Origin of the sequence: Pseudomonas sp. GD03862 (assembly GCF_029840855.1) — a bacterium.
Classification (GTDB): domain Bacteria; phylum Pseudomonadota; class Gammaproteobacteria; order Pseudomonadales; family Pseudomonadaceae; genus Aquipseudomonas; species Aquipseudomonas alloputida.
In genome coordinates, this window is the sequence record NZ_JAOCDI010000010.1 from 1 (window position 1) to 115,343 (window position 115,343).

Consider the following 115,343-nt stretch of genomic DNA (forward strand, 5'->3'; position numbering starts at 1 on the left):
ACCAGCCTCGACGGCGAACAGCGCCAAGCCCTGGAGCAATGGCTGCGGGAAATCCCCGACAACCCGGCAGAGCTGCTGCGACGCAAATTCTGGTATGAACAGCAATTGCATCAGGAAAAATCACAATGAGTCGCTTCGGCGTCTTTCTCCTCACCCTGCTGTGGGCCCTGCTGGCCCAGGCCGAACCGCTGCTGCAGGCCAGCGTCGACCGCACCCGCCTGGAAGCTGGCGAAAGCCTGGAACTGACCCTGGAAAGCCAGGACGTCACCCAGTTCGGCAAGCCCGACCTGCGCGCCCTGGAAGATGACTTCGAAGTGCGCGGCACGCGACAGCTGAACAGCCTGCACACCCTGGACGGCGAAACCCGCGCCAGCACCCGCTGGATCATTACCCTACTGCCACGGCGCAGCGGTACCCTGCGCATCCCCGAGCTGCGGCTAGGCCAGTCGCACAGCCAGGCCATCGAACTGCAAGTGCTGCAGGCCGATGCCAACCGCCAGGACAACGCTCAGGTATTCATCGAAGCCACCCTCGACAGCCACGACGTCTATGTCCAGGCCCAAGCCGTGCTGACCCTGCGCATCTACCACTCGGTAGCGCTGTACGACGACAGCAGCCTCAGCCCCCTGCAACTGGAGAACGCCAAGGTCGAGCCGTTGGGCGAGTCGCGCACGTATGAAAAGGAAATCAACGGCGTGCGTCATGGCGTGATCGAAACCCGCTATGCGGTGTATGCCCAGCAAAGTGGCACCCTCGACATCCCGTCGCTGACGTTCACCGCCACGGCAGCTGCCAGCAGCGACGAAGCAGCGCAGGCCAATGGCACGGCCCGCGCCGGCCACCAGGTGCAGGTCAGCTCGCTGCCCTTGCGCATCACGGTACGGCCGATTCCGGCAGCCTGGCCGGCTGGCTTGCCGTGGTTGCCAGCCAGCAGCCTGACCCTGGAAGAGCACTGGAGCCCGGACCCCGGCAGCCAGCAGGTACAGATTGGCGACTCGCTGACGCGCAACATCACCTTGCGTGCCGAAGGATTGTCCAGCACCCAACTGCCGCCGCTGCCGGCTACGGAGATCATCGGCCTGCGCCGCTACCCTGACCAGCCGCTGCTGCGCAACGAAATCAGCGAACGGGGCATGACCGCCAACCGCGAAGAGCGCGAGGCCCTGGTGCCGACCCACAGCGGCACGCTGGCCTTGCCGACGCTGGAAGTGGCCTGGTGGAACACCCGCGAAGACCACCTGGAACACAGCAGCCTGCCGGCGCGCACGCTGAACGTGCTGGACAACCCGGCACTGAGCGCCGACACCCCGGTGGGCGACAACAGCAGCGCCAGCACCCTGCTGTGGCCCTGGCAGCTGTCCACACTGGTGTTTGCCCTGACCACCGTGCTGGGCTTTGCCCTGTGGTGGCGCGCCCGTTCGCGGCCAGCGGTGCTGCGCACGGCGCAGAACGGGCCAAGCCCACGCACCTTGCTGGACGACCTCAAGCGCGCATGCCAGGCCAACGACCCCCAGGCTACGCGCCAGGCACTGGATGCCTGGGCCCGGCAGCAACCGGAAACCCTGGCCGAGATGGCGGCGCGCTTCGTGCCGTTGTCGGATGCGCTGGATGGGTTGAACGGGGCGCTGTATAGCGAGAGCGGGCAGTATTGGCAGGGGGAGGATTTGTGGCGGGCGATTGGTACCATTCCGCCAGCTGAGCAGGTGTTGCTGCCGACGGGCGAGAGCGGCAGCTTGCCGCCGCTCTATCCCAAGTAGGCCAGCAGGTGTTCGCCATAAGGTTTTCAGCGCCTGTCCCAGGCGCTGAAATTCTTGTGACGAACACCTGCCCCCCAATCCCTCGCCCTGCACCCCGAATCCCGCTTGGGTTACCATACCGCCCTTTCCCCGCTTGCCCGACTCGACACCAACAGGTCATCCATGCGTCTGTTTCATACCTCCGACTGGCACCTGGGCCAAAGCCTGCACGGCCAGGAACGCGACTTCGAACACGCCTGCTTCCTCGACTGGCTGCTCGGCCAGCTGCGCCTGCGCCAGCCGGATGCGCTGCTGATTGCGGGCGACATCTTCGACACCGTCAACCCGCCCGTCAAAGCCCAGGAACGCCTCTACGACTTCATCGTCCAGGCCCACGAGCAACAACCCAAGCTGGACATCGTGATGATCGCCGGCAACCACGACTCCGGTTCGCGCATCGAGCTGCCGGCCGCACTCATGCGCCGCCTGCGCACCCATGCGTTGGGCCGTGTGCACTGGCTGGACGAGGGCCAGCTGGATGCCGAACGCCTGTTGATTCCGCTGACCAACGGCCGTGGCAAGGTGGCCGCCTGGTGCCTGGCCCTGCCGTTCCTGCGCCCGGCCGAAGTGACCGGCCCGCAGCTGGGTGACGACTACCTGCAAGGCATCACCCAGGTGCACCAGCAACTGATCGCCGCCGCACTGAAGAAACGCAAGAAAGACCAGGCGCTGATCGCCATCAGCCACGCGCACATGGCCGGTGGCGCGGTGTCGGAAGACTCCGAACGCAGCCTGATCATCGGCAACGCCGAGGCGCTGCCGGCCAAGCTGTTCGACAAGGCTATCAGCTACGTCGCCCTGGGCCATCTGCACAAGCCGCAGAAGGTCAACCGCGAAGAGCGCATCCGCTACAGCGGCTCGCCAATCCCGCTGTCGTTCGCCGAAATCAACTACCCGCACCAGGTCCTGGAAGTGGAGTTGGACGGCAACGGCCTGGTCAGCGTCGAGCCACGCCCCGTACCACGCGCCGTGGCCCTGCAACGGGTGGGCCCGGCACCGCTGGGTGAGCTGTTGCAGCAACTGGCCGACCTGCCAGTGATCGACCTGCTTGAAGACCCCAACCGCCAGCCCTGGCTGGAGGTGCGGGTGATGCTCGACGAGCCGCAACCCGACCTGCGCCAGCAGATTGAAACCGCGCTTGAAGGCAAGGCGGTACGGCTGATCCGCATCAGCGCCGAGTACGCCGGTCGCAACAACGCCGAAGACGACGACCTGGCCTTTGTCGAACTGGCCCAGATGACCCCGCAAGACCTGTTCAGCCGCGCCTGGGAGCAAGCCTACGGCAACCCCGCCGACGAGCAGGCGCTGGCCGACTTCGCCCTGCTGTTGCAGGACGTGCAGCAGGAAGAGGAACAGCCATGAAGATTCTCGCCATCCGCCTGAAGAACCTGGCATCGCTGGCCGGCCCGATCGACATCGATTTCACTGCAGAACCCTTGGCCAGCGCTGGCCTGTTCGCCATCACCGGGCCTACCGGTGCCGGCAAGAGCACCCTGCTTGACGCCCTGTGCCTGGCGCTGTTCGGCACCGTGCCACGCCTCAATGCCATTGGCCGTGAGGCCAAGGTGCCGGATGCCGACGGCGACATCCCCACCTCCGACCCGCGCAACCTGCTGCGCCGTGGCACCGGCAGCGGTTTTGCCGAGGTCGATTTCGTCGGCATCGATGGCCGCCGCTACCGCGCCCGCTGGGAAGCCAACCGCGCCCGCGACAAGGCCAACGGCAAACTGCAACACAGCCGTCAAAGCTTCTACGACCTCGACAGCGAGCAAGTGCTCGGCAGTGGCAAGAACGAATACAAGCAACTGGTCGAAGCCCGCCTGGGCCTGAACTTCGAGCAGTTCACCCGTGCGGTGATGCTGGCCCAGAGCGAGTTCGGCGCGTTTCTCAAGGCCGACGACAAAGACCGCAGCGAGTTGCTGGAAAAGCTCACCAACACCGCGATCTACACCCGTCTGGGCCAGCGTGCCTTCAGCAAGGCGCGCGAAGCCGGCGAGGCACACAACGCCCTGAAAGAACGCGCCAGCCATCTGCTGCCGATGGCTGCCGAGGCACGTGCCGAGCTCGACCAGCGCCTGGAGCAGGCGCAACAGCACTTCAAGGCCGACCAGGCCGGCGAGCGCCAGCTGGAGCAGCAACGCAACTGGCTGAATGAACAACACCAGCTACAGGCCCAACACACCGAAGCCAGCACCGCGCTGCAGGCCGCCGAACTGGAATGGCAACAGCTGGCCGAACCACGCCTGGACCTGGCACGCCTGGAGCGCCTGGCCCCACAGCGTCACCAGTTCCACCGCCGACAGGCCCTGAGCGCACAGCTGGCACCAATGGCCGCGAAAATGGCCGAACAACAACAGCAGCAAGCCGAACTGCAGGTGCGCACCCGCGAACTCGAACAGGCGCTGGACACTGCGCGCCAAGCGCTTGCCGACCGCCAGGCCGAGCACGGCGAGAACGCGCCGCGCCTGCGCCAGGCCTTTGCCGCTCAGGATACGCTGGCACGCCTGGACCAGGAGCTGGCCGCCCAGCGCAGCATCAACCAGCAGGCGCAACAGCAGGTCGCTGACGGCCAGCAGCAACTGCAGCAGCTGGAAGACAACCAGCAGCGCAGCGTGCAACAACTGGCGCTGATCGACACCGCGCTTGCCGACAGCCAGCACCTGGCGGGCCTGGCCAATGCCTGGCACGCCTACCTGCCGCAACTGAAGCAGGTGATGCTGATCGGTGGCCGGCTGACCAAGGGCCGAGAAGAGCTACCCGGCCTGCAGGCCCAGGCCAGCCAGGCCAATGCGCGCTTGCAGGCCGAGCGCGACGCCTACGATCTGTTGTTCCGTGAAGCCAAGGCCGAACCCCAGGCCCTGGCCGAGCAGATCGACCTGCTCGGCGGCATGTTGCAGGACAACCGCAAACAGCAGCGCGCCGTAGAGGAAATGTCACGCCTGCACGGCCGTGAACAGGAGCTGCGCCAGCAGCTGGATGCCCTGCGCGAACGGCAGCAGCAGGCCATGCTGCAACGCCAGCAACTGATTACCGAAGGCACCGCCGCCAAGGCCGAGCTGGAGGCCGCCGAACAGGCGTTGACGCTCACCCGTCAACTGCTGGAACGCCAACGCCTGGCACGCAACACCAGCGTCGAAGAACTGCGTAACCAACTGCGTGACGGCGAACCCTGCCCGGTCTGTGGCAGCGCCGAACACCCGTTCCATCAGCCAGAAGCGTTGCTGCAGAGCCTTGGCCGCCATGACCAGGCCGAAGAGCACGCCGCGCAGAAGCAGGTCGAAACGCTCAACAGCAAGCTGGTGGAGCTGCGTACCCAGCTGGGTGTGGTCAATGCCCAGCTCAAGGACTTCCAGCAACAGCAGCAGCAACTGGGCGAACAGTTGCAACCGCTGGTGGCTCAGGTACAGGCACACAGCCTGTGGCCAGCCCTCGCCCCGCAGGACGACAAGGCCCGTAGCGCCTGGCTCGACAGCCAACTGCGTCGCCTGGATGAAGAAATCAGCCAGGACGAGAAACGCCAGAGCGCCCTGCTCGCCCTGCAACGGGACGCGGCCCGCCTCAACCAGCAATTGCAGGCTGCCCACGACGCCCAACAACAGGCCCAGCGCCACCTGGAGCAACAGCACCAGGCCCTGGCCAACGACGAGCAGCTGTTGCAGCAAGGCCTGAACGACCTGGCCGGCGTACTACCAGAGGAAGCGCTCAAGGCCCTCAACGACGACCCGGCCAATGCCTTCCTCGCCCTCGACCAACAGATTGCCCAGCGCCTGCAGCAACTGGAACAGCGCAAGGACGAACAGGAAGAACAGCAAGCCCGGCAAGCCCAGCTGGACAAACTGCGCGATCAGCAACAGGCGCGCGTGCAAGGCCTGCAGCAGTTGCAACACAAGCTCGCTGCCCTCGACGAACAGCGCCAGCAGGCCCAGGCGTCGCTCGGCGAGCTGCTTGGCGAACATGCCAGTGCCGAAGCCTGGCAGCAGCATATGGAAGCCACGCTGGAACAAGCCCGCGCCCTCGATGCCGACACCGCCCAGCGCCTGCAAGATCTGCGCACCCAAGGCGTGCAACTGGCCAGCGAGCTCAAGGCCAATACCCAGCAACAACAGGCACTGGATGCCGAATGCCAACAGTTGCAGGCCCAGATCGCCCAGTGGCGCAGCGAGCATCCTGAACTGGACGATGCCGGCCTCGATCGCCTGCTGGCCATGGATGACGCGCAAGTCAATGAATTGCGCCAGCGTTTGCAAGGCGCGGAAAAAGCCATTGAGCAGGGCCGCGTGCTGCTGCTGGAGCGCGAACAGCGCCTGCAGCACCACGCTGCACAGATGACCGTGGACACCACGGTCCAAGCCCTGGAGCAAGCCTTGGCCGAACTGCGCGAACGCCTGGCAAACCACGAGCAGCAATGCGCTGAATTGCGTGCACAACAGGCCGACGACCAGCGCCGCCAGCAGGCCCACCAGGCGCTGGCGGCAGAAATCGAACAGGCCCACCAGCAGTGGCAACGCTGGGCCCGCCTCAATGCCCTGATCGGTTCGGCCTCCGGTGATGTGTTCCGCAAGATCGCCCAAGGCTACAACCTTGACCTGCTGCTGCACCACGCCAACGCCCAGCTACGTCAGCTGGCCCGTCGCTACCGCCTCAAGCGCGGCGGCAGCGCCCTTGGCCTGCTGGTGCTGGACACCGAGATGGGCGACGAGCTGCGTTCGGTGCACTCGCTGTCGGGCGGGGAAACCTTCCTGGTGTCGCTGGCCCTGGCCCTGGGCCTGGCGTCGATGGCGTCCAGCACCTTGCGTATCGAGTCGCTGTTCATCGACGAAGGTTTCGGCAGCCTCGACCCCGAGTCGCTGCAACTGGCAATGGACGCCCTCGACGGCTTGCAAGCCCAGGGTCGCAAAGTGGCGGTGATCTCCCACGTACAGGAAATGCACGAGCGCATCCCGGTGCAGATCCAGGTGCGGCGCCAGGGTAATGGCCTCAGTGAAGTGGAGGTGTGCGGGTGATCCTCTACTCGTTCCGCCGCTGCCCGTGGGCCATGCGTGCGCGCCTGGCCCTGCGCTATGCCGGCTGCGAGGTGGAGATCTGCGAAGTGGCGATGAAGAACAAGCCGGCAGAGCTGCTGGCCTTGTCGCCCAAGGGCACGGTACCGGTGCTGGACACCGGTGCCGAGGTACTGGAAGAGAGCCTGGACATCATGCGCTGGGCGCTGACGCAAAACGACCCGCAGGACTGGCGGCTACAGGCCAACCCTGCGGCTGCGCAGCAGGCTGAAACGCTGATTGCGCGCAATGACACCACGTTCAAGGCGCACGTGAACCTGTACAAGTATGCCGAACGTTACCCGGAGCATTCCCGCGAGCATTACCGCCAGCAGGCCGAGGCCTGGCTGGCGGAGCTCGAAGGCTTGCTGGCGGGGCGGGCTTACCTGCTGGCCGACCACCCGAGCATGGCCGATGCCGCGTTGCTGCCCCTGATGCGCCAGTTTGCCGGGGTGGAACCGCAGTGGTTCGCCGAGGCGGCTTATCCGCGTGTGCGGCGCTGGCTGGAGGGGTGGCTGGCTTCGGAGCTGTTCAAAGCGATCATGATTCGCTGAACAGACGCTTGGCTGCAAATGGGGTCCCATAGGCGCGGGCTCACCCGCGAACACCGGCGCAGCCGGTGCCATGCAACGCGTCGCCTGCTTCGCGGGTAAACCCGCTCCTACGACGGCCTGTGTTCAACCACCGAGCGCATGTAGGAGCGGGTTTACCCGCGAATACGGTGGCGGCGGCAACGGTGAACGGCGGGTGGAGATTGGCCAGCAGGACCGGCCCTTTCGCGGGTGAACCCGCTCCTACGACGGCCTGTGTCCATCACCGATCTGTGTGTAGGAGCGGGTTTACCCGCGAATACGGTGGCGGCGGCAACAGTGAACGGCGGGTGAAAATTGGCCAGCAGGACCGGCCCTTTCGCGGATAAATCCACTTCTTGCAGTGTGTGTCTGGCCAGTTCGCCTATGGGCGAACCCTCCCAACCCCTCAATCGATGAACTTCAGGTCCGAAGGCGCGTCCTGCGCCATGGTCTGCACGGTCTCCCCCAACTCGCCAGTCAAGAGATCACGGCGCATGACCACGATCTGGTTGCTCTTCTGGTTGGCCACCAGCAGGAAATTGCCGCTAGGGTCCAGGGCAAACTCGCGGGGGTGGTCGCCTTCCACGGAGCGGCGCTGCACGAACGTCAACTGGCCGTCATTCTTGCCAACCGCAAACACCAGGATTTCATTCGCCGTGCCACGGTTACTCACGTACAGGAAACGGCCGTCCGCCGACAGGTGCAGGCCTCCCGCTGCCTTGGCCGCTGCATCCTGCTGCTCGGTCAGCGGCAGGCGTTGGCGCTCAAGCAAAGCAGCGTCCTCGACGTCGAACATCACCACTTCGCCACTCATTTCCAACGTCAGGTAAGCGTGCTGGCCCTTGGCGTCGAACAGCAGGTGACGGGGCCCACTGCCTGGCGGCAAGGCCACCGAGGCCGGGATTGCCGGGCTCAACGGTTTGTCCACACTGGCGCCGTCGTAGCGGTAGATGAATACCTTGTCTGCGCCCAAGTCGCAGGCATAGACATGCTGGCCATCGGGCGACAGCACCAGTGCATGCACATGGGCACCGGCCTGGCGCTCGGGGTTGACGCCACTCGCCTTGTGCCGGGCCTGTTGCACCACGGCCTTGAGCTTGCCGTCCCTGGCCACCGGGATTACCACCAGGCTGCCGCCGGGGTCAGGCTTGACCGCGTAGTTGGCCACGAACAGATAACGCTGGTCACGACTGAGGCTGGCGTGAGTCGGTTCGTCACCTTGGGTGGCCACCTGGTTGAGCGGCTTGATTTCGCCCTTGGTGCTGACGCTGAAACTGCTGGCATGGCCACCCGGGGTTTCATTGACCACGAACAGCTGGCGCTGGTCGGCCGACAGCACAAGCCAGGAAGGATTGACACTCTTGACCACTTGTTGCGGTGTGGGGTCGATGCGGCCGGCCTTGTCGTCGAACAGGTAGCGGTAGATACCCTGGCTGGCGCCATCGGTGTAGCTGCCCACCAGCAACGTCGAGGCGTGGGCGTGGATAGTCAGGCTCATCAGGCTAGCGGTCAGCAGGGTCGTCCAGGTCCGGTTCATCTTGGTCATCATCCGGGGCGCGAAAGGCACTCATACAGACTAGCCGATGCGCGCCGTTGGCATCGTCGAGTTGCCACTCGTCTCCGGTGGCGATGGCGGCAGCGATTTGCTCAGGGGTGAACGACCAGCGACGCAATTGGCGGCCGTCCATGCATTCCACAGTGAGGCCGGCTTCATCAACGGTGAAATCGAAGGCGTGCAGGCCGTCGATCAAAAGCATATCGCAGGACTGCAGGGCGGTAGCGAGGGGGGACATAGGGGTACCCATCTGAAATGAGCTGGCAGTATAACCGGGGGGCCGCAATGCGGCCCCCTCCAATCAATGGGCGAAGATCGACCCACCCTCCTTGCCCACCATCTTCTCAGGCTTGATCAGGAACCGCGCCAATGCCGGTAGCAGCCACAGCGCACCAAACATGTTCCAAAGCAGCATGAAGGTCAGCATCAGGCCCATGTCCGCCTGGAACTTGATCGCCGAGAAGATCCAGGTGCATACGCCAATGGCCAGGCACAGCCCGGTGAACAGCACCGCCTTGCCGGTCGAGCGCAGGGTCTGGTAATACGCCTCCTGCAACGGCAAACCGGCACGCAGGAAGCTTTCCAGGCGGCTGTAGATATAGATGCCATAGTCCACGCCAATGCCCACCCCCAACGCCACCACCGGCAAGGTCGCTACTTTCACCCCGATACCCATGTAGGCCATCAGCGCGTTGCCCAGCACCGAGGTCAGCACCAGGGGCAGCACGATGCACAGCGTGGCGGCGAACGAGCGGAAGGTGATCAGGCACATCACGGCCACGCAGATGTACACCAGGATCAGGATGGTCAGCTCGGCCGACTTGATCACTTCGTTGGTCGCAGCCTCGATACCAGCGTTGCCCGCCGCCAGCAGGAACTGCAGGCCTTCCTTGTCATGGCTGTCGGCAAACGCCTTGGCCACGGCGGTGACGCGCTCCAGCGTTTCAGCCTTGTGGTCATTGAGGAACACCAGCACGGGTGCCAATGAGCAGTCGCCGTTGTAAAGGCCGTCGGCCCGGGCGATGGAGTTGTTGAGGATGTCCGGGTTGCGCGACAGGGTTTCCCATTTCAGGCTGCCCTCGTTCATGCCCTTGATCACCTGCTTGGAAACGGTGACCAGGGAAATCGCCGACTGCACGCCTGGGGTGTTTTCCATGGTCCACATCAGCTCGTCGATCGGCGCCATGGTCGAATGGACCGAGCACTTCTCCGACGGCGTCTTGACCATGATCACCAGCACATCGGAACTGGTCGAGTAGTTGCTGATGATGAAGTTGTTGTCCTGGTTGTAGCGCGAGTCGGGGCGCAGCTCCGGTGCGCCCTGGTCGAGGTCGCCGATCTTCAGGTTCTGGCTGTACCACAGGCCACCGGCGAAGGCGAGCAGCGCCAGCACCACCGACACCGGCGCCACCTTGGCACTGGCGAAGTTCGACAACAGGCGCCAGAACGGGTGCTCGGAGGTCGCGTCTTTCTTGCTGCGCTCGATGGCCTTCTTGCTGATGCCGACATAGGAGATGGCCACCGGCAACAGGATCAGGTTGGTGAACACGATCACCGCCACACCGATGGAGGCGCCGATGGCCAGTTCGCGAATCACCCCGATGTCGATGATCAGCAGGGTAATGAAGCCCACTGCGTCGGCAAGGATGGCGATCATTCCCGGCAGGAACAACTGACGGAATGTGCGCCGGGCAGCGGTAAGGGCGTTGTCGGCATCACTCGACTGCAGGGCGATGCCGTTGATCTTCTGCACCCCGTGGGAAATGCCGATGGCGAAGATCAGGAACGGCACCAGCATCGAGTACGGGTCCAGGCCAAAGCCCACCGCATGCATCAGCCCCAGTTGCCAGACCACCGCCACCAGCGTGGTGATGAGCACGGCGACAGTGCTGCGGATGCACCAGGTGAACCAGTACAACAACACCAAGGTGATCACCAGGGCGACGCCGAAGAACATCGCCACCATCACCAGGCCATCGATCAGGTCACCGACCTTCTTGGCAAAGCCGACGATGTGGATTTTTACATTGGGGTTCTGCGCCTGGAACTTGTCACGGATCTTCGCTTCCAGCAGGTGAGAGAACTGCTGATAGTCCAGCTTCACCTGTTTGCCCGGGTCCTGCGGGTCGGGGTAGCTCTCCAGCAGCGGCACGTCGACGATGCTGGACTTGAAGTTATTGCCTACCAGGCGCCCCACCTGGCCTGACTTGAGCACGTTGTCGCGCAGGGTATCGAGGCTGTCCTGCGACCCGTTGTAGGTGTTAGGGATGACCTCGCCACCGGAAAAACCCTCTTCGGTGACCTCGCTCCAGCGCACGCTGGGGCTCCACAGTGACTTCAGCCCGGCCCGGTCGACACCGGGGATGTAGAACACCTCGTCATGGATCTGACGCAGGGTCTCCATGTAGTCCTTGTCGAAGATGTCACCGTTCACCGCCTCCACCGAGATGCGCACGGTGTTGCCGAGGTTGGCCAGGTCGTTGCGGTGCTCCATCATCTGCTCGATGAACGGGTGCTGCAGCGGGATCATCTTCTCGAAGCTGGTGGACGGGCGAATCTGCGTGGCCTGCCAGAACAGGAAAATGCTGACCAGCACGCACAGGGCGATGACCACTGGGCGGTTGTTGAAGATCAGGCGTTCGAGCAGCGTGGCTTTATCCTGATGATGCGGGTGCATGGTAATGCTCTCCCTGCTGGTCATGGGCGCACCTCCGGAGCAGGCTGATCAGCCCCTTCGGCGCTGGCCAGGTGCACACCACCCTGCCCTACCAGCAGCAGGCCGCCGTTGGCCAGGCCACTGACGCCGGCCAGGGCCAGGCGGTCGGCACGGTTGTACACGCTGAAGGTCTGGCCGTCGTCCGTGCTGCGCAGCACGCTGCCACCATTGCCGACCAGCACCAGGCTGCCATCATCGACAAGCGTAGCGCCTGCCAGGCCGAACTCCAGGGTACCGCGCGCGGCCTTGAGTTCGATCGGCTGCCAGCTGTCACCGAAGTCGCTGGAGCGGAACAGGTTGCCGCGAAGGCCGTAGGCCAGCAGGGTCTGCGGCCTGGCGGTGCCGATCACGCCGAACAACGAGCCCTCGTAGGGGCCCTGGACCTTGGCCCAGGTCTGGCCGTTGTCGGTGGAGCGGAACATGCCGCCCTGCTCACCCACGATGAACAGGCCGGCATCGCGCACTTGGGCGATACCGTTCAGGTGCAGCTGGTCCGGGTTGTCCAGCCGCTCGGCCACATCCTGCCAGTGCTGCCCACCATCGGTGGTTTCCAGCAAGGCACCATAGGCCCCTACGGCAAAGCCGTGCTGGGCGTCGAGGAAGGTGACATCGAGCAAGGGCGCTTCACGGGCGAGGTCTTCGAACTGCTTGCTCCAGGTGGCGCCACCGTCGGTGCTGGCGAGGATCTGCGCGTCATGGCCGACGGCCCAGCCACGCTTGTCGTCGAGGAAATACACGGCAGTGAGCAATTGCCGGGTGGGTACTCGGGCCTGGGTCCAGGTACTGCCCTGGTCGTCGGAGAACAGAATGTGGCCGCGATCACCCACCACCACCAGGCGCTTGCCGGCATGGGTGGTGTCGATCAACAGGCTTTGGCTGGCCTTGGCCGATTCGGTGGAGTATTGGTCGGCTGCCGCGGCCTGGGCGCTGTCGGCCCACACCCCCAATGCCAATGCCAGCATCGCGCTGGCTGCCCATGGCCAGGCACCACGCCTGGCTGGCGTACGTAACTGTTCCCTCATGACTGCCCCCTTGTTGTGTTCTTTTTGGTGGGTCAATGCATTGCAGGCTTTGCAAAAAGCCTGATCTAGAGGCCTGCAATAGCTTGAGGGGATCGTAGCGGGGATGTTTGCGGGAGTACAACGGGCGGGGTGTTATGTTTTGTTGTCGGCCGGGGAAAGCCGGGGCCGCTGGGCGGCCCTTCGCGGGTAAACCCGCCCGACAAAGGTTACATCCCCCTGTAGGAGCGGGTTCACCCGCGAAGGGCTGCAAAGCAGCCCCAATTCACAAGAATTACGCCAGACTCTTGCTCACAACCTCATACACATCACTGGACAACTCACCCGAAGCCAGAATGCGCTCCAGCTCACCCTTCATCAGCGCCTGACGCGCATCGTCATACTTGCGCCAGCGTGTCAGCGGCGCCAGTTGCCGCGAGGCAATCTGCGGATTCAGTGCGTTCAGCTCGATCACCAGGTCCGCCAGGAAGCGATACCCGGAGCCATCGGCAGCATGGAAGTTGACCAGGTTCTGCCCGGCAAAGGCACCGATCAGCGCACGCACCTTGTTCGGGTTCTTCAGGGTGAAGGCCGGGTGCTGCATCAACGCCTTGACCCGCGCCAGCCCGCCCGGCAGCGTGCTGGCCGCCTGCACGCTGAACCATTGGTCCATGACCAGCGGGTTGTCCTTGAAGTGCTCGGCAAACGCCGCCAGCGCTTTGGCGCGCTCGGCCTCGAACGGCGAGTTGACCAGTACCGCCAGCGCGGTAAGGCGCTCGGTCATGTTGTCGCAGTGCTCGAACTGCTCCAGGGTCGCGTCCAGCACCTGTTGCTTGCCACTCTGCATCAGGTACGACAGGGCGATGTTCTGCAGGCTGCGGCGGGCAAAGTGCTCGGCCGAGGCCACATAGGCAGTGCTGCGCGACACTTCACGGTTGGCCTGGTAACGCGCCCACAGGGCGTCGAACAGGTGTTCGGCGATCTGCTGGCGTGCGAACTCGCGGGCGGCGTGGATGGCGTCGACGTCGGCCACCTGGCTGATCTCGGTAAGGTACGCCTCCCCTGGCAGCGAGAGCATTTCGGCCACCATGGCAGGGTCCAGCGATACATTGCCCAGCACAGTGCCCAGGGCGGTGATCAGGCGCTGGTCGAGCTTCAGGGCTTCGCCGCGTTGATGCTGGCCGATCAGTTCCTGCAGTACCTGCACCGACAGCTGCTGGCCCGCTTCCCAGCGGTTGAAGCCGTCGCTGTCGTGCTGCATCAGGAACATCAGCTGGTCGCGGTCATACGGGAAGCTCAGCTTCACCGGGGCGCTGAAGCCACGCAGCAGCGACGGCAGCGGCTTGGCCTGGATGCCCTGGAAGGTAAAGGTTTGCTCGGCTTCGGTTACCGACAGCACGCGGCTGGTTCCTTGAGCAGCGTCTTCGCCAGCCAGTTGCAGCGGCAGGTCGTTGCCGGCGGCATCCAGCAGGCCCAGCTCCACCGGGATCACGAACGGCAGTTTCTCGGCCTTGTCCGGGGTCTGCGGGCAGCTCTGGCGGAACGTCAGGCTGTAGGTCTGCGCGGCGGCGTCATACGCCTCGCTGACCTCCAGGCGTGGGGTGCCCGCCTGGCTGTACCAGCGCTTGAACTGGGTAAAGTCGACGCCGTTGGCGTCTTCCATGGCCTTGATGAAGTCGTCGGTGGTTACCGCCTGGCCATCATGACGTTCAAAGTACAGGTCGCTGCCCTTACGGAAGCCTTCGCTACCCAACAGGGTACGGACCATGCGCACCACTTCGGCCCCCTTCTCGTAGACGGTCAGGGTGTAGAAGTTGGAGATTTCGATGAAGCTTTCCGGGCGCACCGGGTGGGCCATGGGGCCGGCGTCTTCGGCGAACTGGTGGGTGCGCAGGTAGGCGACGTCTTCGATGCGCTTGACCGTGCGCGAGTTCATGTCGGCACTGAACTCGGCATCGCGGAATACCGTGAAGCCTTCCTTCAGCGACAGCTGGAACCAGTCACGGCAGGTGACACGGTTGCCCGACCAGTTGTGGAAGTACTCGTGGGCGACCACCCCTTCGACGCGCTGGTGCGCAGCATCGGTGGCGGTTTCGGCACGGGCCAGCACACAGCTGGAGTTGAAGATGTTCAGGCCCTTGTTTTCCATGGCGCCCATGTTGAAGTCATTGACCGCAACAATCATGAAGATGTCCAGGTCATACTCGCGGCCATAGACTTCTTCGTCCCAGCGCATGGACTTTTTCAGGCTGACCATGGCGTGGTCGCACTTGTCGATGTTCTCGGGTTCGACGTAGATGCGCAGGGTCACCTCACGGCCGGACTGGCGGGTGAAGCTGTCTTCAACGCACCACAGGTCACCGGCCACCAGGGCGAACAGGTAGGCCGGCTTCATGAACGGGTCTTCCCAGGTCGCCCAGTGGCGGCCATCTTCGGCCGGCCCGCTGCCGATCGGGTTGCCGTTCGACAGCAAGACCGGGTAGCGATGCTGCTCGGCGATGACCGTGGTGGTGAAGGTGCTCATCACGTCCGGGCGGTCGAGGTAGTAAGTGATCTTGCGGAAGCCCTCGGCCTCGCACTGGGTGCAGAACATCTTGCCCGACTTGTACAGGCCTTCCAGGGCGGTGTTGCTTTCCGGGTGGATCTTCACGCTGGTGTCGAGGGTGAAGCGCTCGGCCTTGGGCTGTACGGTCAGGCTGTCGGCGTCGAGCCGGTAGTCGCCTGGCTGCAGTTCCTGGTCATCCAGCGAGGCGCGCAGCAGTTCCAGCTGCTGGCCATCGAGTTCCAGTGGCGGCAGGCCGGCACCGCGTGCCGGGTTGCGGCGCATGACCAGTTGCGCGTGAACCAGCGTGTGGTCCTCGAACAGCTCGAAGGTCAGGTGCGTCTCGTCGATCAGGTACTCCGGCGCCTGGTAATCCTTGAGGTAGATCACTTGCGGTTGTTCGGTACGCATGTGCAGGTCCTTTTTACTGGAGCACGGCCAACTGGTAGGCCGTGTACTTGCGAATATTGATCACACCGGTGTCGAAGATCAGGTACTGGCCCTTGATGCCCAGCAGCGTGCCCTCGGCCACCGGGTCCTTGTCGAGGTTGAAGCTGACAATCTTCTTCGGGTACGCCTCGACCGGGTAGTTCATCTGCACCACTTCGGCGTCCGGCAGCGGCTGGATCGCCTGCAGGCCAAAGCGCCCCTGCAGCTCGCGCAGGCCGTCGGCGCAGGCTTCGAAGACCTGCTCCCGGATGGCCGGCAGGTCGAGCACCTCGGCATCGCCCTTGAGCAGCGCGCGCCAGTTGGTCCGGTCCGGCACCTGGCTGCGCAGCACGTCTTCGACCAGGCCCGATTGCTGCCGGGTGGCCACGCGCATGATCGGCAACGCCTGGCTGGCGCCCTGGTCGAGCCAGCGGGTGGGCAGCTGGGTGGCACGGGTGATGCCGACCTTGATCCCCGACGAATTGGCCAGGTAGACGACGTGGTCGGTCATGCAGAACTGTTCGCCCCACGACGGCTCCCGGCAGGTGCCGGCGTCGTAGTGGCATTTTTCCGGGGCCATGATGCACACGTCGCACTGGGCCAGCTTGGTCATGCACGGGTAGCAGTAACCCTGGCTGAAGCTGGTCTTGGTGCGCTTGCCGCAATGGCTGCAATGAATGGCGCCGAGGTATTCCAGGCGCAGGCGCTGGCCGATCATGGGGTTGACCGGCACCTGGGTGTCATCCAGGCGGAAGCTGTACTGCACCACCGGTGCCTGCAGGCTTACGGCCATCTTGCTCAACGAGCCACGTGCAAGTTCGATCAATGTACCGAGTCCGACTTGAACAGAATGTTGGCGATGGGCGCGGACTTCGACGCACATTCCTGTGGGCCCATGTAGCCGGTGCGCTGGTCTTCGGGCAGGTTCTTCATCTCCCAGGCGATGACCGCCTGCAGCGACAGCTCTTTCTGCTCGGCGGTGAGCTTGCGGCCGTCGGACCATTTGCCGATTTCCACCGCCAGTTTCAGGCTCTGGTAGATTTCCGGGGTGATGTTTTCAATCATTTGCGCGAAAGTGGACATAGTGTCTCCTGATTCAAGCCGACAGTTTACGCCGGGCCAGCGCCCCACCCAAGAGCCCGGTCAGGCATCCGATGAGCAGCCCGCCGACGTGGGCGGCATTGGCGATCTGGCCAAGGCCGAGCGTGCCGACCACGCCGGTCAGGCATACCACCAGCCAGATCAGCATCATCACCAGCACGCCCTTGGGCAGGTTGAAGTAACGGTCGGGCGCCAGCCACTGGTACAGCCAGATATGCCCGAGCAGGCCGTACAGCACGCCGGACAGGCCGCCAAACAGGCTCGGCCCGCTGGTGTAGTGCTGGGCCAGGTTGGAGACCAGGCTGAACAGCAGGGTCAGGCCCAGCAACGCCCACGGGCCCTGGCGCAGTTCGATGCGTTTGCCCAGCTCCCAGTACCACAGGCTGTTCATGGCCAGGTGCAGCACACCGAAATGCAGCAGCATGGGCGATACCAGGCGCCACCACTGGCCTTCATCCAGGCTTTGCGCCAACGGGCTGAAGTACAGGTAGTCGCCCTGGACACGGAAGTCGAGGAAGGTGAACCAGCTGATGGTGGTGAAGTTGTCGCCAAGGCCCGTGAGGCCGGCGACGATGAAGCACAGCAGCAGGGTGAGGGTGGTGATTTTGCAGGCCTTGGCCTGGGCTGCCAGAGAAGGCTGTGCGGGGGCATTCGCGGGTGAAACCGCCCCTACAGGGTCGGCGCTGGCCGGCAGGTCGGCGTTGCCGTCCGGGTAGCGCTGGTAGAGCTGCAGCACATCTTCGGCCAGAGTGTCGGGGGCCCAGAGTACCTGGGCATCGCCCTCCTCGCTGACCCGGTGCGGCACCTGCAGGCGTTGCAACAGGTGGACGAAGCCGCTGAGGTCGACCGACAGCGGCAGGCGCATCACTTCGATAATGTTCATTGGTTGGCCTGTGGGCGGTCGACGTCGACCCAGACGAACTTGTGTGGGTCGATACGGGTTTCATCATCCAGCCGGTAGGCGACCAGCTTGCCATAGAGCACGGCGCTGTAGTCCAGGCAGGCCAGGTTGGCGCGGATCGGTGCCGGCCGGCCGCTGCGCCAGTAATGCCCGACGAACAGCATCGGCTGGTCTTCGTCATAACGCAGCAAGGCATTCTTCTGACTGTGGCTGAGCGGGGTGCTGGCCACTTCCTCGGGCAGGGCATCGGGCTGGAACACGATGTCACCGTAGGTTTTCGGGTCTTCTTCCCAGAACTTGGTGCGGAAAAACGCGCGGGTCAGGCCGTCGCCGCCGGTCAGCGTCAGCCCGTCCGGCAGGCGCATGTCGGTACCGCGCAACAGGCGGTTGCACACCGTGTCGGCAAAACTGCCACTGACCGCCGAGGCCTGGATGAAGTGCTCATCGATGCGGCCGTCGGGGTATTGCTGGCGCAGCGGCTCGATCAGCCGCGGGTCCCAGCAGGCGTGCACCAGACGGAAGCGTCCGGCGTCGATGAACAGCGGCAGCTGGTAGAACCAGTTGACGAAATCGTGCCAATCGCCGGGGTGCTGGGCAAACTGGGTCAGGGTTTCGTCGATCAGCCGGGCATGCCGCGGCGTGTGTTCGCGGACATAGGCCTTGCCGCTGCCAGGCAGCGCCGGGGTGACCCAGCCCAGGGCATTGTATTCGTGGTTGCCCATGATGCAGAACGCCTGGCCGGCTTCGACCATGTCGTGGACGATGTGCAGCGCCTCGCGAATGCGTGGCCCGCGGTCGACGATATCGCCAAGGAATAGCGCCTGACGTCGCGGGTGGCGCCACACGCCGGCCACGCGCTTGTATCCGAGGGCGTCGAGCAGGCGTTCAAGGGTCAGTGCACAGCCGTGCACGTCGCCGATGATGTCAAAACTTCGCGCCGGATCGAGCATCAGTCGTCACTGCTCCCCAGGCGGCTGCCCCAACCCAGTTTGGTGCGGCAGACCTCGTAGTAATTGTGGTCCAGCGGGTGGATCAGGCGCAGCTTTTGCGGCTTCTTGCTGACCGTGATGGTGTCGCCGGGGGCACAGGTGAAGTGGTTCTGGCCGTCACAGGACACCTGCGGGTAGATCTGCAGGTCCTTGGACACCACGATCTTCAGCTCGCTGTTGCCGTCCACCACGATCGGCCGGCCCGACAAGGTGTGTGGGTACATCGGCACGATGACGATGGCATCGAGCTTGGGGTGCATGATCGGGCCACCGGCCGACAGCGCATAGGCGGTGGAGCCGGTGGGGGTGGCGACGATCAGGCCGTCGGCCTTCTGGCTGCAGACGAACTGGCCGTCGATGTAGATCTCGAACTCGATCATGCGCGTGGACTTGCCCGGGTGCAGCACCACGTCGTTCAGCGCATCGCCCTGGCCGATGGCCTCGTGGTGGCGACGCACCTCGGCCTGCAGCAGGAAACGGTTTTCTACCAGGTAGTGGCCGTCGAGCACTTCGGCGACCTTCTGTTCCAGCTCGTCGGGACGGATGTCGGTGAGAAAACCCAGGTTGCCACGGTTGATACCCAGCACCGGAATGTTGTGCCGGGCCAGCGCACGGGCAGCGCCCAGCAGGCTGCCGTCACCGCCGACCACGATGACCAGGTCGCAGACCTCGCCCAGCAGCTTGCGGGTGGACGTCTGCAAGCCATGGCCGGGCAGCACTTCGGCAATGGTGTCCTCGAGGATCACGTGCAGGTGGCGATCGAGGAGGAATTTTTTCAGTCGGCGAATGGTGTCGAGCACCTGCGAGCTGCCAAGGCGACCGATGATACCGATATTGCGAAATTGCTCCATGGGGCTCCTGCAAGGCTCTGCGGCGGGTGACGATGCGCCGATTATGGGCGAAACCACCGGGCAGCGGCAAACCGGCTATGCTCGCAGGATGACGCCATTCGCCCAGCTTCACGACCTGCCCCGACAACTGCAGCACTCCACCGTGCGTGACTTGGCATGGGCCTTGTTGTCGCCGCCCCTGCTCAGCGCCCCACCCTGCCCCCAGCGACACCCGCTGGCGGGCAGCCTGTGGGCGCAGCAGCCGCAACGCCTTGAACAATGGTTGCGGGCCCTGGATGCCGATGACCGACCGTTGCGCGCGTGGCTGGCGCAATTGGGCAGCCGGCGCCTGGGGCATTACTACGAACGCCTGTGGCAATTTGCCCTGGGCCAGGCGCCAGGCATCGAGCTGCTGGCCGCCAACCTGGCGATTCGCGACGGCGGGCGCACCTTGGGCGAGCTCGACGTGGTGCTGCGCGACCGCGACGGCGTGCACCACCTGGAACTGGCGATCAAGCTGTACCTGGGCCCGGAAGACGCCGGGCACGATCCCCATGCCTGGCTGGGGCCAGGTTGCCATGACCGGCTGGGGACCAAGCTTGCGCACCTGGCGGGGCACCAGTTGCCCATGTCCAAGGGAGCGCACAGCCGTCAGGCGCTGGCGCAGCTAGGGGTGGAGCAGGTGCAGGCGCAAATGTGGCTGGGTGGTTACCTGTTCTATCCACGGCCTGGGCATGCCGAGGCGCCGGAGGGCGCCAACCCGCAACATTTGCGCGGGCGCTGGCTTCGTCGGCGGGACTGGGTGATGGCCGAAGGCGAGCGTTGGCAGCCGCTGCAGCGGCATGCCTGGCTGGCGCCGGCAAGGGTGGAGTCAGGTGAGTGCTGGCAGGCGGAGCAGTTTGCGGCGTGGCTGCATGTGCTGGAGCAGCAGGCACCGGCGCACTTGCTGGTACGACTGGTGCCTGATGCCGATGGTGCTTGGCAGGAGGCAGAGCGGGTGTTTCTGGTGGCTGATGACTGGCCGTATCTGCCCGGTAACTGATGTCGCCTGTTCCGGCCCCTTCGCGGGCACGCCCGCTCCCACAGGTCCAACTGCACAGGCTTCCAAGACTGTGCAGTACCTGTGGGAGCGGGCGTGCCCGCGAAGAGGCCGGTGGCTGGCAACACAATTTTCACAGACCTGGCGCAAAGATCTGTTTCCGGTAGCCATTAAAATGACTCCTGAGCGCCAGCAAGAGCGCCATTCAGACCTGATGACGAGGACCGATCATGGTTTCATCCCCCACCACCCATTACGCACGCCTGTCCATCGCCCTGCATTGGCTGATGCTGGTGCTGCTGGCCGCTGTCTATGCCCTCATCGAATTGCGTGGCCTGTTCCCCAAGGACAGCGCCGAACGCAACCTGATGAAGGACCTGCACTTCATGCTCGGGCTCAGCGTGTTCGTGCTGGTCTGGCTGCGCCTGGCCATGCGCCTGAGCCGCCCGACTCCGCCCATCGTGCCCAAACCACCGGCCTGGCAGACCGGCCTGGCGCACCTGATGCACCTGGCACTGTACCTGATGATGATCGGCCTGCCGCTGGCCGGCTGGCTGATCCTCAGTGCCGCCGACAAACCGGTGCCGTTCTTTGGCCTGGAACTGCCCCATCTGATCGACCCGAACCCGGACCAGGCCAAGTTCATCAAAGGTTGGCATGAGCGTATTGGCAGCTGGGGCTACTGGCTGATCGGCCTGCATGCACTGGCCGGGCTTTACCACCACTATGTGCAGCGCGACAACACGCTGTTGCGCATGCTGCCCTACAAGTAACCGCGTCGCCCCTGCAGGCCCCCCGTGTGTACGAAGATCAGGCGGCTGCCGGGCTTGAACAGCCCGGCAGCGACCTGATCACGCAAGGCCAGCAGAGCCTTGCCGGTATAGAGGGCTTCGAGCGGCACGCCAGTGCGCTGCTCGCAGTCGGCGATGAACGTCAGTAGCTCATCGTCGAACTTCCCGAAACCGCCACGGCAGGCGTCGTGTAGCTGGTAGCCGTGCGTGCCGGCCAGTGCTGCCACCGTCTCCGGCACCCCATGATCCCTGGGCACTGCCAGCGCGCCATGTACGGCATGTGCACCCGCCTCGGCCAGTACAAGGCCGGCCAAGGTAGTCCCCGTTCCGGCAGCCAGCCACCAGGCGTCATGGTCCGACCAGCCCAATCCCGCGATCTGCGCGCGCGCCTGCTGCATGATCAGCGCGCAGCCCTGCGCACCGGCCAGCCCGCCGCCCCCTTCGGGGATACAGTGCCAGCCTGGGTAGCGGGCCTGCCAGGGGGCCCAGAATCCTGGCTCGTTGCGCGCACGGTAGCCGCCGTAGCCTAGCCAATGCAGTTCCATGCCCAGCGCCTGCAGGTCACGCACGGTTGGCGTGTCCTGGGCATGGCCGCGTAACAGGCCGACGGTGGCGAAGCCGAAACGCTTGCCGGCAGCGGCCAAGGCGTGCAGATGGTTGGAATGGTTACCGCCGAAGCTGATCAGGCCTGGAGCATTGCTGGCGCCGGCCTGTTGCAGGTGGTGGCGTAGTTTGAACCACTTGTTGCCGCTGATCAGCGGGTCGATCAGGTCCAGGCGCAGAATGGCGGCCTGGACCTGGGCTTGTTGCAGCCAGGGCAAGTTCAGAAACTGCAGGGGGGCTGGGGGGAGGTCGAATACATGCATGGATCGCAGTTTACAGGGTAATCCCGCAAGCGCTTGTAATCGATGAGTCGCCCCCGCCGAGGCATCACAGTGCCAGGGTGGACGCGCATCAGTGGTTCGACACAGGCATCGACGGCCCGGTATAGACCGTCGTAGGAGCGGGTTCACCCGCGAAAGGGCCGGGCCTGCTGGCCAAATTCCACCCGCCGTTCACCGTTGCCACCGCCATCGAATTCGCGGGCATGCCCGCTCCCTCCGGTTACCGTGCAGGTATCGGGCTCACGCAGCCCCGACGCCCTCAGAGTTCAGCCGCCAACCGCGAGCCTTGGTTGATCGCCCGCTTGGCATCCAGCTCGGCCGCCACATCCGCGCCACCAATCAGGTGCACCGACTGCCCCGCCGCCACCAGCCCTTCCTGCAGCTCGCGCAGCGGATCTTGCCCGGCACAGATCACCACGTTATCCACCGCCAGCACTTGCGGCTCGCCGCCGTCCACACGAATGTGCAGGCCGGCATCGTCGATAGCCAGATACTCGACACTGTTGAGCATCTGCACCCCCTTGTTCTTCAACCCGGTGCGGTGAATCCAGCCGGTCGTCTTGCCGAGACCGTCACCCACCTTGGATTTCTTGCGCTGCAACAGGTACACCTGCCGCGCCGGAGCATGCGGCTCGGCCTTGATCCCGGCCACACCACCTCGCGCCTGAAGGTGGGTATCGATGCCCCACTCTTTCCAGAATGCCGCTCGGTCCTGGCTGGTGGCCACGCCCTCATGTACCAGGTACTCGGACACATCGAAGCCGATACCTCCCGCGCCAATCACGGCCACCGACTTGCCCACAGGCTTGCGCTCGAGCAGCACGTCCAGGTAGCTGAGCACCTTGGCATGCTCCACGCCCGCGATGTCCGGGGTACGCGGGGCGATGCCGGTAGCCAGGATGACTTCATCAAAGCCGCCGCCCACCAGTGCCTGCACATCCACGCGGGTATTCAGGCGCAGGTCGACGCCCGTGCTTTTGACCTTGTTACGGAAGTAACGCAGCGTTTCAAAGAATTCTTCCTTGCCCGGCACCCGCTTGGCCACGTTGAACTGGCCGCCGATTTCGCTGGCGGCGTCAAACAGGGTCACCGCGTGGCCTCGCTCGGCCGCCACGGTGGCCGCGGCCAGGCCAGCCGGGCCGGCGCCGACCACGGCAATGCGCTTCACCGTACGTACAGGCAAGTAGTTGAGTTCGGTCTCGTGGCAGGCACGCGGGTTGACCAGGCAGCTGGTCAGTTTGCCGCCGAAGGTGTGGTCCAGGCAGGCCTGGTTGCAGCCGATGCAGGTGTTGATTTCATCCGCGCGACCGGCAGCGGCCTTGTTGACGAAGTCCGGGTCGGCGAGAAACGGTCGGGCCATCGAGACCATGTCCGCATCGCCCTCGGCCAGCACCGCCTCGGCCACTTCCGGGGTGTTGATGCGGTTGGTGGTGATCAGCGGAATGCTCACCACGCCGCGCAACTTGGCGGTGACTTTGCTGAAGGCCGCACGCGGCACTTTGGTGGCGATGGTCGGAATGCGCGCCTCGTGCCAGCCGATTCCGGTGTTGATCAAAGTCGCGCCGGCCTGCTCGATGGCCTTGGCCAGCAGCTCGATCTCGTCCCAGGTGCTGCCCCCCTCGACCAGGTCGAGCATCGACAGGCGGAAGATGATGATGAAGTTAGGCCCTACCGCACCGCGTACCCGGCTGACGATTTCCACTGCCAGGCGCATGCGGTTTTCATAACTGCCGCCCCAACGGTCGGTGCGGTGGTTGGTGTGCGCGGCGAGGAACTGGTTGATGAAGTAACCTTCCGAACCCATGATTTCGACGCCGTCGTAACCGGCACGCTGAGCCAGTACCGCGCAGTTGACGAAGTCGGCGATCTGCTTCTCGATGCCCGCCTCATCCAGCTCTTTGGGCTTGAACGGGTTGATCGGCGCCTGGATCGCGCTAGGTGCCACCTGCCGTGGGCTGTAGGCGTAGCGCCCGGCGTGCAGGATCTGCAGGCAGATCTTGCCACCGGCGGCGTGCACCGCCTCGGTGACGATGCGGTGCTTGTCGGCCTCTTCCTCGGTGCTGAGCTTTGCCGCACCGGAATACACCCCACCTTCATCGTTGGGCGCAATGCCGCCAGTGACCATCAGGCCAACGCCACCGCGGGCGCGCTCGGCAAAGTAAGCTGCCATGCGCTCGAAGCCGCCGGGGCGCTCTTCGAGGCCGGTGTGCATCGAGCCCATCAGGGTGCGGTTGCGCAAGGTGGTAAAGCCCAGGTCCAGCGGAGCAAGCAGGTGCGGGTAGCGGTCGGCGGCCATGGAAAGGTCCCCTGATGGCGTGATCACGGAATGCGGGCACCTCACTGAATGGCGGGCCCCGTCGTTTGTCTGTCAGCGACATTAAACAGCCGTTTGAAAGGGCTCAATGATCAAAACTGACAAGTTAATGATCGTGATGAACAGCAGAGGCAGCGACTGTCGGGAAGGCTCCAGAACTTCAGCGCTATAAGGTTCGCCTGGCTTGATCGCCAAACAGTCTCCCCGCGCATTTGCCAGACAACGCGGCTCTGCCAGACTCTTCAAGCACGTTTGATCATCCACCCATGGAACGTGGCGCCTACTCAGTGCGCCCGGAGGGTTCGCTCATGCTGACAAAAGGATGGGACACCATCAGCATCGTTCGCCAGGACAGCGTGAACAGTGACCTGGCAGCCAGCTGGAACAGCCTCGACCACGAATTTTCCTACACCTCGGATGAAGGCTACGCCTGCCACGGGGTGTTCGACTGCTGGTCGGTCATCAACGGTGGCGGCGGTCGCTTGCTGCGCCTGCGCATGCCTATACGCTCAGGTTTTTTCGAGGCCAGTGGTACCAGCCGCTCGCTGGCCGGCGCGGTTGCCATCATCGAGGTCACCCTGTCGCTGTTGCCACAAGGCAACGGCCAGGTGCAGTTGAAGTCGGCCTTCCTGCACAAGGCCGGAGCCACTCAACCCCTGCTGGGCGACGAAGGCGGCTGGCTGCGCGGCATCACCCTGCAAGACCCCGACGGTTCGCTAGGTCCTTTCGCCTCCGTGGTGCTGGACTGTATCTGCAACTACCTGGTAGAGCATCCCCTACAGTTCACCCATACCTTCGCGACCATCAACTTCAGCAAAGCCACTGCCCCGGAATGGGCCAGACCGCGAAAATGTACCTATGCGTACCTCGATTCAGGTTTCCTGGCGATCATGGCCGTATGTACCGAACGCGACATCAGTGGGCTGCCACTGGATATCGATGTGTCGGGTATCAGCCAGGGTGGACAGTCGAGCTACGTGCTGTCTCCACGCATGGTCCTGGAGCATCTGGTACTGCCCGGGCTGCTTCAGCTTTACCAGGGTGCCACGGCGCAGGACTACCGCTTCGACAATACGCAAATGGTCAACATACCGACCTTGCGCATGAAGGCCATCAAATCAGGAGCGATCTGGTACACCCCCGTTGTCTTCGCCGGTTGCAACCCTGCACGAATGCTCGGTGACTTCATCACCGTCGACTATAAGGGCGACTGTGACCTGCACGCAGGTATCGACATGAAGTGGAACGGCTGGCTGAGGATGAAGCTGGTGCTCGATGGCAACACCATCAACTTCGTCAAGCAATCGTCCGACTTCAGAAAGGAAGTGCATATTCCCTGGTACCTGGCCTGGCTCTCGCCCATCGTCAGCCTGATCACCCACATCGTCGCCGCTGTGATCTCCGATGACCTGATCAGCGCCATCGCCGCGCGTGGCGGCTCGGTCAAGGCCGACACCATCGATTGCGTGTCCTGGAGCAACGACACGCATACCGCTTCGTCGAGCTACCTCGCCGAGGCCCTTGTCATCAACTACGTGTGACCCCACCAACACAAGGAGCCGTATCATGAGCAATGAAAGCAAGGTCATGCTGTCCGGGTTTGCCCAACCCATCTCGCTGCGCCTCGATCACCTCAATGAAACCGCGCGCCAGACCCTGCGCGAATCGCCCCTGTACCGCAACGCGGCGCTTGTACACAGTTCCGAAGACACCTTGCGCGCCGCGCAACTACTGACCAATGCCGGAACACTGGCCAGTACGGTCACGACCAATGGCTGGGATACCGTGAGCATCTGCCGGGTCTCTGCGCTCAACCAGCGCATCGCCCTGGAAAAAACCTACCCCGCCAGCATAGACGCCGGGGTCGACAGCTTCTCGCTCAAGGCCGACTTCGACGCCTGGTCGATTACCACCGGCGGCGACGGACGCAACGTCAAGGTACGCATCCCCTTCGGCTCAGGGACATACAAGGGCCTGAACGGCAAAACCTACCAGGTCCAGGGAATGTCTGCGGATGTCTACGTCAAGCTCAGCTACTTCCCGGCGCCCAATCCAGTATCGGCTTCAGACGGCACGTATGAACTGCAAGTCAACACCCAGGCAACGAACCCGGATGACCCGATCGCTGCGGTGATTGCCCTGAGGGACCCGAACAACGTCTTGAGCGGCATTGACCAGAGCGTGATGCGCGGCGTACTCGAAGACTGGCTGAACCAGCCCGAGAACCTGAAGAAGTTCGACACCCTGTTCAGTACCGTACTGATCAACAACATGGGCAAGGAAAGCGAGGAATTCAAATGGCTGCGGGCCACCTCCATGAGCTATGCCTATACCGACAAGAACAGCGAGGAAAGCAGCATCTTCGGGGTGCTGGCAATGACCAACGAGCGTGACTCCACGGGTTTGCCGAACCAGTTGCCTGCCGTGATGCTGGCTGCGGACAACAATGCCAACTTCCTCATCAGCCGGGAGATCTTCGTCAAGTACCAGTTGCTGGCGGCATTGCCGTTCATCTTCGAGGGTACCACCGCGGCTAACTTCACCCTGGATGAAGCGGGCACATCCATCACTGCCAACGACCTGAAGCTCGACAGCGTCAAGTTTGGGGCCATCACCTATCATCCCGTGGCCGAAAAGTTCGATATCAACTTCGACGAGTCCTATATCCGCACCGAATGCAAGGTACGCACCGATATCTCACCGGGTATCGTGGCCTATACCCGAATCGTCACCAAGCAGACGCTGCAACTGGGCGTCAACGACAAGGGCGAACAGGTGATGGTATATGCCATGGTCGGAGACCCGGATGTCCAGAACACGACAGACATCGCCACCTGGGTGATCGTCACCGAAGCCATTCTGGGCGCGATTGCCGCCGTGGCCACCGCGGTGGCTGGTGGTGTGGGCGGCAAGGTGATGGCGTTGATCGTCGGCATCATCGCAGCGTTGGTGGTGGCCATTGTCAGCATCGTCATCCACGTGATCATCGAGCGCGTGGTGGCGGGTGGGGTAACCAACAACATTCCGTCCATAGCGCCCATGGTCAAAGTGGCGGCGAACCAGGTCAAATGGCCATTCAGTGAACCGGATGCCTTTGTCCTGACCGACATCACCTACTCCGGTGCGCTGATATTCGGTGGCTCGCTGAAGTTGCTCGAGAAATTCTGCATCCAGGACAAACGTCTCGCCCTGGCGACGCTGGCCGCCTGACCCTGCCAACACAACCCCGGGCCCCGACGCCCGGGGTTCGTTGCACGCCCATCGCCATTCCTTTGGTATGATCAAAAGTCGATTGTGCATGGATCCATGCAGTGCGCTGCTCAAACCGATCACAAGGCGCGAGATTGCGGCTGCATCGCTCCGTATGGCCACTCCACTTTTAGCGAATACCCACGCTTGATGCGAAAACTCCTGGCAAGCGCCCTGGCGCTGGTGATGATCGCCGCCCTCTGCGGCTATGGCTTCTGGACCCAACAGCGCCCGGAAGGCCACTACCTGTCCGACCTGCGCATCGAGCTGGCGCTTAACCATGGCGTGCCGGGCGAGCACGGCAACCTGCTCGGTGTCGAACCACTGCTGTACCCGGGCGACTATCAGAACCTGCAACGCCTGCACCGCAAGCTCGCAGCCTATCTGGAGCAAGCCCGCGCCCAAGGCCTGGTGAACCCGCGCACGGTGGTGGTGCTGCCGGAACACATCGGTACCTGGCTGTGGGCGCGCGGAGAGAAGAACGAGCTGTATCAAGTCACCCAGAGCCACGAAGCCCAACAATGGCTGGAACTGAGCAACCCGCTGCGTTATGGCCTCGCGGTTCTTGGCGCTGACGGCGACGACTGGCGCGCCGATGCGCACTTGCGCATGAAGGCCGAGCAGATGGCCGCAGACTACCAGCAGCTGTTCGGCGGCCTTGCCAAGGAATTTGGCGTCACCTTGGTGGCCGGTTCGATCGTGCTGCCCGAACCTTATGTGAAACAAGGCGTACTGCATACCGGCCGTGGCCCGCTGTTCAACAGCAGTGTGGTGTTTGCCGGAGACGGCTCGCTACTGGGGCAGCCCCAGCGCCAGCAATATCCCGACAGTGAAATGCGCCGCTACGTCCACCACGGCCGCCAGCACCCGCTGCAGGTCGTGCAGACCCCGGCCGGGCGCCTCGGGATACTGGTGGGCAGTGACAGCTGGTACCCGGAAAACCACCAGCAACTGACTGAACAAGCCGTACAACTGGTCGCCAACCCGGCGTTTCTCAGTGGCAAGGGCAGTTGGCAAGCACCCTGGCGGGGAAATCGCCATCAGGATGCCAGCGCCGGGCTGGCCTTGCAGCGCGGCGAAGTCAGTGAACAGACGGCTTGGCAACGCCTGACCGAAGTAGCCGGAACCGACATCAGCAGCATGAGCGTATTCATGCGCGGGCAGTTCTGGGAACAGGGCAGCGATGGCCAGGGCTTTGCCCGCCAGTCGGGCGCGTTGCTCGCCGGCCCCCCCAGCCCAGGCGCCCGCCTGTTGAATGTGTGGTTGTAAGCCCATGGCCCGCCCCCGCGTGCGCCTGGGCGAACTGTCGGTAGGTTTTGTCCAGCCTTTGAGCCAAGCCCTGCGCGAGCTGGGCCACGACCCTGAACCATTGCTGCGCCGCTACGGCCTGGACGCGACCCGCCTGGGCGAAGCCGGCGCACGCCTGTCCATACCCCGCTACATGCACCTGGGCCACGCAGCCATCGAAATGAGTGGTGAGGCCGCTTTAGGTCTGCGTATGGGGCGCCTCAGCCGGCTGGCGCATACGGGCCTGGCCGGGGTCACTGCGGCCCAGGCCCCCACCCTGGGTGAGGCCGCGCGTACCCTGCTGCGTTTCGAGCCGCTTTACGCGGCCAACTACCGCGGCCATTCCAGCTTTGAGGAAGATGCCCAGGGCGCCTGGCTGCGCTTCTACTCCATCAGCCCCTACAACGACTACAACCGCTTTGTGGTCGACTCACTGCTGGCCGGCTGGCTGGCCCAGTTGGCCGACCTTGCCGGCACCCCGGTGCAGGCCGAACGCCTGGAGATCGAGTTTGCCGCGCCCTCCTATGCCGCGCGCTATCAACCGCTTTGCAGCACGCCTGTGCAGTTCGCCGCCGACGGCAATCAGCTGCGTCTGAGCCGCGCTACCTTGCAACTGGCCAACCCCGGGCATTGCCCGAGCACCTGGCAGCACCTGTTGCAGTTGTGCGAAGCAGAGCTGCTGCAGCGCACGCGGGTGCGCAGCCTGGGTGAGCGCATCACCCACCTGCTGGGCCCGCTGCTCAATGGCGGCCGTGAACCGGACCTGGAAGAAGTGGCGCTGCACTTGCAGCTACCAAGCTGGACCTTGCGCCGCAAGCTCGCCGAGGAAGGCACGCGCTTTCGCGACCTGCTCAACGAAACCCGGCGCGACCTGGCCGAGACCTACATCCGTGACACGGCGCTGGCCTTTGGCGAGATTGCCTATCTGTTGGGGTTTGCTTCAGCCGAGGCCTTCCAGCGCGCATTCAAGCGCTGGACGGGCCTCACGCCGGGGGAGTTCCGCCGCAGCCAGCGGCAGCCGGGCTAGAGTTCGGTGGCGTCGTCGGCCGGTTCCGGGGTGTCCAGTTCGTAAGCCTGGGTTTCGAGTAGTTCTTCCTGGTATTCATCCATTGCCCTGCGTCCTCTTTGCTCATTTTGCCTTTGTAGGTATCGCCTTCAGCCTAAGCAGGTGGGATGAAGGGATGATGACAAGCTTATGAGTGGTAAACGTAGCAGGTGTTCAGAAAGTTATCGCGGGGCGTCTGTAACAGGGGATGTTTACAGCCTGAACCGGCCCTTTCGCGGGCTGCCGGCGAAAGGGCCGGTTCAGGCGACCCATCAAAGGGAGGGGGCGGCGGCCTCGGCCGACTGGGCATCCTGCTGTACCTGAATGGGTGCAGCCTCCACCGGTGGGACCACCGGCTGCGAACCCTGGCTGTCATCCACCACCGGCGCCGCTGCCGCCTCGCTGGCCGGGGCTACTCCCGCAGGTGCAGGCGTCGCTTCAACCAAAGGTGCAACTGCCGGGGCCGGCGCCACCGGGTTCGCCGCCGCCTGCTCCGGAAGCCCCAGGTCCACCGCCGGCTTTTCCACCTTGGGCGCCTCGACCTTGGCCTTTTCGACCTTCTTCGGCTTGGGCAGGTAGCTCTCCACCAAGGCGAAATAACGGTCATAGAACTGCGCCGCGGTCACCGTCTCACTGGCCACCTTGACCATCGAGTCGTCACTGGAGCCGATCGGCATCGACACCGAACCCAGCACCCCCACGCCCAGGCTGGCGGAGGTGTTGGACTTTTTCAGCGCATAGCGGTCCTGGAGGGCGTTGGCGAACATGGTCGAGTGCTGGTCGTCGCTCACGTCCGGTGCGCAGGTAACATTGAAGCTGATCTGCAGGTGGTTCTCGCTGTTTTGCTGAAAGCTCTTGTTACCCACCACCTGGTTGGCGCCGCTGCTGGTGATGATGTACCCCTGGCTGAGCAAAGCACGCCGGGCGGCCTCGCAAGAGCCGGCATCGCTCACCGGAAAGCTGCGCGAGAAGGTACCCGAGTCATCGAAGTTCTCGTGCTCGTAGACGGCCGCTTTTTTCGAGGAACAACCGGTCACGCCCGCCAGCACCAGGGCCAGCCCGAGCGCACCAAAGACGGAAGATCTGGTCATTGCGAATTCCGGGTATGTCGGGAAAGTGCCTATTGTGCAACACAGCAGGCAGGCACAGGAACCGCTGGTCGGTGAAGAATCTGTCAGGTTGGTGTAAATCTGGGTAAAGGCAGGCACTTACCAGGCGCACTAACGAAAAAAGCGACCCGAAGGTCGCTTTAACGTTGCTTCAAGGCGTTCATGGGGCCTTGAAGCGAAGATGGCGCAGCGGACGGGACTCGAACCCGCGACCCCCGGCGTGACAGGCCGGTATTCTAACCGACTGAACTACCGCTGCGTATCATTCAGGCTTGCGCCCGATTGAAACCTGGGTCTACCCTTCCGGCGCGATGGCCTCAGGGCAGGCACAAAAAAAGCGATAACGCGATCGCTTCTCTTGTGTTTGCTTCAAGGTGTTCTAGGGACCTTGAAACGAAGATGGCGCAGCGGACGGGACTCGAACCCGCGACCCCCGGCGTGACAGGCCGGTATTCTAACCGACTGAACTACCGCTGCGTATCGTTCAGGCTTGCGCCCGATTGAAACTGGGATCAGCCCAAGGCGTGTGCCTTGTGGCTTCAGACCGGTGCCAGGCACCCATCTGTTACTGAAAAATGGCGCAGCGGACGGGACTCGAACCCGCGACCCCCGGCGTGACAGGCCGGTATTCTAACCGACTGAACTACCGCTGCGCAGTGCGTTCCTCTCTGGCTATCGGCTTCTTGCGAACCCGAAGCTCCAGGAACATCTCAGGAAGTGGTGGGTGATGACGGGATCGAACCGCCGACCCTCTGCTTGTAAGGCAGATGCTCTCCCGGCTGAGCTAATCACCCTCGCGATGTTGCTTGTTGCGTTTGCTTCGCTGAGGCCGCGAAATTTACGCAGGTGGCGAAGCTAAGTCAATAGCCCCATTGAATTTTTTTCAAAAAGGCAACGTGAGGTTATTGCCTGTGCCGGCCTCTTCGCGGGTAAACCCGCTCCTACAGTCGGACATTAACCGTTGTAGGAGCGGGTTTACCCGCGAAGAGGCCGGCGCAGTTTAAACAAGGTGCTCAGGTATAGATCATCTTGCGGGTCATGCCGCCATCGACCACAAACTCCTGGCCGGTGACAAATGCCGCCTGGCGTGACAGCAACCAGGCAACCATGGCCGCGACATCTTCCACGGTCCCTACCCTGCCCGTTGGGTGCTGGGCATGGTCAGCTTCGCTCAACGGCTCAGCACGGCGCTGCGACGGATCACGGGCATCGATCCAGCCCGGGCTCACCGCATTGACACGAATCTCCGGGCCCAGGCTCATGGCCAGGGCATGGGTCAAAGCCACCAGGCCGCCCTTGCTTGCCGCGTAAGCCTCGGTGTCGGGTTCGGACTGCCGAGCACGGGTAGAGGTCAGGTTGACGATCGCCCCATTGTGCGCACGCAGGTACGGCGCACAATGCTTGGCCAGCAGCATGGGGCCGCTGAGGTTGACCCCCAGCACCCGGTTCCATTGTGCCAGGCTCAGGCTTTCCAGCGTCTGGTTGTGCGGGTTGGCAATGGCCGCATTGCACACCAGCGCGTCCAGCCGGCCGAACTGCCCGAGCACTTCGGACACTCCGGCACTGACCTGGGCCTCGTCGGCAACGTCCATGGTAATGAACCAGGCGTTGTCGCCCAACGCCTTGGCCACTTTGGTACCACGCTGGCGGTCCAGATCACTCAGCACCACTTGCCAGCCTTCGCAGATCAGCCATGCGGCAATGCCCAGACCGATGCCGCGGGCGGCACCTGTGACCAAGGCTACCCGGCCATTGTGGCCCGGGGTACTGCCGCTGATTTCGATCACAATGCCGCCAACCCGCGCGCCAGGTCAGCCTGCAGGTCAGCCACGTCTTCCAGGCCCACGGCAACGCGGATCAGGCTGTCGCGGATGCCAGCCGCTTCACGCTCCTGCGGCGACAGACGACCGTGTGAGGTGGTCGCCGGATGCGCGATGGTGGTTTTGCTGTCACCCAGGTTGGTAGTGATGGAAATCACACGGGTAGCGTCGATGAAACGCCACGCGCCCTCTTTGCCACCCTTGACCTCGAAGCTAACCACTGCACCAAAACCGCTCATCTGGCGCTTGGCCAGTTCGTGCTGGGGGTGGCTGGGCAGGCCGGCGTAATGCACCTTCTCCACGCCATCCTGCTGCTCCAGCCATTCGGCCAGGGCCTGAGCGCTTTCGCAGTGGGCACGCATACGCAGGCGCAGCGTTTCCAGGCCCTTGGTGAAGATCCAGGCGTTGAACGGACTGAGGGTTGGACCTGCGGTTCGCAGGAAACCCACTACTTCTTTCATTTGCTCAGTACGGCCGGCAACCACACCGCCCATGCAGCGGCCTTGGCCATCGATGAACTTGGTGGCCGAGTGGAACACAATGTCGGCACCCAGCTTCAGCGGCTGCTGCAACGCCGGGGTACTGAAACAGTTGTCCACCACCAGCATGGCACCCTGAGCATGGGCGATTTCGCTGAGCGCGGTGATATCGACCAACTCGGCCAGCGGGTTGGAGGGCGATTCGACGATCAGCAGCTTGGTGTTGGCCTTGATGGCCTTTTCCCAACCGGTGAGGTCGACCAGTGGCACGTAGTCCACTTCTACACCAAAGCGCTTGAAGTACTTCTCGAACAGGCTGATGGTAGAGCCGAATACGCTCTGCGACACCAGCACATGGTCACCGGCGCTGCACAGCGACATGACCACGGCCAGGATCGCCGCCATGCCGGTGGACGTACCCACGGCCTGTTCGGCACCTTCCATGGCCGCCAGGCGCTCCTCGAAGGCACGCACCGACGGGTTGGTGTAGCGCGAGTAGACGTTGCCCGGCGTTTCGCCGGCAAAGCGCGCAGCAGCATCGGCTGCCGTGCGGAACACATAGCTGGAGGTCAGGAACAGCGCTTCGCTGTGCTCGCCTTCCGGGGTACGGTTTTGGCCAGCGCGTACCGCCAGGGTGTCGAAACCGACACCCTCGAGGTCACTGTCCAGTCGCCCGGCATCCCATTGATCCGTCATGCCGTCGCTCCCAAAATCAGTTGTTGTAAAGGTCGATGATCGCGCTGACGGCCTGGTTCTTGACCTTGGCCAAGTCGTTACGGGCCTGCTCGATGCGGTCGAGGTAGGCTTCGTCGATATCGCCAGTGACGTACTCGCCGTTGAACACCGCGCAATCGAACTGCTCGATCTTGATCTTGCCGCCGCCGACCGAGTCGATCAGGTCTGGCAGGTCCTGATAGACCAGCCAATCGGCGCCAATCAACTCACCCACCTGTTCGGTGGTGCGGTTGTGGGCGATCAGTTCGTGAACACTCGGCATGTCGATGCCGTAGACGTTGGGGTAGCGTACTGCAGGGGCCGCGGAGCAGAAGTAGACATTCTTGGCGCCGGCTTCGCGGGCCATCTGGATGATCTGCTTGCAGGTGGTACCGCGCACGATCGAATCGTCCACCAGCATCACATTCTTGCCGCGGAACTCCAGCTCGATGGCGTTGAGCTTCTGACGCACCGACTTCTTGCGCGCGGCCTGGCCGGGCATGATGAAGGTACGGCCGATGTAACGGTTCTTGACGAAACCTTCGCGGAACTTGACGCCCAACCGGTTGGCCAGTTCCAGCGCGGCAGTACGACTGGTATCCGGGATCGGGATGACCACGTCGATATCATGATCGGGGCGCTCGCGCATGATCTTGTCGGCCAGCTTTTCACCCATGCGCAGACGCGCCTTGTACACCGAGACCCCATCGATGATCGAGTCCGGGCGCGCCAGGTAGACGTGCTCGAAGATGCACGGCTGCAACTTTGGCGATTCGGCGCACTGCTTGGTGAACAACTGGCCTTCTTCGGTGATGTACACCGCTTCGCCCGGCGCCAGGTCGCGGATCAGGGTGAAGCCGAGCACGTCCAGGGCGACGCTTTCCGAGGCGATCATGTATTCCACGCCTTCGTCGGTGTGACGCTGGCCGAACACCACCGGGCGAATGCCATGGGGGTCGCGGAAACCGACGATGCCATAGCCGGTGATCATGGCCACCACGGCGTAACCGCCAACGCAGCGGCTGTGCACATGAGAGACCGCAGCGAACACGTCTTCTTCGGTCGGCTGCAGCTTGCCGCGCACCGCCAGCTCATGGGCGAACACGTTCAGCAGCACTTCCGAGTCGGAGTTGGTGTTGACGTGGCGCAGGTCGGACTCGTAGATCTCCTTGGCCAACTGCTCGACGTTGGTCAGGTTGCCGTTGTGAGCCAGGGTGATGCCGTAAGGCGAGTTGACGTAGAACGGCTGGGCCTCGGCCGAGGTCGAGCTGCCCGCAGTCGGGTAGCGCACGTGGCCGATGCCGATGTTGCCTACCAGGCGCTGCATGTGGCGCTGCTGGAACACGTCGCGCACCAGGCCATTATCCTTGCGCAGGAACAACCGGCCGTCATGGCTGGTCACGATACCGGCAGCGTCCTGGCCGCGGTGCTGGAGGACCGTAAGCGCGTCATACAGCGCCTGATTGACGTTCGACTTACCGACGATACCGACGATGCCACACATGCGACGCAACCCCTACTTTGATGAAACTTGAGTGAATAGCGCTCAGGGCTTGGACGGCCCGAGCAACTGTTCCTTGAACGGAAGATCAGCCGGAGTGCTGATCAGCCCACTGGGCGTCCATTGGTCGGTGAAACCCAGAATCAGGTTTTTCGACCAGTCGGCGACCAAGAGAAACTGTGGTATCAGGCGTGATTCCTGCCACCAGGTGTCTTGTTGAACCGGCCCCAGGCTGATCAGGCCTATGGCCACCACTACCAGCAAGGCCCCGCGCGCAGCGCCAAAGGCCATGCCCAGGAAACGATCGGTGCCGGACAGCCCGGTCACGCGGATCAGCTCACCGACAAGGAAGTTGACCATGGCCCCCACCAGCAAGGTGGCGACGAAAAGAATGGCGCAGCCAGCGATGATGCGCATCGATGGCGTCTGGATATAGCTCTCAAGATACACCGAGAGCGAACCGCCGAACATCCAGGCAACCGCACCGGCAATGATCCAGATGAGCAAGGACAAGGCCTCCTTGACGAAGCCGCGCTTGAGACTGATCAGTGTGGAGACGGCGATGATCGCGATGATCGCCCAATCAACCAAGGTAAATGCCACGGTGTTGCCTGCAGACGTTTGAGGCGGCGCATTTTACCAGAGCAGAGGGCCGGGAGTAAGCGGAATGTCAGCTGGATTGGTGTTGGGCCTTGGCAGGCAAACCCGCGCCGACAGGTTCCGGGTAAGCCTTGCAGCGGCACAGTACCTGCAGGCGCGGGCTCACCCGCGAATGGGCGGCCTAGCCGCCCCGGGGAATCAGCTGCGCTCAGGCTGGAAGCGCACCACAAAGCCCTTGAGGCTGTTCTGACGGTTGATGGCGTCACGCACGCGCTCGGCCTCGGCGCGCTCGATCAACGGCCCCACGTACACGCGGTTCATGCCACCCGCCGTACGGATATAGGCGTTGTAACCCTGGCTACGCAGGGTTTGCTGCAGCTTTTCGGCACCGGCGCGGTTGGACAGACTGGCCAGTTGGATCGACCAACTGACGGGCAGGCCATTGGCGTCGATCTTCGATGGCGCGGCAGGCGCGGGCGTTGCAGCGGCTTTGGCCTCCACCTTGGGCGCGGGCGCCTGCGGCTTGGGTGGCTGAACCTGCGCCTGGGTCTGTGGCGACGGGGTGATTGGCTGGCTGGGTGTACTCGCCGGCGCAGTGGCCTCGTCGATCACCACCGGCGCCGGCTGCGCCTCCTGCGCAATAACCTGTGGCTCCGGCACGGCAACCGGCTCCACCTTCACTTCCGGCAGGCTGGGCATGGCCGGTGCCTGCGGGGCTTCGACGTGCACCTGGCGCATCTCGTCCTGGCGGGTAAACAGCATCGGCAGGAAGATAACCGCCAGCGCCACCAGCACCAGCGCACCCACCATGCGCTGTTTCATCCCTTTATCCAGCACAGCCATCTATTCCACCCTCCTGGGCGTGCCGCTCCAGCCATTCCAGCGCCTGGGCGACACAGAAAAACGAACCGAACAGCAGGATCTGATCATCCGCCGTCGCCTGCGCACATTGCCCTTCAAGGGCGGCGTCGACGCTGGCATAAGACTTCACCGCGGCACCGAGGTTCGCCAAGGACGAGGCCAGTTCTGCGGCCGGGCGACTGCGCGGGGTATCCAGCGGCGCCACCGCCCAGTCGTCGATGAGGCCCTGCAGCGGCGCGATAACGCCCTCCAGATCCTTGTCGGCGAGCAGACCAAAGACCGCGAGGCGGCGCCCCTTCAGCGGCCGGGCCGCCAGGCGCCTGGCCAGGTACTGCGCCGCATGCGGGTTGTGCCCGACATCCAGCAGCAACGCTACCGGTTTGCCCTGCCAGTTCAAGTTACGGAGGTCGTGACGCCCAGTGATACGGGTATCCTGCAGCGCCTGGCGAACTTGCTCCGCGTCCCACGGCAGCCCCATCAGCAGGTAAGCCTGCAAGGCCAGCGTGGCGTTTTCCATGGGCAGGTCAAGCAAAGGCAGGTCACGCAGCTCGACCTGCGCACCATCGGCGGCAGTACCACGCCAGCTCCAGCAGCCATCGGCGCTGGCCAGGTCGAATTCCCGACCGCGCAGGAACAGTGGTGCGGCCAGTTCAGCGGCCTTGTCCAGCAACGGCCCGGGCGGATCCAGATCACCGCACAGGGCCGGCTTGCCCGGGCGGAAGATGCCAGCCTTCTCGAAGGCCACCAGCTCGCGGGTATCACCCAGGTAATCAACATGGTCGACACCGATGCTGGTCACCAGGGCGAAGTCGGCATCCACTACGTTGACGGTATCCAGGCGGCCACCCAGGCCCACCTCCAGCACCACCGCATCCAGCTGCGACTGGTAGAACAACCAGAACGCGGCCAACGTCCCCATCTCGAAGTAGGTCAGGGAAATATCGCCCCGCGCCGCCTCGACGGCGGCGAAGGCTTCGCACAGGCGCTCATCGCTGGCCTCTTGGCCATCGATCATCACCCGCTCGTTGTAACGTAGCAGGTGCGGCGAACTGTACACGCCGACCTTGAGCCCCTGGGCACGCAGCAACGACACCACGAAGGCGCAGGTCGAACCCTTGCCGTTGGTGCCGGTCACTGTCACCACGCGCGGCGCCAGCTTGCCCAGCGCCAAGCGGGCAAGCACCTTCTGCGACCGCTCCAGGCCCATGTCGATGGCCGAGGGGTGCAACTGCTCGAGGTAGGCGAGCCATTCGCCCAGGGATCGTTGTTTCATCACGCGACGGCAGCCGCCTCACGCGCTTCTTCCGGCGTTTGCTGACCGGTCATCTGCGCCAGCAGGCGGGCCAGACGCGGACGCAATTCGCCACGGGAGATGATCAGGTCGATGGCACCGTGCTCCAGCAGGAACTCGCTGCGCTGGAAGCCTTCAGGCAGCTTCTCGCGTACGGTCTGCTCGATCACGCGTGGGCCGGCGAAACCGATCAGGGCCTTCGGCTCACCGACGATGACGTCGCCGAGCATCGCCAGGCTGGCGGAAACACCGCCATACACCGGGTCGGTCAGGACCGAGATGAACGGGATGCCTTCTTCGCGCAGGCGCGCCAGCACGGCCGAGGTCTTGGCCATCTGCATCAGCGAGATCAGCGCTTCCTGCATGCGCGCACCGCCCGAAGCGGAGAAGCAAACCATTGGGCAGCGGTTTTCCAGGGCATAGTTGGCCGCGCGCACGAAGCGCTCGCCGACGATGGCACCCATGGAGCCGCCCATGAACGAGAACTCGAAGGCACTAACCACGATCGGCATGCCCATCAGGGTGCCGCTCATGGAGATCAGCGCGTCCTTTTCGCCGGTCTGCTTCTGCGCAGCGGTCAGGCGGTCCTTGTACTTCTTGCCATCACGGAATTTCAGGCGGTCGACCGGTTCCAGGTCAGCGCCCAGTTCGGCCCGGCCTTCGGCGTCAAGGAAGATGTCGATGCGCGCACGTGCGCCGATGCGCATGTGGTGGTTGCACTTGGGGCAGACATCCAGGGTCTTTTCCAGCTCCGGACGATACAGCACGGCCTCGCAGGACGGGCACTTGTGCCACAGGCCCTCAGGCACCGAGCTCTTTTTCACCTCGGAACGCATGATCGAAGGGATCAGTTTGTCGACTAACCAGTTGCTCATGCTTTCTTTCTCCAGTATTGGCAGGCGGGGGACGGCGTCACCGGCCCTGCCCTGCCCTTGAGCTCAAAATCTTTTATGAAACGATGGTGGACCGGCCGCCGGGGCTTCCAGCGCGCCACTCCACCGCTAATGTGTTTTTTGCCGCCACAGGTGCTGGCATGCGGCCCGCAGGGCTGCGAAAGCTATGGACGATGGCGCGCAGCCAGCCGTCACATCTGCCATCAAGCCTGTTTCACCGCACGCATGAAGGCCTCGATCTTCGCCGCATCCTTGATGCCCTTGGCCTGTTCGACGCCACCGCTGACATCCACCGCATAAGGCTTTACCTGGGCAATGGCCTGGCCAACGTTATCGGCCGACAGCCCGCCCGCTAGGATGATCGGCTTGCCAAGACGCGCCGGTACCAATGACCAGTCGAACGCCTCGCCGGTTCCCCCTGGCACGCCCGGCACATAGGTGTCGAGCAAAATGCCGCGGGCACCCGCGTAAAGCCGACAGGCCGCCTCCAGGTCATCGCCAGGGCGCACACGCAGGGCCTTGATCCAGGGGCGGTGGTAGCCTTCACAGTCCTGCGGGGTTTCATCGCCGTGAAACTGTAGCAGGTCCAGCGGGACCACTTCGAGGATCTCGTTCAGCTCGCAGCGCGAGGCATTGACGAACAACCCGACCGTGGTCACGAAGGGTGGCAACTCGGCAATGATCGCCCGCGCCTGGCGCACGTCCACCGCCCGCGGGCTCTTGGCATAGAAGACGAAGCCGATGGCATCGGCCCCCGCTTCGGCAGCGGCCAGTGCGTCTTCGATGCGGGTAATCCCGCAGATCTTGCTGCGAACATTGCTCATGGAACAAGAACCCTGATTGTTGCGGCGAAAGGGCGGATGTTAGCAAATGGCTTTTCGCTCGTCAGTCTGCCAACGCCTCGTAACCACTCAAAAAGTGTGGGCCGATGTAACGCTTGGGCAACGCAAACGCTTCGGGGTACTCCACCTGCACCAGGTAAAGCCCGTATGGGTGGGCTGTTACCCCACCTTCACGGCGGTTGCGCCCTTCGAGCACCTCGCGTGCCCAGGCAACCGGACGCTCGCCCGCACCGATGGCCATCAGCACACCGGCAATGTTACGCACCATGTGGTGCAGGAACGCGGTGGCACGCACGTCCAGCACGATCATCTGGCCATGGCGGGTAACACGCAGGTGGTAGATGTGCTTGATCGGTGACTTGGCCTGACACTGGCTGGCGCGGAAGGCGCTGAAGTCGTGGGTACCGAGCAGGTACTGCGCCGCCTGGGCCATGCGATCGACGTCCAGCGGACGGTGGTTCCAGGTCACTTCTTCGGCCAGGTGCGCCGGGCGAATCGGGTCGTTGTAGATGACGTAGCGGTAGCGCCGGGCGCAGGCCTTGAAGCGGGCATGAAAATCGGCCGGCATGGGCCGCGACCAGACCACGCTGATGTCGTGCGGCAGGTTGAAGTTGGTGCCCATGGTCCAGGCGCGCTCGTCACGCACGGCACGGGTATCGAAGTGCACGACCTGCCCGCAGCCGTGAACGCCGGCGTCGGTACGCCCGGCGCAGACCACCGAAATCGGCTCGTTGGCGACCTTGGACAGCGCTTGCTCCAGGGCTTGCTGGACACTCGGCACGCCGCTGGCCTGACGTTGCCAGCCGCGGTAGCGCGCGCCTTTGTATTCCACGCCCAGGGCGATGCGGGAGTAGCCTTCGGCCGCGGATTCGGCGGTAGCGGTATCGATGATGTCCAAGAGCATGAAACCTGTGGGGTGTACGGAATGGCGGGGATTATAACGACAACGGCAGCCTCGTAGGGCTGCCGTTGGATGCGCACTGCATGTGCGGGCCTCTTCGCGGGCGGGCTCGCTCCCACAGGCCACTCACAAGGTCGACAACCTGTGGGGATCCCGTGGGTGCGGGCAAGCCCGCGAAGAGGCCTGCCCTGCTTGCATCAGACCAGCCGGGAGAGCATGTCCTCGGCTTCCTGACGCTGGCTGTCGTCACCATCCTTGACCACTTCATCAAGGATGTCGCGCGCGCCCTGGCTGTCACCCATGTCGATATAGGCACGGGCCAGGTCGAGCTTGGTGGCAACTTCGTCACTGCCGGAGAAGAAGTCGAAGTCCAGGTCATCCAAAGGCTCGGGCTCTGGCTGCGCAACCGCGTCTTCACTGGTGAAATGCGGCTCCAGCGATGGCGTTTCGAGGCTCTGCGACAGCTTGTCCAGCTCGGCGTTGACGTCATTGAGCTCCGAGGCAAAGCTCTTGGCTGCCGGCGAATCATCTTCCAGCGACAGGGACAGGTCGAAGTCCGATGGCAAGTCGAACTCGGAGACCGGATCAAACTCCGGTTCGCTGTCGAAGGCAGCCAGTTCGGCGGTGACATCCAGCGGATCTTGCTCCAGCGCCTCAGGGGCAGCCGGGGCAACCGGCTCGCTGACGTCGAGGTCGAAATCAGACAGGTCCACGGCAGGCTGAGGCTCGGCCTGAGCCAGCATGGCCTCGAAATCGGCGTCGGCTTCGGCTTGCAGCTCGGCATCCACGGCAAAGGGCTGTTCTTCCGGCTGAGCTTCTTCCTGTACGGGCTCATCCAGCACAGGCTCAGCGATTACCAGCTCGTCGGGTCCGCCCCCCTGTGCCATCGGCTCGTCCAGCACGGACGCGGCCAGCGGGTCTTGATCGGCCAGGTCTTCACCCAGGCTCAGGTCGAAGGCGCTGTCCAGATCCTGCTCGGCCAGGTCCGTTGCATCGAGCGTTGGCACATCATCGAAGGCGTCCAGTTCAGCGTCAGGCGCTGCCTGCGCGACAACCTCTGGCTCAGCCTGCTCTTGCGGCTCGAACCCGGACAACTCGTCAGGCACCACATCGGCAACCACCGGCGCTTCGGGCTCATCGTGCAGCAGCTCTTGCACGTACTGCTCATCCATTTCGGCAGCCAGCGCCGCCGCCCCCAGGCCGGCAGCGGCCAGGCCGAGCATGGCGGGGTAACGCTCTTTCAGGCCGGCGACTTCAGCAACGTTCTGCTCGCTGGCCGGCAACTGACGCTCCTGTTCGGCGAACGCGCTCTGGTCACCCTGGCGGGCGTACACGTCCATCAGTTTCAGGCGCAGGTCGTCACGCTCCGGCGCGGCGGTCACGGCGGGCTCCAGCAGCTCGGTGGCACGATTAAGGCGGCCTTCGGCCAGGCATTGGTCGACTTGCGCCAGCAGCGCGGCGTGCGGGTCTGCTTGTGGTTCAGGCTCGGGTGCTGCCTCGGCGACCGGTTCTGCCACTTTTTCCGCAGCGACGGCAGCTGCAGCCGAAGCGGCAACCACAGCCGGCGACAGGGTTACACCCGGCTCGGGGGCTTCGACGCCGCCGAAGCTCTCGATATCGCTGTCGAAACCTGTGCCCTGCTCTTCTTCCAGCGCCCGCGCCATGCGCAGGTGCTTCTCGGCTTCTTGCTGGGCCTTGCGTTTGCGCGCCAGCAGCCACAGCAGCAGTGCCAGCACCAGGATGCTGGAACCGGCAATCACCCCCAGAAGCCACGGGTTGCCCAGGACCGAGTCGAGCGCACCGTTCGGCTGGCTGGCGGGTGCTGGCTGGGTGTCCGGCACAGGCTGGGGTGCGGTATCGGCAGCAGCAGGTGCCGGATTGACCACGGGCTGCTCCGGGGTATCGGCAGCCGCTGCCGACGCGGCTGCGCCCTGGCCTTCCAGGCGTGCCAACTGGTTGTTCTTCAGCTCGATCAGGCGCTGCAGCTTGTCCAGCTGGCTCTGCAGGTCGGCCATGCGGCTTTTCAGTTCTTCGTTGTCGCGACGGCTGGTGTCCAGGCTTTCCTGGGCCATGGCCAGCTCGTCATTCAACGCCTTGGCCTGGCCTGCACCGGCCTGGTTGCCCGGGCTGACCAGGCGCAGGTTGTCGCCCTGGGCGATACGCGACGGTGCAGCCTCGGCGGCGCCACGGCGGGTGGCATCCAGCTGGCGGGCACGCGGCCCCAGGCGACGGCCTTCACGCCAGGCCGCATACTGCTCGGCCACCTCGCGGTTCGCCTCGCCCTGGGCGATGCTCTGGATCTGCTGCTGGTCGGGCAGGCGCAGTACCTGGCCAACCTTCAGCTGGTTGATGTTGTTGCCGATGAAGGCGTCCGGGTTCAAAGCCTGGATCGCGATCATGGTCTGCTGGATCGATCCGCCCTGGGTGTTACGCGCGGCAATCTGCCACAAGGTGTCGCGACGCTGGGTGGTGTAGCTGCTGGCACCGGTGATGGCCGGTGTGACATTGCCTGCCGCCGGCTGTTCGCCCTGTGCCTTGGCCTGGTCGAGCAGCACGCTATAGTCACGCAGCAGGCGGCCCTGCGGCCACATCACCTGCACCAGGAACTTGACCACCGGACCTGGCAGCGGCTGACTGGAGGTCACGCGCAGCACACTTTTGCCGTTGGGGTTGATCACCGGTGTGAAGGTCAGGTCTTCGAGGTAGGTCGGAAACGCCACCCCGGCCTTGCTGAACTCTTCCGGTGGCGCCAGGCTCGGCGCCACTTCGGCGGCTTTGAGGTCGCGCACGTCGAGCAATTCGATCTCGGCGTCCAGCGGCTGATTCTGTGCCGACTTCAGGGTCAGCTCCCCCAGGCCCAGCGCATTCGCCATGCCAGACGACAGCGCGGATGCTGCAGCCATGGCCAGAACCAGTTTGCGAATTCGAAGCATGACCTCTTCCCTTGTATGAATCGTCCCGAAACCTGCATGCGGAGCAGGACAAAAGTGCTCGCCAGTATCTTTTACGGCATGTGTTTAATCAACAATTGCGCCACTTGCACGGCATTGAGCGCGGCGCCTTTGCGCACGTTGTCGGTGGTTAGCCAGAGGTTGAGTTGCTGGTCTTCATCAACACCGTGACGTACACGTCCAACATAGACCACGTCTTGGCCCACTGCGTCACCTACCGGGGTCGGATAATCATCGTTTTCCACCCGTTCGATGCTGTCGGCTGCCTCCAGGGCCTGGTTGACCGCTGCCAGGTCTACCGGGCGACGGCTTTGCACGGCCACACTGAAGCTATCGCCGAAAAACACCGGGACTTGAACACAGCTCACGGAAATCTTCAGTTCAGGCAAGCCCAGCAGCACGCGCAGTTCGCTGACCAGGCGGCGCTCCAGCGCGGTATGGCCCTGCTCGTCGGTAGCACCGACTTGGGCCAGCAGGTTGAATGCCACCTGGCGGTCGAAGAAACGCGGCTCCAGCGGGCGGGCATTGAGCAGTTCGGCGGTTTGCCGGGCGAGCTCGCTGACCGCTTCACGGCCTTGCGCAGACACCGCCAATGCGGCCATCACTTGCACCCGCTCGATGTCCAGCAGGCCTTTGAGCGGCGCCAGCGCGACGGCCAGGGCTACTGCGGCCGAGCATGGGCTGACAATGCGCGCTGGCAACGACAGGCTGGCCAGGCGTTCGGCGTTGGCTTCCGGCACCAGGGCCAGGGCGTCGTCCAGGCCGCCGGACAGGTCGATGACCGTGCAGCCCGCCTGCAGCGCCTTGCCGGCAAAGCTGCGGCTGACGGCGGCGCCGGTGGCGAAGAAGGCCAGCTTGACCTGGGTGAAGTCGAAGCTGTCGACTTCGCGCACCTTCAGTTTCTTGCCAGCGAACATCACGCTGCTGCCCGCCGATTCCATGCTGGCCAGCAGGTGCAGGGTGGCAACCGGGAATGCCAGTTCCTCGAGGATCTGCACCAAGGCTTCACCGACGCTGCCGGTGGCGCCGACGACGGCGATATCCAAAGGGTGTGTCATGGAAGGGATCCTTTTGCTGTAAACGGCGGGGGCGGCACTTTACTCGGATTGCAAGGTTTTGTCTGTGCCCACCCGGCGCGGCTGTTGCTGTTGCTCGATTGCGTCTTGCTTCTTGGATGTGCGCACTCACACCGAGTAGGTATTCATTCGCGCAGGTGGCGCATCGTCACCTTTCCGCCCTTCCGGCGGGTTACTTTGGTCGTGGCCAAAGTAACCAAAGCCGTTGGCTCCCATCATCCGGCCCCTGCGCTGCGCTCCGGGGTCCCCTCGCTCCGGGTTTGCTCCCGGGAGGACCGCGCTGCAGGCCCCATCCTGGGGCCCAGCGCTTGACGGGCATCCATGCCCGTCACCTCCCTTCGCAAGCCCTGCGCTCGGCCTCCTGAAGTCGCAATCTGCGTCGCCTGAACTACCGCGCACTTAGAAGCAAAAGCAACGGCAACGGCAACGGCAACGGCAAGAGCAAGAGCAAGAGCAAGAGCAAGGGGGCTGTCAGAGCAGACATTTCGCCATTAAACAGCGGCATGACTTATCCAGCGATTAGGCCCGCGACCCAAATGCATACCTTCAGGCATAAAAAAATACCGCACTGTCACCAGTGCGGTATTTTTCAGGTGAAGCCTGAACGATCAACGCTCCAGCAGAATCCGCAACATGCGGCGCAGCGGTTCGGCGGCGCCCCACAGCAGCTGGTCACCCACGGTGAACGCGCCCAGGTACTGCGAACCCATGTTCAGCTTGCGAAGGCGGCCAACCGGGATGTTCAGGGTGCCGGTGACCTTGGTCGGGGTCAGTTCCTGCATGCTGATTTCACGCTGGTTCGGCACCAGCTTCACCCAAGGGTTGTGCTGGCTGATCATGCCTTCGATGTCGGCGATCGGCACGTCCTTGTTCAGCTTGATGGTCAGCGCCTGGCTGTGGCAGCGCATGGCGCCAATGCGCACGCAGATGCCGTCGACCGGGATCGGGCTCTTGAAGCGACCGAGGATCTTGTTGGTTTCGGCCTGGGCCTTCCACTCTTCACGGCTCTGACCGTTCGGCAGTTCCTTGTCGATCCACGGGATCAGGCTGCCCGCCAGCGGCACGCCGAAGTTCTCGGTCGGGAACGCTTCGCTGCGCATGGTCTCGGCAACCTTGCGGTCGATATCGAGAATGGCGCTGGCCGGGTTGGCCAGGTCATCGGCCACTGCCGCGTGGGTAGCACCCATCTGCTTGATCAGCTCGCGCATGTTCTGCGCGCCGGCACCCGACGCCGCCTGGTAGGTCATGGCGCTCATCCACTCGACCAGACCGGCCTCGAACAGGCCACCCAGGCCCATCAGCATCAGGCTGACGGTGCAGTTGCCACCGATGTAGTTCTTGGTACCAGCGTCCAGCTGCTGGTCGATGACCTTGCGGTTGACCGGGTCGAGGATGATCACCGCGTCATCCTGCATGCGCAGGGACGAAGCGGCGTCGATCCAGTAACCCTGCCAGCCGGCTTCACGCAGCTTGGGGAAGACCTCGTTGGTGTAGTCGCCACCCTGGCAGGTCAGGATCACGTCGAGGGTCTTGAGTTCTTCAATCGAATAAGCGTCCTTGAGGGGCGCTGTATCCTTGCCCACGTTCGGACCCTGGCCACCAACATTGGAGGTAGTGAAGAACACCGGCTCGATAAGGTCGAAATCCTGCTCCTCCAGCATCCGCTGCATGAGCACGGAACCGACCATACCGCGCCAACCGATCAGACCTACACGTTTCATCGCAACTACACCTTTGCTAAAAGTGGGCCGCCACCGGGAATTTTGGGGGGCGGGCCAGAGAGATTACAGATTCCGCAGCGCTGCGACTACTGCGTCGCCCATTTCCTGCGTACCAACTTTGCGGCAGCCTTCCGAGAAGATGTCGCCGGTACGCAGCCCCTGGTCCAGAACCAGGCTCACGGCCTTCTCGATCGCCTCGGCGGCAGCCGACTGATTGAAGCTGTAACGCAACATCATCGACACCGACAGGATGGTCGCCAGTGGGTTGGCGATACCAAGGCCGGCGATGTCCGGTGCCGAGCCGTGGCACGGCTCGTACATGCCCTTGTTGTCGGCATCCAGGGACGCCGACGGCAGCATGCCGATGGAACCGGTCAACATGGAAGCTTCATCCGACAGAATGTCACCGAACATGTTGTCGGTCACCATCACGTCGAACTGTTTGGGTGCACGCACCAGCTGCATGGCAGCGTTGTCGACGTACATGTGGCTGAGCTCCACGTCCGGGTAGTCCTTGGCCACGTCTTCGACCACTTCACGCCACAGCTGGCTGGAGGCCAGAACGTTGGCCTTGTCCACCGAGCACAGCTTCTTGCCGCGCACGCGGGCCATGTCGAAGCCGACACGGGCAATGCGGCGCACTTCGCTTTCGCTGTACGGCAGGGTGTCGTAGGCCTGGCGTTCGCCACCTTCCAGCTCGCGCTGGCCACGCGGGGCACCGAAGTAGATGCCGCCGGTCAGCTCACGAACGATGAGGATGTCCAGGCCCGATACGATTTCCGGCTTCAGCGACGAAGCATCGGCCAGTTGTGGGTAAAGGATGGCTGGGCGCAGGTTGGCGAACAGACCCAGTTGCGAGCGGATCTTCAGCAGGCCGCGCTCCGGGCGAATGTCTCGCTCGATCTTGTCCCACTTCGGCCCGCCCACAGCCCCCAGCAGCACCGCATCGGCCTTGCGCGCACGCTCCAGGGTTTCGTCGGCCAGCGGCACGCCGTGCTTGTCGATGGCGGCACCGCCAATCAAGTCGTGCGCCAGGCTGAAGCCGAGCTGGAACTTGTCGTTGGCCAGCTCCAGTACCTTGACTGCCTCGGCCATGATTTCCGGGCCGATACCGTCACCTGGGAGAATCAGAATCTGCTTGCTCATGCTTTCCTCTATCCATTCACGCGGCGTGGCCAAGCGGGCCCCACCGAAAAGTGCTTAACGCTCGGCCCACAACACCAGCACATCGGTGCTGAACGAGCCGTCGGCCTCGATCTGGTAATACTGCCGTACTTCTTCGCCCATGGCTTGCTGCAATTGGCGGATGGCCACGCGCATCGGCTCGGGGGTGCGCATGCGCTCAACCCAGGTGCTCCACTCCAGGCGCAACGGTTGGCGGGTGTGGCTGCGCACGTGCAGGCCGGCTTCGCTGACCTGGCGTTGCCACTCGGCGGCGGAGTAGTCACGCACATGGCTGGTGTCGCGCAGCACTTCGACCGTTTGCAGGTAAGTGTCGAGCAGCGGGCTGCCCGGCGACATCACGTCGATGAACGCCGCCACACCACCTGGCTTGAGCACCCGGCGCACCTCGCGCAGAGCCAGGCCCAGGTCGCTCCAGTGGTGGGCCGAATAACGGCTGAAGACAAAGTCGAACGAAGCGTCGGCGAACGGCAGGCGTTCGGCAGCGCCGCGTTCGGTCGTGATATTGGCCAGGCCGCGTTCGGCGGCGGCGCTGGCGACCACGTCGAGCATGGACTGCGAGAGGTCGTAGGCGACCACTTCGGTAACCAGCGGAGCGACGTGGAAGCTGACATGACCGGCACCGCAGCCCAGGTCCAGCACGCGGGCATGGGCCTGCCCTGCCAGCTCAGCCTGCAGCAGGGCGAATTCACTGCCTTGGGCGTGCACGGCGCTGCTGAGGTAGGCGCTGGCCTGTTCGCCGAACTGGCGTTGGACCACATCGATGTGCTGGGTGCTGGTCATGTCTCGTTCCTTTAGATTTTTGTTGCCTGTGCCGGCCTCTTCGCGGGTAAACCCGCTCCTACAGCGACCGCGTAAATTTCTGTAGGAGCGAAGAGGCCCGCACTGTCACCTATGAACTTCAGGCATCACGGAACAGCCAAGGCTGGCTGGCGCGATGCTTGGCTTCGAAGGCCTTGATCGCGTCGCTGTCCTGCAGGGTCAGGCCGATATCGTCCAGACCGTTGAGCAGGCAGTGCTTGCGGAACGCATCGATTTCGAAGTGCAGCACCTTGCCATCCGGGCGGGTCACCGCCTGCGCCTGCAGGTCGATGGTCAGCTGGTAGCCCGGGTTGGCTTCGACCTGCTTGAACAGCTCGTCGACTTCCTCATCGCTGAGAATGATCGGCAGCAAGCCGTTCTTGAAGCTGTTGTTGAAGAAAATGTCGGCAAAGCTCGGCGCAATGATGCTGCGGAAACCGTACTCGTCCAACGCCCAGGGGGCATGCTCACGGCTGGAGCCGCAACCAAAGTTTTCCCGCGCCAGCAACACGCTGGCACCTTGGTAGCGCGCGTGGTTGAGCACGAACTCTTCGTTGAGCGGGCGCTTGCTGTTGTCCTGGTAGGGCTGACCCACGTCCAGGTAACGCCACTCGTCGAACAGGTTCGGGCCAAAGCCGGTGCGCTTGATCGACTTCAAGAACTGCTTGGGGATGATCTGGTCGGTGTCGACGTTGGCACGGTCCAACGGTGCGACGAGGCCAGTGTGCTGGGTAAAGGCTTTCATGCTGCGCTCCCTTGGATCAACTCGCGGACATCGATGAAGTGGCCCGCTACAGCAGCAGCGGCGGCCATGGCCGGACTGACCAGGTGGGTACGGCCACCGGCGCCCTGACGGCCTTCGAAGTTGCGGTTGGAGGTGGACGCACAGTGCTCGCCGCTTTCAAGGCGGTCCGGGTTCATCGCCAGGCACATCGAGCAGCCTGGCTCACGCCATTCGAAACCGGCTTCGAGGAAGATCTTGTCCAGGCCTTCACGCTCGGCCTGGGCCTTGACCAGACCGGAACCTGGCACGACGATGGCTTGCTTGACGCTGGCGGCCACCTTGCGGCCCTTGGCGATTTCCGCCGCAGCGCGCAGGTCCTCGATTCGCGAGTTGGTGCACGAGCCGATGAACACACGGTCCAGCTTGATGTCGGTGATCGCCTGGTTGGCGGTCAGCCCCATGTACTTCAAGGCACGCTCGATCGAACCACGCTTGACCAGGTCGGTCTCGGCAGCTGGGTCTGGTACACGCTGGTCGACGGCCAGGACCATCTCGGGCGAAGTACCCCAGCTGACCTGTGGCTTGATCTGGCTGGCATCCAGCTCGACCACGGTGTCGAATACGGCATCGTCATCCGACACCAGGTCCTTCCACGACTCGACCGCTTGCTTCCACTGCTCGCCCTTCGGCGCGTACGGGCGCCCTTCGACGTAGGCAACGGTAGTGGCATCGGTCGCCACCAGGCCCACGCGGGCACCGGCTTCGATGGACATGTTGCAGATGGTCATGCGGCCTTCCATCGACAATTCGCGAATGGCACTGCCTGCGAATTCCATGGCGTGACCGTTTCCACCGGCGGTGCCGATCTTGCCGATCACGGCCAACACGATGTCCTTGGCGGTAACGCCGGCCGGCAATTGGCCTTCCACGCGCACCAGCATGTTCTTCATCTTCTTGGCGACCAGGCACTGGGTGGCGAGCACGTGCTCGACCTCGGAAGTGCCGATGCCATGGGCCAAGGCACCGAAGGCGCCGTGGGTGGAGGTGTGCGAGTCACCGCAGACCACAGTCATGCCCGGCAAGGTGGCGCCCTGCTCCGGGCTGATGACGTGGACGATGCCCTGGCGCTCGTCGTTCATCTTGAATTCGACGATGCCGTATTCGTCACAGTTCTCGTCGAGGGTCTGCACCTGCAGGCGCGACACCTGGTCGACGATCGCCTCGATACCGCCCTTGCGCTCTGGCGTGGTCGGCACGTTGTGGTCGGGCGTGGCGATGTTGGCGTCGATACGCCATGGCTTGCGGTTGGCCAGGCGCAGGCCTTCGAAGGCCTGGGGCGACGTCACTTCGTGGATGATGTGGCGGTCGATGTAGATCAAGGACGAGCCGTCATCACGGCGCTTGACCTCATGGGCTTCCCAGAGTTTGTCGTAGAGCGTTTTGCCAGCCATCAGACTGTTCCTCATCAGCGTCTTTCTATGCCAAAGACCCCTTGGCTTGTACGGACGATGCTAGGGGGTTAGATTGAATAACTCAAATTCATAATTTTTATGCTTTGGATAACCCAAAGGAATACAACATCATGGACCTGGCCAACCTCAGTGCCTTCATCGCCATTGCCGAAACCGGCAGCTTTTCCGGCGCAGCCGAACGCCTGTTCCTGACCCAGCCGGCCATCAGCAAACGCATCGCCGGCCTGGAGCAGCAACTGGACGTGCGCCTGTTCGACCGCCTGGGCCGCGAGGTGACCCTGACTGAAGCCGGGCGCGCACTGCTGCCGCGGGCGTACCAGATCCTCAACGTCCTGGATGATACCCGACGGGCGCTGACCAATCTGACCGGGGCCGTGAGCGGTCGCCTGACCCTGGCCACCAGCCACCACATCGGCCTGCACCGCCTGCCCCCGTTGTTACGGGTTTTCACCCGCCAGTACCCGGCAGTGGCACTGGATATTCAGTTCATGGATTCGGAACAGGCCTACGACGAGATTCTGCATGGCCGCGCCGAAATCGCCGTTATCACCCTGGCGCCCGAGCCGCACCATTTGGTCAAGGCCGTGCCGGTGTGGGACGACGCCCTGGACTTCGTCGCCGCCCCCGAGCACCCGCTGGCCAACAACCAGTCGGTCAGCCTGGCTGACATCGCCCGCCACCCGGCGGTATTTCCCGGCGGCAACACCTTTACCCACCATATTGTCCAGCGCCTGTTCGAAAGCCAGGGCTTGACGCCGAACATCGCCATGAGCACCAACTACCTGGAAACCATCAAGATGATGGTGTCGATCGGCCTGGCCTGGAGCGTGCTGCCACGCACCATGCTCGACGAACAGGTTGCACCCATCGCTTTACCCGGCATACAGCTGTCGCGCCAGCTAGGCTACATTCTGCACACGGAGCGTACGCTATCGAATGCGGCCAGGGCATTCATGGCCCTGCTCGACAGCCACTCAGGGCCCACCTGACCGGCTGTCAGCCAGCTATTCGTATTCCAAGGACACGTCATACGCCACAGGTCTGGTACCAATGCCCAAATCAGCAAACCGCTTTTTGCGCCTGCCGCGAATACCCGCAGCTGATCCCCAGGAGTCCGAGCAGGCCTGGCAGAACGCCCCGCAACTGCTGGCAGCGCTCAACGGTGCGCACCTGGGTGCCTGGCTATGGGATATCGAAAGCGGCAGGGTCAGTTGGTCGCGGGGTACCCAGGCCCTGTTCGGTTTCGATCCACAGCGGCCACTGCCCGCCGATATCGATTACCTCGACCTGCTGCCCGAGGAGGATCGCGCACGCACGCGCCAGATGTTCCAGGCAGTGTTCAACGGTGAGCCGGTGGAGCAGGCCATGCGCCACCGTATCCGCTGGCCGGACGGCAGCCTGCACTGGCTGGAGATCAACGGCAGCCTGACCCGCGACCCGCACGGCCGACCGCAGATGATCGGTGTGATCCGCGAGATCACCCGCCAGCGCGAGCGGGAAACGGCGCTGATCAATTCGGAAAAGCGCTTCGCCACGCTGTTTCACCTTAGCCCCAACGCCATTTTGCTGACCCGCCGCCACGATGGCATGATCTTCGAGGTCAACCAGCACTTCGAAGACATGTTCGGCTGGCCCGGCAGCCAGGTGATCGGCAAGACCAGCCTGGAACTGGGCCTGTGGGTCAACCCCGAACAGCGCCACCAGATAGTGGAGTCGACCCGCGCCAACGGCGGCCCGCTGATCATGGAGGTGCAATTCCGCGCAACCAGCGGCAAGGTGCATGATGGCATCCTGTGCACCCAGGGCATCGAGCTGGAAGGCGTGACCTTCCTGATCAGTACATTCGTCGACACCACCGAACGCAAGCGCGCCGAGCAGGCCCTGAAGGACAGCCAGGAGCGCCTGGACCTGGCCCTGGACTCGGCGCAACTTGGCACCTGGGACTGGCACATCCCAAGCGGCATGCTCTACGGCTCGGCCCGCGCCGCGCAGCTGCATGGCTTGCCGCCCATCCCCTTTCATGAATCGTTCGATGCGTTCTTCGAGGGCGTGCCGGAGCACGAGCGCAACTCGATGCGACAAGCCTACCGTAGCCTGCGCGAAGGGCCCGCCGGCAACTATCAGATCACCTACCGGGTGCAGCTGGAAAACGGCACTTCACGCTACATCGAAAGCCGCGCGCGGCTGTACCGCGACGACCAGGGCATCCCCCTGCGCATGGCGGGCACCTTGCTCGACATCACCGATCAGGTGGAGCGCGAACAGCGCCTGAGCGCCTCGGAAGAGAAGTTTGCCAGCCTGTTCCAGGTCAGCCCCGACCCGATCTGCGTCACCCGCCAGGACACTGGCCAGTTCATCGAGATCAATCCGGCGTTCACCCAGACCTTCGGCTGGAGCAGCGCGCAGGTGCTTGGCCGTACCGCCGAGGAAATCGGCCTGTGGGCCGAGTCCGTCGAGCGCGCGAAACGTATCGAGCAGGTGATCCGCGAACAGGCCTTGAGCAACGTCGCCGTGGTACTCAACCACCGCAATGGCGACCCGCTGACCTGTGTGATTTCCAGCCGCCTGATCACCGTCGACGACCAGCCCTGCAGCGTGACCACCCTGCGCGACATCACCCAGCAACAACGCGCCGAAGCCGCGCTGAAGTCCAGCGAGGAGAAGTTCGCCAAGGCCTTCCACTCCAGCCCCGACGCCATCACCATCACCGAACGCCACAGCGGCCGCTACCTGGAGGTCAACGACGGCTTCTGCCGCCTGACCGGCTACAGCACTGATGAAGTGATCGGCCACACGGTGTATGAGATCGGCATCTGGGCCGACGACAAGCAGCGCAGCGCGCTGCTGGCCGAGTTGCGCGAGCGCGGCCGGGTACACCACCGCGAGATGCTCGGGCGCAACAAGCGTGGCGATATCCTCACGGTCGAGGTTTCGGTGGAACCGATCACCCTCAACGAAGTGGATTGCCTGCTGCTGACCGCCCGCGACGTCAGCCAGCTGAAGAACGCCCAGGCGCAGATACGCCACCTGGCCTATCACGACCCGCTGACCAACCTGCCCAACCGCGCCTTGCTGATGGACCGCCTGAGCCAGCAGATCGCCCTGCTCAAGCGCCATAACCTGCGTGGCGCCCTGCTGTTCCTCGACCTCGACCACTTCAAGCACATCAACGACTCGCTGGGCCACCCGGTGGGCGACACGGTGCTGAAGATCATCACCGCCCGCCTTGAGGCCAGCGTGCGCCTGGAGGACACCGTGGCGCGTCTGGGGGGCGACGAATTCGTGGTGCTGCTTAGCGGCCTGGAAGGGAGCCGCGAACACGTGGAAGAGAAAGTGCGCGAGCTGGCCGACACCCTGCGCGAACTGCTGGCCGAGCCAATGTCACTGGATGGCCAGCGCCTGCAGGTAACGCCCAGCATCGGCGTGGCGCTGATCCCCGACCACGGCACCACACCGGCCGACCTGCTCAAGCGTGCCGATATCGCCCTGTACCGGGCCAAGGACTCCGGTCGCAACACCACCCAGCTGTTCCACACCACCATGCAGAAGGCCGCCAGCGAGCGCCTGCGCATGGAAAACGACCTGCGCCTGGCCCTGGCCCGTGGCGAGCTGGCACTGCACTTCCAGCCGCAGGTGGATGCCCGCGACAACCGCATCGTCGGTGCCGAAGTACTGTTGCGCTGGCACCACCCGCAACTGGGTCAGCAACCGCCCTCGCAGTTCATCCAGGTACTGGAAGAAAGTGGCCTGATCCTTGAAGTTGGCAGCTGGATTCTCGACGAAGCCTGCGACGCCTGCGCCCGCATGCTGACCGACGGGCTGATCGACGCTGATGATTTCAACCTGTGCGTGAACATAAGCCCGCGACAGTTCCGCCAGAACGACTTTGTCGGGCGGGTGCTGCGCAGCCTGGACGATTACCGCCTGCCGCGGCAGATGCTGACGCTGGAAATCACAGAAGGCATCGTCATCCAGAACCTGGAAGACACCATCAGCAAGATGTGCGAGCTGAAGCGCTACGGGGTGAGTTTTGCCATGGATGACTTCGGCACCGGCTATTCCTCGCTGACTTACCTGAAGCGCCTGCCGGTCGATGCGCTGAAAATCGACCAGAGCTTCGTGCGCGATGCACCGGTCGACCCCAACGACGCAGAAATTGTCCGCGCCATTGTCGCCATGGCGCGCAGCCTGGACCTGGCGGTGATTGCCGAAGGGGTAGAACTGACCGAACAGCTGGCGTTTCTCGAGCGGCTGGGGTGCCATCTGTACCAGGGTTATCTGCACAGCCGGCCATTACCGTTACCGGAGTTTCGGCAGATGTTGCTGGAGGCGCCGGCAGATTACTGATCGCATGACGGCCACGCACGCGTGAGAAGCACGAAAAAGGGCACCTCTGGAGGTGCCCTTTTTTCATTGCAGCTCGATCAGTTCAGCGCTGGTTTTTCGCCATTGATCGGAATGCGCTTGGCCTTGGCTTCTTCAGGCACGATGCGCAGCAGGTCGATGCTGAGCAGGCCATTGGCCAGGCCGGCGGCCTTCACTTCGATGTGATCTGCCAGGCGGAACGACAGCTTGAAAGCGCGTTGTGCGATACCCTGGTGCAGGTAGGTCACTTCAGCGGCGCTATTGTCGCGCTTGCCACCGGTCACGGTCAGGACACCTTTTTCGACCTGCAGGTCGAGGTCCTCTTCCTGGAAACCGGCTGCAGCAACCACGATGCGGTAGTGGTCATCGCCATGCTTTTCCACGTTATAGGGCGGGTAGCTGCTACCGGCCTCGTTACGTGCCGCGGATTCGAACAGGTCGTTGAAACGGTCGAAACCAACGGAATGACGGAACAGTGGAGCAAGAGAGAAAGCAGTAGTCATGGTCATAAACTCCTGAGATTCAGCAAGTAAGTCATTACGCGACCCGGCTTCGGCATCGCGTACTCAAAAGATATGGCCGAGGGAAATGCTTTCAAGGGGTAAATAGAAAAAATCTGATTTTTTTGCACGGGGTTTGATGGCCTCTTCGCGGGTGAACCCGTTCCTACACGGCGGCCTGTGTCCAACCACCGACCTGTGTCCACCCTCGATCAGGCGTCGGGGCGGATTTACCCGCGAATACGGTAGCGGCGACAACGGTGAACGGCGGGTGGTAATTGGCCAGCAGGGCCGGCCTCTTCGCGGGTAAACCCGCTCCTACCGGGGCCTGTGCCCAACCACCGATCTGTGTCCACCACCGATCCGGCGTAGGAGCGGGTTTACCCGCGAATACGGTAGCGGCGGCAACGGTGAACGGATGGTTGAAATTGGCCAGCAGGGCCGGCCCTTTCGCGGGTGAACCCGCTCCTACACGATGGCCTGTGCCCAACCACCGACCTGTGCCCACTCCCGATCCGGCGTAGGAGCGGGTTTACCCGCGAATATGGTAGCGGCGGCAACGGTGAACGGATGGTGGAAATTGGCCAGCAGGCCCGGCCCTTTCGCGTGTGAAGCCGCGCCGACAGGCGCAGTACCCGCGGAGAGGCCCGCTCAGGCGACGCAAGCCTCCAAGGCTTGAGCCTCTACCCCAAGCAACCGGCTGATCCGCGCGCAGTCATCTTCCCGGCGCAACTCGGCAAACAACACCACCGCTTCAGGGTAACTGCGAGTCAGCATCGCCAGCCACTGCTTCATCCGCCCCGGCGCATAACGCGGCGACAATTTGGCCTGGGCCTGGCGCCAGAACTCACGCAACAGGGGCAACAAGTCCTGCCAGCTCATCGGCTGATAGTCGCGCCCGTCCCGCGCCGCCGCAATCTGCAAGCCCAGGTCCGGGCGCGATACCAGCCCACGCCCGAGCATGATGTCTTCAGCGCCACTGACCTCGCGGCAACGCCGCCAGTCATCGACCGTCCAGATCTCACCATTGGCGAACACCGGCACCTTGACCACATCCTGTACCCGCGCCACCCACTCCCAGTGCGCTGGCGGCTTGTAGCCCTCAACCTTGGTCCGAGCGTGCACCACAAGGTGTGCCGAACCGCCTTCGGCCAAAGCCGTGGCGCACTCCAGTGCCCCGTCGGGGCTGTCGAAGCCCAGGCGCATCTTCGAGGTCACCGGGATATTCGCCGGCACCGCCCGCCGCACTTCACGCACAATGGCGTGCAGCAACTCCGGCTCTTTGAGCAGTACCGCACCACCACGCGACTTGTTCACCGTCTTTGCCGGGCAACCAAAGTTCAGGTCGATCACCGGCGCCCCAAGCTCACAAGCCAGTGCGGCGTTTTCCGCCAGGCATACCGGGTCAGAACCCAGCAATTGCACGCGCATGGGCACACCGGCAGCCGTGCGCGCGCCCTGGCGCAATTCAGGCGCCAGCTTGTCGAACGAGGACGCCGGCAGCAGGCGGTCGCACACGCGAATGAACTCGGTGACACACCAGTCGATACCGCCCACACGGGTCAATACGTCGCGCAGGATGTTGTCGACCAGCCCCTCCATGGGGGCCAGGGCAATTTGCATGTCGGGGTCTCAGCGGAAAAAGCCGGCAGTTTAACAAAAAATGCCGGCGACTCAGGCGCCGATCAGCGCCGGACCGTAACCTTCGACGAATTCCGCCGGCATGCGCCTGGGCTTGCCGCTGGACAGCTCGATGCAGGCGAAGGTGGTTTGCGCGCGCAGCAGCGTCACACCATCGCGCGGGCGCTTGAGCTGAAACCGCCGCGTCATGCGCAGGCGCTGGTCCCAGTCAATGATCCAGGTGGCCAGTTGCAGCTCGTCGTCTTCATAGGCGGCAGCCAGATAGTCGATTTCGTGGCGCACCACAGCCATCGCCCGGTCAAGGCGCCGGTACTCGGCCAGGTCCAGCCCCAGACGCTGGGAGTGGCGCCAGGCGCAGCGCTCAAGCCAGGTGACGTAGACGGCATTGTTGGCATGGCCAAGGCCGTCGATGTCCTCGCTGCCGACGCGCAGGTCGATGACGAAGGGTGTTGCCAGGTCCCAGCTCATTTTCGCTTCCTTGGCGCAAAAGGCGATTTAGCAGCGATCTGCGGGGCAATGTCCAGCCCCTGTGAGCCTGAGGCAGTCGTTATAGGGGCGGGCTTGCCCGCGAACCAGACACCGCGGCGGATGGCACCGGCGGCGATACCGATGTTCGCGGCTGAAGCCGCCCCGGCACTAGCCGCTTCAGCCCGAGCCAGCAATTCGAGCACGGCTTCACTCAGCCGCGGGTCGGCCAGCACTCGCTGGTGACCACCCTCTTCCAGCAGCATCAGCCGGCTGTCGAACCAGGACTTGTGGATGACATGTGCCTCATCTGCGGGCACGAGAGCATCATCGGCAGCATGCACCACCAGCCCCGGCAGCTCCAGCTGGTAACCCGTGACATCCAGCCGCGCAATCTGCATGCCCACATCGCGCTCGATCTGGCGAATGAACGCTGCCCGTGCCCGGGCTGGCAGCCCCAGGCGATGGGCAAAACCACGCAACACACCGAGCAACCGCGCCGGCGCTGCAATGCTGACAGCCGCCTCTGTACGCAGCCCCATCTGCAAAGCCAGCAGCACGCTCGCCCCACCCATGGAATGGCCAATGACTGCACGCAAGGGCGGCAACTCAGCCGCAGCCTCAAGCAGCGCCCGGGCAAACAGCACCACATTCGCTTGCTCGCCAGGCGAACGACCATGCCCAGGCCCTTCCAGCGACACCACCGTATGCCCCGCCTGAACCAAGGTCTCGATCAAGGCGGCAAACTGCGTCGGGCGCCCTTCCCAACCGTGCATCAGCAGCACGGTCGGCCCTTGACCCCAGCGCAAGGCAGACAGGCCGAAGCGCAGCGTAATGCGCTCGGCGCTGGCCAGCACAGGCAGCTCCCAATCCCGCGGCGGCAAGTTGCGCGGGGTCATGAAGGCTCGGCGCATCTTGCCCGCGACATGCTCGGGGGCCAGGCGGCCCAAGGTGCCATTGACACCGCGAATCCAGCTCAGGGTGGTCATCGCCATGCTCCAGGGTTAAAGCACCGCCGATTTGGCGGCGCGCAGAATACGGTCAGACAGGTCACTGGTCCCCAAGGCCCGGGCCAACGCCAGCCCTCCCACCATCAGGGCCAGGTCGGCCAGCGCTTTGTCGGCATCCTCAGGGCGGTCGACCATCGCGGCAGTCATCAACTCGATGTGCTCGGCCAGCACCTCGCGGAAGACCTCCGGCAGGCGCTGCATTTCGCCCAACGCGTTAGGCAGCGGGCAAGCATGTACTTCGCAGTCCCGGTGCTTGCGCGAGAGGTAGAAGGCCCCGGCCAGCGCTCGCCGCCCGGCGCCATCGAGATTGGGGTCGATCTGGGCGAGCAAGGCACGGCGCTCACCCAACAACTGGCGGAACGCTTCGAGCATCAGCTCGTCCTTGCTGTCGAAGTGCGCATAGAAGCCGCCGACGGTCAGGCCTGCCGCGCCCATCACCTGACTGACGCTGGGCTCGGCCGGGCCGTGCTGGATCAGCGCACTGCGCGCCGCCTCCAGAATGCGTTCGCGGGTTCTGCTCTTCTTGTCGCTCATCTGGCACGCACCAAACAAAATATGATGATCGAAATATTATTCTCATCATATTTTTTGGCAAGCAAAATGTGCGGCCGTTTGTCGGGGGAAAATTATTGAGACGGGAAAAAACAAAAGGCCCATTCAATAAGCGAATGAGCCTTTAAAGTCCCGCAAAACGCGGGTAAACGTGGCGTCCCCTAGGGGACTCGAACCCCTGTTACCGCCGTGAAAGGGCGGTGTCCTAGGCCACTAGACGAAGGGGACGTAACCTTCGCGAAGATCCACTTGCGTGAACCCTGGCAGAAATGGTGGAGCTAAGCGGGATCGAACCGCTGACCTCCTGCATGCCATGCAGGCGCTCTCCCAGCTGAGCTATAGCCCCGAAACAAAAGGCTCATCAATAATCGACGAGCCTTTTTAAGCCCTGCAAAACGCAGGAAAAGTGGCGTCCCCTAGGGGACTCGAACCCCTGTTACCGCCGTGAAAGGGCGGTGTCCTAGGCCACTAGACGAAGGGGACGTAACCTTCGTGCCGATCCGCTAACGCGAACCGCGGCAAAATTGGTGGAGCTAAGCGGGATCGAACCGCTGACCTCCTGCATGCCATGCAGGCGCTCTCCCAGCTGAGCTATAGCCCCGGATTTCTAGCCTCGCGGCCCAGCGACATAAAAACATCGCTTGTGTAAAACTGGCGTCCCCTAGGGGACTCGAACCCCTGTTACCGCCGTGAAAGGGCGGTGTCCTAGGCCACTAGACGAAGGGGACGAACCTTCTTACCTTCAAGACCCGGTTGCTGGACCCGGTCTTGCTTACCAGCCTTGGCTGCTAAGCGGAATTTGGTGGAGCTAAGCGGGATCGAACCGCTGACCTCCTGCATGCCATGCAGGCGCTCTCCCAGCTGAGCTATAGCCCCACAATGTCGCTTTGAACTGAATCGCTGGCTGGGTGCCTGGCGTTTCGTTTTCGTTCATCGCTGTGGACGGGGCGCATATTAAGTTCGGATTGCAGGGCTGTCAAACTAATTTTCAAAAATATTCAAAAATTTTTTCACAGATAACAATCACTTACCGCCCTACCCCGGTTTTTTGGGGCTTAGTTGGCCTGTGGGAGCGGGCGTGCCCGCGAATGCGGTATTGAATTTACCATTGCATTCGCGGGCACGCCCGCTCCCACAAGTTAGGTGCAAAGCTGAATCAGGCAATGGAAGCCAACAGCTTTTCCCACTCTTTGTTTTCTTTCTTCGACACCCCACCCAGCAGGTCCAGGGCCTGGCGCAGGCGGTAGCGGGTCAGGTCGGGACCGAGGATTTCCATGGCGTCCAGCACCGAAACCGAGCTGGCCTGGCCGGTGATGGCGGCGAACATCAGCGGCATGGCGTCACGCAGCTTCAGCTCCAGCGCTTCGACCACAGCCTGGATGCAACCGGTGATGCGCTCTTTTTCCCACTGACGCAGGCTTTCAAGCTTCCACAGGATCAGCTGGATCACCTGGCGCACCTGGTCGGCCGACAGTTTCTTGCTTTCGAACAGCTTGGCGTCCAGCTTGAGCGCGCCTTCGAAGAAGAACCCGCCCAACGGGGCAACCTGGCTGAAGGTTTCGACCCTGCCTTGCACGTGCGGGGCAATCTTCATCATGTAGTCGCTGTTGAACGCCCACTTCTGCAGGCGTGCGGCAAACTCCTCTACCGGCAGCTCGCGCAGCCACTGGCCGTTGAGCCAGGACAGCTTCTCGATGTCGAAGATCGGGCCGCCCAGCGAGATACGTGACAGGTCGAAGTGCTCGACCATTTCGGCCAGCGAGAACTTCTCGCGCTCGTCAGGCATCGACCAGCCCATGCGGCCAAGGTAGTTGAGCATCGCTTCAGGCATGAAGCCCATGCGCTCGTAGAAGGTGACCGAGGTCGGGTTCTTGCGCTTGGACAGTTTGGATTTGTCCGGGTTGCGCAGCAGCGGCATGTAGCACAGCTTGGGCTGCTCCCAGCCGAAGTACTCGTACAGCTTGATCAGTTTGGGCGCCGATGGCAGCCACTCTTCCCCACGCAGCACGTGGGTGATGCCCATCAGGTGGTCGTCGACCACGTTGGCCAGGAAGTACGTCGGCAGGCCGTCGTTCTTCATCAGCACCTGCATGTCCATGCGGTCCCACGGGATCTCGACATCGCCGCGCAGCATGTCCGGCACCACGCAGATCCCTTCGCTCGGCACCTTCATGCGGATCACGTGCGGCTCGCCAGCGTCCAGGCGGCGCTGCACTTCTTCGGCGCTCATCAGCAACGCACGGCCATCGTAGCGCGGGGTTTCGCCGCGGGCCTGCTGTTCGGCACGCATCTGTTCCAGCTCTTCGGCGGTGCAGAAGCAGTAGAAGGCGTGGCCGGCGTCTACCAGTTCCTTGGCGTATTTGGCGTAGATTTCGCCACGCTCGCTCTGCCGGTAAGGGCCATGTGGGCCGCCGACATCCGGGCCTTCGTTCCATTCGATGCCAAGCCAGCGCAGAGCGTCGAAGATCTGTTGCTCCGACTCGCGCGTGGAGCGCAGCTGATCGGTGTCTTCGATGCGCAGGATGAACTCACCGCCGTGCTGCTTGGCAAAGCAGTAGTTGAACAGGGCGATGTAGGCAGTGCCGACATGGGGGTCGCCGGTAGGCGATGGCGCAATACGCGTGCGTACGGTGGTCATGGAGAGTCTCGAACGAAAGATGAAACAAAGGCGGGATGTTAGCAGGAGGCGGGCACCGGGCTCCAGCAATGGCGCGAACGTCACTTGTCGACGGGCCCTGTGCCGCTGTTAAATTTGTTTACATTTCTGGAACGATAGTCCCCATGCCTGCCCAACTCAAACGCCGCCTGACGCTCTTCTTCGCCCTGGTGGCCATCATCGCCCTCGCCTTCCTGGGCCACTGGTACTTCAAGGGCCGCTTCTACGAGAGCACCGACAACGCTTATGTGCAGGGTGAGATCACCCGTATCTCCAGCCAGCTTGGCGCCCGTATCGAAACGGTGCCGGTCGAGGACAACCAGCACGTCAGCAAGGGCGACCTGCTGGTGCGCCTGGAAGCCGCCGACTTCGAGCTGGCGGTCGAACGCGCCCGTGCCGCCTTGGCTACCCGCGAAGCCGAGTACGCACAAGCGCAAAGCCGCCTCACCCAGCAAGGCAGCCTGATTGCCGCCGGCCAGGCCCAATTGGCGGCCACCCAGGCCACGTTCGACCGTTCGCGGCTGGACCTGAGCCGCGCCGAGAAGCTGCGCAAACCGGGTTTTGTCTCTGAAGAGCGGGTCACTACCCTGTCGGCGGACAGCCATGTCGCCGGCTCCCAGGTCGACAAGGCCCGCGCCGACCTGCAAAGCCAGCGCCAGCAGGTCACCGCCCTGAACGCCGAGCTCAAGCGCCTCGATGCGCAAATCGCCAATGCCCGCACCGACCTGGCCCAGGCCGAACTGAACCTGACCCGCTGCGAAATCCATGCACCGATCAGCGGCACCATCGGCCAGCGCAATGCGCGCAATGGCCAGGTGGTGCAGGCCGGCGCCTACCTGCTGTCGATCGTGCCGGATGAAGACATCTGGGTGCAGGCCAACTTCAAGGAAACCCAGATCGGGCGCATGCACCCCGGCCAGCGCGCGGAGCTGTTGTTCGACAGCTACCCCGACACACCGATCGAAGGCCGGGTGGACAGCCTGTTCGCCGCGTCCGGTGCGCAGTTCAGCCTGCTGCCACCGGACAACGCCACCGGCAACTTCACCAAAGTTGTGCAGCGTATCCCGATAAAACTCACGTTCCACGCCGACAACCCATTGCATGGGCGTATTCGCCCCGGCATGTCGGTGACCGCCACCGTCGACCTGCGCAGCGAAGACGAAGGCCACAATGGCCGGTGACCAGCTGCTGCGCCCTACGGCGGAGCCAACCCGACGCGACTGGATCGCGGTGATGAGCGTGATGCTCGGCGCCTTCATGGCAGTGCTGGATATCCAGATCACCAACTCCTCGCTGAAGGACATCCAGGGCGCTCTGTCGGCGACCCTGGAAGAAGGCTCATGGATTTCAACCTCCTACCTGGTGGCAGAAATCATCATGATCCCGCTGACGGCCTGGCTGGTGCAGCTGTTGTCGGCGCGGCGCCTGGCGGTGTGGGTATCCGGCGGTTTCCTGCTGTCGTCGCTGCTGTGCTCGATGGCCTGGAACCTGGAGAGCATGATCCTGTTCCGTGCCTTGCAGGGTTTCACCGGCGGCGCGCTGATCCCGCTGGCCTTCACCCTGACCCTGATCAAGCTGCCCGAGCACCACCGTGCCAAAGGCATGGCGATGTTCGCCATGACCGCCACTTTTGCCCCCTCCATCGGCCCCACCCTGGGCGGCTGGCTAACCGAGAACTGGGGCTGGGAATACATCTTCTACATCAATATCCCACCGGGCCTGCTAATGATCGCCGGCTTGTTATACGGGCTTGAGAAGAAGGAGGCGCACTGGGAGCTGCTGAAAAGTACCGATTACGCCGGCATCGTCACGCTCGGCCTTGGGTTGGGCTGCCTGCAGGTGTTTCTCGAGGAAGGCCATCGCAAGGACTGGCTGGAGTCGCACCTGATCGTCGGCCTGGGCAGCGTTGCCCTGGTCAGCCTGATCACCTTCGTCATCCTGCAGTTTTCCAAGCCACACCCGCTGATCAACCTGCGTATCCTCGGCAACCGCAACTTTGGCCTGTCGAGCATCGCCAGCCTGGGCATGGGCGTGGGCCTGTACGGCTCGATCTATCTGCTACCGCTGTACCTTGCGCAGGTACAGGGTTACAACGCCTTGCAGATTGGCGAGGTGATCATGTGGATGGGTATTCCGCAGTTGTTCCTGATCCCGCTGGTGCCGCAACTGATGAAGGTGATATCGCCCAAGGTACTATGCGCGCTGGGGTTTTGCCTGTTCGGCGCTGCCAGTTTCGGTTCGGGGGTGCTCAACCCGGACTTTGCCGGGCCGCAGTTCAACCATATCCAGATCATCCGCGCCCTGGGCCAGCCGATGATCATGGTGACCATCTCGCTGATTGCCACCGCGTATATCCAACAACAGGATGCCGGGTCCGCGTCGAGCCTGTTCAATATTCTGCGTAACCTGGGCGGGGCCATCGGTATTGCCTTGCTGGCCACCCTGCTGGATGCGCGCACCAAGGTGTACTTCGACTACCTGCGCGAATCGGTGGTGCCGAGCAACCCACAGGTGGCTGAGCGGCTGGCGCAATTGGCGGAGCGCTTGGGCAATGACAATGCAGCGCTGGGCAAACTTAGCGAAATTACCCACCAGCAGGCGCTGATCATGGCTTACAACGATGCCTTCCACTTTGTCGGGATCGGGTTGGCGGTGAGCATGGTGGCGGTGCTGCTGACCCGCAAGTTGCCGGAAGGGTTGAAGGCTGGGGAAGCCCATTGAGGCTATTACAGATTAGATGCGGTCCCTGTGGGAGCGGGCATGCCCGCGAACACCGGCGCAGCCGGTGCCAGCCACCGCGTTGAATTCTTCGCGGGCACGCCCGCTCCCACAGGGCCCGCGCCCGGCTTCAGCTGCTGATCAACCGCTCCCGCAGTTGCGCAATCTCGTCACGCAACTGCGCCGCCGCCTCGAACTCCAGGTCGCGGGCGAACTGCATCATTTTCTCTTCCAGCTGCTTGATGCGCTTGGTGATCTCGCCCGGCGTACGTAATTCGGCCTCGTAACGGGCGCTCTCCTCTGCCGCCTTGGCCATGCCCTTGCGCTTCTTGCTGCGCGCACCGGGCACGGTGGCGCCTTCCATGATGTCGGCGATGTCCTTGACCACGCCCTTGGGCACGATGCCGTTGGCTTCGTTGAAGGCGATCTGCTTCTCGCGGCGGCGCTCGGTTTCATCGATGGCCCGCTGCATGGAGCCGGTGACGTTATCGGCATACAGGATGGCTCGGCCATTGAGGTTACGTGCAGCGCGGCCAATGGTCTGGATCAGGGAACGCTCGGAACGCAGAAAACCTTCCTTGTCTGCATCGAGGATGGCCACCAGCGACACCTCGGGCATGTCCAGGCCCTCGCGCAGCAGGTTGATGCCCACCAGTACGTCGAAGGTGCCCAGGCGCAGGTCGCGGATAATCTCTACCCGCTCCACCGTATCAATGTCCGAGTGCAGGTAGCGTACCCGTACGTCGTGGTCGGCCAGGTAATCGCTGAGGTCCTCGGCCATGCGCTTGGTCAGCGTTGTCGCCAGCACACGCTCGCCTGCCGCGACACGCTTGCGGATCTCGGACAGCAGGTCGTCGACCTGGGTCAGCGCAGGGCGTACCTCTACCTGCGGGTCGACCAGCCCGGTCGGGCGCACCACCTGCTCCACCACGCGCCCGGCATGCTCAGCCTCGTAGGGGCCCGGAGTGGCCGAAACAAAAATGGTCTGCGGGCTGACATCCTCCCATTCGTCGAAACGCATCGGCCGATTGTCCAGCGCCGAGGGCATGCGGAAGCCGTACTCGACCAGGGTTTCCTTGCGTGAACGGTCGCCCTTGTACATGGCACCGACCTGCGGAACGCTGACGTGGGATTCGTCGATCACCAGCAGCGCATCGGGCGGCAGGTAATCGTACAGGGTGGGCGGCGGCGCCCCGGCCGGGCGCCCGGACAGGTAACGCGAGTAGTTTTCGATGCCATTGCAATAGCCCAGCTCGAGGATCATCTCCAGATCGAAGCGAGTGCGTTGCTCCAGACGCTGCGCTTCGACCAGCTTGTTGGCCTTGTGCAGGTATTCCAGACGCTCCTTCAGTTCTTCCTTGATGCCCTCCACCGCTTCCAGCAGGGTTTCCCGCGGGGTCACGTAGTGGCTCTTGGGGTAGAACGTGAAACGTGGCAGCTTGCGGAAAACCTCGCCGGTCAACGGATCGAAGGCGGCGATGTTCTCCACTTCATCATCGAACAGCTCGATGCGGATGGCTTCCAGATCCGATTCGGCCGGGAAGATGTCGATCACATCGCCGCGTACCCGGAAGGTGGCGCGGGCAAAGTCCATTTCGTTGCGGGTGTACTGCAGGTCGGCCAGGCGGCGCAGCAGCGCGCGCTGGTCGAGCTTGTCGCCACGGTCCACGTGCAAGACCATTTTCAGGTAGGTCTCGGGGCTGCCCAGGCCGTAGATGCACGACACAGTGGTCACGATGATGGCGTCACGCCGCTCCAGCAGCGCCTTGGTCGCCGACAGGCGCATCTGCTCGATGTGGTCGTTGATCGAGGCGTCCTTCTCGATGAAGGTGTCCGACGACGGCACATAGGCTTCCGGCTGGTAGTAGTCGTAATAGGAAACGAAGTACTCCACCGCGTTGTTGGGGAAGAATGCCTTGAACTCCCCGTACAACTGGGCGGCCAGAGTCTTGTTGGGCGCCAGCACCAGCGTCGGGCGCTGCACCTGCTGGATGACGTTGGCAATGCTGAAGGTCTTGCCCGAACCGGTCACCCCAAGCAACGTCTGGTGCGACAGCCCCGCCTCTATGCCTTCGACCAACTGGCGGATAGCCTCGGGCTGGTCGCCAGCCGGCTGGAAACGTGTGACGAGCTGGAACTCGGACATGAAGGACCTCGCGGTGCAGCAGCTGTAAATTTAGCCAGTAGTCTATACCCAAATGCGCCCGTTCGGGGGCGCTTTCAAGGCACAGGTGTGGGCGCATGCAACGGTGGACACGGCATTTAGACCAATGGTCGAAAAATATTTGCGCAAATAGCCCCAAAAGCTGCGCCAGAGTGTCGCGGTGACCGGTCGGTATCACTATACTGACTCCCCGTTTGTGCACCGCTTCAGTGCATTCGGCTGGAGCGTGTACGCCCTATCACACTCCAATCAGAGCCAAGGTAACAATGAGCCTGTTTTCCGCTGTCGAGCTGGCACCCCGCGACCCTATTCTGGGCCTCAACGAAGCATTCAACGCCGACCCACGTACCGACAAGGTCAACCTGGGCGTAGGCGTGTATTGCAATGAGGAAGGCCGCATTCCGCTGCTGCGCGCCGTGATCGAAGCCGAAACCCAGCGTGCCGCCCAGCACGCTTCGCGCGGCTACCTGCCGATCGACGGCATCGCCACCTACGACCAGGCTGTGCAGAAGCTGCTGTTCGGCGCCGAGTCGCCACTGCTGGCCGCCGGCCGCGTGGTCACCGTGCAGGCCGTCGGTGGTACCGGCGCGCTGAAGATCGGTGCCGACTTCCTCAAGCGCCTCTCGCCCAACGCCGTGGTTGCCATCAGCGACCCTAGCTGGGAAAACCACCGTGCGCTGTTCGAATCGGCCGGCTTCCCGGTGCAGACCTACCGCTACTACGATGCGCCGACCAACGACGTCAACCGCGCGGGCATGCTCGAAGACCTCAACGCCCTGCCATCCGGTTCGATCGTGGTGCTGCACGCCTGCTGCCACAACCCGACCGGTGTCGACCTGAACCTGGACGACTGGAAGAACGTCCTGGAAGTGGTCAAGGCCAAGGGCCACGTGCCGTTCCTCGACATGGCCTACCAGGGCTTTGGTGACGGTATCGCCGAAGACGCCTTCGCCGTGCGCCTGTTCGCCGAGTCGGGCCTGGAGTTCTTCGTTTCCAGCTCGTTCTCCAAATCGTTCTCGCTGTACGGCGAGCGCGTCGGCGCACTGTCGATCGTCACCGCCTCCAAGGACGAGAGCACCCGCGTGCTGTCGCAGGTCAAGCGCGTGATCCGCACCACCTACTCCAACCCGCCAACCCACGGCGCAACCATTGTTGCCACCGTGCTGAACAGCGCAGAACTGCGCCAGATGTGGGAAACCGAACTGGCCGAAATGCGCGAGCGCATCCACGGCATGCGCAAGCAGATGGTATCGCTGCTGGCCGAATACGGTGCCAACCGCGACTTCAGCTTCGTTGGCCGCCAGGTCGGCATGTTCTCCTACTCGGGCCTGACCGTTGAACAGGTCACCCGCCTGAAGAACGACTTCGGCATCTATGCCCTGGACACCGGCCGTATCGCGGTGGCCGCGCTGAACCAGAGCAACATCCACGTGGTGACCAAAGCGATCGTGGAGGTGCTGTAACTCATTGTTTTGCCTGGGGGTGGGTTGACTTCTCCCGGGCAATCAGTAAGATACGCGCAGATTCCGCGATAGCTCAGTCGGTAGAGCAAATGACTGTTAATCATTGGGTCCCTGGTTCGAGTCCAGGTCGCGGAGCCAGACATTGAAGAAGCCCCCGGATGCGCAAGCAACCGGGGGCTTTTTCGTTGCGCTGGAATTATTGGTCAGCAACGGTGAACGGCGGGCCGAGATTGGCCAGCAGGCCCGGCCCTTTCGCGGGTAAACCCGCTCCTACGACGGCCTGTGTTCAACCACCGATGTGTGTCCACCACCGATCCGGTGTAGGAGCGGGTTTACCCGCGAAGAGGCCGGCATCTCCAACAGAGGCCTCAATCACTGCGCCCGATCGGGTAAAACGCCCCCCGGCTCCACACCCCAAGCCATTCCTCCCCGTCGATCACATGCGGCACCGCCAGCTCCACCAGTTGGTAAAACACATTGCGATGTATCAGCGCCTCCAGGTTGCTGCGCATCAGCACATACGGTGATGGCTCCTGCGTCAGCGGGTCGATCACCACCCGCAGGGGGTTATCCGGCCCCGCCTCGACCTGGTCCTCGACATTGCTGGTAAAACGCAGCACCTGCTGCTCGCCTTCGCCCTGCACTTCCAGCAACACGGCCACGAACGGCGCATCGTCAACACGAATGCCGACCTTCTCTACCGGGGTAATCAGGAAGTAGTCATCGCCGTCGCGGCGAATGATGGTAGAGAACAGCCGCACCATCGGCTTGCGCCCGATCGGCGTGCCCAGGTAGTACCAGGTGCCATCGCGGGCAATGCGCATGTCGATGTCACCACAGAATTCCGGGTTCCACAGGTGCACCGGCGGCAGCCCCTTGGCCTTGGGGATCTGCGCCAGAAGGTCATTGGCCTTGCCGGAGTCGCTCATCACGCTTGCCTCATTCACTCATGCCCAGAAGGCTACGAGCGTACTCGCGCATCGGCGCACCAAGCAAATCCTCCGGGGTGTTGTCGTGGAACGTCAACAAACCGCCACGGCTCTTGATGCGTGCGGTGTCGATCAGGTAGCGGGTACTGGTTTCGATCAGCATCATCTGCACCACGCCAGTGTCCCAGCCCAAGCGGTCGACGGCCTGCTCGTCATACCACTCGTCACCATTGCCGATGCGATCGTCGGTACGAGCGAAGCGCGTGTACAACACGTAGTCCGCACCCACCGCGCGCGCCTGGGCGATGGCCTCTTCGAGGCCCAGCGGGCCTTGGGCGCGCCGTACCATCGGGAAGTATTCGACGAAGCTCTTGAAGGCCTGCTGGGCCACTGCATTCTGCCGAGGCACCGGCCCCTCGCCCGGCGGCACGAATGCACCCTGGCCAATGAAAATGAACGAATCAGGCTGCAGGCGGATCGACAAGGTGCGACGGGTTTCGCTGTGGTCCAGCAGACCGGCATCGCTCATGTGATAGCGGACGCCTTCGCCCATATCGCTGACATTCATGCAGCCGCCCAGCGCCATCAGCGCCAGCAGCAAGACCAGGCTACGCATCTTTCCTCCAGTGGCCGGCGACGAAAAACCGGCGAATAGCCGGCGGATGCAGCTTTTGCGCCAGCTTCAGCCACCGATCACTTTCATGACTGTCACGCCACCGGAAAAGGCCACGTCCTGCTTGTCAGCCAAAGCCTTTACCAACAACCGCTGCAAGGCCGGCAGCGCCTGATGACGCGGTTTTTCCAGCAGGTCGCCGACGAAGTGCCGGTTACCTGACGACAGGCAGCCATGCAGCCACCCCGTAGAAGACAGGCGCAGCCGCGAGCAGGTACGGCAAAACGGCACGCTTTCGTTGGCAATGACGCCGAAGTGGCCCCTGCCGGGGATGTGGTAACGCATGGCAGTGGCGTCCAGCGGCGCATTCACCTGGGCGTAGGTATGCTGGCCGCCGATCAGCGCAAGCAGCTGGTCGAGGCCTACAAACTGCTGGAGGAAGGCGTTGCGATCGTGAGAGAGGTGGCCCATGCGCATCAGTTCGATGAAGCGCAGCTCGAAGCCGCGCGCGAGGCAGTAATCCAGCAGGGGCAGTACCTGATCAAGGTTTTTCCCGCGCATCGGCACCATGTTGACCTTGATTCGCATACCCAGGGCGCTGGCCTGCTCCATTCCATCCAGCACAGTGCCCAGGTCGCCGCCACGGGCAATCTGGCGGAAAGCCAGCGGGTCGAGGGTGTCGAGGGAAACGTTCAGCCGACGAATCCCAGCCGCCTGCAGTTGCGGCAACTTGCGCGCCAGCAACTGGCCGTTGGTGGTCAGCGAGACGTCATCAAGGTCGAGTTTGGCCACGGCAGCCAGAAAGGCATCCAGGCGCGGGCTGACCAGTGGCTCACCGCCAGTAATCCGCAGGCGCTCGATGCCGGCGGCTTCGATCAGGTAGGCCACGCCACGGGCCAAGGCATCCGCCGACAGCTCGTCCTGCGCCGCCACCAGCCGCTTTCCGTCAGGTACGCAGTAGGTACAGGCGTAGTTGCAGGCAGCCGTCAGGCTGACGCGCAGGTTGCGAAAGCGCCTGCCTTGACGATCGACAATCATGAATGACTCCGGCATGGATGAAGGGGCCGGCAAAACCTGACTCATAAATCAGGTTTTTGCAAGCCCCAATGCGCAATGCCGAATTTCCAAACGATAGCCAAACGCTTCGGGCTGCACTGCCGCGCAGCGGACCCACGACGCCGTTTCGCTAAATGCTCAGTTCGAGGGTTCCGGGTCGCGCTTGCGCTTGTTGCCCATACGCACGCCAATGTCCATCAGGAACTGGAAGAAGCCTTCCTGGTCTTCCAGCACGTTGCTCCAGAACGGCGAGTGGTACAGCGCCACAGCGCCGTGCACCAGCGCCCAGGCAGCGCAGTAGTGGAAATACGGCGGCACGTCTTCGAGCTTGCCTTCGCTGATACGGCCCTTGATCAGCTGGGTCAGGCGGTCGAAATTGGAGGCACGGATGCTGTGCAGCTGCTCGACCATTTCCGGCACCTGATTGCCCTTGACCACCTTTTCTTCAAGGCGGTCGAACAGCCGGTAGCGTTGCGGGTCGCGCATGCGGAACTCGAAGTAGGCGCGCGACAGCGCTTCCTTGTCACGGTCGACGTCGGCCGAGTGCAACAGCTCGTTCAGGTCACGCTCGTAATCGAGCATCAGGCGCAGGTAGATCTCCGCCTTGGACTTGAAGTGCTTGTAGATCGTGCCTTTGCCGATGCCCACGGCGTCGGCGATCATCTCGACGGTGACGCTGTCTTCACCTTGCTCGAGAAACAGCTTGAGCGCGGTATCGAGGATTTCCTGTTCGCGACGGCGAAACTCACGGACCTTACGAGGTTCTTTCTGCATGGGAAGGACTGGATGACAATCGAAGCGGTTTATTATGCCTAACTTGCGGGAAATTGCACGGATCATCCACGCATGTCTGTGTTTCACGATGCATACGGCCATGCGCTGCGGGAGGAACGAAACGTTGGCGTATTCCAAATCTGTTTAAAAAACGTCCAATATGCACTGGCACTGCGCCAAACCTGACCAATACTTGAAGTGTTGGCGCGGCGCATCCCCCCCAGTGGCGCGCCGATAAAGGTGCTCAGGGACCGCGTACCTTTGTTTTACTCCTAATGGTCTTAACCCGGATTCCTCCCCCAGAACCCGGGTTTTTTTTGTGTTTTTGTGGGGAGGATGGTGTGACGGCTGTCAGGTGCGTGACGCAAGATTGTCAGCGCCTGTGAGATCGAGCGTCGCCCGCGCGGCGCTTCGCGGGTAAACCCGCTCCTACGCTTGTTTCGGGCCAATTAGGCCTGGGGGATTTGCGCGCGAACGCCTTGGCGCACGCCTCGATATCGCGTCGTACAAACAAGGCGGTCGCGCGCGCCTGGCACAGAAGAGCGCCGCCCGCGCGGCGCTTCGCGGGTAAACCCGCTCCTACATTTGTTTCGGGCCAATTAGGCCTATGGGATTTGCGTGCGAACGCCTTGGCGCACGCCTCGATATCGCGTCGTACAAACAAGGCGGCCGCGCGCGCCTGGCACAGGACGGACTGGCCCGAAACAAATGTAGGAGCGGGTTTACCCGCGAAGCGCCGCGCGGGCGGCGCTCGATCTCACAGGCGCTGCAAGGGTTGTGGCAGGCACCTTGCGCCCCTCACACAATCTCTAACCCCGGTGAATCAATCCACCCGCGCCAACGGGAACAGCCGCTTGAAGTTGGCGGTAGTCTGCTCCGCCAACTGCTCATAACTGGCCCCACGCAACGAAGCCACATACTCCGCCACCTCCCGCACATACTGCGGCAGGTTCGGCTTGCCCCGGTGCGGAATCGGCGCCAGGTACGGCGAATCGGTCTCCACCAGCAAGCGATCGACCGGCACCTGCCGCGCCACTTCACGCAAGGCATCGGCATTGCGGAAGGTCACGATGCCCGACAGCGAGATGTAATAACCCAGGTCCAGCGCGGCCTTGGCCATGTCCCAGTCCTCGGTAAAGCAGTGCAGCACGCCAGCCTGCGGCAGGTTGGCCTCACGCAGCAGCGCCAGGGTATCGGCACGCGCCGCCCGGGTATGCACGATCACCGGTTTGCCGGTCTGCCTGGAGGCCTCCAGGTGCAAGCGGAACGAAGCCTGCTGCAGCTCGGCAGCCTCCGGCTCGTAGTGGTAATCCAGCCCGGTTTCACCAATCGCCACCACATGCGGGTGGGCCAGTTCGCGCAACAACCATTCCAACGCCGGGGTTTCGCCAGGGGCCAGGTCCAGTGGGTGCACGCCCACCGAGCAGTCGACGTCAGCGTACTGCTCGCTCAGCGCCTTCACTGCACCCGCATTCTCGGCACTGACGCCAATGCACAGGAAATGCCCGACCCCACGCTCACGCGCCGCCTGCAGGGCAGCGTCGAGGGAGCCCTGGTGAGCAGTGAGGTCAAGACGGTCGAGGTGGCAATGGGAATCTACGAGCATGGGATAACGGCACACATGAAAAATGGAAAATCAGCGGGCACCCGGCAGTTGCAGCCAGTGAGCCAGCAGCGATTCAAGCAACAAGGCGCGGTTGAGGTTGGCCTTGCCCAGTACCTTCTGGCGCTGTTCGAGGATCCATGCCTGCACCTCCAGCACCTTGGCCTGGCGGCTCTTCTGCGCCAGGTATTGCACGACCTTGCGCATATCGGCCAAGCCTAACCCTTCCTCGTCCTGGGTCAACTGATAGCGCAGGATCAGGTGCGACCAATCGCAGAACCAGTCGAACAGCAGCAACAACGGCACACCGCTCCAGGCATCGGCCAGCTGGCTCGGCGATTGCTGCTGCTTGAGCAGCTTCTTCACCCCATCGGCCACCAGCGCGCGTTGCTCGCGCACACCCTGCGCCTGCAGGCTGACCGCCATCAATGGCGAACCTGCCGCCAGCGTCAGCAGCTCATCGCGCTCGACCTCGTCGCAGTCGGGTAACGCGCCAGTCAGCCATGCCTGGCTCTGGGCCAGACTGGGCTGCGGACAGGCCACCTGCTGGCAGCGGCTCTTGATCGTCGGCAACAGACGGCTGGGCTGGTGCGTCACCAGCAACAACACGGTATCACCGGAAGGTTCTTCAAGGCTTTTGAGCAGGGCGTTGGAGGCGTTGACATTCATCGCCTCCACCGGCTCGATCAACACCACCTTGCGCCCGCCCAACTGCGCGGTCTGCACCACAAAGGCCACCAGCTCGCGTACCTGGTCGACCTTGATCGGCTTGTCAGCCTCCTCCGGCTCGAGGACGAAGTTGTCCGGGTGGCTGCCGGCCTTGAGCAACAGGCACGACTTACACGCCCCACAAGCGTCCAGGCCCTGCGGCTGCTGGCACAACAGGCGCGCCATCAGACGCTCGGCCATGGCCCGCTTGCCAATACCCTGCGGCCCATGCAGCAGGTAAGCGTGGGCGTGGCGGCTGCGACCGGCCAGTTGCTGCCACAGCGCCTGCTGCCAAGGGTAGGCCTCAGCCACGGCAACGCTCCAGAATGCCTGGCAGCAGTACGTCGATGTCACGCTGCACCGCCTCCAGGGATTGTGCCGCATCAAGCAGGCTGTAGCGCTGTGGCGCGCCTTGGGCGCGCTGCAGGTACGCCTGGCGCACCGCTTCGAAGAACGCCTGCCCTTCCTGCTCGAATCGGTCAAGGCGGCCACGGGCGGCGGCGCGGGCAAGGCCCACTTCCACCGGCAGGTCGAAGACCAGGGTCAGGTCCGGGCGCAGGTCGCCCTGGACGAATTGTTCCAGAACCGCGATACGCTCGACCGACAGACCACGCCCGCCACCCTGATAGGCATAGGTGGCGTCCGTGAAACGATCACACAGTACAACAGCCCCGCGGGCCAGCGCCGGGCGGATGACCTGCGCCAGGTGCTGGGCGCGAGCGGCGAACACCAGCAGCAGCTCAGTGTCGGCCGCCATGCCTTCGTCGCTGGGCGTCAGCAACAGTTCACGCACCTTTTCCGCCAGCGGCGTACCGCCTGGCTCACGGGTCAGCACCACGTCCAGGCCGTGCTCGCGCAGGCGCGCGGCCAGGTAGTCGCGATTGGTGCTCTTGCCCGCGCCTTCGGGGCCTTCCAAAGTAATAAACAAGCCGCTCACAGGCAGTCCTTAATGTTGTTCGTCAGGCGTCGGCCGCTCGGCCGCTTGCGCACCGCCGGCAGGGGCATCCTGCGCGGGCGCTTCATCGGGGGCTGGCTGCGCAGTTGGCTCATCCGCTGCTGACGGGTCCGCTGCTGGGGGCTCAGGGCGCTGCGCATCGTCGGCGCCCGATGCCTGTTCGGCATCATCGGCACCTGGCTTGGCCTCTTGCTGCGGCGCGGGGCTGGAGCGGTAGTCCGACCGGCGCTTGAGCTGGAACTCGCGCACTGCCGAATTGTGGTCGTCGAGGTCGTCGGAAAACACATGGCTGCCATCGCCGCGGGCGACGAAGTAAAGACTGGTGCCATTGGATGGGTTCAGCGCCGCGTGAATCGCCTCGCGGCCGACCATGGCGATCGGGGTCGGCGGCAGGCCGGTCATGGTGTAGGTGTTATAGGGCGTCGGCTCGCGCAGGTCGGCGCGGGTGATCTTGCCGTTGTAGCGTTCACCCATGCCATAGATAACCGTCGGGTCGGTCTGCAGCATCATACCCAGGCGCATGCGCCGCACGAACACGCCGGCGATCTGCCCGCGCTCCTGCGGAATGCCGGTTTCCTTTTCGACCAGGGAGGCCATGATCAGCGCCTGGTAAGGGTCACGATACGGCAGGTCGGTGGAGCGCTCGGCCCACTCCTTGGCCAGCACTTCGTCCAGACGCATGTAGGCCTGCTGCAGCAACTCGACATCGGTCATACCCCGCACGAAGCGGTAGGTGTCGGGGAAGAAGCGGCCTTCGGGGAATACACCGGTATGGCCGAGCTTGTCCATGACCTCGGCATCCGACAAGCCGTCCAGGGTATGCTTGATCTTTTCATGCTTGGCCACGGCCGCACGCACCTGGCGGAAGGTCCAGCCTTCGACCAGGGTGAGGTTGTACTGCACCACGTCGGCACGGCGCCAGGCGTCGAACAACTGCTCGACGGTCATGCCAGGGGTAAGACGGTACTCGCCAGTGTGCAGCGGTGTGCCGGCCATGTTGAAGCGCCAGTACAAACGCAACCAGACAGCATCGTCAAGCAACCCTTCTCTTTGCATGCTGTAGAACATGCGGTTGGGGTTAGTGCCATTGGGCACATCCAGCAGGCGCTCCTGCGTGACGTGCAGGGGCTGCTCCAGGACCGAGTTGACCTTCCAGGCCGACCAGCCAAACGCCAGGCCGGCAAGGATCAAGCCCATTTCCAGCAACAGCAGGAATTTACGTCTCACGAATTCAGGTTTCCAGTAACGTACGGGCAACGGCCTGCAGTTTACGAGTGAGCGGGCCCGGCGACCAGTTTAGCGCGGCTACGCCACACACGGGCCAAATGCCGTAAACGCTATTGCAAACAAATACTTCATCCGCTTGCTCAAGCGCCTCGAACGACAGGTCGCAGACGTGTGCCGCAATACCCAGCAGCGGGGCCTGTTCCAGCAGTGCGGCACGCATCACGCCCGCCACGCCACAACGGCTAAGGTCGGCGGTAAGCAGCACGCCATCACGCACCAGAAACAGATTGCTGTATACCCCTTCGATCACCCTGCCCTGCGCGTCACGCATCAGGCCTTCGGCATGGACGCTGTCCTGCCATTCGGCACGGGCCAGCACCTGCTCCAGGCGGTTAAGGTGTTTGAGGCCAGCCAGCAGTGGTTGTTCCCCAAGCCGGGTCTGGCAGGGGAACAACCGCACACCATGCTCAGCATGCTCGACAGGATAACGGGGTAATGGGCTGCCTTGCAGGATACGCCGCGGCGCTGCATCGACAGCTGGCGCATAGCCACGCTGGCTATCGCCACGGGTAAGGATAAGTTTGACGACACCCTCACCCAGCTGGCTGGCGTAACGCAGCAACTCGTCGCGCACCAGCGCCAGGTCGGTGTTGATCGCCAAGCGCTGGCAGCCCAGCGCCAGGCGTGCAAGGTGGCCGTCCAGCAAGCTGGGCCGGGCACCTCGCACGGCGATGGTTTCGAACAGGCCATCGCCGTAGGCCAGGCCGCGGTTCTGCAGGTTGAGTGCAGTCGCCGGCTGGCCGTCGATCCAGCTGTGCATCAGTCGGCAAACCGGCGGAATACCAGCGAGCCGTTGGTGCCGCCAAAGCCGAACGAGTTGGACAGCACCACGTCGATCGGCATGCTGCGCGCCTGGTGGGGAACGAAGTCGAGGTCACACCCTTCGTCCGGCTCGTCCAGGTTGATGGTCGGTGGGGCCATCTGGCTATTGATTGCCAGCACGCTGAAGATCGCTTCCACCGCGCCCGCGGCGCCCAGCAAGTGGCCCGTCATCGACTTGGTCGAGCTGACCGCCAGCTTGTAGGCATGCTCGCCGAACACGCGCTTGATCGCCGCCACTTCGGCCACATCGCCCGCCGGGGTAGAAGTGCCGTGGGCGTTGATGTAGCTGACGTCTTCCGGCTGGATACCGGCATCGCGCAAAGCGTTGGCCATGCAGCGGGCAGCGCCCTCGCCAGAGTCGGGTGGCGAGGTCATGTGGTAGGCGTCGCCGCTCATGCCAAAGCCAACCAGCTCGGCATAGATAGTCGCACCGCGGGCCTTGGCGTGCTCCAGCTCCTCGAGCACCAGGGCTCCGGCACCGTCGGACAATACAAAGCCGTCACGACCCTTGTCCCACGGGCGGCTGGCCCGGCTGGGTTCATCGTTGCGGGTAGACAGTGCGCGCGAAGCGCCAAAACCGCCCATGCCCAGACCACAAGCGGCCATCTCGGCGCCACCTGCGATCATCACGTCAGCCTCACCGTAGGCGATATTGCGCGCGGCCATGCCGATGCAATGGGTGCCAGTGGTGCACGCAGTGGCGATGGCATAGTTCGGCCCTTGCAGACCCAGGTGGATCGACAGGAAACCGGAGATCATGTTGATGATCGAACCCGGCACGAAGAACGGCGAAATGCGGCGCGGCCCTGAATCGTGCAGGGTGCGGCTGGTTTCTTCGATGTTGGTCAGACCACCGATACCCGAGCCCATGGCCACGCCAATACGCTCGCGGTTGGCATCGGTGACCTCCAGGCCGGCATTACGCACGGCCTGGAAACCAGCCGCCAGGCCGTACTGGATGAACAGGTCGAGCTTGCGGGCCTCTTTGGCCGACAGGTACTGCTCAACCTCGAAGCCTTTCACCGAGCCGCCAAAACGGGTGGAGTAGGCAGACAGGTCCGTGTGTTCGATCGGACCGATGCCACTGCGGCCAGCCAGAATGCCCTGCCAGGTGCTCGGTACATCGGTACCCAGTGGCGACAGCATACCCATACCGGTGACCACGACGCGTCTACGCGACACAGTACTCTCCTTTTCTAATAACAGAGTCTCTTGCCATTGCATTCAAGTGCTGGAATGAAATGGCAACAAGCTCTTGGTGCGCGGTGAACGAAGCCGCCTGATAAATGCGAGGCGCTCGCAAAGAAAAAACCGCACGCCGGCGAAGGCAGTGCGGTTTTCCCCGACAAGAAACGTCGACTGTCGCGTCTTAGGCCTGGTGGGCTTTGACGTAGTCGATGGCAGCTTGAACGGTAGTGATCTTCTCGGCTTCTTCGTCAGGGATTTCGGTCTCGAATTCCTCTTCCAGAGCCATCACCAGTTCAACGGTGTCAAGCGAATCGGCACCCAGGTCATCGACGAAGGACTTAGTCTCAGTCACTTCTTCTTCCTTGACGCCCAGTTGCTCGGCGACGATTTTCTTGACGCGTTCTTCGATGGTGCTCATACCTAGTTTTCACTCCTAATGGATATATGTCAGGCAGCTGGCCGGTGGCTAATTTTATAGAAAGACGTTCGCTTTTCAAGCTAAACGCACCTTCAGGCTAGTCACCACACCCGCTGCCTGGAATCTGGTTGCAGCTTTATAACGGATTTTAGGCTCGCAGTATGACTCTTTTTTTACGAAACCCGTCACATTGAGTTGCAGTATTACATGTACATCCCGCCGTTGACCGGCACGGTAGCGCCGGTCACGTAGGCGGCGCCGTCGGACGCCAGGAACGAAACCACCTTGGCAATTTCGTCAGCCTGGCCCAGGCGGCCCAGCGGAATCTGGGTCTGCAGGGCTTCGCGCTGAGCTTCTGGCAGCTCGCGGGTCATGTCGGTATCAATGAAGCCCGGGGTCACCGAGTTGACGGTGATGCCACGCGAACCCACTTCACGCGCCAGGGCGCGACTGAAGCCTTCCAGACCGGCCTTGGCCGCCGCGTAGTTGGCCTGACCTGCGTTACCCATGGCACCGACGACCGAGCCGATGCTGATGATACGACCCCAACGTGCCTTGGTCATGCCACGCAGCACGCCCTTGGACAGACGGTAGAGGCTGTTGAGGTTGGTGTCGATGACATCGAACCACTCGTCGTCTTTCATGCGCAGCATGAGGTTGTCGCGGGTGATACCGGCGTTGTTGACCAGGATGGCCGGCGCACCGAACTGCTCGCCAATGGCGGCCAGCACGGCTTCAACCGATTCGGCGCTGGTCACGTTCAGCTCCATGCCGGTGCCGGTGATGCCGTGTTCTTTCAGGGTGGCAGCGATGCGCTCGGCGCCGGACGCCGAAGTGGCGGTACCGATCACGGTCGCGCCCTGGCGGCCCAGCTCGAGGGCGATGGCCTGGCCAATGCCACGGCTGGCGCCGGTAACCAGTGCAACTTTACCTTGCAGGCTCATGCAAGCTTCTCCAAATCAGGCCAGTGCCGCGCGGGTGGCAGCAACGGCGTCAGGGGTGTTGAGGTTGTAGGTGGTCACGCCGTCGGCGCAACGCTTGTTAAGGCCAGCCAGGACCTTGCCCGGGCCACACTCGACCAGGTTGACCGCACCGTTGGCGGCCAGGGTCTGCACGCACTCGACCCAGCGTACCGGCTGGTACAGCTGTGCCAGCAGGTCGTGCTTGAGAGCATCGAGGTCGGCAGCGACGGCGGCAGTGACGTTCTGCACCACCGGAATCTGCGGGGCCTTCCATTCGATGGCATTGACCGATTCGGCAAAGCGCTCGGCGGCTGGCTTCATCAGGGCGCAGTGCGACGGGACGCTCACCGCCAGTGGCAGGGCGCGCTTGGCACCTTTGGCCTTGCACAGCTCCATGGCGCGGTCTACCGCCGCCTTGTTACCGGCGATGACCACCTGACCAGGCGAGTTGAAGTTCACGGCGCTGACCACTTCATCTTCAGCAGCTTCGGCGCAGAGTTGCACGACCACAGCATCGTCCAGGCCGAGAATGGCAGCCATGGCGCCGTGACCGGCCGGTACGGCTTCCTGCATCAGCTGACCGCGGCGCTCGACCAGGCGAACGGCATCTTTCAGGCTGATGCTGCCAGCGGCGACCAGGGCGCTGTATTCACCCAGGCTGTGCCCGGAAACGAAGGCAGGCTTGGCACCACCCTCTTCCAGCCACAGGCGCCACAGTGCGATGGACGCAGTAAGGATTGCCGGCTGGGTCTTGTCGGTCTGGTTGAGTTGCTCTTCCGGGCCGTCCTGGACCAGCTTCCACAGGTCGTAGCCGAGCGCTTCGGACGCTTCCTTGAAGGTTTCGATGATCACTGGCTTCTCGGCGCCGAGCTCGGCGAGCATGCCCAGCGACTGGGAACCTTGACCGGGAAAGACGAATGCGAGGGATGCAGACATTGAACAAGCCCTTATGATCTTGTCGTCGGATAGTGTGCGCCAGGCCCGAGGCCAGGCGCGGAATCTGAAAACTTGGATGGAAACATAGACCAAGCGGTCACATTTAAGCACTTCATCGGCGAAATGCCTAAGGCAACAGATCTTCAAGGCGGCCGTGCAGCCGCTGCGGCAGGTTTTCCTGAATTTCGATCAGCGCCCGCTGGATGGCACTCTGAAACCCCTGCACGCCCGCCGAGCCATGACTCTTGATGACGATACCCTGCAGCCCCAGGAAGCTCGCCCCATTGTGCCGCGCCGGCGCCAGGTCGGCCTGCAGACGCTTGAGCAGCGGCATGGCAACGGCCCCGGCAACGCGGGCAAAAGCACCGCCCTTGAACAGTTTTTCGATGCGCGCACCAATCATCGTCGCCAGGCCCTCGCTGGACTTGAGCAGTATGTTGCCGACAAAACCGTCGCACACCACCACGTCTGCCTCACCCCGGTACAGGCCATCCCCTTCGACGAAACCGACATAGTTGAGGCCGCGGGCGTTCTGCAACAGCGTGGCAGCCAGCTTGACCTGCTGGTTACCCTTGATGTCCTCGGTACCGATATTCAACAGCGCCACGCGTGGCCGATGCACACCCAGGGCCTGAGCGGCCACCGAGCCCATTACCGCGAACTGGTAGAGGTTTTCGGCACTGCAGTCGACATTCGCGCCCAGATCGAGCAGTTGGCAGTAACCCGCCTGGGTCGGGATCGCCGCCACCATGGCCGGCCGGTCGATACCCGGCAGGGTCTTGAGCACGAAGCGCGACAACGCCATCAGCGCCCCGGTATTGCCGGCACTGACACAGGCCTGGGCTTTTCCGTCGCGCACCAGTTCGAGGGCGATGCGCATCGACGAATCCGGCTTGCCGCGCAACGCCTGGGATGGCCGCTCGTCCATGCCGACTACCTCACTGGCGGCGACAATCTGCAGGCGCGCGCGATCCGCAGCTGGCAGGCCACTGACGAGATCTTCAAGGAGGGAGGGTTGACCGACGAGGGTCAGATGAAGCGAGGGGGTAGCCGAAAGGCAGGCAATGCTAGCCTGGACAATGCTGCGGGGACCGAAGTCCCCGCCCATTGCGTCGATCGCGATGACCTGAGCGGACAAGGATTACTCGTCAGCGCCCTTGTCGACCACTTTACGACCACGGTATACGCCTTCTGGCGAAACGTGGTGACGCAGGTGAACTTCACCGGTGGTTTTCTCTACCGACAGCGCGTTTTCCGACAGGGCGTCGTGCGAACGGCGCATGTCACGGGCAGAGCGGGATTTTTTGTTCTGCTGAACAGCCATAATTGATTAACTCCTAAACGTTTGGGTCACGCTTTAACTGCGCCAAAACACTGAACGGGTTGGACCGCGATACCTCGTCCTTGCTCGATTCGGGCTCGTCTGCGCCCGCCGGCTGCTGGCATTCTTCCGGATGATGAGCAGGCACGATTGGCAAGGCGAGCAAAAGCTCCTCCTCGACCAATGCCTGCAGATCCAAAGGATCTTCGCCCAGTTCCAGCACGTCATAGCCTTTCGGCAACGACTGGGTATTCGCACCCTCCTTCACCACGGCGTATGTACATTCGCTGTGGATCGGTAGGGTGACCAGCTCAAGACAACGCTGGCAAACCATCTTGACTTCGACGTCCAGCTCGCTGTGGATAACCACCACGTGCTGTTCATCTCGTTCAAAATCGAACTTCGCCTGCACCGTACCGACATTGTCGGAAAGCGGGTCGCAGAGTCTTTCCAAATCAGCGAGTTGCAGCGAACCGTTAAGGGTTACGCCACGATCGGCTAATTTGCGCGGGTCAACGTGAGGTGGAATCGGGTCATTCAACATAGGCGCAGCATTCTAGGGATGCCCCCCGCCCCTGTCAAAGGAAATTAGGCGGCATCGTGCGTGATAGAATTGGTTCAACCGAACCCGGAGTCTACCATGCTTCCTTTGTTACTGGCTTCCAGCTCTGCCTATCGCCGCGAACTGCTCGCACGCCTGCACCTGCCCTTCACCTGGGCAAGCCCCGATATAGACGAGCAACGCCTGGATGGCGAACCGCCCGTAGAGCTGGTGCGCCGGCTGGCCAGGCAAAAGGCCGAGGCATTGGCAGGCAGCCACCCCAGACACCTGATCATAGGCTCGGACCAGGTTGCGGTATTGGGCGAGCAGGTGCTGGGCAAGCCGCATACGTTCGAGCGCGCTTGCGAGCAACTGCTGGAGTGTAGCGGGCAGCAGGTGAGCTTTCTTACCGGGCTGGCACTGCTGAACAGCGCCACCGGGCAATGCCAGGTGGATTGCGTGCCTTTTACCGTGACACTGCGTGAACTGAGCAGGGAGCAGGTCGAGCGTTACGTGGCAGCAGAACAGCCGCTGGATTGCGCAGGGAGTTTCAAGGCGGAGGGGCTGGGGGTGAGCTTGTTCCAGAGCACGCACGGGTGCGACGCGACCAGCCTGATCGGGCTGCCGCTGATTCGGCTGGTGGATATGCTGACCAAGGAAGGGGTGATGGTTCCGTAACCTGGCTGGGGATTTGGGCGCCCGGCAGATCGAGCGCCGCCCGGGAGGGTGAACGATCGGGGATATTGGACGGCGGGTCCGGCCTATTCGCGGGTAAACCCGCTCCTACAACGGGCGTGGCGACACCACCTCATGCCTGCGAATGCGATGGTGCTGCGACGGTGAATGGCCAGGGATATTGGCCGGCAGGCCTGGCCTATTCGCGGGTAAACCCGCGCCTACAACGCACCGCTGGGCACCCTGATCGATGAGCGAGCCTGCGCGCAATGCGCCGCGCAGGCGGCGCTTGATCTGCCAGACACCACAAAAACTGCGACGAACTCAACGCAACTGCGGCCCCTGGAACCCCATCCACATCGCCAGGTGCTCAGCCACGCTGGCACCCACGCGCTTGGAGAAGCGATCGAAAGGCGACTCCTGAACGGTGAAGTCAACCAACTCCTTCTCGCCCACGATCTCACGCGCCACATAGCTGGCACTGCCCAAGCCATCCACCAGCCCCAGCACCTTGGCCTGCTCACCCGACCAGATCAGGCCGCTGAACAACTCCGGGTGCTCCTTATCCTTCAGGCGCTCACCCCGCCCCTGCTTGACCATGGCGATGAACTGCCGGTGCGTGGTATCCAGCACACCCTGCCAGAACCGGGTCTCTTCTGGTTTTTCCGGCGAAAACGGATCAAGGAACGCCTTGTGCTCACCCGATGTATAGGCACGGCGCTCGACCCCTAGCTTCTCCATGGTGCCAACAAAGCCATAACCCGCCGCCGTCACCCCAATGGACCCCACCAGGCTGGCCTTGTCGGCATAGATCTCGTCCGCCGCACTGGCGATGTAATAGGCACCGGAAGCACCAAGGTCAGCGATCACCGCATACAGCTTGATGGCGGGATATTCGGCACGCAGGCGACGGATTTCGTCATACACGTAACCCGCTTGCACCGGGCTGCCACCCGGGCTATTGATGCGCATCACCACAGCCTTGGTCTTGTCGTCCTTGAACGCTTCGCGCAGGCTCTTGACGATGTTATCGGCGCTGGCAGCCTCCTGATCGGCAATCACCCCGCGCACCTCGACTAGCGCGGTATGGCTGGCACTGCGCGAAGCGGCCTTGTCCATGTCCATCAGCGGCGAGAACAACGCCAGAATGCCGAACAGGTAGACGAAGGTCAGCAGCTTGAAGAAGATCCCCCAGCGCCGCGACCGTCGCTGCTCCTGCACGCTGGCCAGCAAGGTCTTTTCCAGCAGCTTCCAGCTGTTGCGCTCTTCGCGCTCCCCGGGCTCGGCCTCAGGGGCTTTCCATTCGTCTGCCATGCTTACCTACCTTGGAAGTGGAATTGCGGAACCACCCAGCCACTCGCGCAACTGGGAAAAGTGATCGATGCATACCTGCGGGCCAAACTCGGCCAGCGCCTGCAGCGACATGGCACCATAGCCAACCGCCACCGAATGCATGCCGGCATTGCTGGCCATCTGCAGGTCGAATGCCGAATCTCCGACCATCAGCGCACGCGACGGTTCGACGCCACAATGCCCGAGGATTTCCTCAAGCATCAGCGGGTGTGGCTTGCCACGGGTCTCGTCAGCCGCGCGGGTGATGTCGAAGAACCGCTCCCAGCCATTGGCCTTGAGCACCCGATCCAGCCCGCGACGGGCCTTGCCGGTGGCCACCGCCAGGCGGTAACCCTCGGCGCGAAAGGCATCCAGCGACTCGACCACGCCATCGAACAACGGCGAAGGTTGCTGATCCAGCGCAACGTAGACATCAGCATAGTGCTGGCGGAAGCTGGCAACCTCTGCAGGCGCCAGGTGCGGGTACAGGGTGTGGATCGCCTCGTCCAAGGCCAGACCGATGATACCCTTGACCGCAGCGTCGCTGCTCTGCGCCTCGCCGGCACGCTCTGCGGCGACATTCATGGCCTCGACGATACGCCCAATGGAATCGGCCAGGGTGCCATCCCAGTCGAAGATCAGTAGCTCATAGCCTTTTTTCATGGATCAGGACGCACTCAGACGTTCAACGGTTTTCGCCCAGACCTCATCCACAGGCGCCTCGAGCTTCAATTCACCACCGTCCGGCAGCGGTACAGTCAACGCATAGGCATGCAGAAACAGGCGCTTGCCGCCCAACTCGCGAATTTCCCGGCTGAAGTCTTCGTCGCCGTATTTGCTGTCGCCAGCGATCATGTGCCCGGCATGCAGGGTGTGCACGCGGATCTGATGGGTACGACCGGTTATCGGGCGCGCCTCGACGATGGTGGCAAAGTCACCAAAACGGCGCAGGACGCGAAACAGGGTCAGCGCCTCCTTGCCTTCATCGTTCACTTCGACCATGCGCTCGCCGGAACGCAGGTTGCTCTTGAGCAACGGCGCGTTGACCTGCTTTTTCGAGGTTGGCCAATGGCCGCGCACCAGCGCCATATAGCGCTTGTCGACACCATCACCGCGCAGGGCGGCATGCAGGTGACGCAGCATGCTGCGCTTCTTGGCGATCATCAACAGGCCAGACGTGTCGCGATCCAGGCGGTGCACCAGCTCCAGCTCCTTGGCGTCCGGGCGCAACTGGCGCAGCGCCTCGATCACCCCGAAGCTCAGGCCACTGCCGCCGTGCACGGCAATGCCGGCCGGCTTGTTCATCACGATAAGCGCTTTGTCCTCGTAGACAATGGCGGCTTCCAGACGCTGCAGTAGGCCTTGGGCCACCGGTGCCGGTTCGTCTCGTTCCGGCAAGCGGACGGGCGGGACCCGCACGATGTCGCCGGCCTGGATCTTGTACTCCGGCTTGACGCGGCCCTTGTTGACCCTCACCTCACCCTTGCGCAGGATGCGGTAGACCAGTGTCTTGGGCACGCCCTTGAGGGCCGTGATGAGGAAATTATCGATGCGTTGGCCGGCAAGCTCCGGCGCGACTTCGATCAGCTGAACGCCGGAAGTCGGAGGGGTATTGGTCGTCATTGCGAGATCATAACAATTTTTTATGGAATTGAAGCACTTAATCATTGCTGCTATAGTCGCGAACGCCGCCAAAAGCGGCAGGCCAGCGGCACCAGGCTCTTTGCCGGTCCCTGACCTTCGCAATTCTCCAGGACGCGAGGCCGTCCTACGGGGTTTTCGCCAGTTTACCGAAATGCCTGGAATCGCCACCAGCGCCGTGTAGAGAAGACCGAAAAAAAACGACAAGTGCGGTGTTTCACCTGCTTACCCGATTCTTTTCGCTGCACCTCTGCCCGCGAGTCGCTTCCACGCATCGCCCGGCGAATGCTTCGGAAATACCTGCCTTGGACATGAATGGCGCCAGCGCAGAACCAGCGCTGGCGAAAAATGCAACCCGTTGCGGATTCAGCGCGCGGCAGCACCCGAATTATCAGGGATACGTGCAGGGTGGAGATGCACAGCCCTCGGACCGTGTAGCACCGCGTCCGGCCACCAGCCCACTGACGGCTGGTGAGCGGATAAGGTCCTGAACAGATGCCCTCCGGGCGTCCACGGCTGACGGTTGATTCCTCCTCCTGACTGAGTGCACAAGGCCCGCTTGGTTGATTCGGATACCTATTCGAAGCCACCGGGGCCTTGTTGGCACCGCAGCAAACAGGACGCGTCGTCGCGACAACGGCAGGCTGGGCAACCGGCTGGTGCCGAACGTCGCTCGACACGGGGGTGGCCCGGCCACCCTTTGCGCACCTTGGCACCGACCATGAGACGTCGTGTGTGCCGAACGCCGTTTCCGGCAGCCCGGAAACCGACGGTACAACATGAAAAGAATGCTGATTAACGCGACTCAACCCGAAGAGTTGCGTGTAGCCCTGGTGGACGGCCAACGTCTCTACGACCTGGACATCGAGTCCGGCGCGCGCGAGCAGAAAAAGGCCAACATCTACAAAGGCAAGATCACCCGCATCGAACCCAGCCTCGAAGCTGCCTTCGTCGACTTCGGTTCCGAACGTCACGGCTTCCTGCCGCTGAAAGAAATCTCCCGCGAGTACTTCAAGAAGGCCCCTGAAGGCCGGGTCAACATCAAGGAAGTGCTCAGCGAAGGCCAGGAAGTCATCGTTCAGGTCGAGAAGGAAGAGCGCGGCAACAAAGGCGCCGCCCTCACCACCTTTATCAGCCTGGCCGGCCGCTACCTGGTGCTGATGCCCAACAACCCGCGTGCCGGTGGCATCTCGCGCCGCATCGAAGGCGAAGAGCGCAACGAACTGCGCGAAGCCCTGAACGGCCTGACCGTACCGGGCGATATGGGCCTGATCGTGCGCACTGCCGGCCTTGGCCGCAGCAGCGAAGAAATGCAGTGGGACCTGGATTACCTGCTGCAGCTGTGGACCGCCATCAAGGAAGCGTCCCTGGACCGCGCCGCGCCATTCCTGATCTACCAGGAAAGCAACGTCATCATCCGCGCCATCCGCGACTACCTGCGTCAGGACATCGGCGAAGTGCTGATCGACAGCATCGACGCCCAGGAAGAAGCGCTGACCTTCATCCGCCAGGTGATGCCGCAGTACGCCAGCAAGGTCAAGCTGTACGAAGACAGCGTGCCGCTGTTCAACCGCTTCCAGATCGAAAGCCAGATCGAGACCGCCTTCCAGCGCGTGGTCGACCTGCCGTCCGGCGGTTCGATCGTGATCGACCCGACCGAAGCCCTGGTGTCCATCGATATCAACTCGGCGCGCGCCACCAAAGGCAGCGACATCGAAGAAACCGCCCTGCAGACCAACCTGGAAGCGGCCGAGGAAATCGCCCGCCAGCTGCGCCTGCGTGACATCGGCGGCCTGATCGTCATCGACTTCATCGACATGACCCCGGCGAAGAACCAGCGCGCCGTTGAAGAGCGCGTGCGTGAATGCCTGGAAGCCGACCGCGCCCGCGTCCAGGTAGGCCGCATCTCGCGCTTCGGCCTGCTGGAAATGTCCCGTCAGCGCCTGCGCCCATCGCTGGGCGAAAGCAGCGGCATCGTCTGCCCACGCTGCTCCGGCACCGGCATCATCCGTGACGTCGAATCGCTGTCGCTGGCCATCCTGCGCCTGATCGAAGAAGAAGCCCTGAAGGACCGCACCGCCGAAGTACGTGCTCAAGTGCCGATCCCGGTAGCCGCGTTCCTGCTGAACGAAAAGCGTAACTCGATCACCAAGATCGAGCTGCGCACCCGTGCGCGCATCATCATCCTGCCGAACGACCACCTGGAGACCCCGCACTTCGAAGTCCAGCGCCTGCGCGACGACAACCCTGAAGTGCTGAACAACCAGTCCAGCTACGAAATCGCCGCCGCCGAAGCCGAAGAAGCGCCGCAACCGACCGCCACCCGCACCCTAGTACGCCAGGAAGCCGCAGTGAAAACGGCCCCGGCCCGCGCCAACGCACCGGTACCGGCCGCCGCTGAAGAGCCCCAGGCTGCCGCGCCGGTCGCCCCTGCCCCGAGCGCTCCGGAGCCAAGCCTGTTCAAAGGCCTGGTGAAGTCGCTGGTGAGCCTGTTCGCCGGCAAGGACGAGCCTGCCGCCGCGCCAGTGGCTCCCGCCGCCGAAAAACCGGCTGCCGAGCGCAGCCCGCGCAACGAAGAACGCCGCAACGGCCGCCAGCAAAGCCGCAACCGCAACGGCCGCCGCGACGAAGAACGCAAGCCGCGTGAAGAGCGTGCCGAGCGCGCACCGCGTGAAGAGCGTGCACCGCGCGAGGAACGCGCCCCACGCGAAGAGCGTGCGCCGCGTGAGGAACGTGCCCCACGTGAAGAGCGTGCACCGCGTGAAGAACGTGCGCCGCGCCAGCCACGCGAAGACCGCCGTGGCAACCGCGGCGAAGAGCGCGTTCGCGAACTGCGCGAGCCGCTGGACGCTACCCCGCCAGCCGAACGCGAAGAGCGCCAGCCACGTGAAGAACGTGTAGCCCGCGAAGAGCGTGCTCCACGTGAAGAACGCGCACCGCGTGAAGAGCGTGCTCCACGTGAAGAACGGGCACCGCGTGAAGAACGCACCCCTCGCGAAGAACGTGCTCCACGTGAAGAACGCGCCCCTCGCGAAGAACGTGCTCCACGTGAAGAACGCGCACCGCGCGAAGAGCGTGCTCCACGCGAAGAACGCGCCCCGCGCCCACCACGCGAAGAGCGCCAACCACGCGCTGCCGAAGAAGCAACCGAACAGGCAGCCGAGCTGGCCGAAGAGCAACTGCCAGGCGAAGAGCTGCTGCAAGACGAGCAGGAAGGCACCGATGGCGAGCGCCCGCGCCGCCGCTCCCGTGGCCAGCGTCGTCGCAGCAACCGTCGTGAGCGTCAGCGCAATGCCAATGGCGAGCTGATCGACGGCAGTGAAGAAGAAGGCAGTGAAGAGCAGCCACAACAGCACCAGGCCACCGAGCTGGGTGCCGAACTGGCTGCTGGCCTTGCCGTGACGGCTGCTGTCGCCACCAGCAACATCAGCTCGGACGCAGAAGCCCAGGCTAACCAGCAGGCCGAGCGTGCTACCGCCGAAGTCGCTGCCGTTGCAGAAACCGACAACAGCGAAGCCGCCCAAGCGGTCGAGCAGGTCGAAGCGGCCACCAAAGCTGAAGAAGCGTCCGTGGCCCCAGCGGTCGAGCAGCCGGTCACCGAGCCAGTGGCCGCAGCCGAGGCAACTGCCGAGCCTGTGGTTGAAATGGCCCCGCAGCCTGTCGCTGAAGATGCACCTGCTGTTGAGCCGGTCGTGGTTGCAGAAACCGTGGTCACTGAAACCCCGGCAGAAGCCCCAGCGGTAGAAGTCGGTGAAATCGAACAGGCCCCGGCCGTGGTCGAAGTCGCTCCGGTTGCCGTGCAGCCTGCCCCGGTTGTCGAAGCCCAGCCAGAAGTAGTGGCCGAGCCTGCACCGGCACCTGCAGTGGTCGAACCTGCCACTGTCATGCTGGCCAACGGCCGCGCACCGAACGACCCACGTGAAGTGCGTCGCCGTAAGCGCGAGGCCGAGGCTGCTGCCAAAGCCGCACAGGAAGCTGCTGCAGCTTCCCAGGAACCAGCCTTGGAAACCGCCGATGAGCACAAACCTCATCACGGCTGATAGCCAAAGCTGAATGAAAAAGCCCCGCCAGTGCGAACTGGCGGGGCTTTTTTTGGTTTGCCTGACGGGCCTCTTCGCGGGTAAACCCGCTCCTACACGGCGACCTGTGTCCAACCCCCGATGTGTGTCCACCACCGATCAGGTGTAGGAGCGGGTTTACCTGCGAATACGGTGGCGGCGTCAACAGTGAACGGCGGGTGGAGATTGGCCAGCAGGACCGGCCCTTTCGCGGGTAAACCCGCTCCTACACGACGGCCTGTGCCCAACCACCGACCTGTGTCCACCACCAATCCGGTGTAGGAGCGGGTTTACCCGCGAATACGGTGGCAGCGTCAACAGTGAACGGCGGGTGGAAATTGGCCACCAGGCCCGGCCTCTTCGCGGGTAAACCCGCTCCTACGGGAGGTTCACAGCCGGCAAATCAGTAAAGATTAGGCTCCATCTCCAGCTCAACCCCAAACCGCTCGAAGATATCCGCCTGAATCTTGCGCGCCAGCGCATGCATCTGCGCCCCGCTCGCCTGGCCATAGTTGACCAGCACCAGCGACTGCAAGCGATGCACGCCAGCATCACCCTCACGATGGCCCTTCCAGCCCGCCTGCTCGATCAACCAGCCCGCCGCCAGTTTCACCTGGCCATCAGCCTGTGGGTATGCCACGACACCGGGATACTGCGCACGAATACGCTCGACCAGATCAGCCGTTACCACCGGGTTCTTGAAGAAGCTCCCGGCATTGCCCAGCTCTGCCGGATCTGGCAGCTTCTCGCGGCGAATGCTGCAGATTGCATCACTGATCGCTTGCGCGGTCAGCTCGATCACACCCCGCTCAGACAGGCGTTGGCGCACCGGGCCGTAATCCAGATGAGCGTGCAGGGTGCGGGTCAGGGCAAAGCGCACCCGCAGGATCAACCAGCGGCCGGGGTTGCGCTTGAAAAGGCTGTCGCGATAGGCGAAAGCGCATTCTGCCAAACCGAAGTCACGCAGCTCGCCCGTCTCACGGTCCAGGGCTGTCAGCCCGGCGAATACGTCCTTGATCTCCACCCCGTATGCGCCCACGTTCTGCATCGGCGCAGCACCGACGGTGCCGGGGATCAGGCTGAGGTTCTCCAACCCGCAATAGCCCTGCGCCAGCGTCCACTGCACAAACGCGTGCCACGGCTCACCGGCCTCGGCCTCGACCACGATACGCTCGCCATCGTCACTGAGCACACGCCGACCGCGGCTGGCCATGTGCAGCACCAGTGCATCGATATCGCGGGTCAGCAGCAGGTTGCTGCCACCCCCGATCACCAGTACCGGCAAGCCCCTTTGCTGTGCCTGGCCCAGCGCCTGACGCACCTGCTGGTCGTCCTGCACCTGGCTGAAATAGCGCGCCTTCACGTCGATGCCGAAGGTATTGTAAGGCTTGAGCGATACCCGCTCCTGCCACTGCACGGTCATAGACGCCCCTTGATTTCCAGTACCAGCGCCTGGCAAGCCGCTTCCACCAGATCCAGCACCTGCTCGAAGCCGTCGGCTCCACCGTAGTACGGGTCTGGCACTTCATCCAGGGCTGCACCGTAGCGGCGCAGGAACAGGTCGAGTTCGCCCACTGCCGTGGACGGGCGCAGGGTGCGCAGATCGCGCAGGTTGTGCTCATCCATGGCCAACACCAGGTCGTATTCGGCGAAGTGCGATGCCTTGACCTGTTGGGCGCGTTGCTGCGACAGATCGTAACCGCGCGCCAGCGCCGCCTTGCAGGTGCGGCTGTCTGGCGCCTTGCCGACATGCCAATCGCCGGTGCCGGCAGAAGCCACCTGCACCTTGTCGGCGAGCCCGGCGGCCTGCAATTGATGGCGCAGCACGCCTTCGGCGGTGGGCGAGCGGCAGATGTTGCCCAGGCACACGAACAGGACGCGCATCAGGCCTCCAGCAAGCGCCGTACGCGCTCCAGATCCTCAGGGGTGTCGACACCCACGGCAGGCGCCTCGATGGCGTCCTCGATGTGAATGCGTACGCCGTGCCACAGGGCACGCAGCTGCTCCAGCGCTTCAGCCTGCTCGAGCCAGCATGGGCCCCAGCTGACAAAGTCGTGCAGGAAGCCGACACGGTAGGCGTACATGCCAATATGGCGGCGATATGGCACCCCTTCCGGCAGCACGTCGCGGGCCTTGGCGAAGGTATCGCGGGCCCAGGGCAGCGGCGCCCGGCTGAACGTCAGAGCCAGGCCGTTCTTGTCACTCACTACCTTGACCGCGTTAGGGTTGAACACGGTTTCCGGCTCATGGATCGGCTCGGCCAGGGTGGCGATACCCGCTTCCGGATGCGCAGCCAGGTTGGCCGCCACCTGGTCGATGATCACCGGCGGGATCAGCGGCTCGTCGCCCTGCACGTTGACCACGATGGCGTCAGCCGGCAAACCGAGGTACGCGGCCACTTCGGCCAGGCGGTCAGTGCCCGATTCATGATCGGCACGGGTCATCAGCACTTCGGCGCCGAAGGCCTGGCAGGCTTCAAGGATGCTGGTGTCGTCGGTGGCGATGACCACACGGCTGGCACCGCTCTTGCGGGCCTGCTCCCACACATGTTGCACCATCGGCTTGCCGGCAATCAGCAGCAGCGGTTTGCCTGGCAGGCGGGTGGAGCGCAGCCGGGCGGGGATTACTACCGTAAATTCCAGGCTCATTTGTCAAGACGCTCGTCGTCGGTCAGGGTGCGTGCCTCGCTTTCCAGCATGACCGGGATACCGTCGCGAATCGGGTAGGCCAGGCCAGCGCCTTTGCTGATCAGCTCGGTCTTGTCGGCGCTCAGCTTGAGCGGGCCCTTGGTGATCGGGCAGGCCAGGATATCGAGCAGTTTGGTGTCCATTGGAGGCTTCCTTTAGGCCAGGTGGCCGGAAATTGAAAACGGGCTCAGGGTTTGCGCAACAAGCGTTGCAGCTGGTTGTCGAACCAGGCGCTGAAAGCCGGCGTAGGCTGCGCTTCGACGGCCAGGTACCACCAGTCGTCAGCGGCAAAGGCCCGGCATTTCACCGCGTCCTTCTCGGTCATGACCAGCGGCAGTGGCGGGCTGAAAGCCAGGCTCCGGGCACTGAACTGCGCATGGTCGGCGAAGGGATGCGGCACCGGCTGCCAGTTTAGCCCCAGCAGGGTGTTGAAGAAACGTTGCGGGTTGCCGATACCGGCCACCGCATGCAGGCGCTGGCCGGCGGGGAAATGGTCGAGCGCACGGCGCTCGCCACTGCGCACGTTGACCAGGGCGGACGGCTGCAGGCAGAAACCGAAACCATCGGTGCGGTCTTCGCTGGCGCCGTTGAACAGCACCGCGTCAGCCTCACGCAAGCGATCGGCCGGCTCACGCAACGGCCCCGCCGGCAGGCAGCGGCCATTGCCCAGGCCGCGGGCAGCGTCGATCAGCACCAGTTCCAGGTCACGGGCCAGGCGGTAATGCTGCATACCGTCGTCGCACAGGATCAGGTCGAGGGGTTCGCTGGCCAGCAATGCCTGCACGGCACGGGCGCGATCCGGGTCGATCATCAGTGGCACGCCGGTGCGTTGCACGATCAGCAGCGGCTCGTCGCCCGCCTGATCGGCCGCCTGATCGGCCTGCACCCGCCAGGGCAGCTGTGGCGGCTTGGCACCATAACCGCGGCTGACCACACCCACCTTCAGCCCCTGCTGGCGACAGTGTTCGATCAGCCAGAGGATCATCGGCGTCTTGCCGGTGCCACCGACGGTGATGTTGCCCACCACAATGACCGGTACCGGCGCCCGGTAGCTGGCACTGTCACCCCTTAGAAAACGTGCCCGCTTGCGCGTGACCACGCGGCGATACAAGGCCTCCAGCGGACGCAGCAGCGCCAGCGCCGGATGCCCGGCGTACCAGGCAGCGAGCAAGCGGTCGGCGAACGCCATCAAGGCGTGCCCTGGGCCGCCTCGACGGTGGTCATGCGCAACTGGCTGAAACCGAGCTTGCCGGCAGCATCCATTGCGGTGACCACAGCCTGGTGCGGGGTCTTGCCGTCGGCGCTGATGGCCAGCGGCAACTTGTTGTCGCCGCCCGACTCGCGCTCTATGGCCTCGCTCAGGGTGGCCAGGTCGCTTTTGGGCAGCAGGTGGTTGTTCACCGAATACACGCCTTCGGCGCTGATGGTGATTTCCACCAGCTTGCCCGGGTCGGCCGGCGCCGGCTCGGCGCTGGTAGCTTCGGGCAGCTCGACGCGAAGTTGCGTTTCGCGGGTGAAGGTGGTGGTAACCACGAAGAACAGCAGCAGGACGAACACCACGTCAATCAGCGACGCCAGGTTGATGTCGACGTTCTCCCGCTGGCGATTGCGCCGGAACTTCACGCCTTGCCTCCGGCCACTTCCACTTCACGGTCACCCTGGATCACTTCCACCAGCTTGATCGCCTCCTGCTCCATGCCGATCACCAGTTCATCGATGCGGCGCAGCAGGAAACGGTGGAAGAACACTGCCGGGATACCGACCATCAGGCCAGCCGCAGTGGTGACCAGGGCCTTGGAGATACCACTGGCCAGCACGGCGGCGTTGGCGGTCATCTGCGAGCCCATGAAGGCGCTGAAAATGTCGATCATGCCCAGCACGGTGCCCAGCAGGCCCAGCAGAGGCGCCATGGCGGCGATGGTGCCGAGGGTGCTGATGTAGCGCTCCAGTTCATGGATGACGCGCGAGGCGGCTTCCTCGATGCACTCTTTCATGATCTCCCGACCGTGACGCGAATTGGCCAGGCCCGCCGCGAGGATTTCACCCAGTGGCGAATCGGCACGCAGGGCCTTGAGCTTGTCACTGGTCAGTTGCTTGTCCTTGATCCACATCCATACCTGGCCCAGCAGGTGCGGCGGGGTGACGCGACTGGCGCGCAAGGTCCACAGGCGTTCGACGACGATAGCCATGGCAGCGATGGAGCTCAGAATGATCGGCAGCATCATCCAACCACCGGACTTGACCAATTCCCACACAATAAACGCCCCTTCGGAAAAAGGCCGCCACTCTACCATAGGCGCGCCGAGGGCTCATCTGCCGGAGGTCAGGGAATTGGGGTCTGGGCTGGCAGATGCCTGTCTCTGCCTCACTCCCCTCGAACCCGCCAGAACCGCCGCTGCCCCCTAACCCCCTCGACTACCCCATGCCGCCCCAGCACCAACCGCAATGCCCCCTCCACCGCCGTATCATGCATCACCACCCCATGCCGCCCATACCGTTCGACCACCTGCACGTGCGGGTGCCCGAAGCTGTTGTTGCGCCCCCGCGAAATCAATACCCCGCGCGGTGCGGTAGCCCGGACGAACGCCTCGGTGGACGAGCTGCGGCTGCCATGATGCGGCGCCTGCAGCCAGTCGATACGCGGCACTTCAGTGTCCGCCAGCCAGGCCCTTTCGGCAGCAGCTTCCATATCCCCCGCCAGCAGCAAGCGCTCGCCCTGCGCTTCCACCAACAAGACACAGGAACGGTCATTACTACTCTGCCCGTCCACCCAGCGCCACAGCGAAAAGCGCACGCCATCCCAATCCCATTGCTCGCCACTGGCACAAGGCTGCAACGGAATATCAACCAGTGCTTCCCCACCGATTATCCGCTTGATCGGCAAACCACGCGCAATGGCTCCGGCCCCGCCCGCATGATCGGCGTGCGCATGGCTGATCACCATCACGTCAAGGCCGCCCACCCCCAACTTGCGCAAGGTTGGCAGCACCACGCGTTCCCCCAGGTCGCTTTCCCCCCTGGCCGGCCCGGCATCGTAGAGCAGGCTGTGATGCCGCGTACGCAATAGCACCGCCAACCCCTGGCCAACATCCAGCTGCCAGACCTCGACCTGGCCGAACGGCACCGGCTCCCGGGGCACCCACAGCGCCAGCAGCATCACCCCTCCCAACCCGCGCAGCGGCACACCACGGGGCAGCAAAACCAACAGCGTACCCAGACATACCAGCAGCCAGGCCCACAACGGCAGGGCCGGCGGCATCCATGCCGGGCGCTGCTGCGCCACCAGCGCCAGCCCGCGGAACAGCACATCCAGCAGGCCACCTGCCAGCCAGAGCAACGCCTCGCCAACGCCCGTCAGCGGCAACATCAGCGTGCCCAGCAACGCCAACGGCAAGACCGCCAGGCTGACCCACGGCACCGCCACAAGGTTGGCCAGCGGCGCACTGAGGCTCACCGGCAAGCCGGTGGCCAGCAACACCGGCAGCAAGCCGACAGCGATCACCCATTGCGCTCGTGTCCAGGCCTGCCAGGGCCGCCAACCACCCAACCGAGCACTGAAGCAGTAGATGAGCGTGGCCACGGCGGCGAACGACAGCCAGAACCCAGGCAGCAACGCCGCCAGTGGCTCGAAGACAAGCACGGCGACCAGTGCAAGAAGCAACGGAAAAAACGCGCCAAGGTGGCGAAAGCGCAGACGCCAGAGCAACACCACGGCCAGCATCAGGCAGGCCCGCTGCACTGGCACCCCACCGCCAGCCAGCCACCCGTAGGCCAGCGCTGCGGCCATGGCCAGGCCGCAGGCCCAGGGCAACCACGGTAGCCTTGCCGGCCATAGCCCCCAACGCGCCAGCCCGGCGACCAGGCCATAGAGCAAACCGGCGACCAGGCCGATGTGCTGGCCGGAAATCACCAGCAGGTGCACCGTGCCGGTGGCCTGCAACGTCTGCCAGTCCTCCCGGGCCAGGCCCGCACCATCGCCAAGCACCAGGGCCACCAGCGCTGCCTGTCGGCCATTGGCTTCGACCATCAGCAAGCGCTGACGCAGTGCATCGCGCCAACCACCGGCGACTGGCGCCAGCAACTGCCCCGCCTTGACCGTACCCGTAGCGCCCACCCGTCGCGCCAGCAACTGCGCTTCACGGTCGGGCCCATGCGGGTTCAGCAGCCCGTCCGGGCGCTGCAAGGTCACGGCCAGCCGCCACTGCTCGCCCGCCCGCAGCGGCGGGCCGTCGAACCAGCTCAGTTGCAGGCGCTGAGGCAGTTCGGCCCGCCGCGAGCGTGGCGCTTCCAGCTCGAAACGCACACCGTGTGCAGTACGGGCCGGCAAACCCGCCACCCGCCCCTCCAGCCACAAGGTGCGCCCCTCCAGGCCGGCAGCCAGACGATCATCAAGGGCCTGCTGAGCAGACCCGCACGCCCAACACAAGCCCAGCAGAAACCAACCCAGCGGCCAGACGCGGGTAAACAGGCTGCCGACAGCGCAGGCTGCCAGGGTTATCAACCATCCGACCGATGGCAATGCGGGCAGAAAGCCCAGGCACAACAGCCCGAGCGCGAGCGCAAACATCCCTGTGCGCATGAGGTAGAGCTCCAGAAGGCGAATCACCTCCTGAGGCATAGCCCAATTGCCGGCAACGCTTGCTCAACAATTGTCACAAACTCTAAACGAGTCGGAGCAGGATTAAGGGCATACTGCCAGGGTCAACGCTCCGGGAGCCTACATGCCGCGCCGACTTTTCAAACGCTACATGCCGGACCCGACCAGCATTCGGGAACACAAATCCTTACGCTTTTTCGGCAAGTTGCTGCACGATCCCAACCTCTGGCACCTGAACCGCCATTCGGTGGCCAGAGCCATGGGTGTGGGCCTGTTCGCGGCGCTTATTCCCATCCCGATGCAGATGCTGCTGGCGGCGGCCCTGGCGATCCCGGTGCGCGGCAACCTGCCGGTCGCCGTCAGCCTGGTGTGGCTGACCAACCCGTTGACCATGCCGCCGGTGTTCTTCGTCACCTACATGACCGGTGCCTGGCTGATGCAGGTACCGCCGCGCACCCTGCCCGACGAGCTGACCTTCCAGTGGATCACCGACCAGCTGTCGACGCTGTGGCAACCCTTCCTGCTCGGCTCGGTGGTGTGCGGCGTGGTGCTGGGCATCCTTGCCTACTTCTCCACCATGTTCTACTGGCGCTGGTGGGTGGGCCGGCAGTGGCGTCGTCGCCAATGCCGGTGCAGGGCTTCAGGCACGCATGCCGCGGCCGCTGACCAGCAAGCGAACGCAAACAACGTAGAGCACCGCAGTGGCCACCAGCATGAAGGTGATCGCCGTGCCAATGCTGATATCCGACACCCCTAGAATGCCGTAGCGGAACGAGTTGACCATGTGCAGCACCGGGTTGGCCAACGACACGGTCTGCCAGAACGGCGGCAGCAGGTTGATCGAGTAGAACACGCCGCCCAGGTAGGTCAGCGGCGTCAGCACGAAGGTCGGGATGATCGAGATGTCGTCGAAGTTGCGCGCGAACACTGCGTTGACGAAGCCAAGCAGCGAAAAGATGGTGGCCGTCAGCAGCACCACCACCACGGTCACGCCCAGGTGGTGCACCTGCAGGTCGGTGAAGAACATCGACAGGATGGTCACGATCACACCCACCGCCAAACCACGCAGCACCCCACCCAGCACATAGCCGACGAGAATGGTGTGCGGCGACACCGGCGACACCATCAGTTCTTCGATCGAGCGCTGGAACTTGCTGCCGAAAAAGCTCGATACCACGTTGCCGTAGGAGTTGGTGATCACCGACATCATGATCAGCCCCGGCACGATGTACTGCATGTAGGTGAAGCCACCCATGTCGCCGATCTGCCGGCCAATCAGGTTACCGAAGATGACGAAGTACAGGACCATGGTGATCGCTGGTGGCAGCAACGTCTGCGGCCAGATGCGCAGGAAGCGCCGCACTTCGCGGTAGACGATGGTGTTCAGGGCGACCCAGTTGGTGCGCAGTTCCACACTCATACGGCCACCTTCGACAGGTTTTTTTCCACCAGGGACACGAACAGCTCCTCGAGTCGGTTGGTCTTGTTGCGCAGGCTCTGTACCTCGATGTTCTGCAGCGCCAGCTGGCCGAACAGCGCGGTGATGCCGATGTCCTTCTCCACCTGCACTTCCAGGGTATGCGGGGTCAGCAACCGGCACGGGTAGCCCTGCAGTACCGGCGCCGCGGCCAGGTCCTGCTTGAGGTCGAGCACGAAGGTTTCGACATGCAGCTTGCCCAGCAACTGGCGCATGCTGGTGTTCTCGACGATGGTGCCATGGTCGATGATGCCGATGTTACGGCACAGCTGCTCAGCCTCTTCCAGGTAGTGGGTGGTGAGGATGATGGTGATGCCCTTCTGGTTCAGCTCGGTGAGGAAGCTCCACATCGAGCGGCGCAGCTCGATATCCACCCCGGCGGTGGGTTCGTCCAGGATCAGCAGGCGCGGTTCGTGGATCAATGCACGGGCAATCATCAGGCGCCGCTTCATGCCGCCGGACAACGAACGCGACTGCACATCACGTTTGTCCCACAGGCCCAGCTGGGTCAGGTACTGCTCGGCGCGCTCCTTGGCCAGCTTGGGCGGGATGCCGTAGTACCCGGCCTGGGTGACGACGATGTCGAAGGTCTTTTCGAACTGGTTGAAGTTGAACTCTTGCGGCACCACGCCCAGGCAACGCTTGAGCGCGGAGGGCTCGCGGTCCAAGTCGTGGCCGAACACGTTCACTGTGCCGCTGGTCTTGTTCACCAGGGTCGAGAGAATGCCGATTGTGGTGGATTTGCCGGCGCCGTTGGGGCCGAGCAAGGCGAAGAAGTCGCCTTCGGCAACATCGAGGTCGATGCCTTTGAGGGCCTGAAAGCCATTGCCGTAGGTCTTGGTCAGCTGTCGGATGGACAGGGCGGAACTCATAGCGGGTCACTTACCGAAGAAAAAGGTGCAGGACACGCCAGGTAAAGTCACTGGCGCAGTGAGTGCAGCCATGGTGCAAGGCCAGGCTGCACAAGTACAGTCACATCTATTGATAATGACTATCGAAGCGGGTTCAAGTGAGCGCGGTCATCACGGCGGCCTGGTAGGCCGGGCGTTGCTTCAGGCGTTCATACCAGGCTTGAAGGTGGTACATGTCCGGGCGCTCGATGGGCAGTTCGAACCAGGCATAGATGAAGCTACCCAGTGGGATGTCGCCCATGCCGATCTGGTCACCGGACAGGTATGGCTGACTGGCCAGGGTTTCGTCGGCAATGGCCAGCAATTGCGCGCACTGCTTGTGCGCGGCGTTGATCGCCACCCAGTCGCGCTGGTCTTCCGGCGTGCGCAGCAGGCCCCAGAACAGGGGCCGGAATGGGGTAGCGAAGGACGATGTGGTCCAGTCCATCCATTTGTCGGCCAGGGCGCGCTGGCGTGGGTCTGCCAGATACCAGCCCTGCTCCGTACCGTACTCCGCGCACAGGTAGCGGACGATGGTGTTGGATTCCCACAAGGTCAGGTCGCCGTCTTCGAGCATCGGCACCAGGCCGTTGGGGTTGCGGGCGCGGTAGTGCGGCTCGTTGACCACGCCGAAGGCGCCGCCGGCGTCGATGGATTCGAAGTCCAGGCCCAACTCGTGGGCGATCCACAGCGCCTTGCGCACATTGCTCGAATTCTTGCGGCCCCAGATCTTCAGCATGGCAACATCCTTTTGAGTGCGGAGGTGGCACAGTCTACTCCAGACCTTCGCCGCCTGTACGGGCCTCTTCGCGGGCAAGCCGCCCCTACATCGCTCTGTAATGTTGCCACATACCGTCGTAGGAGCGGGTTCACCCGCGAAAGGGCCGGACCTGCCAGCCAATATCCCAGATCATTCACCGTCGCAGCACCATCGCATTCGCGGGCAAGCCCGCTCCCACATCGATCGGGGGGCTCGCCACACCGTCGTAGGAGCGGGTTCACCCGCGAAGAGGCCGGTACAAGCGAACAAATGAACTGAAACTCCCCCCGCCACACCCTGTCACTGTTCTGAACATGCCGTTCACAGCATTGCGTCTAAGCTGTCTGGAATGGCTCAAGCCCTTGGTTCCAAGGAGGACCGATTATGTTGCTGTTGTGGTTGGTGGTGCTGGTGATCGGCGCGGCGTACCTCACGCACCGGCGCCTGGCGCCCTTGCAGATTCTCGGCATCGTGGCGGCCTATGTGCTGTTGATGGGCATTTTCAGCAGTGCCCCCGGCTGGCTGCTGGCGCTGATCTGGGTGGTGCTGGCCCTGAAGATCGCCCTGGTTGCGCTCCCGCAGTGGCGACGCAAAGTCTTTACCGCCCCGGTATTCCGCTGGTTCCAGCGCACTCTGCCACCCATGTCGCAGACCGAGCGCGAAGCCATCGACGCCGGCACCGTGTGGTGGGACGGCGAACTGTTCAGTGGCCGCCCCGACTGGCGGACTTTGCTGGCCTACCCGGCACCAAAGCTGACTGAAGAAGAGCAAGCCTTCATCGATGGCCCTACCGAAGCGCTGTGCGCCATGGTCAGCGACTGGCAGATCGGCCAGGACCTGGACCTGCCGCCCGAAGCCTGGGCACATATCAAGCAGCATGGCTTTTTCGCCTTGATCATCCCCAAGGAATACGGCGGCAAGGGCTTCTCCGCCTACGCCCACTCCCAGGTGGCGATGAAGCTGGCCACCCGCAGCGGCGACCTGGCCTCCACGGTAATGGTGCCCAACTCCCTGGGCCCGGCCGAACTGCTGCTGCACTACGGCACCGACGAACAACGCAATCACTACCTGCCGCGCCTGGCCCGAGGCGAGGAAATCCCCTGCTTCGCTCTCACCGGCCCACTGGCCGGCTCCGACGCTGGCGCCATGCCCGACACCGGCATCATCTGCAAAGGCCAGTGGCAAGGCGAAGAAGTGATCGGCCTGCGCCTGAACTGGGAAAAGCGCTACATCACCCTCGGTCCAGTCGCCACCCTGCTGGGCCTGGCATTCAAGGCCTACGACCCGGACCACCTGCTGGGCGATGAGGAAGCACTGGGCATCAGCCTGGCACTGATCCCCACCGATACCCCCGGGGTGGAAATCGGTAAACGCCACCTGCCACTGGGCGCCGCGTTCATGAATGGCCCCAACAGCGGCAAGGACGTGTTCGTCCCGCTGGATTTCCTCATTGGCGGCCAAGCCATGCTCGGCAAAGGCTGGATGATGCTGATGAACTGCCTGTCGGTAGGTCGCTCCATCTCACTGCCTGCCGTGGGTACAGGGGCTGCCAAGTACACCAGCCTGGTGACCGGCCAGTACGCCAATATCCGCGAGCAGTTCAACGTGCCACTGGCTGCCTTCGAAGGCATCCAGGAATCGCTGGCACGCATTGGCGGCAACGCCTGGCTGATGGACAGTGCCCGCCTGCTGACCGCCAAGGCCGTGGACCTGGGCGAGAAACCCTCGGTGCTGTCGGCGATCCTCAAGTACCACCTCACCGAGCGTGGCCGAGAATGTATCCAGCACGCCATGGACGTGCACGGTGGCAAGGGCATCATCATGGGCCCGAACAACTACCTGGGCCGCAACTGGCAAGGGGCGCCGATCTTCATCACGGTCGAAGGCGCCAACATCCTTTCGCGCAACCTGATGATCTTCGGCCAGGGCGCCATACGCTGCCATCCGTTCGTGCTCAAGGAAATGGCGTTGGCCGGGCGTGAGGACCACGATCAGGCACTCCAGGAATTCGATGACCTGCTGATGAAACACATCCTGTTCGCCGCCGGCAATGCGGCCAGCACTTTGGTGTTCAACCTGGGGCTGGGGCTTTTCGAGAAAGTACCGGGGGACACGCTGAGCCAAGGCTACTTCCGGGCCCTCAACCGCCAGGCCGCCGCCTTTGCCCTGCTGGCCGACCTGTCGATGATGCTGCTGGGCGGGGCGCTCAAGCGCCGGGAGCGCCTGAGTGCGCGGCTGGGCGATGTACTCAGCTACCTGTACCTGTCCAGTGCCGCACTCAAGCGCTACCACGATCTCGGTTCGCCCGAGCACATGCAGCCCCTGCTGCGCTGGGCCATGGAAGAAAGCCTGGGCCAGGCGGAGCACGCCCTGGACCGGTTGCTCGACAACTTCCCCAACCGCTTCGTCGGCTGCGCGCTACGGGTGCTGGTGTTCCCCTTCGGCCGCCGTCACACCGGGCCGAGCGATGAACTGGACGCCGAGGTGGCAGCGCTGATCGGGCGCAGCAAAGGCGACCCTGCGCTGGAAGAGCTGCTTGCCGGTTGCTTCAGGCCGCAAGCCGACGGCGACCCGGTGGCAGCCCTGCAACGGGCCTGCGACCTGCTGGAGGCGTCGACGCCGCTACACAACGCGCTGCATCAGGCAATCAAGGAAGGCAAGGTACGACCGGCGCCCGGGCAGTCGGTGATCGATGCGGCAGTCGACAGTGGTGTACTTCAGCCTGATCAGGCGCAACGCCTGCATGCAGCCGAGCAAGCGCGCCGTGCGGTGATCGACGTGGATGCCTTCGACAAGGCACAGCTGCTGCCGGAGCAAGGCAAGATACGCTGAAACAGGGGCCGTTTTGCGGCCCCTTCCCCAACCGGCGTATACTCCGCGCCCCGTTTCAACCACCTCGAGGACCACCCCAATGGCTAACCCCCACCTGGAATATCACCTGCAACTGCTGAACCACCTGCGCACCATATTGGTGGCCCTGGGTGAAGCCGAGCAGGTGCCGGAGGAAAGCCACGCCCTGTTCCTCGAACGCTTCGACGAACTGCTGACCCTGCTGCCGCAAAACCCACTGGAAAGCCAATACCTGGGCCAGGACCTGATATGCCAGGTGATTCAGCGCTACCCGCAAATCGCCCACTTGGTGCCACGGGACCTGCTGTGGTTCTTCGGCGGCGACTGCCTGCACTACATGCCCGATGAAGAACTGTCCGTTTACCAGCAACTGGAGGAGCGCCGCTACGAGGCAGAGCAGAATGACGAACCCTTCGACTGGCATGCTGAAAAACAGCTATTGAGCCCAACCGGCCCAGCCTCCCGTCACTGATCTTTCCATGCACCCGGCGCTCTAGCCGGGTGCTTGTCGACATTTCAACACGCTGGTCGCACTCCGCCCTACATCCGCTTCGCCCCCCCGCCCGTACGCTGTCGCTCGTTTCAAGGATGCCCTGGCAACCCTGAGACGCTGCGTGCCTTTCACGCAGCCAGCCAACCTATCAACGTACGGATTGAACCATGAACAAGATCTTCATGACGCTAGCCTTGGGCCTGGCAAGTACCACGGCTTTTGCCGATGAAAGGGGCCAAATCCTTTTCAAAGGGCATATCAACGGCGGCGGTACTTGCCCGATCGAGATTGTCATACCGGGCTCGGGCGCAATTGGCGCCGTTGAGCTTGGAAACTACGCGGTCAAATACTTCGACACCAACACCGTCACCCCCGACATCCCATTCGCGTTACGCGTTGATGCAGATGTAGGCAGCTGCAATATTCCAAATCCTTACAAAAGCCAAGTCACATTCAACTCTCACCACGGCGATGCAGGCCCGGGAAATGCTCACTATGCCATTCGCAGCGGCGGTGGATTAGCGCAGGGCCTGGCGTTGACCATCAAGGATGATACGTTCACAAATATCGCTCCGCGAACGCCATCCAAGGACTACGACATTGCATCCACAGGCGTAACGGACCTCAAGTTCTACGCTTCGTACTTGAAGACCGGCACAGTGACCGATGGTGATGCCAACGCAGATGTGAACTTCAGTATCACGCTGCCTTGATGCCCTGCCAGGTGCCTTCGCGCACCTGGATCCCACTGTCACTCAAAATCGGTCATTTTCCATGCTCCCCGTCACCCGCACTTCGACGATGCTGGGCGGTTGCCTGCTGCTTCTGGCCAGCTTGCTGAACAGCGCCCAGGCCGCCCTTACCATCAGCAGCACGCGCATCATCTACGAAAGCAGTCAGCGCAGCGCTTCGGTGGTAGTTGCCAACCCCAGCCAACGCCCCTTCGCCGCCCAGACCTGGGTCAATACCCAGGCCGATGACACCACCACGGCCGTACCGCTCATGACCGCCCCGGCCTTGTTCAGGCTGGCTGCAGGCAAGGACCAGTCGGTTCAGATCAGCGGCCTGCCAAACGACCTGCCCCAGGACCGCGAATCGTTGTTCTTTTTCAACCTGCAAGAAATTCCCCAGGCCATCGACGGTAAACAGAACACCCTGAACATTGCCCTGCGCACGCGGATTAAATTGTTCTACCGCCCGACGCAGGTTCAAGGTAATCCGGTGCACAGGCTCAAGGAGCTACGCCTGGTCAGAACCCTGCGCGACGGCCGCCCACACCTGACTTTGCACAACCCCACGCCCTATCACTACACCTTCAACCGGCTGGACCTGGTCAAGGGCAAGCAACAGGAAGCCCTGCCGGGTGTAGACATGGTGCCCCCCATGTCCGAGCTCAGCTACCTGCTGCCACCCAGTCTGGAAGGCCCTGGCTTGCAGGCCATCGTAGCGGTGATCAATGACTACGGCGGCATCAGCAAACCGCTGACGCTTCCGGTGCACGACACCCCCTGACCTCCGGCTACTCCTGAAGGAACCACAATGATCCTGCAACCCCACGGGTGCAGGCGTATTCGCCTGCGCCACGTTTGCCCAATGGTTCTCTGCCTGGCGTCCGGCAAGGTGCTGGCAACACCCACACCACCGGTAGGCGCCGAGTTCGAGGCAAGCTTTCTGTACCTGTCCCCTGGGCAGCCCAGGACGAACGCCGCTCAGGCCCTGCACGCGCTGTCCGAACAGCAAGAGTTGCCGCCCGGGCGCTATCCCGTGCAAGTGCTGGTCAACCTGAGCCCCGCCGGCGTGCATGAACTTGTGTTCGAGCCGCCAGCTGGGGATGGGCAATTGCAGCCGTGCCTGCCCCCCGGCCTGATGGCCGAACTGGGGCTGCGACTGGATGCCATTTCTGACCCCACCACACTTGAAAACGCCTGCCTCGACCTGCCCAGGCTGGTGCCGGGCGCACGCGTCGACTTCGATGCCAGCCTATTGCAACTGGCTATTTCCATACCGCAAATCGCACTGCAGCGCGATATGGCAGGCCAGGTAGACCCGGCGCGCTGGGAAGATGGCATACCGGCCGCCTTCGTCAGTTACCAGGCGGCCACGCAGCAAAGCCAAAGCCGCGGACGCGGCAGCCAGAACAGCCAGGATTTGTTCCTGAACAGCGGCATCAACCTTGCCGGCTGGCGTTTGCGCAGCAACCAGTCCTGGCGCCGCGACGAGCAGGGCCGGCAAACCTGGGACCGTTCCTACACCTACGCCCAGCACGACCTGCCAGGCAGTTGGGGCAACATCACGCTGGGCGAAACCTTCACCAGCAGCGACATATTCCGCAGCGTGCCAGTCACCGGCGTGCGGCTTGCCTCCGATTTCGACATGCTGCCTGACGCGGTGCGCAGTTATGCCCCCACCCTGCGCGGCGTGGCGCAATCGCGCGCCAAACTCGAAGTGTGGCAGAACGGCTACCCGATCTACTCAACGTATGTCAGCCCTGGCCCGTACGCTATCGACGACCTGAACGTGGGCGCCACGGGCGAGCTGGAGGTGGTACTGACCGAAGCCGATGGCCAGGTGCGGCGGTTCATCCAGCCCTATGCCAGCATTACCAACCTGCTTCGTCCCGGGGTCTGGCGCTACAGCACCACGCTGGGCCGCTACAACCCGGCCCAAAGCCATGATGACCCGCTGCTGTGGCAAGGAACAATGGCATTGGGCATGGTCTGGAATGCCACCCTGTATGGCGGCTTGATGGCCAGCCAAGGCTACACCGCCGGCGCCATCGGCATCGCCCGGGACCTGGGGGCAATCGGGGCGCTTTCCTTCGATATCACCCATGCACGCAGCGATATCGCCCCCATGGAACATCGTTCCCTGCAAGGCATGAGCTATGGTGCCAGATACAGCAAAGCCTTCAACAACGGCACACACTTGCGCTTTGCCGGGTACCGCTATTCCACCCAAGGCTATCGAGACTTCGACGAGTGGGTCAGCCAGCGCAGCAGCGACCGATTGTTCCTGGGCAGCCGGCGTAGCCGAATAGAGGGCTCGATCAACCAGCGTGTGGGCGAGCGCAGCACACTCAGCCTTACGCTTTCGCAGCAGGATTACTGGCAACGCAGCGATAGCCAGCGTCAGTTCCAGCTCAATTTCAACACCTCGCACAACGGCGTCAGCTACAACCTCTACGGGTCGCAATCACTGACGCAAAACAGTTCGGGCAGTGACCGTCAGTTCGGCCTGAGCATATCGCTGCCGCTGGAGTTCGGCCGCAGCAGCAGTTTAAGCCTCGACTTGCAAAACTCTGCCCACGGTACTTCACAGCGGGCAGCGTTGAACGGCCAAGTGGACCGCGTAAGCTACAATGCCACAGTCGCATCCAGCGAACAGCGGCAACAAAGCGCCGGCCTGTCCGTGGCCTACCAGGCACCTCAGGCAACCCTCGGCGCCGGCCTGTCAGTATCGGATGACTACAGCAGCCTGTCGCTGAACATGAGTGGCGCGGCATTGCTGCACGCTGATGGTTTGGAATTCGGGCCCTACCTGGGCGAAACCATTGGTCTGTTGCATGTCCCCGATACCGCTGACGTGGGGTTACAGAGCCACGGCGCCGTGCGCACCAACACCAAAGGCTATGCCCTGGTTCCCCATTTGCGTCCCTACCGGCTGAACCAGCTCGTGCTCGACACCGACCGGCTGAACCCGGAGGTCGAGATCAGCAATGGCATCGCCAATGCCATACCTCGCCGCGGCGCAGTCATCAAAACCCAGTTCCAGGCCCGTCGCGCCAACCGTGTGGTGCTGACCCTTGCCACCAAAGACCAGCAGCCTTTGCCCTTTGGCAGCCAGCTCCACGACGCCAATGAAAACGTGTTGGGCATGGTCGGCCCGGCAGGCCGCGTGATGGTGTCTGTTGCCGACGGCCTGCAGCGCCTCGAAGCCCGCTGGGGCGAAGCGTCCGAAAACCGCTGCAGCTTCGCGCTGGACCCGCAGACCATTGCTCAACAGCAAGGCTATCGCGTGCTATCGCTGACATGTGAATGACTTCACCCGCGCCCTTCTCGCCATGCAACTCGTGCCCAGAACGGCCGCTCAACACCAGGAACCGCGAATGAAACGCCTCATGCCTTGGGCGCTGCCCATAGCGCTGCTCAGCAGCTATCAAGCCCACGCCGCCGACCGCTGCAATTGGAACACTGGCAGCCAGCCAATGACCATAACCCGCATACTCAGCGGCGTGATGCATGTCCCTGCGAACGCCGAGCCAGGCAGCGCCATCGGCACACCCAACCTGTCCTCGTATACCCAGTCCATGCCACGATCGGAACTGCTCTGCTTCAACGATGGCGACGTACTCTGGCGTTTCGACATGAACGCCAGGGATGTATTTCCCGACCCGCTCCCCCCCGTTGAAGGTGAGCCCTCCGATGGCTATATCCTGAAAACCAACATCGACGGGGTCGGCGCGCGCATCCGGCTACGTGCACCTTTCAACGGCGCAGTCCCCACTTTCTTCATGCCAGAGGGTGGCCCACACAACCCTTTCATCCCGATGCGGTCGACCATGCAGGCCAACAACCAGCTTGGGGGCTTCAAGCTCAGCGGTATCACGAGCGAGGTCACCCTGGTCAAAACGGGGGATATTGCCCCCGGCCAGCATACGGTCGACACCGAATTGTTCACCGGGCATTTCGATGCCACAGGCTTGGGCCTGGTACTGCGCTATCGGTTACAGGCCCAGGTGTTGCAAACCCAATGCGCCCTCATCGGCGACCCGATAAGCGACACCCCCGTAGAGCTGCAGACATGGGACAAATCGCATTTCGTCGGCAAAGGCACCACAACAGCGACCGTGCCGTTTTCAATTACCCTGAGCAACTGCAAGACAGACCCGGGGGGACTGACCATGGCAACCATCGAACTCGACCCCACCAAGGGGTCGACCCCCGTACCGGGGCTGGACGGCGTATTCACGCTCACCACTGACTCCACGGCGGAAGGGGTTGGCATTCAGGTGCTGAAAGATGATGGCACCGCCCTACCGCTGCAACGGGAAGAGCACCTCCAGCCGATCCAGGAAAACACCACCGTGCTGAATTTTGGCGCACGCTTCTACCAGACTGACGAGGCCAGCGCAGTCGTTGCCGGCGACGCGTTCGGCGCTTTGAACTTCACCCTTCGCTACCGTTGAACCGAGCGGACAAAACGGCGCCCAAGTCCATTAAGGACTTGGGCGCCGGATTGATCCAGGTGCAGGCAGTATCAAGCCTCACTCTCGGTCGAACTCAGAATATTCTGCGGGTCATAACCGTACAGGCACTCCCCTTTTTCAGGGTCTGTCACCTTGATCAGACGGTTGAGCGCATCATATTCCAGAATACGACCAGCTTCGTCTTGTGTCAGGTTGCCATTTTCATCGTAATGAAGCTCTGTATAGGTGGGCTCAAGATCGTCGACTCTGTTTTCAATGCCTGAAAGCTGAGCAGGATCCGCAGGGTTTTTGAAATGGTAGATCGCCAGATTACGCCCACCGCCGTCATATTGCGTCACCACCTGACGAATGTTATCCACCGCGTCAAAGCCAAACACCTGGCGGGCTATCTTCTTGCCATGAGGGTCAATTGGGCACAGGTCGCCCTCGCAGTTATAATCGACCAGCCGACCGCGCAAATCATACCTGTACGTTTCTTTCCGCAATACGGTGGGCGGTGTCGCAGGGCCTTCTGCAAGAACGCGCTCAATGATGCGGTCAAATTCGTCATATTCCTGGGTCAGTACTTGCTCGGGCCCTTGGCTGAAGGTGAACGTTCGCGAACGCTCGCGCTCCAGATCATCATATTCCAACGTCGTTTTAAGCGTATTGACCGGTTCGCTTGATGCATCGGTGGTTGCATAGCTCGCTGTACGCCCTAGCTCGTCGTATGCGAATTGGCTCGACAGGTCTCCCAGCGTGGTGGTATCAAGTCGACCCACATTATCGTATTCATTGATCTGGGTCTGGTTCAGCACATCCCGGTACGATTCCATTCGCCCCCTGTAGCTGTAGCCATACTCCATGTCGTAATTACCACGCGTTTCAACGCGTACTTCACCCGTGCTGTAGTACGTGCGCGAAATCGATTGCCCTTGGGCCTCGACACAGCTTTCCAGGCGTGCGTTCTGCTTGTCGAATACATAATTGGCTTCTTTGCCCCCCAGTCTTCGTAGCACAGGTTCTTCTGTGAGGTAGGGACGATAATCGTATTCGATAACACCCAATGGCGTGCTTACCTTGTTGGGTTTGAGCTCACCCGTCTTGTATTCATATTCCTGTAAACGGCCACCGGTTTTCGACCAATCCATCAGGTCCAGGCCGTTGAAGTGTTGCTCACCCAGCAGCTCAAGGTCATTCACCCGAATGGTGATGGGTAAATCCTTGTCGGTGTGTGCCGCAAAGGTTCTGTAAACAACCTCATCCTTACGTAGTTCATGAGCCAGCAGGCGATCGAAACCATCGTAGGTGAATTTTTCTCTCTGCTTTTGCTCCGCGTTACCCAGCCCTGACTCTTCCTGATGTTTGCGACCCAATCCATCGTATTGGGTCAGCGTTTCGCTCTTGAGTACGGTTTCCTGTTCATCAGTCGGCTTCTCCTTCACCCAGCGTCGAACCTGCACAGGCAACTCAAAACGGTTCAGCTGGGTTTCAGTGACCCCGGTCCTGGCGCCGTTTTCCAGTTCGTTCCCCTCATCGTCCAGCACCTTCTGCCGCCACTCGCGTTTGATCGGGCCGGTTTCTCCATCGCCGATCGGGTTGGTTTGCGCGAACTCGCCTACGCCATCAGGGCCGATGACACATAATTGCTCACCCCAGGCATCGTACTTGTAGCGGCTTTTCAAAGGCAGGTCACGGCCCTTGAGCCAGTCAATTTCAGTCTCTTCCAGCAACCTGCCCCATGCGTCGAACCGGGCCGTGTAGATGGGTTTGGTTTCCCCTTTGGGCAGACCATTGTCCGGGTCTTCCCGTTCTTCCCTGATCGTGCGATGAGCACCATCGAAATAGGCCACAGTCATCACACCCTTCACATCGTATTGTGTCTGGGTGGCCTGAACGCCCTCGTCGTTGCTCAGTTGATATTCGTAGCGTTTAAACGCCTCTTCTTCCTTGCCCGGGCTGACGATCTCCCGCTCGACGCGCAGCAGTGCGTCCCATACGGTCATGATTTCCGTATTGGTTTCATCACGGCTGAGCACCGTTTCTCCCGATGCCAGGGAGCGCTGCACTCTGATTTCCTTGCTGGTGCCGTCGTAGCCAGTCAGTAGCTGCTTGTCCTGCAGCACTTTCATGGTGCCCTTGACCAAGGGGCCCCGCCCCTTGGCAGCATCCCAGCTGAGTGTTTCGAAGGTGTAAGTGTGCGCCATCAGGGTGTCGAGCGTGTCCGGTTCGTTCGGTTCACCCTTTTTCGGGTTCGGGTAGCGCGTTTGCTGGCTATTGAGGCGACCATGTTGCAATGGTTTGTCAGCCTCACTGCCCGTTTCATCCTCAGCTTGCTCAAAAGCATGGTGTGTAGCTTTTGTTTCATTGCCACTGGTATAGGTTTCCACCTGCACTTCCAGCCAGTTCTGTTGCTGGGTTTGCGATTGGGCACTGGTCAGCGTTGGCAACTGCTGATAGGTGTAATGCGTAGTGCGTACCGGAGCACTGCCGGGATAGCCGGCTGCCGGCTTCTGGATTTTTTCTTTCAGGTAGGTAACGAAGCCTTCCGCATGGCCTGGGAAGCCCGGCTCTTCTGCCTCATACCAAGTGTAAGTCTCTTCAATACCAGTGACGGTCCTATGCGTCTTCAGGTTGCCGTGATCGTCGTAGGTGCTGGCTTCCGCCAGCCTGAACCTGGCGGACGGGTCGTCCTTCAACCACCAGGACGTATCGATGCTATGGACCAACTGACAATACTTCGGCTGGTCCTTGAACAGGGCGCCAGGCTTGAGGTTATACCCCGTCTGGACTTCCTTGATCTGGTTGCCGATAACTTCGGTTTCGTCGGCATTCAGCGCCTCGCCTACATAGGTCGTTTCCCTGGTAAGCAGGTGGAACTTGTTGAACTCGCGGACGGTGCTGCGTACGGGCTTTTCATCAACCCAGAGTGTCTCTGTGGTGGCATAGTCATAATCGATAACCTGGCGGAACAGATTGTCCAGGCCATCGTTTACCCAGGTCAGCGGTGCATTGCCACCCAGGAAGTTGTGACCGTTGCTGGAATAGGTGTAACGCGTGTCGATCGAGGGTTGCTTATTGCCTGGGTGCTCCACATGCCGTGTAACCCTTGGCAGCGGTGCCAGACCCGAACCGATCGGGAACAGGTGACCGCCATCATCATAGCGGAGTTCATCCTTACCGTCCGAAGGGGTGTAGACCGTGCTGATGCAATCGATATCTCTGATGCGGCTATACGTAAAGCGCCACCTCGGCGGTTTTTCGGTGTGCAGACCGGCGCGGTCCACCGGGTTGTCGATGGGCAGTTCGATGCGGTCCACCCGGTTGTCGGTCCCCAGCACCAAGGTATAGGTGGCGATACCCGTGTCTGTCGGCATCGTCAACTGCACATTGTCATTGCGAACGACTTCCAACAAGGTGACATCGCGCATGTCGGTAATCTTGGTCAACATCGGGAAGCCGTTATGAGTGCCGTATTCCAGGTTCAGCCAATGGCCCTGGCGACTGAAGATGCGGGTCGGCACTGCCCTGACGTTCGGGCTCGAACCTTTTAGCTCGAGCACTTCCACCACGCCGGAGCGGTGCACCACCCGCCAGCGGTCTTCAGCATCCTCATAAAGGTGGAACGTGTCGATTTTTCTCTCCGACATCGTCAACTGGTTGGTAGTGCCGGCACGGCCATCGGCTTTGAACGTTTCGCCATTGGCCAGGGAAATGATCCGGCGGTTCTGGGCAGGGTCGAATTCGGTGGTGCGCAGGTTCCAGCCTGTACCAAAACCACTGTCGGCAAGACTGAGCGGGCTATAGCGCAACGTCACGTCAAACTCGGGCCCCGACTGGTCGTTGCCCGAAATGCTGCGAAGCTTGGCGGTGAAAGTGTACAAGCCTGTGCGTGAATCGACGCCGCCCGTCAAGTGGCTCATGAAATTGAAGGCGTTGGAATGCACCGAACGTTCATCGGACATCATCGTTCTCCTTGGAGTAGCTCGGGATTAGAGGTCGATTTTGACGCAAGAAAGTCTACCGCCCACTTGGGAACCCTCTTTATATTTCTTTAGATCAAGAAGAATACCGCCCGTAATAATAGATTTCGCTGGGGCCGGCCCTAAATCTGCAATCTTTCGCCATGTTGTCGTTGTCGGCTGTATATATGTTCTAATTGTGAACCACCAATTTTTATCACCGGGGCAGTTAGCCTCGGAGTACATTGTGATCAATGTACCCGACGGGGCGTTCTCGATTCGATACCAATACATATCGTCGTTTTTACAACCTTCATCCGGAAAATCATATTCATGAGGTCCATCCGGTTTGATTTCGATTGAGCAGGTATTTCCAGAATCAACCTCATCCTTACCACCGGCTAAATACAGTTGTGCCGTGCCTTTCGTCTCAGAAGGCTTGTCAAGTGCATAAACACCTGCGGCCACTGAAAGCAAAGCCGAGAGCATAACAACACGCCACGCAGACTCGCAGAGTTTCATCATTTCGCTCCTTTCGATATATTGAACAGGCCGCCCGCGCAACAGGTGGCCCATCCGCTTAAACTGGGGTGAACAAAGTATGTTCGATGTAGTTTCGATGACCTAGCGTAGTGGCGCCTCTGTAGGCGAAGCGCCGATAATGGGCATTACCCTGTCGATCCCGTAGCAAAACCACTATGGATCTCGAAAGTTGATCACGCGTAGCGTTCTCTCCCCCGACGTAGAGGAAATCCATCACCCGATGATTAGTGATTACCAAAGTGCCCTGTTCAAAAGCATCGTCAAATACTGTGCTTTTCAGTTCCTCTCGGCCGGACATGAACTTTGACAAGTTCTCATCAAAGTCGATCGGGACGCTATTAGGCACCCCCGACCTCCATTTATCGGCGTCCTTGGCTTCGCTGTCCCGGAAGATAGAACCGGTAAAACTGAACATTACCTCGTTTTTGTTTTGGGACTCCCAACGAATCATGGAAGTGCTGATATGGGGGTCTGATTCGTTACGCGCCAGAAACTCGATGGTTTCGAAGCGGCTGTTAATCAACTTGAGTATCCAGTAATCCTGCGTAACCAAATTATAATCGAACGCCGGGTCACCGGGTTCGTTCGGGAGACCCGTACTGCCTTCTACGCGCACGCGCGTCCAAGAATAGTGTTGTTCCCCGAAGTCAGGAGGTGATTTGGGCGTTACTTCAATCGTGGCCCCCACGCTGCCGCTGTTATCATCGGATTTATAGGTCCCCCCCGTGTCGGCCATGAACATGCTATAGAAGGTGGTCGCCTGCCCCGCCCTCGCCTTGGTATGGAGGTAGAGATCCTGCCGGGTTGTCGCTTCTTCGTTTCTGGCAGGAAGCGCCTCGGCCAATTGCGAATACACCAAATCAAAACGGTTAGCTACGCGACGGGTACCCCAATCTCTCTTGTCGGCTGCATCCAAGCCTCCACTGGGGTTATTGTGATCAGGCAGCGAATCCACTTCCTGTTTATCTTGCTTGATGGTCAAGCCGATGGTGGCGCGTTCGTCTTCAGTCAATTTGTAGTATTGGCCATCCACAGGCTCGGTTTCGATAACTACCTGCAGCCGTAAAGACTGGAACCCGTTCCTCAGCAGTTCGCCCTTGGCACCTTGCTCGGTCCCTCCCGGTACGGTGATGGTATAGCTCGTCAACCTGACCCAGGAGCCTTCTTCCACCAATTGCGCTTCGCCAAATTCGAGCAAGCTGTAGCCTGACGCCAGCACCACGCCATTCTCCACCAACTCGCAGGTCACGACACTGGCGCCCTGTTCTTCACCTGAAGGGGCGATATAGTTACCTTCGCCATCCAGGGTACCCGGGCCGATCAGTTTCCAGCGCCGACGTGCGTCTGGCAGTAATTCCGGGTCTCGCTCTATCAGCGGCACGACTTCACCTGGCTTCAGGCCGGTTGCACGTACAGGGTCGATGACCATCGATTGCAAACCATTGAGCATGACCAGTGTCGACATACGCTGCTGGCTGCCTGTGGCTTGCACTTGCTGGACAGTCAGCTGGCGCCGGCTGGCGGCCTTTTC

Annotated in this window: 93 protein-coding genes, 11 tRNA genes and 1 pseudogene (1 of these 105 running past the window's edge); 26 read left to right on the top strand and 79 right to left on the bottom strand. The window is 62.7% G+C overall.

Features of this window, described 5'->3' with window-relative positions; translation table 11 throughout:
- The 5 genes from N5D53_RS09085 to N5D53_RS09105 form a co-directional block, all read left to right on the top strand.
- The coding region (locus tag N5D53_RS09085; RefSeq protein ID WP_279840220.1) for a hypothetical protein at positions 1-129 on the top strand (129 nt) is incomplete at its 5' end.
- Entirely contained in the window at positions 126-1,757 is a 1,632-nt protein-coding gene (locus N5D53_RS09090) for a BatD family protein (protein ID WP_279840198.1), read from the top strand. The genes N5D53_RS09085 and N5D53_RS09090, both read left to right, overlap by 4 nt.
- 162 nt (positions 1,758-1,919) lie before the next feature.
- Entirely contained in the window at positions 1,920-3,158 is a 1,239-nt protein-coding gene (locus N5D53_RS09095) for an exonuclease SbcCD subunit D C-terminal domain-containing protein (protein WP_012053234.1), read from the top strand.
- On the top strand, positions 3,155-6,799 hold the full coding sequence (locus N5D53_RS09100) for an AAA family ATPase (protein WP_190870107.1): 3,645 nt from the start codon (positions 3,155-3,157) through the stop codon (positions 6,797-6,799). The genes N5D53_RS09095 and N5D53_RS09100 overlap by 4 nt, the downstream gene beginning before the upstream one ends.
- Entirely contained in the window at positions 6,796-7,389 is a 594-nt protein-coding gene (locus tag N5D53_RS09105) for a glutathione S-transferase (RefSeq protein ID WP_020192609.1), read from the top strand. The genes N5D53_RS09100 and N5D53_RS09105 overlap by 4 nt, the downstream gene beginning before the upstream one ends.
- A 424-nt stretch (positions 7,390-7,813) precedes the next feature.
- On the opposite strand, the gene N5D53_RS09110 is transcribed toward N5D53_RS09105, so the two are convergent.
- The 10 genes from N5D53_RS09110 to N5D53_RS09155 all read right to left on the bottom strand — a co-directional run bounded on the left by N5D53_RS09110 (position 7,814) and on the right by N5D53_RS09155 (position 19,489).
- Positions 7,814-8,944: a lactonase family protein gene (locus tag N5D53_RS09110; protein WP_223843610.1), complete on the bottom strand. Its 1,131-nt coding sequence runs from the start codon at positions 8,942-8,944 to the stop codon at positions 7,814-7,816.
- A complete protein-coding gene (locus N5D53_RS09115) occupies positions 8,910-9,200 on the bottom strand; it encodes a DUF5629 family protein (RefSeq protein ID WP_020415640.1) in 291 nt (96 codons plus the stop codon). Before N5D53_RS09115 ends, N5D53_RS09110 begins: the two co-directional genes overlap by 35 nt.
- A 63-nt stretch (positions 9,201-9,263) precedes the next feature.
- Positions 9,264-11,639, bottom strand: a complete 2,376-nt coding sequence (locus N5D53_RS09120) for an RND family transporter (RefSeq protein WP_190870153.1) — start codon at positions 11,637-11,639, stop codon at positions 9,264-9,266.
- Positions 11,640-11,659: 20 nt separating this feature from the next.
- A complete protein-coding gene (locus N5D53_RS09125; RefSeq protein ID WP_104962259.1) occupies positions 11,660-12,700 on the bottom strand; it encodes a YCF48-related protein in 1,041 nt (346 codons plus the stop codon).
- Positions 12,701-12,971: 271 nt separating this feature from the next.
- The gene (gene pepN / locus N5D53_RS09130; RefSeq protein ID WP_121161904.1) at positions 12,972-15,629 is read right to left on the bottom strand and encodes an aminopeptidase N; all 2,658 of its coding nucleotides are present in this window, start codon (positions 15,627-15,629) and stop codon (positions 12,972-12,974) included.
- Positions 15,630-15,642: 13 nt separating this feature from the next.
- Entirely contained in the window at positions 15,643-16,473 is an 831-nt protein-coding gene (locus N5D53_RS09135) for a DUF2797 domain-containing protein (RefSeq protein ID WP_003247225.1), read from the bottom strand.
- Positions 16,470-16,730: a DUF1315 family protein gene (locus N5D53_RS09140; RefSeq protein ID WP_003247224.1), complete on the bottom strand. Its 261-nt coding sequence runs from the start codon at positions 16,728-16,730 to the stop codon at positions 16,470-16,472. The genes N5D53_RS09135 and N5D53_RS09140 overlap by 4 nt, the downstream gene beginning before the upstream one ends.
- A 13-nt stretch (positions 16,731-16,743) precedes the next feature.
- Positions 16,744-17,631, bottom strand: coding sequence for a rhomboid family intramembrane serine protease (locus N5D53_RS09145; RefSeq protein ID WP_121161906.1), 888 nt, complete (start codon positions 17,629-17,631; stop codon positions 16,744-16,746).
- A complete protein-coding gene (locus N5D53_RS09150; protein ID WP_010953024.1) occupies positions 17,628-18,599 on the bottom strand; it encodes a metallophosphoesterase in 972 nt (323 codons plus the stop codon). The genes N5D53_RS09145 and N5D53_RS09150 overlap by 4 nt, the downstream gene beginning before the upstream one ends.
- On the bottom strand, positions 18,599-19,489 hold the full coding sequence (locus tag N5D53_RS09155) for an NAD(+) kinase (RefSeq protein WP_003247220.1): 891 nt from the start codon (positions 19,487-19,489) through the stop codon (positions 18,599-18,601). The genes N5D53_RS09150 and N5D53_RS09155 overlap by 1 nt, the downstream gene beginning before the upstream one ends.
- Here N5D53_RS09155 and N5D53_RS09160 point away from each other — a divergent pair.
- Both N5D53_RS09160 and N5D53_RS09165 read left to right on the top strand, forming a co-directional pair.
- Complete coding sequence (locus tag N5D53_RS09160) at positions 19,488-20,510, top strand: DUF1853 family protein (protein ID WP_266023035.1); 1,023 nt, start codon at positions 19,488-19,490, stop codon at positions 20,508-20,510. The genes N5D53_RS09155 and N5D53_RS09160 overlap by 2 nt on opposite strands.
- Before the next feature lie 227 nt (positions 20,511-20,737).
- Positions 20,738-21,280, top strand: coding sequence for a cytochrome b (locus N5D53_RS09165; protein WP_190870106.1), 543 nt, complete (start codon positions 20,738-20,740; stop codon positions 21,278-21,280).
- Here the strand turns inward: N5D53_RS09165 and N5D53_RS09170 are convergent.
- Both N5D53_RS09170 and N5D53_RS09175 read right to left on the bottom strand, forming a co-directional pair.
- Positions 21,271-22,164, bottom strand: a complete 894-nt coding sequence (locus N5D53_RS09170) for a pyridoxal-phosphate dependent enzyme (RefSeq protein ID WP_266023033.1) — start codon at positions 22,162-22,164, stop codon at positions 21,271-21,273. The genes N5D53_RS09165 and N5D53_RS09170 overlap by 10 nt on opposite strands.
- 277 nt (positions 22,165-22,441) lie before the next feature.
- Entirely contained in the window at positions 22,442-24,478 is a 2,037-nt protein-coding gene (locus N5D53_RS09175) for an NADPH-dependent 2,4-dienoyl-CoA reductase (protein ID WP_266023032.1), read from the bottom strand.
- 326 nt (positions 24,479-24,804) lie between these two features.
- On the opposite strand from N5D53_RS09175, the gene N5D53_RS09180 reads away from it, so the two are divergent.
- From N5D53_RS09180 to N5D53_RS09195, 4 genes are all read left to right on the top strand, one after another.
- Positions 24,805-26,037 carry a TULIP family P47-like protein gene (locus tag N5D53_RS09180; RefSeq protein ID WP_223843609.1) on the top strand — a complete coding sequence of 411 codons (1,233 nt, stop codon included), beginning with the start codon at positions 24,805-24,807 and terminating at the stop codon, positions 26,035-26,037.
- A 25-nt stretch (positions 26,038-26,062) separates the two neighbouring features.
- Positions 26,063-27,706, top strand: a complete 1,644-nt coding sequence (locus N5D53_RS09185; RefSeq protein ID WP_104962267.1) for a TULIP family P47-like protein — start codon at positions 26,063-26,065, stop codon at positions 27,704-27,706.
- Positions 27,707-27,895: 189 nt separating this feature from the next.
- Positions 27,896-29,014 carry a nitrilase-related carbon-nitrogen hydrolase gene (locus N5D53_RS09190; RefSeq protein WP_064491308.1) on the top strand — a complete coding sequence of 373 codons (1,119 nt, stop codon included), beginning with the start codon at positions 27,896-27,898 and terminating at the stop codon, positions 29,012-29,014.
- A 4-nt stretch (positions 29,015-29,018) separates the two neighbouring features.
- Positions 29,019-30,059: an AraC family transcriptional regulator gene (locus tag N5D53_RS09195; protein WP_190870104.1), complete on the top strand. Its 1,041-nt coding sequence runs from the start codon at positions 29,019-29,021 to the stop codon at positions 30,057-30,059.
- 290 nt (positions 30,060-30,349) lie between these two features.
- Here N5D53_RS09195 and N5D53_RS09200 read toward each other — a convergent pair whose 3' ends face one another.
- From N5D53_RS09200 to leuC, 21 genes are all read right to left on the bottom strand, one after another.
- Positions 30,350-31,168, bottom strand: coding sequence for a DUF2242 domain-containing protein (locus N5D53_RS09200; protein ID WP_266023029.1), 819 nt, complete (start codon positions 31,166-31,168; stop codon positions 30,350-30,352).
- Positions 31,169-31,368: 200 nt separating this feature from the next.
- A tRNA-Asp gene (locus tag N5D53_RS09205) sits at positions 31,369-31,445 on the bottom strand.
- 141 nt (positions 31,446-31,586) lie between these two features.
- A tRNA-Asp gene (locus tag N5D53_RS09210) sits at positions 31,587-31,663 on the bottom strand.
- A 99-nt stretch (positions 31,664-31,762) separates the two neighbouring features.
- Positions 31,763-31,839: transfer RNA gene (locus N5D53_RS09215), tRNA-Asp, on the bottom strand.
- 65 nt (positions 31,840-31,904) lie between these two features.
- Positions 31,905-31,980, bottom strand: a tRNA-Val gene (locus N5D53_RS09220).
- Between the two features lie 219 nt (positions 31,981-32,199).
- Positions 32,200-32,973: an SDR family oxidoreductase gene (locus N5D53_RS09225; RefSeq protein WP_010953013.1), complete on the bottom strand. Its 774-nt coding sequence runs from the start codon at positions 32,971-32,973 to the stop codon at positions 32,200-32,202.
- Positions 32,970-34,181 carry an O-succinylhomoserine sulfhydrylase gene (locus tag N5D53_RS09230; RefSeq protein WP_010953012.1) on the bottom strand — a complete coding sequence of 404 codons (1,212 nt, stop codon included), beginning with the start codon at positions 34,179-34,181 and terminating at the stop codon, positions 32,970-32,972. Before N5D53_RS09230 ends, N5D53_RS09225 begins: the two co-directional genes overlap by 4 nt.
- Positions 34,182-34,197: 16 nt before the next feature.
- Positions 34,198-35,703 (bottom strand): amidophosphoribosyltransferase, encoded by a 1,506-nt coding sequence (gene purF, locus N5D53_RS09235; protein ID WP_003247207.1) that lies wholly within the window; start codon positions 35,701-35,703, stop codon positions 34,198-34,200.
- Between the two features lie 42 nt (positions 35,704-35,745).
- Positions 35,746-36,303 carry a CvpA family protein gene (locus tag N5D53_RS09240; RefSeq protein WP_010953011.1) on the bottom strand — a complete coding sequence of 186 codons (558 nt, stop codon included), beginning with the start codon at positions 36,301-36,303 and terminating at the stop codon, positions 35,746-35,748.
- A 195-nt stretch (positions 36,304-36,498) separates the two neighbouring features.
- The gene (locus tag N5D53_RS09245) at positions 36,499-37,143 is read right to left on the bottom strand and encodes an SPOR domain-containing protein (RefSeq protein WP_190870103.1); all 645 of its coding nucleotides are present in this window, start codon (positions 37,141-37,143) and stop codon (positions 36,499-36,501) included.
- Entirely contained in the window at positions 37,127-38,434 is a 1,308-nt protein-coding gene (gene folC / locus N5D53_RS09250) for a bifunctional tetrahydrofolate synthase/dihydrofolate synthase (protein ID WP_279840200.1), read from the bottom strand. Before folC ends, N5D53_RS09245 begins: the two co-directional genes overlap by 17 nt.
- Entirely contained in the window at positions 38,434-39,327 is an 894-nt protein-coding gene (accD, locus tag N5D53_RS09255; protein ID WP_004574892.1) for an acetyl-CoA carboxylase, carboxyltransferase subunit beta, read from the bottom strand. Before accD ends, folC begins: the two co-directional genes overlap by 1 nt.
- 221 nt (positions 39,328-39,548) lie before the next feature.
- Positions 39,549-40,169, bottom strand: coding sequence for a phosphoribosylanthranilate isomerase (locus N5D53_RS09260; protein WP_010953008.1), 621 nt, complete (start codon positions 40,167-40,169; stop codon positions 39,549-39,551).
- Positions 40,170-40,230: 61 nt separating this feature from the next.
- Entirely contained in the window at positions 40,231-41,091 is an 861-nt protein-coding gene (gene truA / locus N5D53_RS09265; protein WP_104962274.1) for a tRNA pseudouridine(38-40) synthase TruA, read from the bottom strand.
- A 194-nt stretch (positions 41,092-41,285) separates the two neighbouring features.
- Positions 41,286-44,021, bottom strand: coding sequence for a FimV/HubP family polar landmark protein (locus N5D53_RS09270; RefSeq protein ID WP_266023017.1), 2,736 nt, complete (start codon positions 44,019-44,021; stop codon positions 41,286-41,288).
- 71 nt (positions 44,022-44,092) lie between these two features.
- On the bottom strand, positions 44,093-45,097 hold the full coding sequence (locus tag N5D53_RS09275) for an aspartate-semialdehyde dehydrogenase (RefSeq protein WP_104962276.1): 1,005 nt from the start codon (positions 45,095-45,097) through the stop codon (positions 44,093-44,095).
- Positions 45,098-45,723: 626 nt separating this feature from the next.
- Positions 45,724-46,836, bottom strand: a complete 1,113-nt coding sequence (asd, locus tag N5D53_RS09280) for an aspartate-semialdehyde dehydrogenase (protein ID WP_003247195.1) — start codon at positions 46,834-46,836, stop codon at positions 45,724-45,726.
- A gap of 63 nt (positions 46,837-46,899) precedes the next feature.
- The gene (gene leuB / locus N5D53_RS09285; protein WP_020192546.1) at positions 46,900-47,982 is read right to left on the bottom strand and encodes a 3-isopropylmalate dehydrogenase; all 1,083 of its coding nucleotides are present in this window, start codon (positions 47,980-47,982) and stop codon (positions 46,900-46,902) included.
- A 54-nt stretch (positions 47,983-48,036) separates the two neighbouring features.
- Positions 48,037-48,801: a class I SAM-dependent methyltransferase gene (locus N5D53_RS09290; protein WP_104887237.1), complete on the bottom strand. Its 765-nt coding sequence runs from the start codon at positions 48,799-48,801 to the stop codon at positions 48,037-48,039.
- Positions 48,802-48,919: 118 nt separating this feature from the next.
- Positions 48,920-49,564, bottom strand: coding sequence for a 3-isopropylmalate dehydratase small subunit (gene leuD / locus N5D53_RS09295; RefSeq protein WP_020192544.1), 645 nt, complete (start codon positions 49,562-49,564; stop codon positions 48,920-48,922).
- The gene (gene leuC, locus N5D53_RS09300) at positions 49,561-50,994 is read right to left on the bottom strand and encodes a 3-isopropylmalate dehydratase large subunit (protein ID WP_010953002.1); all 1,434 of its coding nucleotides are present in this window, start codon (positions 50,992-50,994) and stop codon (positions 49,561-49,563) included. The genes leuD and leuC overlap by 4 nt, the downstream gene beginning before the upstream one ends.
- 131 nt (positions 50,995-51,125) lie before the next feature.
- On the opposite strand from leuC, the gene N5D53_RS09305 reads away from it, so the two are divergent.
- Together N5D53_RS09305 and N5D53_RS09310 are read left to right on the top strand one after the other, a co-directional pair.
- On the top strand, positions 51,126-52,004 hold the full coding sequence (locus N5D53_RS09305) for a LysR family transcriptional regulator (RefSeq protein WP_010953001.1): 879 nt from the start codon (positions 51,126-51,128) through the stop codon (positions 52,002-52,004).
- 61 nt (positions 52,005-52,065) lie between these two features.
- Complete coding sequence (locus N5D53_RS09310) at positions 52,066-55,362, top strand: bifunctional diguanylate cyclase/phosphodiesterase (RefSeq protein ID WP_190870100.1); 3,297 nt, start codon at positions 52,066-52,068, stop codon at positions 55,360-55,362.
- A gap of 77 nt (positions 55,363-55,439) precedes the next feature.
- On the opposite strand, the gene N5D53_RS09315 is transcribed toward N5D53_RS09310, so the two are convergent.
- The 12 genes and pseudogenes from N5D53_RS09315 to gltX form a co-directional block, all read right to left on the bottom strand.
- Positions 55,440-55,883, bottom strand: coding sequence for an Hsp20 family protein (locus tag N5D53_RS09315; protein ID WP_019437397.1), 444 nt, complete (start codon positions 55,881-55,883; stop codon positions 55,440-55,442).
- A 648-nt stretch (positions 55,884-56,531) separates the two neighbouring features.
- On the bottom strand, positions 56,532-57,503 hold the full coding sequence (locus tag N5D53_RS09320) for a tRNA-dihydrouridine synthase (protein ID WP_104887234.1): 972 nt from the start codon (positions 57,501-57,503) through the stop codon (positions 56,532-56,534).
- A 51-nt stretch (positions 57,504-57,554) separates the two neighbouring features.
- Positions 57,555-57,989, bottom strand: coding sequence for a thioesterase family protein (locus N5D53_RS09325; protein WP_003247186.1), 435 nt, complete (start codon positions 57,987-57,989; stop codon positions 57,555-57,557).
- A gap of 107 nt (positions 57,990-58,096) precedes the next feature.
- Positions 58,097-58,975 (bottom strand): annotated as a pseudogene (locus tag N5D53_RS09330) (alpha/beta fold hydrolase); the annotation flags it as partial.
- A 15-nt stretch (positions 58,976-58,990) separates the two neighbouring features.
- Positions 58,991-59,530 carry a TetR/AcrR family transcriptional regulator gene (locus N5D53_RS09335; RefSeq protein WP_104887233.1) on the bottom strand — a complete coding sequence of 180 codons (540 nt, stop codon included), beginning with the start codon at positions 59,528-59,530 and terminating at the stop codon, positions 58,991-58,993.
- 170 nt (positions 59,531-59,700) lie between these two features.
- Positions 59,701-59,776 (bottom strand) — tRNA-Glu (locus N5D53_RS09340).
- Between the two features lie 42 nt (positions 59,777-59,818).
- Positions 59,819-59,894, bottom strand: a tRNA-Ala gene (locus N5D53_RS09345).
- Positions 59,895-59,955: 61 nt separating this feature from the next.
- Positions 59,956-60,031 (bottom strand) — tRNA-Glu (locus tag N5D53_RS09350).
- A gap of 42 nt (positions 60,032-60,073) precedes the next feature.
- A tRNA-Ala gene (locus tag N5D53_RS09355) sits at positions 60,074-60,149 on the bottom strand.
- 51 nt (positions 60,150-60,200) lie between these two features.
- A tRNA-Glu gene (locus N5D53_RS09360) sits at positions 60,201-60,276 on the bottom strand.
- Between the two features lie 72 nt (positions 60,277-60,348).
- Positions 60,349-60,424: transfer RNA gene (locus N5D53_RS09365), tRNA-Ala, on the bottom strand.
- 280 nt (positions 60,425-60,704) lie between these two features.
- Positions 60,705-62,186, bottom strand: coding sequence for a glutamate--tRNA ligase (gltX, locus tag N5D53_RS09370; protein ID WP_010952995.1), 1,482 nt, complete (start codon positions 62,184-62,186; stop codon positions 60,705-60,707).
- Positions 62,187-62,329: 143 nt separating this feature from the next.
- Here gltX and N5D53_RS09375 point away from each other — a divergent pair, with 143 nt between their 5' ends.
- Both N5D53_RS09375 and N5D53_RS09380 read left to right on the top strand, forming a co-directional pair.
- Positions 62,330-63,385, top strand: coding sequence for an HlyD family secretion protein (locus N5D53_RS09375; protein ID WP_049586797.1), 1,056 nt, complete (start codon positions 62,330-62,332; stop codon positions 63,383-63,385).
- Between the two features lie 49 nt (positions 63,386-63,434).
- Positions 63,435-64,925: an MDR family MFS transporter gene (locus N5D53_RS09380; RefSeq protein WP_172402858.1), complete on the top strand. Its 1,491-nt coding sequence runs from the start codon at positions 63,435-63,437 to the stop codon at positions 64,923-64,925.
- Between the two features lie 127 nt (positions 64,926-65,052).
- Here N5D53_RS09380 and uvrB read toward each other — a convergent pair whose 3' ends face one another.
- A complete protein-coding gene (uvrB, locus tag N5D53_RS09385; protein ID WP_252458359.1) occupies positions 65,053-67,068 on the bottom strand; it encodes an excinuclease ABC subunit UvrB in 2,016 nt (671 codons plus the stop codon).
- Positions 67,069-67,352: 284 nt separating this feature from the next.
- On the opposite strand from uvrB, the gene N5D53_RS09390 reads away from it, so the two are divergent.
- Together N5D53_RS09390 and N5D53_RS09395 are read left to right on the top strand one after the other, a co-directional pair.
- Positions 67,353-68,549 carry an amino acid aminotransferase gene (locus N5D53_RS09390; protein ID WP_010952990.1) on the top strand — a complete coding sequence of 399 codons (1,197 nt, stop codon included), beginning with the start codon at positions 67,353-67,355 and terminating at the stop codon, positions 68,547-68,549.
- Between the two features lie 62 nt (positions 68,550-68,611).
- Positions 68,612-68,687 (top strand) — tRNA-Asn (locus N5D53_RS09395).
- A gap of 230 nt (positions 68,688-68,917) precedes the next feature.
- Here N5D53_RS09395 and N5D53_RS09400 read toward each other — a convergent pair.
- From N5D53_RS09400 to N5D53_RS09475, 16 genes are all read right to left on the bottom strand, one after another.
- Entirely contained in the window at positions 68,918-69,478 is a 561-nt protein-coding gene (locus N5D53_RS09400) for a DUF1285 domain-containing protein (RefSeq protein WP_020193441.1), read from the bottom strand.
- A gap of 10 nt (positions 69,479-69,488) precedes the next feature.
- Complete coding sequence (locus tag N5D53_RS09405; RefSeq protein ID WP_121161928.1) at positions 69,489-70,094, bottom strand: DUF4823 domain-containing protein; 606 nt, start codon at positions 70,092-70,094, stop codon at positions 69,489-69,491.
- Between the two features lie 66 nt (positions 70,095-70,160).
- Positions 70,161-71,129, bottom strand: a complete 969-nt coding sequence (locus tag N5D53_RS09410; protein ID WP_104962281.1) for a radical SAM protein — start codon at positions 71,127-71,129, stop codon at positions 70,161-70,163.
- A 156-nt stretch (positions 71,130-71,285) separates the two neighbouring features.
- A complete protein-coding gene (locus tag N5D53_RS09415; protein ID WP_003247170.1) occupies positions 71,286-71,921 on the bottom strand; it encodes a TetR/AcrR family transcriptional regulator in 636 nt (211 codons plus the stop codon).
- An 823-nt stretch (positions 71,922-72,744) separates the two neighbouring features.
- Positions 72,745-73,527 (bottom strand): TatD family hydrolase, encoded by a 783-nt coding sequence (locus tag N5D53_RS09420; RefSeq protein ID WP_190870099.1) that lies wholly within the window; start codon positions 73,525-73,527, stop codon positions 72,745-72,747.
- A 30-nt stretch (positions 73,528-73,557) separates the two neighbouring features.
- Positions 73,558-74,544 (bottom strand): DNA polymerase III subunit delta', encoded by a 987-nt coding sequence (locus N5D53_RS09425; RefSeq protein WP_104887229.1) that lies wholly within the window; start codon positions 74,542-74,544, stop codon positions 73,558-73,560.
- Positions 74,537-75,169, bottom strand: coding sequence for a dTMP kinase (gene tmk, locus N5D53_RS09430; protein ID WP_020192642.1), 633 nt, complete (start codon positions 75,167-75,169; stop codon positions 74,537-74,539). Before tmk ends, N5D53_RS09425 begins: the two co-directional genes overlap by 8 nt.
- 9 nt (positions 75,170-75,178) lie before the next feature.
- Positions 75,179-76,414 (bottom strand): endolytic transglycosylase MltG, encoded by a 1,236-nt coding sequence (gene mltG / locus N5D53_RS09435; RefSeq protein ID WP_121161930.1) that lies wholly within the window; start codon positions 76,412-76,414, stop codon positions 75,179-75,181.
- Between the two features lie 4 nt (positions 76,415-76,418).
- A complete protein-coding gene (pabC, locus tag N5D53_RS09440; RefSeq protein WP_012053291.1) occupies positions 76,419-77,234 on the bottom strand; it encodes an aminodeoxychorismate lyase in 816 nt (271 codons plus the stop codon).
- Positions 77,234-78,478: a beta-ketoacyl-ACP synthase II gene (fabF, locus tag N5D53_RS09445; RefSeq protein ID WP_003247162.1), complete on the bottom strand. Its 1,245-nt coding sequence runs from the start codon at positions 78,476-78,478 to the stop codon at positions 77,234-77,236. Before fabF ends, pabC begins: the two co-directional genes overlap by 1 nt.
- A 187-nt stretch (positions 78,479-78,665) precedes the next feature.
- Positions 78,666-78,902: an acyl carrier protein gene (acpP, locus tag N5D53_RS09450; RefSeq protein WP_003247161.1), complete on the bottom strand. Its 237-nt coding sequence runs from the start codon at positions 78,900-78,902 to the stop codon at positions 78,666-78,668.
- Positions 78,903-79,105: 203 nt separating this feature from the next.
- Positions 79,106-79,846, bottom strand: a complete 741-nt coding sequence (gene fabG / locus N5D53_RS09455) for a 3-oxoacyl-ACP reductase FabG (RefSeq protein WP_003247160.1) — start codon at positions 79,844-79,846, stop codon at positions 79,106-79,108.
- Positions 79,847-79,861: 15 nt separating this feature from the next.
- Complete coding sequence (gene fabD, locus N5D53_RS09460; protein WP_190870098.1) at positions 79,862-80,800, bottom strand: ACP S-malonyltransferase; 939 nt, start codon at positions 80,798-80,800, stop codon at positions 79,862-79,864.
- Positions 80,801-80,927: 127 nt separating this feature from the next.
- On the bottom strand, positions 80,928-81,938 hold the full coding sequence (plsX, locus tag N5D53_RS09465; protein WP_104962283.1) for a phosphate acyltransferase PlsX: 1,011 nt from the start codon (positions 81,936-81,938) through the stop codon (positions 80,928-80,930).
- A gap of 3 nt (positions 81,939-81,941) precedes the next feature.
- The gene (gene rpmF, locus N5D53_RS09470) at positions 81,942-82,124 is read right to left on the bottom strand and encodes a 50S ribosomal protein L32 (RefSeq protein ID WP_003247154.1); all 183 of its coding nucleotides are present in this window, start codon (positions 82,122-82,124) and stop codon (positions 81,942-81,944) included.
- A 13-nt stretch (positions 82,125-82,137) separates the two neighbouring features.
- Positions 82,138-82,665: a YceD family protein gene (locus N5D53_RS09475; protein WP_010952934.1), complete on the bottom strand. Its 528-nt coding sequence runs from the start codon at positions 82,663-82,665 to the stop codon at positions 82,138-82,140.
- Between the two features lie 96 nt (positions 82,666-82,761).
- On the opposite strand from N5D53_RS09475, the gene N5D53_RS09480 reads away from it, so the two are divergent.
- Positions 82,762-83,340 carry a nucleoside triphosphate pyrophosphatase gene (locus N5D53_RS09480; RefSeq protein WP_049586855.1) on the top strand — a complete coding sequence of 193 codons (579 nt, stop codon included), beginning with the start codon at positions 82,762-82,764 and terminating at the stop codon, positions 83,338-83,340.
- A gap of 321 nt (positions 83,341-83,661) precedes the next feature.
- Here N5D53_RS09480 and N5D53_RS09485 read toward each other — a convergent pair whose 3' ends face one another.
- From N5D53_RS09485 to rluC, 3 genes are read right to left on the bottom strand one after another with little or no spacing between them, the layout of a single operon-like run.
- Positions 83,662-84,651, bottom strand: coding sequence for a S49 family peptidase (locus N5D53_RS09485; protein ID WP_266022988.1), 990 nt, complete (start codon positions 84,649-84,651; stop codon positions 83,662-83,664).
- 6 nt (positions 84,652-84,657) lie between these two features.
- A complete protein-coding gene (locus tag N5D53_RS09490; RefSeq protein ID WP_010952931.1) occupies positions 84,658-85,332 on the bottom strand; it encodes an HAD family hydrolase in 675 nt (224 codons plus the stop codon).
- A gap of 3 nt (positions 85,333-85,335) precedes the next feature.
- A complete protein-coding gene (rluC, locus tag N5D53_RS09495; RefSeq protein ID WP_003247149.1) occupies positions 85,336-86,292 on the bottom strand; it encodes a 23S rRNA pseudouridine(955/2504/2580) synthase RluC in 957 nt (318 codons plus the stop codon).
- A 797-nt stretch (positions 86,293-87,089) separates the two neighbouring features.
- On the opposite strand from rluC, the gene rne reads away from it, so the two are divergent.
- Positions 87,090-90,350: a ribonuclease E gene (gene rne / locus N5D53_RS09500; protein ID WP_190870097.1), complete on the top strand. Its 3,261-nt coding sequence runs from the start codon at positions 87,090-87,092 to the stop codon at positions 90,348-90,350.
- A 421-nt stretch (positions 90,351-90,771) separates the two neighbouring features.
- Here rne and murB read toward each other — a convergent pair whose 3' ends face one another.
- The 8 genes from murB to N5D53_RS09540 form a co-directional block, all read right to left on the bottom strand.
- Positions 90,772-91,791: a UDP-N-acetylmuramate dehydrogenase gene (gene murB / locus N5D53_RS09505; protein ID WP_121161938.1), complete on the bottom strand. Its 1,020-nt coding sequence runs from the start codon at positions 91,789-91,791 to the stop codon at positions 90,772-90,774.
- Positions 91,788-92,252: a low molecular weight protein-tyrosine-phosphatase gene (locus N5D53_RS09510; RefSeq protein WP_121161940.1), complete on the bottom strand. Its 465-nt coding sequence runs from the start codon at positions 92,250-92,252 to the stop codon at positions 91,788-91,790. Before N5D53_RS09510 ends, murB begins: the two co-directional genes overlap by 4 nt.
- Positions 92,252-93,016: a 3-deoxy-manno-octulosonate cytidylyltransferase gene (gene kdsB / locus N5D53_RS09515; RefSeq protein ID WP_003247143.1), complete on the bottom strand. Its 765-nt coding sequence runs from the start codon at positions 93,014-93,016 to the stop codon at positions 92,252-92,254. Before kdsB ends, N5D53_RS09510 begins: the two co-directional genes overlap by 1 nt.
- Positions 93,013-93,198 carry a Trm112 family protein gene (locus N5D53_RS09520; protein WP_003247142.1) on the bottom strand — a complete coding sequence of 62 codons (186 nt, stop codon included), beginning with the start codon at positions 93,196-93,198 and terminating at the stop codon, positions 93,013-93,015. The genes kdsB and N5D53_RS09520 overlap by 4 nt, the downstream gene beginning before the upstream one ends.
- 44 nt (positions 93,199-93,242) lie before the next feature.
- Complete coding sequence (lpxK, locus tag N5D53_RS09525) at positions 93,243-94,244, bottom strand: tetraacyldisaccharide 4'-kinase (protein WP_266022982.1); 1,002 nt, start codon at positions 94,242-94,244, stop codon at positions 93,243-93,245.
- Positions 94,244-94,678, bottom strand: coding sequence for a biopolymer transporter ExbD (locus N5D53_RS09530; RefSeq protein ID WP_010952926.1), 435 nt, complete (start codon positions 94,676-94,678; stop codon positions 94,244-94,246). The genes lpxK and N5D53_RS09530 overlap by 1 nt, the downstream gene beginning before the upstream one ends.
- Complete coding sequence (locus tag N5D53_RS09535; RefSeq protein WP_026031862.1) at positions 94,675-95,310, bottom strand: MotA/TolQ/ExbB proton channel family protein; 636 nt, start codon at positions 95,308-95,310, stop codon at positions 94,675-94,677. Before N5D53_RS09535 ends, N5D53_RS09530 begins: the two co-directional genes overlap by 4 nt.
- 110 nt (positions 95,311-95,420) lie before the next feature.
- Positions 95,421-97,634: a DNA internalization-related competence protein ComEC/Rec2 gene (locus tag N5D53_RS09540; protein WP_190870095.1), complete on the bottom strand. Its 2,214-nt coding sequence runs from the start codon at positions 97,632-97,634 to the stop codon at positions 95,421-95,423.
- Between the two features lie 142 nt (positions 97,635-97,776).
- On the opposite strand from N5D53_RS09540, the gene N5D53_RS09545 reads away from it, so the two are divergent.
- A complete protein-coding gene (locus N5D53_RS09545) occupies positions 97,777-98,409 on the top strand; it encodes a DUF2062 domain-containing protein (protein ID WP_121161944.1) in 633 nt (210 codons plus the stop codon).
- Here N5D53_RS09545 and N5D53_RS09550 read toward each other — a convergent pair.
- The 3 genes from N5D53_RS09550 to N5D53_RS09560 all read right to left on the bottom strand — a co-directional run bounded on the left by N5D53_RS09550 (position 98,293) and on the right by N5D53_RS09560 (position 100,758).
- The gene (locus tag N5D53_RS09550) at positions 98,293-99,072 is read right to left on the bottom strand and encodes an ABC transporter permease (RefSeq protein WP_003247128.1); all 780 of its coding nucleotides are present in this window, start codon (positions 99,070-99,072) and stop codon (positions 98,293-98,295) included. The two genes, N5D53_RS09545 and N5D53_RS09550, sit on opposite strands and share 117 nt — an antisense overlap.
- Positions 99,069-100,001, bottom strand: a complete 933-nt coding sequence (locus tag N5D53_RS09555) for an ABC transporter ATP-binding protein (RefSeq protein ID WP_010952922.1) — start codon at positions 99,999-100,001, stop codon at positions 99,069-99,071. Before N5D53_RS09555 ends, N5D53_RS09550 begins: the two co-directional genes overlap by 4 nt.
- Before the next feature lie 133 nt (positions 100,002-100,134).
- Positions 100,135-100,758: a glutathione S-transferase gene (locus N5D53_RS09560; RefSeq protein WP_010952921.1), complete on the bottom strand. Its 624-nt coding sequence runs from the start codon at positions 100,756-100,758 to the stop codon at positions 100,135-100,137.
- Positions 100,759-101,163: 405 nt separating this feature from the next.
- Here N5D53_RS09560 and N5D53_RS09565 point away from each other — a divergent pair, with 405 nt between their 5' ends.
- From N5D53_RS09565 to N5D53_RS09590, 6 genes are all read left to right on the top strand, one after another.
- Entirely contained in the window at positions 101,164-103,611 is a 2,448-nt protein-coding gene (locus N5D53_RS09565) for an acyl-CoA dehydrogenase (RefSeq protein WP_198747648.1), read from the top strand.
- A gap of 79 nt (positions 103,612-103,690) precedes the next feature.
- Positions 103,691-104,101, top strand: a complete 411-nt coding sequence (locus N5D53_RS09570) for a PA2817 family protein (protein ID WP_064491463.1) — start codon at positions 103,691-103,693, stop codon at positions 104,099-104,101.
- Positions 104,102-104,289: 188 nt separating this feature from the next.
- Positions 104,290-104,835, top strand: coding sequence for a fimbrial protein (locus N5D53_RS09575; protein WP_064491462.1), 546 nt, complete (start codon positions 104,290-104,292; stop codon positions 104,833-104,835).
- A gap of 61 nt (positions 104,836-104,896) precedes the next feature.
- Positions 104,897-105,634: a molecular chaperone gene (locus N5D53_RS09580; protein ID WP_064491461.1), complete on the top strand. Its 738-nt coding sequence runs from the start codon at positions 104,897-104,899 to the stop codon at positions 105,632-105,634.
- 27 nt (positions 105,635-105,661) lie between these two features.
- A complete protein-coding gene (locus tag N5D53_RS09585; protein WP_064491460.1) occupies positions 105,662-108,160 on the top strand; it encodes a fimbria/pilus outer membrane usher protein in 2,499 nt (832 codons plus the stop codon).
- The gene (locus N5D53_RS09590) at positions 108,153-109,307 is read left to right on the top strand and encodes a fimbrial protein (RefSeq protein WP_279840212.1); all 1,155 of its coding nucleotides are present in this window, start codon (positions 108,153-108,155) and stop codon (positions 109,305-109,307) included. The genes N5D53_RS09585 and N5D53_RS09590 overlap by 8 nt, the downstream gene beginning before the upstream one ends.
- Positions 109,308-109,378: 71 nt before the next feature.
- Here N5D53_RS09590 and N5D53_RS09595 read toward each other — a convergent pair whose 3' ends face one another.
- The 3 genes in view from N5D53_RS09595 to N5D53_RS09605 are tightly spaced (at most 58 nt apart) and all read right to left on the bottom strand, a layout consistent with a single transcriptional unit that may run on beyond the window.
- Positions 109,379-113,272: an RHS repeat domain-containing protein gene (locus tag N5D53_RS09595; protein WP_190870092.1), complete on the bottom strand. Its 3,894-nt coding sequence runs from the start codon at positions 113,270-113,272 to the stop codon at positions 109,379-109,381.
- A gap of 27 nt (positions 113,273-113,299) precedes the next feature.
- Positions 113,300-113,791 carry a hypothetical protein gene (locus tag N5D53_RS09600; protein ID WP_266022967.1) on the bottom strand — a complete coding sequence of 164 codons (492 nt, stop codon included), beginning with the start codon at positions 113,789-113,791 and terminating at the stop codon, positions 113,300-113,302.
- 58 nt (positions 113,792-113,849) lie between these two features.
- Positions 113,850-115,343: the 3' portion of a hypothetical protein gene (locus N5D53_RS09605; protein WP_266022965.1), read on the bottom strand. The gene runs 1,404 nt beyond the window's last position; 1,494 of the gene's 2,898 nt are visible here — the last part of the coding sequence; the start codon falls outside the window, past its right edge — the gene reads right to left on this strand; it ends in the stop codon at positions 113,850-113,852.

Bases quoted from the DNA above. Each gene is read 5' to 3' on its own strand.
- N5D53_RS09090 (WP_279840198.1), top strand. From the start codon at position 126: ATGAGTCGCTTCGGCGTCTTTCTCCTCACCCTGCTGTGGGCCCTGCTG.
- N5D53_RS09095 (WP_012053234.1), top strand. From the start codon at position 1,920: ATGCGTCTGTTTCATACCTCCGACTGGCACCTGGGCCAAAGCCTGCAC.
- N5D53_RS09100 (WP_190870107.1), top strand. From the start codon at position 3,155: ATGAAGATTCTCGCCATCCGCCTGAAGAACCTGGCATCGCTGGCCGGC.
- N5D53_RS09110 (WP_223843610.1), bottom strand. From the start codon at position 8,944: ATGAACCGGACCTGGACGACCCTGCTGACCGCTAGCCTGATGAGCCTG.
- N5D53_RS09115 (WP_020415640.1), bottom strand. From the start codon at position 9,200: ATGTCCCCCCTCGCTACCGCCCTGCAGTCCTGCGATATGCTTTTGATC.
- N5D53_RS09120 (WP_190870153.1), bottom strand. From the start codon at position 11,639: ATGCACCCGCATCATCAGGATAAAGCCACGCTGCTCGAACGCCTGATC.
- N5D53_RS09125 (WP_104962259.1), bottom strand. From the start codon at position 12,700: ATGAGGGAACAGTTACGTACGCCAGCCAGGCGTGGTGCCTGGCCATGG.
- pepN (WP_121161904.1), bottom strand. From the start codon at position 15,629: ATGCGTACCGAACAACCGCAAGTGATCTACCTCAAGGATTACCAGGCG.
- N5D53_RS09140 (WP_003247224.1), bottom strand. From the start codon at position 16,730: ATGTCCACTTTCGCGCAAATGATTGAAAACATCACCCCGGAAATCTAC.
- N5D53_RS09145 (WP_121161906.1), bottom strand. From the start codon at position 17,631: ATGAACATTATCGAAGTGATGCGCCTGCCGCTGTCGGTCGACCTCAGC.
- N5D53_RS09150 (WP_010953024.1), bottom strand. From the start codon at position 18,599: ATGCTCGATCCGGCGCGAAGTTTTGACATCATCGGCGACGTGCACGGC.
- N5D53_RS09160 (WP_266023035.1), top strand. From the start codon at position 19,488: ATGGGGCTCCTGCAAGGCTCTGCGGCGGGTGACGATGCGCCGATTATG.
- N5D53_RS09155 (WP_003247220.1), bottom strand. From the start codon at position 19,489: ATGGAGCAATTTCGCAATATCGGTATCATCGGTCGCCTTGGCAGCTCG.
- N5D53_RS09165 (WP_190870106.1), top strand. From the start codon at position 20,738: ATGGTTTCATCCCCCACCACCCATTACGCACGCCTGTCCATCGCCCTG.
- N5D53_RS09170 (WP_266023033.1), bottom strand. From the start codon at position 22,164: ATGCATGTATTCGACCTCCCCCCAGCCCCCCTGCAGTTTCTGAACTTG.
- N5D53_RS09175 (WP_266023032.1), bottom strand. From the start codon at position 24,478: ATGGCCGCCGACCGCTACCCGCACCTGCTTGCTCCGCTGGACCTGGGC.
- N5D53_RS09180 (WP_223843609.1), top strand. From the start codon at position 24,805: ATGCTGACAAAAGGATGGGACACCATCAGCATCGTTCGCCAGGACAGC.
- N5D53_RS09185 (WP_104962267.1), top strand. From the start codon at position 26,063: ATGAGCAATGAAAGCAAGGTCATGCTGTCCGGGTTTGCCCAACCCATC.
- N5D53_RS09190 (WP_064491308.1), top strand. From the start codon at position 27,896: ATGCGAAAACTCCTGGCAAGCGCCCTGGCGCTGGTGATGATCGCCGCC.
- N5D53_RS09195 (WP_190870104.1), top strand. From the start codon at position 29,019: ATGGCCCGCCCCCGCGTGCGCCTGGGCGAACTGTCGGTAGGTTTTGTC.
- N5D53_RS09200 (WP_266023029.1), bottom strand. From the start codon at position 31,168: ATGACCAGATCTTCCGTCTTTGGTGCGCTCGGGCTGGCCCTGGTGCTG.
- N5D53_RS09230 (WP_010953012.1), bottom strand. From the start codon at position 34,181: ATGACGGATCAATGGGATGCCGGGCGACTGGACAGTGACCTCGAGGGT.
- purF (WP_003247207.1), bottom strand. From the start codon at position 35,703: ATGTGTGGCATCGTCGGTATCGTCGGTAAGTCGAACGTCAATCAGGCG.
- N5D53_RS09245 (WP_190870103.1), bottom strand. From the start codon at position 37,143: ATGGCTGTGCTGGATAAAGGGATGAAACAGCGCATGGTGGGTGCGCTG.
- folC (WP_279840200.1), bottom strand. From the start codon at position 38,434: ATGAAACAACGATCCCTGGGCGAATGGCTCGCCTACCTCGAGCAGTTG.
- accD (WP_004574892.1), bottom strand. From the start codon at position 39,327: ATGAGCAACTGGTTAGTCGACAAACTGATCCCTTCGATCATGCGTTCC.
- N5D53_RS09260 (WP_010953008.1), bottom strand. From the start codon at position 40,169: ATGAGCAATGTTCGCAGCAAGATCTGCGGGATTACCCGCATCGAAGAC.
- truA (WP_104962274.1), bottom strand. From the start codon at position 41,091: ATGCTCTTGGACATCATCGATACCGCTACCGCCGAATCCGCGGCCGAA.
- N5D53_RS09270 (WP_266023017.1), bottom strand. From the start codon at position 44,021: ATGCTTCGAATTCGCAAACTGGTTCTGGCCATGGCTGCAGCATCCGCG.
- N5D53_RS09275 (WP_104962276.1), bottom strand. From the start codon at position 45,097: ATGACACACCCTTTGGATATCGCCGTCGTCGGCGCCACCGGCAGCGTC.
- asd (WP_003247195.1), bottom strand. From the start codon at position 46,836: ATGAAACGTGTAGGTCTGATCGGTTGGCGCGGTATGGTCGGTTCCGTG.
- leuB (WP_020192546.1), bottom strand. From the start codon at position 47,982: ATGAGCAAGCAGATTCTGATTCTCCCAGGTGACGGTATCGGCCCGGAA.
- N5D53_RS09290 (WP_104887237.1), bottom strand. From the start codon at position 48,801: ATGACCAGCACCCAGCACATCGATGTGGTCCAACGCCAGTTCGGCGAA.
- leuD (WP_020192544.1), bottom strand. From the start codon at position 49,564: ATGAAAGCCTTTACCCAGCACACTGGCCTCGTCGCACCGTTGGACCGT.
- leuC (WP_010953002.1), bottom strand. From the start codon at position 50,994: ATGGCTGGCAAAACGCTCTACGACAAACTCTGGGAAGCCCATGAGGTC.
- N5D53_RS09305 (WP_010953001.1), top strand. From the start codon at position 51,126: ATGGACCTGGCCAACCTCAGTGCCTTCATCGCCATTGCCGAAACCGGC.
- N5D53_RS09310 (WP_190870100.1), top strand. From the start codon at position 52,066: ATGCCCAAATCAGCAAACCGCTTTTTGCGCCTGCCGCGAATACCCGCA.
- N5D53_RS09315 (WP_019437397.1), bottom strand. From the start codon at position 55,883: ATGACTACTGCTTTCTCTCTTGCTCCACTGTTCCGTCATTCCGTTGGT.
- N5D53_RS09320 (WP_104887234.1), bottom strand. From the start codon at position 57,503: ATGCAAATTGCCCTGGCCCCCATGGAGGGGCTGGTCGACAACATCCTG.
- N5D53_RS09325 (WP_003247186.1), bottom strand. From the start codon at position 57,989: ATGAGCTGGGACCTGGCAACACCCTTCGTCATCGACCTGCGCGTCGGC.
- N5D53_RS09335 (WP_104887233.1), bottom strand. From the start codon at position 59,530: ATGAGCGACAAGAAGAGCAGAACCCGCGAACGCATTCTGGAGGCGGCG.
- gltX (WP_010952995.1), bottom strand. From the start codon at position 62,186: ATGACCACCGTACGCACGCGTATTGCGCCATCGCCTACCGGCGACCCC.
- N5D53_RS09375 (WP_049586797.1), top strand. From the start codon at position 62,330: ATGCCTGCCCAACTCAAACGCCGCCTGACGCTCTTCTTCGCCCTGGTG.
- uvrB (WP_252458359.1), bottom strand. From the start codon at position 67,068: ATGTCCGAGTTCCAGCTCGTCACACGTTTCCAGCCGGCTGGCGACCAG.
- N5D53_RS09390 (WP_010952990.1), top strand. From the start codon at position 67,353: ATGAGCCTGTTTTCCGCTGTCGAGCTGGCACCCCGCGACCCTATTCTG.
- N5D53_RS09400 (WP_020193441.1), bottom strand. From the start codon at position 69,478: ATGAGCGACTCCGGCAAGGCCAATGACCTTCTGGCGCAGATCCCCAAG.
- N5D53_RS09405 (WP_121161928.1), bottom strand. From the start codon at position 70,094: ATGCGTAGCCTGGTCTTGCTGCTGGCGCTGATGGCGCTGGGCGGCTGC.
- N5D53_RS09410 (WP_104962281.1), bottom strand. From the start codon at position 71,129: ATGATTGTCGATCGTCAAGGCAGGCGCTTTCGCAACCTGCGCGTCAGC.
- N5D53_RS09415 (WP_003247170.1), bottom strand. From the start codon at position 71,921: ATGCAGAAAGAACCTCGTAAGGTCCGTGAGTTTCGCCGTCGCGAACAG.
- N5D53_RS09420 (WP_190870099.1), bottom strand. From the start codon at position 73,527: ATGCTCGTAGATTCCCATTGCCACCTCGACCGTCTTGACCTCACTGCT.
- pabC (WP_012053291.1), bottom strand. From the start codon at position 77,234: ATGCACAGCTGGATCGACGGCCAGCCGGCGACTGCACTCAACCTGCAG.
- acpP (WP_003247161.1), bottom strand. From the start codon at position 78,902: ATGAGCACCATCGAAGAACGCGTCAAGAAAATCGTCGCCGAGCAACTG.
- fabG (WP_003247160.1), bottom strand. From the start codon at position 79,846: ATGAGCCTGCAAGGTAAAGTTGCACTGGTTACCGGCGCCAGCCGTGGC.
- fabD (WP_190870098.1), bottom strand. From the start codon at position 80,800: ATGTCTGCATCCCTCGCATTCGTCTTTCCCGGTCAAGGTTCCCAGTCG.
- rpmF (WP_003247154.1), bottom strand. From the start codon at position 82,124: ATGGCTGTTCAGCAGAACAAAAAATCCCGCTCTGCCCGTGACATGCGC.
- N5D53_RS09475 (WP_010952934.1), bottom strand. From the start codon at position 82,665: ATGTTGAATGACCCGATTCCACCTCACGTTGACCCGCGCAAATTAGCC.
- N5D53_RS09480 (WP_049586855.1), top strand. From the start codon at position 82,762: ATGCTTCCTTTGTTACTGGCTTCCAGCTCTGCCTATCGCCGCGAACTG.
- N5D53_RS09485 (WP_266022988.1), bottom strand. From the start codon at position 84,651: ATGGCAGACGAATGGAAAGCCCCTGAGGCCGAGCCCGGGGAGCGCGAA.
- N5D53_RS09490 (WP_010952931.1), bottom strand. From the start codon at position 85,332: ATGAAAAAAGGCTATGAGCTACTGATCTTCGACTGGGATGGCACCCTG.
- rluC (WP_003247149.1), bottom strand. From the start codon at position 86,292: ATGACGACCAATACCCCTCCGACTTCCGGCGTTCAGCTGATCGAAGTC.
- rne (WP_190870097.1), top strand. From the start codon at position 87,090: ATGAAAAGAATGCTGATTAACGCGACTCAACCCGAAGAGTTGCGTGTA.
- murB (WP_121161938.1), bottom strand. From the start codon at position 91,791: ATGACCGTGCAGTGGCAGGAGCGGGTATCGCTCAAGCCTTACAATACC.
- N5D53_RS09510 (WP_121161940.1), bottom strand. From the start codon at position 92,252: ATGCGCGTCCTGTTCGTGTGCCTGGGCAACATCTGCCGCTCGCCCACC.
- kdsB (WP_003247143.1), bottom strand. From the start codon at position 93,016: ATGAGCCTGGAATTTACGGTAGTAATCCCCGCCCGGCTGCGCTCCACC.
- N5D53_RS09520 (WP_003247142.1), bottom strand. From the start codon at position 93,198: ATGGACACCAAACTGCTCGATATCCTGGCCTGCCCGATCACCAAGGGC.
- lpxK (WP_266022982.1), bottom strand. From the start codon at position 94,244: ATGGCGTTCGCCGACCGCTTGCTCGCTGCCTGGTACGCCGGGCATCCG.
- N5D53_RS09540 (WP_190870095.1), bottom strand. From the start codon at position 97,634: ATGCGCACAGGGATGTTTGCGCTCGCGCTCGGGCTGTTGTGCCTGGGC.
- N5D53_RS09545 (WP_121161944.1), top strand. From the start codon at position 97,777: ATGCCGCGCCGACTTTTCAAACGCTACATGCCGGACCCGACCAGCATT.
- N5D53_RS09550 (WP_003247128.1), bottom strand. From the start codon at position 99,072: ATGAGTGTGGAACTGCGCACCAACTGGGTCGCCCTGAACACCATCGTC.
- N5D53_RS09555 (WP_010952922.1), bottom strand. From the start codon at position 100,001: ATGAGTTCCGCCCTGTCCATCCGACAGCTGACCAAGACCTACGGCAAT.
- N5D53_RS09560 (WP_010952921.1), bottom strand. From the start codon at position 100,758: ATGCTGAAGATCTGGGGCCGCAAGAATTCGAGCAATGTGCGCAAGGCG.
- N5D53_RS09565 (WP_198747648.1), top strand. From the start codon at position 101,164: ATGTTGCTGTTGTGGTTGGTGGTGCTGGTGATCGGCGCGGCGTACCTC.
- N5D53_RS09570 (WP_064491463.1), top strand. From the start codon at position 103,691: ATGGCTAACCCCCACCTGGAATATCACCTGCAACTGCTGAACCACCTG.
- N5D53_RS09575 (WP_064491462.1), top strand. From the start codon at position 104,290: ATGAACAAGATCTTCATGACGCTAGCCTTGGGCCTGGCAAGTACCACG.
- N5D53_RS09580 (WP_064491461.1), top strand. From the start codon at position 104,897: ATGCTCCCCGTCACCCGCACTTCGACGATGCTGGGCGGTTGCCTGCTG.
- N5D53_RS09585 (WP_064491460.1), top strand. From the start codon at position 105,662: ATGATCCTGCAACCCCACGGGTGCAGGCGTATTCGCCTGCGCCACGTT.
- N5D53_RS09595 (WP_190870092.1), bottom strand. From the start codon at position 113,272: ATGTCCGATGAACGTTCGGTGCATTCCAACGCCTTCAATTTCATGAGC.
- N5D53_RS09600 (WP_266022967.1), bottom strand. From the start codon at position 113,791: ATGAAACTCTGCGAGTCTGCGTGGCGTGTTGTTATGCTCTCGGCTTTG.